Origin of the sequence: Lentzea albidocapillata (assembly GCF_000719115.1) — a bacterium.
Classification (GTDB): Bacteria; Actinomycetota; Actinomycetes; order Mycobacteriales; family Pseudonocardiaceae; genus Lentzea; species Lentzea albidocapillata.
Genome location: NZ_JOEA01000001.1, coordinates 165,125 through 278,454 on the forward strand (window position 1 = coordinate 165,125; position 113,330 = coordinate 278,454).

The following is a 113,330-nucleotide window of genomic DNA, read 5'->3' on the forward strand; positions in this document are numbered from 1 at the left end:
TTACACCACGCTGAAGGTGCCCGCGCTCTCCGGTGGATCCACAGTGGAGCTTCCGCGAGTCGCTCCGGAGGATGCCGCCTACCTGATGTTCACCTCGGGATCCACGGGCAGGCCGAAGGCCGTGACGGTGGAACACCGCAACATCGCGAACCTGGTCACGGATCCCAACTACGCCGACATCACCGCCGGCGACCGGATGTTGCAGCTCGCCACGGTCGCCTTCGACGCCGCCACGTTCGAGATCTGGGGCGCTCTGCTCAACGGCGCTCGCCTGGTCGTCGCGCCGCCCGGTGTGGTGCAGGCGGAAGAACTCGGTGACCTCCTGCGCGTCAACGAGGTCAGCATCCTGTTCCTCACCGCGGCACTCTTCCACCGGCAGATCGACGTCGACGTCCACGCGTTCAAGGGCCTGCACACGATCATGTCCGGTGGCGACGTGCTCTCCGTGCCGCACATCCGGCGGTTGCGGGAAGTGCTGCCGGAGCTGCAGATCATCAACTGCTACGGCCCCACCGAGGCCACCACGTTCGTCACCTGCCACCGCATCGGCGCAGACGAGGAGCTTGGCGGCGCCGTCCCGATCGGCAGCTGCGTGCAGAACTGCGACGTCGTCATCGTGGACGACGAGGGACGGCCGGCGCCGGTGGGCGAGCCGGGTGAGTTGTGGATCGGCGGCGCGCAGGTGGCGCGCGGCTACTGGAAGCGGCCGGACCTCACGGACGAGAAGTTCGTGCGCGGCAGCTGGAACGGCGAACGCTACTACCGCACCGGCGACCAGGCGCGAAAGCGCGCTGATGGGGTCGTGGAGTTCCTCGGCCGGATCGACGACCAGTTCAAGCTGCGCGGGTTCCGGATCGAGCCGGGTGAGGTCGAGAACGCGCTGACCGAGCACCCGCAGGTCCGCACCGCCGCGGTCAGCCTCCGCGCGCACCCCAGCGGTGACCGCAGGCTGATCGCGTGGGTCGTGAAGTCCGGTGAGGAACTGGACAAGCGGGCGCTGAAGGCCCACATGCGCGCGACCATGCCCGAGCACATGGTGCCGGCCGGGTTCGTCGTCGTGGACGAACTGCCGATCACGAACAACGGCAAGACCGACCGCAAGGCGCTGCCGGAACCGGACTGGAACTCGAAGTCGCTCTACATCTGAACCCATGCGAAAAGGAGGCGGGCTCGTGAGGAGCCCGCCTCCTTTCGCGTTTTCTAGACCCAGGAGGGAACTTCGAGGATCTCGATCACGGCCGCGGTCCAGACGTACCCCGCGCCGGAGGACTGCAGGACGATCAGGTCACCCGGCTGCGGGTCGCGCTCGGCCAGCACGTGGTCGAGGCCCAGGGCGATGTCCGCGGTGCCGACCATGCTGTACTGCTTGGCCCAGTCGTACGTGGTGGAGGCCCGGTCGACGCCCAGCAGTCCGCAGATGCCGTGCGTGACGATGGTCTCCGCGAGCTGCTGGTGCAGGAAGAAGCGCGCGTCGGCGAGTTCGATCTCCGCCTCGTACAGCGCCATCTTGAGCGAGTGCCGCACTCCGCCGCCGATGCGCGAGATCATGTCGTCGAGGTCGACGTCGGCGTTCTGGAGGAAGTCCTCGACGCCGCTGTTGAGCTGCAGGGTCTGGCCGTCCGCGAACGGCCCCGTGGTCCACTCCTGGTAGCCGCGCGACATCTGCTCGAGCGTCGAGTCGGCGTGCGAGTGGATCGAGCGGACTCGGGCGAAGCCGGAACGGTTCGACAGGACGAGCGCCCCCGCGCCGTCGCCGTTGACGTTCTGCTCCTCCGACGCCCACCGGTCGAAGTAGGGCAGGTGGAACGCGTCGCCCGCGGTCACCAGCGCCGCCGGCAGGTCCCGGTGCGAAGAGAGGTACGAGGCGGCCAGGTCCACCGCGGCCATCAAGCCGTTGCAGCCCTGCTTGACCTCGAAGGCCGGTCCGGTGCCGCCGACCGTGTTGGCCTGCACGTAACTCGCCGGCGTCCACAGGTCGAGTCCCTGGTGGGACAGGGAGGCGTGCACGGTCAGGCCGAAGTCGAGCGGGCTCAGGCCGGAGCGCTCCACCGCTTCCAGACCCGCCTTCGCCGCCATGACGGGGCCGGTCTCACCGGGAGCGGCGACCCGCAGCTCCCGATAGCCGTTCATGGCCTTCTTCTCTTCTGTGTACCGGCCGGCCGCGATGGCGTCGTCCACCGTCTCGACCTGCTCGGGCAGGTATGTGCCCACACCGGCGATGTACAGGTCATTCCATCGCATCTCGAACTCCTAGGCTGCCTGGTCCAGGTGCTTGGCGACGGCACGCGCCGTCGGGTCCTCGTAGAAGCTGCGCAACGGGACGCGGATGCCGTACCGCTCGTGGACCTGCTTGACCAGCTTCGACGCAAGCAGCGAATGGCCTCCCAGATCGAAGAAGTGGTCGTCAGGCTCGATCCCCGGTACCCCGAGCACCTCCCCGAACAGGTCGCAGAGCTCTGTCTCGCGTTCGGCCACGGCGTCCTCCTGCCAGCTCATGAGTAACGAGAACTTTGCGTTACCCGGGTCGAGATGAGCTTGGGCCGCAACGGAAAACCGCGCGTTCGAGCCGTTCTGGAGTTTGGACCGAGGACGATCGTCCACCGTTGCGCGCGTCCGTCGCACGCAACCCGGATTGGGAGCCACACAGATGCAGACGTTCACTCCGAAACGTTCGGCCTTCTTCGCGCGCACAGGAGCCATCACCGCCGTGGTCCTGCTTGCCTTGTCCGGCACCGTGACCGCGGCGCACGCGACCTGCACACCGCTCGGCACGTGGACCGGGTACGTGACCCGGACGGACGGGGACCACCCGACCAAGCTGCAGTTCAAGGCCAACGGCAAGGTGTTCGTCACCAACGAGCAGAACACGACCACGCAGGGCAACTGGTGGTCGACCGGCGTGAACAAGTTCCACTACAAGTTCCGCGGGGAGAAGGTCTACGACGAGAACGGCGCCTACTTCGCCTATGTCGACTTCGACCAGGACGCCGTCCAAAGTGGACCGGACAACTTCACCAGCTCCGGCCCGTCCACGTTCTTCCTCGCGGACGGCACGAACCTGGGCACGTCCGACATCACGTTCACGATGGTTCGCGGGTAACGCGCGCACGGACGGAGCCGGGACGGGTCCGCCGCCCTCATCCCGGCTCCGGAACCGTGCGGGTCACACGAGGAACGAAGCGTGCTCTTCCACCCACTGGCGGAACGTGCGGCCCGGCTTGCCGGTGATCCGCTCCGCCGTGGCACTGGTGTCCGCGACGACGCCGACCGCGGCCTCCCACTGGTTGAGCAGCGAGGTCAGGACGGGCGGCGGCACGAAGTTGCTCATCTGCGCCTCGCCCTCCTCCCGCGTCAGCCCGTTGATCACGAGCTTGCGGCCGAGCACCTCGCCGACGATCTCCAGCTCCTGGCGGAACGTCAGCGACTCGGGACCGGTGAGGTCGACGATCTCGTCCCGCAGCTTCTTCTCCGTCAACGCGACCACGGCCACGTCGGCGATGTCGTCCTCGTGCACCGGGGCCACCTGCGCCTCGGGGAAGACCTGGTCGATCGTGTCGCCCTGCTGCAGCGAGTAGCTCCAGCCGAACGCGTTGCTCATGAAAGCGCCGGGCCGCAGGATCGTGTAGTTCAGCCCGGAGCCGGCCACCGCCTCCTCGACGAGCAGGTGGTGGTGTGCCAGCGGGTCCTGGTCCGCGCCCGGCAGGCCGACGGTGTTCGACGACAGCAGCACGACGTGCTCGACACCGGCCTTCTCGGCCTCGTCGAGGAACTTCACGATGCCGTCCGGCTCGGCGTAGAGCAGCACCTTGGAGACGCCGGCGAGGGCCGAGACGAACGTCTCCGGGTCGTTGAGGTCGAGCGCGACGGTCTCCACACCTTCTGGGACGTCGAGTTCCGCGGGATTTCGGCCGGACGCGCGGAGGCTGTGACCCGCCGCGTAAAGCCGCTGAAGCACGCGACGGCCCACGTTGCCGCGCGCCCCGGTGACGAGGATGGTCATGTGGATCTCCCGAACTGGGGTGGTTCGCCTGGATGGCCGATCACGCTCAGCGTTCACCCGGTCACTCGAACGGCACTAGATCGGGCTTCAGGCCAGGGCTCCTAACCTGCGGAAACACTGTCCACACATGCGAGGAGCGCACGGTGGTTTCCTTTCCCGTTCCCGGATCCAGCTATCGCGGTCCGGCGCCGGAGTTCGCCGGGTTCCGCGCGTCGAGTCCCGTCGTGCGCCTGCCCGCGAACGGCGGCGGTCACTGCTGGATCGCCACGACTCAGGACTCGGTCCGCGTCGTGCTCGACGACGTGCGGTTCTCCCGTGCGGCGTCTTATGAACCAGCGGCGCCGACCTTTCCCGGACTGTTCCAGGCGCCGCCCGGAATGATCATCTCGCTCGACCCGCCCGCGCACACCCGGCTGCGCGACCTCGCCTCGCAGGCGTTCTCGGTCGACCGCATCGAGTCCATGCGACCGAGAATCCAGCAGCTCGTGACAGAGTTGCTGGACCGAGCGGACTCCGAAGCCCTCGACGGGCCGGTCGACCTGCTCGGCAAGTTCACGTTCCCCCTGGCCATCATCGTGATCAGCGACCTGTTGGGTGTGCCCGCCGGCGACCGCGACACGTTCGCACGGTTGATCCGCGAGTTCGCCGCCGTCGACGCGCCGGAACTGGCGGCCGCGGCGGGCGAACAGCTCGGCGAGTTCATGGCCGGGCTGGTGTTCGGGAAGATGGCCGCGCCCGGTGACGACGTGCTGTCGGCGCTGACCGAGGCGCGGATCGGTGACGACAAGCTGGAGGTCGGCGAACTCATCGGCCTCGGATACACGTTGCTGGGTGCCGGCGGCGACTCCACGGCCTGCCACCTGGCCAGCTCGGTCCTGACGCTGCTGGGGCACCACCGCGACGTCTGGCTGCGGCTGGGGGAGCGGCCGGAGGAGGTGCCGGCGGCGGTCGAGGAGCTGCTGCGGTGGATCACGTTGTCCACCAACGACACGACCGGTCTGCCGCGGATCGCGACGGAGGACGTGACGCTGTTCGGGGTCACGATCCCCAAGGGTGACGCGGTGTTCGTGTCGACCAACTCGGCGAACCGGGACGAGACGCTGTTCACCGACCCCGACACCCTTGACTTCACGCGGACCGACAACGCGCACCTCGCGTTCGGGTACGGAATCCACCGGTGCCTCGGTGCCCCTCTCGCACGGATCGAGCTGACCGCGGCGTTCGAGGAACTGACCCGGCGCTTCCCGGCCGCACGGCTCGCCGTCGCCGAAGAAGACCTGGAATGGCAGCAGGCCGACATGAACCATCGGCTCGTCGCGTTGCCGGTCGACCTGCACGGCAAGGGTTTCTGACACAGCAGAAGGCCCCCGGAGCAACCGGGGGCCTTCTGCTGTGCGGACTACTTCTTGCGGGGCACGGCGAGTGCGGCCAGCGCGCCGCAGAACGTGAAGACGGCGGCGCCGAACAACGCGAGCCCGTAGCCGGAACCGAGCGAGTGCCGCAGCGGTTCGCCCTGAGCCAGCAACGAGTCCGCGCGGGCCGACGACATCGTCGCGAGAACGACCAGGCCGATCGCGCTGCCCATCTGGCGGATCGTGTTGAGCAGACCGGACGCGAGGCCCGCCTGCTCGCGCGGCACACCGGACGTGGCGGCATTGGTGGTCGCGTTGAGCACCGCGCCCATTCCCAGGCCCAGCAACGTGGTCGGGACGAGGATCGAGCCCAGGTACGTCGAGCTCTCGTCCGCTGTGGACACCCACAGGAGGCCGACCGTCGCCGTGAGCAGTCCGCCGATCAAGACCGGCCGCGGACCGATCTTCGGGACGATCCTCGCCACGCCGAACCCGCCCAGCGCGATGCCGATCGACAACGGCAGGTAGCCGACGCCGGTGGCGAGCGCGCTGAAGCCCATCACCTGCTGCAGCACCAGCGTGAGGAAGTAGAAGGTGCTGAACAGGGCAGCGATCGCGAAGAACGCCACGATGTTCGTCGCCGTCACCGCGCGGTTGCGGAAGATGCCGAGCGGCATCAGCGGGTGGTCGGACACCGTCTGCTGGCGCAGGAAGAGCGCGAACAGGACCACGGCCAGCGTCAGCGAACCGGCGACCTGCCAGGAACCCCAGCCCAGTTCGTGCGACTGCGCGATGCCGTAGACCAGCGCCATCAGGCCGATCGTCACGGTGAACGCGCCGGGGACGTCGAGGGCCTTGCGACCGCCGTTACTCGGGGTCTCCGGCACGGCGCCGCGGATCATGGCCACCAGCGCGATGCCGAGCGGCACGTTGATCAGCAGCACCCAGCGCCAGCCGAGGGACTCGGTGACGATGCCGCCGAGCAGCACGCCGGCCGCCCCGCCCGTGCCGGACACCGCACTCCACCAACCGAAAGCCTTCGCGCGGGCGGTCGGATCGCGGAACGTGGTGCCGAGCACCGTCAGCGACGCCGGTGCCATCACGGCCGCGCCCAGGCCCTGGAACCCGCGGGCCGCGATCAGGGCGCCGGGCGAGGTCGCCATGCCACCGACCGCGCTCGCGACCGTGAACAGGGCCGCACCGAAGAGGAACACCCGGCGCTGCCCGAAGAGGTCGGCGAGCCGGCCGCCCAGCAGCAGGAAGCCGCACACCGCGATCGTGTACGCGCTGTTGACCCACTGCAGGTCGTGCCGCTCGAACTTCAGCTCCTCGAAGATCGAGGGCAGAGCGACGTTCATGACCGACGCGTCCAGCACGTTCATGAACTGGGCCAGACAGCAGACAGCCAGTACGAGGCGGAGCTGATTCTTGGGTGAGCTGCCCAGGGTGCTGAGCGTGGCCGTCACGGCCGCACCAGGCGGAAGAACGTCCGCAGCTCCTCGACGAGGACAGCGGGGTTCTCCAGCGCGGGGAAGTGGCCGCCGGACGGCATTTCCCTCCAGTAGCGCAGATCGGTGAACCGGTGCTCTGCCCACGCCTTGGGCATCCGCGCGTCGGCGGGGAACACCGAGAACCCCGTCGGCACGTCCACCTGGGTCAGCGGCGACTTGTTGTAGCTCTCCCAGTACAACCGGCCCGACGACGCGGCCGTGGCGGTGAACCAGCACACCGAGACCATGTCGAGGATCCGGTCACGCGAGATGATCTTCTCGGCGTCGCCGTCGTGGTCGCTCCACGACCAGTACTTCTCGCCGGCCCAGCCCAGCTGGCCGACGGGGGAGTCGGTCAGCCCGTACGCCAGCGACTGCGGCTTGGTGTTCATCACCGCCGCGTACGCGGACTCCTTCGCGGCGAACTCCTTGAGCGCGCCGAGACCCTTGTAGTCCTCCTGCGTCAGCTGGACTTCGGCCTCGGGGGCGGAGGCGAACGGCATGACGAGGTGGATCGCCTCGACGTGGTCCGGCGCGATGTGGCCGAGGATGCCCGTGATGAACGAGCCCCAGTCGTTGCCGTGCGCGTAGAACCTGTCGTAGCCGGCGCGGCCCATCAGCGTGACGAACGACTGGGCGATGCGTTCCAGCGTCCAGCCGGTTCCGGTCGGCTTGTCGCTGAAACCGTAGCCGGGCAACGAGGGCGCGACGACGTGGAACGCGTCGGCCGGGTCCGGCGGGTTGGTCAGCGGCTCGATGACGTCGAGGAACTCCGCGACCGAACCGGGCCAGCCGTGCGTGAGCAGCAACGGCTTCGCGTTGGGGTGCGGCGACCTCGCGTGCAGGAAGTGGATGCCGACACCGTCGATCTCGGTTTTGAACTGGGGGATGGCGTTCAACCGGGCTTCGGTGGCGCGCCAGTCGTACACGTTCGCCCAGTACTCGGCCAGGTCCTTGGCATAGGCCAGGGGCATGCCCTGCGACCAGTCGTCCACGGTCTCCGCGTCCGGCCACCTGGTCGCTGCCAGCCGCCGGGTGAGGTCCGCCAGTTCGGAGTCGGGAACCTCGACCCGGAACGGCACGAGTGCAGTGTCCATGGCGCGAAGGTAGGTACGGGGGCTCAAATCCCGGTCGACATCCAGGTTTCGAGCCGCCTTCGAGGTGCGCGTAGCACTGTTCGGCGCGAGGCCAGGCCGAAGTAATCCCGGAGGTGTTCTGCGTGCTGCCCCTTGAACTGGACGAGGAGTTCCCGTTCACCGGCTCCTCCTATCGCGGCCCGGACCCGAAGTACGACCGGTTGCGGGCCGAGTGCCCGGTGGCGAAGGTGCCCACCAACTCCGGCACGCCGACCTGGGTGATCACCAAGTACGAGGACGTCCGCGCCGGGCTCGCCGACTCCAGGCTGAGCCGCGCGTTGACGTGCGTCGAGGGTGCTCCCCAGGTCGGCGGCGCCATGACCACCACGCCCGAGATGATCATCTCGCTGGACGGCTCCGAGCACTCGCGGCTGCGCAAGCTGGTCATGGGCGCGTTCACGGTCCGCAAGGTCGAGGCGATGCGCGCGGGCGTGCAGAAGGTGGCCGACGAGCTGCTGGACGCCATCGAGCTCAAGGGCGCGCCGGTCAACCTCGTTGAAGCGCTTTGTGTTCCGCTGCCGCTCACGATCATCGGCGACCTGCTCGGCGTGCCGACCGACGACCTGAAGATCTTCGAGACGGACGCGCGGGCGTTCGCGACGTTCGACGAGAACGACCCCGAGGCGCCGATGCGGGCGTTCGGGCGGCTCGCCGGATACGTCATGGGCCTGATCGCGCAGAAGCGCGAGAAGCCCGGCCAGGACATGCTGTCCGACCTGATCTCCGCGCGGGACAACGACGACAAGCTGAGCGAGCAGGAGCTGGTGACGTTCGCGTTCACCCTCATCGGCGCCGGCTTCGACACCGCCGCGAACCAGATCTCCAACTCGGTGCTCGCGTTGCTGCACGACCACCCGGACACGTGGCGGCGGCTCGTCGCCGACCCGTCGCTGATCCCCGCGGCCGTCGAGGAACTCCTGCGGCACGTCAACCTCTTCGCCACCGACACCACGGGGTTCCACCGCATCGCGGCGGAGGACCTGGAGCTCGGCGGGCAGAAGATCGCCAAGGGCGACGCGGTGTTCTTCGTGCTGTCGTCGGCGAACCGCGACGAGGACGTCTTCGAGAACCCTCAGCAGCTCGACATCGACCGCGCCTCGAACCCGCACATCGCGTTCGGGCACGGCGTGCACTACTGCCTCGGCAAGCAGCTGGGGCGCATGGAGATGGCGATCGCCATCGAAGGTCTGACCCGCCGTTTCCCGGACCTCCGGCTCGCGGTGCCCTACGAGGATCTGTTGTGGCACCAGGGCGAAATCAACCACTCACTCGTAAGCCTCCCCGTCACCTGGGGATAGACAGAAGGAGAGCCATGAGCATCCCCGAGAAGCAGTGGGAGGTCAGGCTCGCCAAGCACGTCGAGGACGACCTGACCCTCGAGCACTTCGACGTCGTCGAGGTGGCCGTCCCCGAGACCGGTGACGGTGAGGTGCTGGTGCGCGTCGACTACGTGTCGGTGGCCGCCGCCTTCAAGGAGTTCATGAGGTCCGACTGCCAGATCCCCGGTGTGCCGCCGTGGAAGGTCGGCGAGCCGGCCGGTGCCGGTGGTGTGGGCACCGTGGTCAGGTCGAACAGCCCCGACCTGGAAGTCGGGGACCTGGTGCAGTCGTTCGGGCCGTGGCAGGAGTACTGGTCCGGGCCGGCGCAGCAGTTCATCAAGCAGAACCCGCACTACGTGCCTTCGCCGGTCTACTTCCTGTCGCAGGGGCCGACGGCCTACTACGGCATGGCGACCATCGCGCAGGCGGGCGAGGGTGACGTCGTGTTCGTCACCGGTGCCGCCGGTGGCGTCGGGTCGCTCGCCGGGCAGATCGCGAAGGCCCGTGGCGCCAAGGTGATCGGCTCGGCCGGCAGCCAGGAGAAGGTCGACTGGCTGGTGAACGAGCTCGGGTTCGACGCCGCGTTCAACTACAAGGACGGCCCCGTGGCCGACCGGCTGCGCGAGCTCGCTCCCGACGGCATCAGCGTGTTCTTCGACAACGTGGGCGGCGAGCAGTTCGAGGCCGCGATCCAGGCGGCCCGCCCGCACGCCCGCTTCGCGTTGTGCGGTGCGCTCGCCAACCAGAACGACGGCACGGCCGAGCACCCGCGGATCGACCTGATGACGGCGATCACGAAGCACCTGGAGATCCGCCCGTTCGCCTGCTACCACCTGCCGGAGCAGATCCAGGACTGGGTCGTCCACTTCGGACAGTGGTTGCAGGAGGGAAAGTTCGTCTTCCCGCACACCATCGTCGACGAGGGTGGGGTCAGGACCGCGCCGCAGGCGTTGCTGTCGCTGTTGGCGGGCAAGTACACCGGCAACGTGACGGTCAAGTGCTCCTGACGCGCGTGTCGTAGAAGGGGGCGCCTTTCTGGCGCCCCCTTCGAGGTCATCCGAGCCTTTGCGCCGTGATCCGGATCGCGGCCTCGCGTGCTGTCGTGCCGTTCGCGAGGCGCACCACCGCGTTGCCGTTGCTGACGAACTCGTCGCCGCGCAGCACGGCGTCCTGCGCGATCTCGATCGTTCCCGGTGCCTCGGTCAGTTCCTCCTGGATCCGGTAGCTGAACGTGTCGGGCCCCGTCTGGGTCCACGTCCCGGCTCCCTTGCCGCCCACGACCAGCGCCGCTGTGCCGTCGCGCGCGAACTCGAACTCGCTCTCCGTGTCGCCGCCGGGCCTGCCGACCCGTGCGCGCCACCTGCCCACCGCAAGAATTCCCATGCTCCCCAGGGTTTCCGTCCCAGCTAGACCTGGACTCAAGGCTCAACCAGCAGGGTTGAGGGTGACTGCCCTACCGAGTGGAAAGAAGCTGGAGGCGTCATGTCGGACGCACCATTTGCCGGACAGCAGGTCGTCGTGACGGGTGGGGGAACCGGCATCGGCCGCGCGGCGGCGCTGGCGTTCGCCGACCTCGGCGCCGCGAACGTGATCATCACCGGCCGCCGGGAGAACCGGCTCACCGAGGTCGTCGCACTGCACCCCGCGATCACCGCCGTCGTCGCCGACGTGACGACGGACGAAGGCGCGCAGAAGGTCGTCGACGCCGTGAAACTGGGCGGCGGCAAGGTGGACGTGCTGGTGCACAACGCCGGCATCTTCCGTTTCACACCGGTCGCCGGTTTCGACCTCGCGACCGCGCGCGACGTGCTGGAGACCAACCTGGTCGGCCCGCTGGTGCTGACCGCCAAGCTGCTGCCGCAGCTGACTTCGCCGGGCGGCAGCATCGTGTTCGTCTCCAGCAACGCCGGGCACATCGCGGTGCCGGGCGGTGGCGTGTACGGCGCCAGCAAGGCGGCCGTGGACAGCCTCGTGCGCAGCTGGGCCCTCGAACTGGCCCCGCAGGGCATCCGCGTCAACGCGGTCGCCCCTGCCGCGGTGCGCACGGAGGTCTACTCGGCCAACGGTTTGAGCCCCGAGGAGGTCGAGGGCTACTTCGGCTTCCAGGCCTCGCAGACGCCGCTGGGGCGCACCGGTGAGGTCGACGACGTCGTTCCGTGGATCACCCGCTTCGCCGAGCCCGCGAGCTCGTGGGTCACCGGTCAAGTCATCACGCTCGATGGCGGCGCTGACCTGGCGTGAGCCAACTTCTCGACTAGGAGGAAGACCCAGATGACCAGCAGCGCCACCGAGCCAGGTGTGGACACGTTCCCGTACAAGCGCACATGCCCGTTCACGCCGCCCGCGCAGTACACCGAGATGGCCGAGGAGGACGTCGTCGAGGTGACGCTGACCGGTTCCGGTCTGCGGATCTGGACGATCAGCGGCTACCACACGATCAAGCAGCTCCTGACGGACCCGCGGATCAGCGCGTCGCGCAAGCACGACAACTTCCCGTTCTACTTCATCGCGCCGCCGGAGTTCCGCACCGAGACGTCGTTCATCGGCTACGACAACCCGGAGCACACCAAGACCCGGCGCAAGGCGGCCGTGACGTTCACCAACCGCCAGGTGAAGCGTCTGCGCCCGCGCATCCAGGAGATCGTCGACGAGTACATCGACAAGATCCTCACGATGACGCCGCCGATCGACTTCCACCGCGAGTTCTCCCTCGCCGTGCCGATGACGGTCATCTGCGAGCTGCTCGGCATCCCGCAGGACGAGCACGACTTCTTCATCGAGCACGGCACGTGTCTCCTGGGTGGACACTCGACGCCCGAGCAGCGCCAGGCCGCGATCGTCGAGGTGAACGCCTACGTCGACAAGCTGATCACGTTGAAGGAGAAGGAGCCCGGCGAGGACCTCCTCAGCCGCGCGATGGCCGAGTACGCCGCCTCCGGCGAGGAGTACACGCGCCGCGACCTGTTCAACATGATCCGCCTGCTGATGAACGGCGGCCACGAGACCACGGCCTCGATGCTGTCGCTCGGCACCGCCGCGCTGCTGGAGAACCCCGACCAGCTCAAGCTGCTGCTGGACGACCCGGAGGGCATGATCGAGCCCGCCGTCGAGGAGCTCGTGCGCCTCGCGACCATCGGTGACACCGCCATCCCGCGCGTCGCGCTGGAGGACATCGAGATCGGCGGCAAGACCATCAAGGCCGGCGACGGCATCCTGTGCCTGGGCCTCAACGGCAACCGCGACCCGGAGATCTTCCCGGAGCCGGAGAAGCTGATCCTGGAGCGCGGCACCCGCAAGCACCTCGGGTTCGGGCACGGCCTGCACCACTGCATCGGTGCCGACCTGGCGCGCCTGGAGATGCAGCTCGTGTGGTCGACGCTGTTCCAGCGGATCCCGTCGCTGCGGCTCGCGAAGCCGTTCCTGGAGATCCCGCGCAAGGAGGGCGCCGTGATCTACGGCCTCTGGGAGCTGCCGGTCACCTGGGACATCCCCGCGGAGGACTGAGACGCGAAAGGGGCCCCGCACTTCGGTGCGGGGCCCCTTTGCGTTCGTGCGTCAGTCTTTCGGGATGTCCGGGCGCTTGACGTGACCCGGGACGGTGACGCGGGCCTGCGCCGGCAGCACGCCGTCGACGAGGTAGTCGTCGACCAGGGCGTCGAGGACCTCGTTGCCCGCCAGCGCGTACACCTCGTGGTCACCGGAGTCTTCGATGACGACGAGCGGGTGGTCCAGCAGTTCGGCCAGCACGACGCCGCCCTCGTAGCGGTCCATCGGGTCGCCGTCCGCCTGCACCACGAGACCCTTGGGGTAGCCCGGCTGCGCGAGCTTCGTCGGCGGCTCCAGGCTCTCGAACGTCCGGAACGCGCCGACCCACGGCTGGGCCCGCAGCACGCCGTAGCCGTAGGGGTGCTGGGCGCGGTGCTTGCGGACGTCGGCGTAGTAGACCTCCAGGTCCTGCGGCCAGTAGGTCTCCAGCGTGATGGCCTCCAGCACGCCGACGCGCAGGTCGCCCTCCTGGTCCTGCGGCCGCCACGTGGCCTGCCCGACGATCAGCGTCCGCGCCTTCTCGTAGTTGGCGTCCTGCAACGTGGTGCGGAGGTCGCCGATGAGGTAGCCCAGCGAGTCCCACTGAGCCCGGTCCGTCGACCGCGTGCCGACCGCGCCGTCGAGCAGCGTGCGGAGCTGGACCTGGTCGCCGTCGTCGAGCTTCTCGACGACGGCCTCGATCTCGGCGATGACCTGCTCGGGGGTCGTGCCGAGGTGGAAGTGCCCGTCGCGTTCCGCGGTCCACTCCGCCCACAGCGCGACGTTGCGGTAGACCGCCTCCGCCTGCGTGACGAACTGCTCACGCCAAGTCCACTGTGGATTGATGCACGAGTCGAGGACCGTGCGGTCGAGGTTCTCCGGGAACATCGTGCCGTAGACGGCGCCGACGTACGTGCCGTACGCGTACCCGACGAACGAGATCTTCTCCTCACCCAGCACGACCCGGATCAGGTCCATGTCACGGGCGGTGTTGCGCGTTGTGATGTGCGGGCGCAGCTCACCGCCGCCCTTCTGGCAGCCGAGCTCGCGCAGCCGCATGTCCTCGGCCAGCTGCTCGAACAACGAGTCCGGCGGCCGGGAGTCGAAGGGCGCCTTGGGAATCGTCACCTCGCTGTACAGCTTGGTGGACTCGCCGTAGCCACGCGGGTCGAACCCGATGAGGTCGTAGGCGGTCCGCACCCGCCTGCCGAGGCGCTTGATCAGCCCGAGGCCGTCGCCGCCGTCGCCGCCGGGCCCGCCGTTGACGGCCAGCAGGACGCCGCGGCGCTGGGCCGGGTTCGTGGCCTTGAGACGGGCGAGCGCGATGGTGAGCTTGGGACCGTCCGGGTCGGAATAGTCGCGTGGCACGACGACCGTCGCGCGTTCAAGGCCGTCCTCGAACGGCGGTGACCAGTTCACCTGCTGGTCGTAGAACTCCTTGAGGGGCACGGTGGAACCTCCGCGTGTGGGTGTACGCCGACACCGCAGAGTCGCAAGACCTGCTCGAATGCCAGCGGAGCAGCGCGGGCAAGACGCTCAAGGTGGTCTCCACCACGTGCAAAGCGCTGCCGTTCAAGGTGAACCACGTCCGGCGAGCCGCAGATCCGTGGGAGAACTGCCATGCCAAAGATCACTTACGTAGCGCACGACGGGGTTGAGACCGTTGTCGACGTTGCCCAGGACGACACCGTGATGCGCGGCGCGGTTCTCAACGGCATCAAGGGAATCGTCGCCCAGTGCGGCGGTGGAGCCTCCTGCGGCACGTGCCACGTGTACGTCGACCCGGAGAACACCAAGCCGCTGTCGCAGATGCACCAGGTCGAGGACGAGCTCCTGTACTTCACGGCCTGTGAGCGCAAGGAGAACAGCCGGCTGAGCTGCCAGATCCCCGTGACCGAGGAGCAGGACGGGCTCGTCGTGCACATGCCTGAGAAGCAACTCTGAGGGAGAGAAGAAGCATGAGCCAGCGACGGGTCGCCCTGGTCACGGGCGCCACCAGTGGAATCGGTCTCGAGGTCGCGCGCAGCCTCGGCAGGGAGGGGCACGCGGTCTTCGTCGTGGCCCGCAACGCCGAGAACGTCCAGACCACGGTGAAGCAGCTCCGTGAAGAGGGCATCGAGGCGGACGGTGCGGCGTCCGACGTGACGTCCACAGAGGACATCAAGAACGCGGTCCAGAAGGCCGTCGACGTCTTCGGGCCCATCGAGATCCTCGTCAACAACGCCGGGCGCGGCGGCGGTGGCATCACCGCCGAGCTGGACGAGGACCTCTGGCTGGACGTGATCAACACCAACCTCAACGGCGTCTTCCGCTTCACCAAAGAGGTGCTGTCCACCGGCAGGATGGTCGAGCAGACCTGGGGCCGGATCATCAACATCGCCTCCACCGGCGGCAAACAGGGCGTCGTGTTCGCCGCGCCCTACTCGGCGTCCAAGCACGGCGTCGTCGGCTTCACCAAGGCCGTCGGCATCGAGCTCGCGAAGTCCGGAATCACCGTCAACGCGGTGTGCCCCGGCTACGTCGAGACGCCGATGGCCGGCCGGGTGCGCCAGGGGTACGCGAACCACTGGGGTGTCACCGAGGACGAGGTCCTCGAGAAGTTCAACGCCAAGATCCCGCTGGGTCGGTACAGCACGCCGGAAGAGGTCGCCGGTCTCGTGACGTACCTGACGACGGACACCGCGTCCTCGATCACCGCACAGGCGCTCAACGTCTGCGGCGGGCTGGGCAACTACTGACATGCGCGGCGAGTCGGTAGTCGTCGTCGGGGCCGGGCAGGCGGGCTGCCAGGTCGCGGTGTCCCTGCGCGAGCAGGGACACCGCGGCCCCATCACGCTCATCGGGGACGAGCAGGCGGCGCCGTACCAGCGGCCGCCGCTCACCAAGGCCTACCTGGCGGGGGAGACCGACCTCGCCGGGCTGGTGCTCAGGCAGGACTCGTACTACGAGGACCACGGCATCAAGCTCGTGCGCGGCGAGCGGGTGATCGGGGTCGACCGCCAGGCGCGGGTCGCGGTGCTGGGTTGTGCCCGGACGATCAGTTACGACCATCTGGTGTTCGCGACGGGAGCGCGGCCCCGGCCGTTGCCCATCCCCGGCGCCGAGCACGTGCTGAACCTGCGCACGGTCGCGGACGCGGACGCCATCCGGCAGCGGCTCGACGGCCAGATCGGGCTCGACGTCGTCGTCATCGGCGGCGGGTTCATCGGCCTCGAGTTCGCCGCCGTGGTGCGGAAACTGCGCCACGAGGTGACCGTCGTCGAGGCGCAGCCGCAGGTGATGCAACGGGCGGTGTCCGCGGAGACGGCCCAGCACCTCGTCAACCGCCACCGCAGCGAAGGCGTCCAGATCCTCACCGGAACGGGCGTCGCCGCGGTCAGGGAAGGCCTGGTGGAACTGGCGGACGGCACGGTGCTCGTCGCGGATCTCGTGGTCGCGGGCATCGGCGTCATCCCGAACACCGAGGTCGCCCAGCGCGCCGGGCTCACGGTCGACAACGGCATCGTCGTCGACGCTCACCTCGGCACGGTCGACCCGCGCGTCTACGCGGTCGGCGACTGCGCGCGGTTCGCCAGCACGCACGCCGGCGGCCTGATCCGCCTGGAGTCGGTGCAGAACGCCACGGACCAGGGCACCACGGTCGCGGCGGCCATCATGGGCAGCGCGGAGCCCTACACCGCCCTGCCGTGGTTCTGGAGCGACCAGTACGACGTGAAGCTGCAGACCGCAGGCCTCACCAACGGCCACGACCGCACGGTCACCGTCGGCGACCCGGCCGAGGGCCGGTTCTCGGTGTTCTGCTTCAAAAATGACAGGTTGATTGGAATCGAGGCGTACAACCGGCCGATCGACTTCCTGATGGGGCGCCGGATCCTGGAGGGCGGCAACTCGCTCACCCCGGAGATCGTCGCCCAGCCGGGCTTCGACCTGCGCGCCAGCCAGCAGAAGGCGGCCTGACCGATGCCGTCCGCGACGCAGGGAGCCGGGCTACAACCAGCCGGCTTCCTCGGCGATGCGGATGGCGTCCACCCGGTTGCGCCCGTTGAGCTTGGTCATGATCGTCGTCATGTAGTTGCGGACGGTACCGACCGAAAGCGACAGCGCGACAGCGATGTCAGGTGCGTCGGCGCCGTTCGCCGCCAGCCGGAGGACCTCCAGCTCGCGGTCGGTCAGCGGGCACTCGCCGCGGTCCCACGCGGCCAGGGCGAGCTGGCTGTCCACGACGCGTTCCCCGGCGGCGACGCGTCGGATCGCGTCGGCGAGCTCCGTCGGCGGCGCGTCCTTGAGCAGGAACCCGTCCACGCGGGCCGCCAACGCCCTGCGCAACGTCCCCGGACGGCCCAGCGACGTCAGCATCAACGTCCTGACCTGCGGCATCGTCTCGCGGATCGTCGTCGCGGCGCTCAGCCCGTCGAGGATCGGCAGGTCGATGTCGATCACACAGACGTCGGGGGCGTGCTGGCGCGCGGCCGGCACGATCTTGTCGCCCGAGCTCACCTCGGCCACGACCTCGATGTCCGGTTCGAGGTTGAGCAGCGCGATGAGAGCACCGCGCACCATGTGCATGTCCTCCGCGAGCAGAACCCTGATCATCGCGCCCCTCCGCGCGCCACCATATCTCCCAACGTTCATGTCGCGCTCCACGCCACATCAAGGCGGCCCGGCAAGGGTGAACCGAGCTGCCTCGCGAAGGGATGCGTCATGGAACGCAGCGTCAACGTGACAGTCGTGTACTACTCCTCGACGGGAACGATTCACCGGATCGCCACGGAGATCTCCGAGACGGCCGAGAAGCACGGTGCCGAGGTGCGGCTGGTACGGGCTGCGGAGCTGGCGCCCGAGGCGGCGTGGCGGTCCAGGCCTGCCTGGGCGGCGCACCTGGAGGAGACCGCGGACGTCCCCATCGCCTCGGTCGACGACGTGCTGTGGGCCGACGCCGTCGTCTTCGGCACGCCGACCCGCTTCGGCAACGTGTCCGCGCAGCTCAAGCAGTTCATCGACACGCTGGGGCCCGCCTGGTTCAGCGGCCTGCTCGCCGACAAGGTCTACAGCGCCTTCACCTCCGGCGGCAGCCTGCACGGGGGCATGGAGACCACGCTCGTGTCGATCTACAACATGGTCTGCCACTTCGGCGGGATCATCGTGCCGCCGGGAGGAGACCTGAATCCCTACGGCACCTCTCACGTCCTGGGCGCCGGCAACATGCCGGTCGACGAGATCGCGTTGCAGGCGGCCCAGATCCAGGCGGAACGCGTCGTGCGCGTGGCACGCGCGCTGAAGGAGGTCTGACCGCGGTGCGAGTGAAGGATGTTTTCGTCAACGGCAGCGGCGTGCGCCTGCCCTCGACGCTGAACGTCGCGGACGCGATCGCGTCGGGGGAGTGCGAGCCGAAGCTCGTCGCGCGGACGGACGTCGAGTCCGTGTCCGTGTCCCCGCACGAGTCGGCGGCCGAGATGGCGGTCGAGGCGGCACGGGTCGCGTTGGCACGGGCGGGATCCGCGCCCGACGACGTCGACCTGATCCTGCACGCCACCACCTACCACCAGGGCCAGGACCTGTGGCCCGTCGGTTCCTACATCCAGCGCGAGACGGTGCGGAACTCCTGCCTGGCGCTGGAGATCCGGCAGATGTCCAACGGCGGCCTGGCCGCGATGGACCTCGCGGTGTCCTACCTGATCGCCCGTCCCGGCAGGGACGCCCTCCTCACGTCCTCGGACCGCTTCTGCCTGCCCGGGATCGACCGCTGGAGGACCGACCCCGGAACGCCCTACGGCGACGGCGCGTCGGCTCTCGTGCTGTCCACCCGCGGCGGTTACGCGAAGCTGCTTTCATTGGCGATCAACGCTGATTCCGACCTGGAGCCACTGCACCGCGGCGACGTGCCGTTCGGCCTCGCGCCGTTCTCGCACCGCATCCCGGTGGATTTCGAGGAGGCCAAGCACACGTTCAGCCGCGAGTTCGGGCTCTCCTACGGCATCAACAAGGCCAACGCGGGCCAGGCGCTCGCGGTGGAGCAGGCGCTGTCCGACGCCGACATGAAGATCGGCGACGCGGACTGGATCATCCTGCCGCACTTCGGCCGCCGCCGGCTGGACGTGAACTACCTGCGCCCGTACGACATCGACCCGGAGCGTACGACGTGGTCGTGGAGCCGCACGGTCGGGCACCTCGGCGCCGGCGACCAGTTCGCGAGCTTCGACCACCTCGTGCAGACGGGCAAGGCGAAGTCCGGCCAGCGGATCGTGATGTACGGCGTCGGCGCCGGTTACAGCTGGGGCTGCGCGGTCATCGAGATGCTGTGAGCGGGATTTCGGCGCGCAGCCGGTAGGTTCGCTCGGGCGTGAGCCCGGCGTGCAGGCCGCCGCCGAGCGCGCGGACACGGGTGGTGAGGTTGCCGATCCCGCTGCCGTCGCCGGAACTTCTTCCGGTGGCGGGGATTCCGTCGTTGGTGATGTCCAGTGCGACGAGGTCCGGCGACGACGTCAGCACCCAGTACCACGGCGAAGAAGACGAGCCATCGCACCCGGCCGGGCAGCACCAGCACGGAGCTGCCCGCGAGGAAGCCGGGCATGTTGGTCCACTCGTCAGGGAAGAACAGGAGCGGTACGTACACAAGCACGGCCATCGCGCCCAGTGCCAGGTAGGCCCTGCCGGAACGCAGATACGGGGCGCTTCCTGGGAAATCTCGTCAGTTCAACGGCAGTGGGATCTCGGCGCGCAGCCGGTAGGTGTGCTCGGGGGTGAGCCCGGCGTGCAGGTCGCCGCCGAGCGCCCGGACGCGGGTGGTGAGGTTGCCGATGCCGCTGCCGTCAGAAGACTTCCGCTCGATCGTGGGGATCCCGTCGTTGACGATGTCCATCGTGACCAGGTACCGGGAGCTGGAGAGCACGATCTCGCAGTGCTCCGCCTTGCTGTGCCGCAGGAGGTTCGTGACGCCTTCGCGCAGCACCGTCGCGAGCGTCACCTTCACCTCGGTGGGCAGTTGGTCGCACGCGTCGATCTGCACTGTCACGTCGATGTCGGCCGCGGACAGCAGCGCCTGCGCCGACTGGGTCTCCTCGTCGAACGACAGCTCCCGGTAGCTCAGCGCTACCGAGCGCACGTCCGCGAGCGCCTGCCGGGAGATCTCCAGGACCTCGGTGAGCTCCTGGCGGGCGCGATCGGGGTCGGCTGTCGCCAGCCGGTGGGTCAGCTCGCTCTTCAACGTGATCGCGGACAGGCTGTAGCCGAGCAGGTCGTGCAGGTCGCGCGCGAACCGCAGCCGTTCCTGGGCCACCGCCGCCGTCGCGAGCTCCTCCCGCGCCTCGTGCAGCTCGGACACCATTGACCTCAGCCGCGTCAACGCGTACAGCACGAGCCCGTGGTTCATCGCGGCCATGACGCCGTAGGCGATTTCGACCGCGTTGAACCCGTTCACCCCGAAGATCACGCCCTGCGAGGCGACGACCGCGGAGAACACCGGCCAGCCCACGCGGGGTGGCAGCATCAGCGCCGCGGATCCGGCGAGGAAGCCCGTCAGGCCGAGGTAGGGGTCGCCGTAGACCAGTTGGGGCACGTACACGAACGCGGCAAGAGCTCCGAGCACCCAACAACGCTGGGCGAGGCTCAGCCGGATCCGCGGCCTGCTCACCACGCCCAGCGCGAGCCCGACCGTGCTGAAGATGCCGATCGCGGTCAGCACGATCCCGGCCGCGCCGATCCGGGCGTACTCGTTGAGCACCAGCATCGTCGTCGTGAGGAGGTACCCGATCACCACCGAGGTGAGCAGCACCTGCGCGAACGTCGTGGCGATCGCCGGGCGTGCCGTGCCTGCTCCGGACGCGGGCTTCTTCTCCGGCGCCGAGTCGGCGGGCACCTCGGCGTGCAGCCGGTACGTGCCGCCGGGAGCGGTCTGGGCGAGCAGGGAACCACCGATCGCGGTGGTGCGGGTGGCGAGGTTGGTGAGGCCGCTACCGCGGTCGGCCGAGACCTCCGCCGGCGCGCCGTCGTTGGCGATGTCGATCGACACCAGCTCGTCGCTGCCGCGGATGGTGATCGCGCACCGGGTGGCGTTGCTGTGCCGCAGGAGGTTCGTCACGCCTTCGCGCAGCACGGTGGCGAGCACTGTCCTCGACCGGGGAGACAGCTCGGGGTGGCAGGTCTCGATCGTCGCGGCGACGCCGGCCGCCGTCAGCACTGATCGCGCCGACTCGATCTCCTCGGACAGCGACAGCTCGCGGTAGCTCGACGCGACCGCACGAACGTCCGTCAGTGCCTCGCGGGCGATGCCGAGGATCTCGGCAAGCTCGCGCATCGCACGCTCGGTGTGCGCACCGAGCAGCTTGCGGGCCAGCTCCACCTTCAACGTGATCGCCGACAGGCTGAACCCGAGTAGGTCGTGCAGGTCGCGGGCGAACCGCAGCCGTTCCTGCGACACGGCCAGCTCAGCCAGTTCGGACCGCGCGGTCTCCAGCTGGCGCACCAGCGTCGGCAGCCGGGACAGGCCGTAGACGACGAGGCCGGAGACCGTCGACCCCACCACGTAGTAGGCCTGTCCGATCAGGGGCAGCGTCGGCACGTAGAACGACTGGATGAGGCCGTTGCTCAGCACGACCGCGCCGAACGCGAGCCAGCGCACCCGGTTGGGCAGCACCAGCAACGCGCTGCCCGCGAGGAACCCCGGCATGCCCGGCCAGCCGGAGGGGAAGAATGGCATCGGCACGTAGACCAGCAGCACCATCGCGCCCAGTGCCAGATACGCCCGGCTCGACCGCAGGTCGGCACCGGGGCGCGAGAACACCCGCAGCTGCAGGTACCCGATGGTGAGCAGGCAGGCGAGTGAGGACACGATTCGCGGGAACGTCGCCGACACCTGCAGCACGTAGAAGAAGGCGTTGCCGAGGTAGTTGGCGAACACCACGCTGATGACGACGTACGCCAAACGACGGGAGACCGAGGAACGTTCCAGTCGTTGCGTCACAGCAGCAGCTCCCACGCGAAGGTCGGGACGCGGCCATGATACGGGCGCGTCCTGGGAAATCCCGCGTTTTGCGATCCTCGATCGGAGCAACATGGCGATGGCTCAACACCTCTGGACGACGACGAGTCCGGCCCCCGCCAGATAAGCGACCACATCTCCGACCAGCGACTTCTCCACCTGCAACGACTCCGCCACCTGAGCGGTTGTGCTCGCGGTGTGCAGCAACGACTTCGCGATCTCCGTGGCGGGCGCGCTGTGCAGGATCACCTGGTAGGGGAGACCGGGGCAGGCGAGCGCCTGGTCACCGTTGAGGCGCTCGATCTCGGTGCGCGGTCTCATGGTGATGATCGCGTCCTCGTCGACGGCAGGCAACGTGAACACGGCGTCCCGCGTGACGGCGACGACCGAGAGGATCGGGCCGGCGCCGTCGTTCAGGCCGAGCGAGGGCACGACACAACCACCCAGTTGGTCGAGTGTGCTCTTGAGCTTGCGCCAGATCAGGCACGGGCCGGAGCCGGTCTTCCACCGCACGAAGTTCTCGTGCAGAGCGGAGATGTTCTCCAGTGCCACCGGTCCGAGGCTCATGCGGTGCAACGCCTCGCGCACGAGCGGGCTCGTGTCCGCGATCTCGATCGCACCCCATCTGCCGTGCACGGTGAGGTGCTCGATGCCTTCGTCGACGAAGGCGTCCTCGAGCAACGACCACAGCGGCCGGCCGGCCGGGATGTGCGACTGCGTGGGCACCACGGCGCCTCCGCTCTGGCAGGTGTGCGTCACATGAACAGGGGGATCGGGTTGAGCTCTTCGTAACGCCTGGGGCGGGTCAGTCGACCCAGTTGTACCGGCACGTCGTAGAGGCGCCCTTGAGCGAACCTCGACCAGAAGTGCCGCAGGCCCGGCACCACGACCCGCACGACCGGAAGTCCGATGTCGGGCCTGGTCTGGTCGAGCACGAGAACCTCCATTCTGCGCTGCTCCAGAGTGTGCTGGAGCGCGCGGACGTCGTCGGTCAGGTCGTGGCGGAACAGGTAGCCGTGGTGGAACGCGTCCCGCGGCGGCACGGACGGGTCGGGCGCGAGCCACGGCTGCTCGGCCAGCTTCGTCGTCTCGAACCAGCGCCGCATGTCGACGTCGAACGTGCCGAGGTCCATCGGCCCGCACACCATCGGCATGCACTGGTTGAGCTCGGTGAGCGCCCGGCGTGCCGCGAGCCGCGAGTCCAGGTGCGAGCCGCAGCCGAGCATGATGTCCTCCCGTTCGCCGCTGGTCCGCCTCGAGATCGCGACCATCGTCGGCACGCCGAGGTCCGACGTGACGTCCAGCAGCCACACCTCACGGCCGAGGCCCGCGTGCACCTGGCGCAGCTCGCTGATCCATGGGTCGCGGAACGAGTCGAGGTCCATGCCGGGCATGGGCGTGCGGTTGTACCACCAGATCGCGACGGCGTCGCGTTCGACGAGTTCCAGCAGCCCCTGCAGGACGGCGTCCTCGATGCTGCTGCCGGCCGCGCAGCCGTTGGAGTTCGACACGACGCTCGGCGGGCAGGGGGCGCCGAAGTAGACCATGCCGGTGGGCAGGAACTTGTGGCGTCGCTCGGTCAGCGACCACAGCGGGGTCCAGTCCATCACCTCGTTCTCGTCGAACGGGGTGGTGACGAACTGGAACGCGGCGTGCTCGGCGTTCCACGCGTCGCGGTCCGCGAACTGGCGCGGATGGTACTGCTGCACCGCATCCGGGTGGATCGCCATGTCGCGGAGCGAAGCGAAGCTGCCGCTCACCCGCGCCTCGTCGCCGAAGAACGCGCCGCTGCGGCGTTCCACGGCCTCGCACAGCGCGCCGACCTCGGCGTCGAGCGCGGTCACGCCCTTGCCGCCGGTGTCCGCGCGCAACGCCGAGCGCAGCCCCTCGATGCCCTCGCCGCTCGCCGCGATGTTCGCGCCGGAGCGATAGGAGTTGAAGAACGCGGGACCCTCCGCCCGGCGGATCTCCCGCACGATCCCGGTGACGGGGCCGATGAGGTGGCGGTAGCGGTCGAGCACCTCCTGCGGCGGCGACGCGCGGTGCCCGCCGCCGTCGCAGGAGCGCTTCACGCGACTCGTGAGTTCGACCGGCTCGAACGCCCTGCGCGCGACAACTTCCTGGTCACCGCAGCCGCCGCACTGCGGACGGTGCCGCACCTCGTGCTGGGTGACCTTCATGCTCAGGCTGTCGTAGCTCCAGATGGAGCGCTGTATCTCGTGGCGCACACCGGCGAGCCACTTGGCCGCCTCGACCGACGCGATCTCCATCGCCATCGCGTGCAGCGACGGCAGGCCGATGAGTGGGCGAGGAGCCGGGCCCTTCTGCCCGCAGCGCGCCCGTACGTGCGCCTCTGCCGTCCGGTTCGCGGACAGGCGGGTGGCGAGGCAACGCCAGCACGGGCCGTCACCAGGGGTGAAGAACGGGCCGACGGTGACCTGGGCGCCGACCGGCTTGACCAGCAACCACGGTGTGCCGGACGCTCGATGGGCCTCGTCGATGGCACGAAGTTCTGGTTCCAGGTAGTCCGCACACGCCACGACCGTCAGGTCACCACTCCCCGAGGTGACCGTGAGTCCGTTGCGGTGCAGGGTTTCCGCGAGCGCGTCGCGATCGATGTCGCCGATCGTGACGACGGAGACGAGCGACGTCGTTGTCGCCGCCACCGCGTCCGCGGGGTCGAGCCCCGCCGCGTCCCAGTACGCGAGCGAGGCCTCTGTCGTGGCCGAACCGTCCTCCGTGCCGCGCCTGCCGATCAGTCCCGCCGCGGCGAGCCGGGTGAGCATCCGCTCGACCCTGTCCGCGGTCAGGCCGGCGGGCACGTCCCGCAGCAGCGCCGTGAGGTCCCTGGTGCCGTCGAGCAGCGGCGCCAGCGCCTCGACGTGCGAGCCCTGGATCGCGGTGACCCCTGACTCGCCGATCAGATAAACGGCCTCGCCGTGCACGATCTGCGGGCGGAGATGGCGTTTGAACCCAATTCTTTGTTCACCGGGTTCGGCCAGTTCGGGTCTCATGCCGCAAGGACCTCGTCGTAGGCGGTGCAGCCCTTGCCCGAGCCGGTGATGGTCGACCAGCCCCACGGGAACAGCCAGTCCATCGAGGCTTCACGGTCGAACTGGTAGATCTTCATGTCGTCGGAGTCGTCCATGGCGGTGGTGACGGAAGACAAGTGCTCCACGGTGACGGTGGGGTACATGTGCATCTCCGATGTTTGTGTGTCATTTGATGGTGGTAATCATGCGGACCAGCGGTAATGGATCGGTAGTTACCGGCTAATGCGCCTCCGTATGAAGTTTTCATACCCGGCACGGGCAGAACTCACCTGACATCGATGGCCTGTGCACTAACGCGTCCTCGTTGGGCCGAGCAGACTAATCCCGTGCTCGGAACCGAAGGAGGGGTCGCGATGCAGATCAAGGTCCTGGGGCCCGTCGAGGCCAAGGTGAACGGTCGCTCCGTGACGCCGACCGCGGCCAAGCCACGGCAGATCCTGGCGCTGCTCGCGCTCCACTCCGGGCAGGTGGTGTCCGTCCCCACGCTGATCGAGGAGCTGTGGGGCGACCGCCCGCCGCGCAGCGCCCGCACCACCCTGCAGACCTACATCCTGCAGCTGCGCAAGCTCATCGGTGACGCGCTGGCGACGTCCGGTGAGGGCGAGGCGAAGGAAGTGCTCGTCACCCGGTACGGCGGCTACCTGCTCGACGTGCCGCCGGAGGCCGTCGACGTGCACGAGTTCGAACGCCTCTCCCGCGTGGGCCAGCAGGCCTACGACGTGGAGGACTACGTCTCGGCCTCCCGGTTGCTGCGCCAGGCGCTGGAGATGTGGCGCGGCGCCGCGGTCGTGGACGTGCGGCCGGGCATGCCGCTCGGCATCGAGATCGTGCGCCTCGAGGAAGCACGGCTGGGCGTGCTCGAAGCACGCATCGACGCCGAGCTGCGGATGGGCAAGCACAAGGTGTTGCTCAGCGAGCTGTCGGTGCTGACGGTGCAGAACCCGATGAACGAGAACCTGTGCGCGCAGTACATGATCTCGCTGTTCCGCGCGGGCCGGCAGTGGCAGGCGCTCGACTCGTTCAAAGCCCTGCGCAACACCCTGATCGAGGAGCTCGGCGTCGAGCCGTCGTCGCGCCTGCAGACACTGCAGCACGCGATCCTGACGTCCGATCCGCGCCTCGACAGCGCCGAAACCCGTCAGTTGCAACGCCTTCTCGCCTAGTGGTGTGGCCCGGAATGTCGGCTGGGTAGTTCACGCTCAGCAGGGCGCATCGCGGCCGTCTGACCGCGAACTCGCCCGGCGACATTCCGAGCCACACCACTAGAACGAATCTCCAGCGGCCCGCGCCACACTGTGGCGCGGGCCGTTTTTGCTTGTCGTGCAACGGTTTCTTCGAGAATCTCTCCAGTGGCTTACAGGTGCGCGGTGACAACCTCAGTCGTGGGCGCGCGGAAACCGCCCGCTGGAGGAAAGGAAGCTAGCCGTGAGCGCACTGACCATCGAGGGCCTCAAAGAGATCCTCAACGAGGCCGCGGGCGACGACGACTCGTTCAAGCCGGGCCAGGACATTCTCGACCTCCCGTTCCTCGAGCTGGGCTTCGATTCCCTCGCCCTGCTGGAGACGGTCGCGCTGATCAAGCGCAAGCACGGGGTCTCCATCGCCGACGACGAGATGGCGTACATCCAGACGCCGCGTCAGCTGCTGGACAAGGTCAACGGACAGATCGCGGCCTGACGCCGGCGACTCGGATACGGAGACGGACATGACGCACACCACCACGCACACGGTCATGATCGGGGCTCCCGCCAAGGTGGTGTACGACCTGGTCGCGGACGTGACGACCTGGCCGTACATCTTCGGACCCACGGTTCAGGCCGAGGTGTTCGAACGGGACGGCTCGACGGAACGGTTGCGGTTGCACGCGTTCGCCAACGGTGACGTGCGCACGTGGACGTCCCGGCGAGAGCTCGACCCGGCGAACCTGCACATCAAGTTCGAGCAGGAGCGTTCGGCCGCCCCGGTGAAGACGATGGGTGGGGAGTGGCGGATCGTCCCGATCGCCGACTCGGCGACCCGGGTCGATCTGCTTCACCACTTCACCGCGGCGCAGCCCGAGGCGGTCGACCTCATCCTGAACGCCGTCAACAACAACAGCGACGCCGAGCTCGCCGCTCTCAAGCGGGCGGCCGAGTACGGCGACGACTACGACAAGCTGGTGCTGTCGTTCTCGGACAGCATCACGATCCACGCGAGCCGCAAGGACGTCTACGAGTTCCTGTACCGCTCCGACCTGTGGCCGGAACGCCTGCCGCACGTCGCGCGGCTGGACCTCACCGAAGCCGTCACCGGCGTGCAGTCCATGGAGATGGACACGCGCAGCCCGGACGGGTCGATCCACACCACGCACTCGGTGCGGGTCTGCACCCCGTACGACGGCATCGTCTACAAGCAGACGCACACACCGCCGATCATGGCGGCGCACGTCGGCCGGTGGACGTTCCGGGACATCGGCGACGGCATCGAGGCCGGCATCGAGGCGACGTCGCACCACACCGTCGTCATCCGGCCCGAGGTCATCCCCGACGTGCTGGGAGCGGACGGGACGATCGAGCGCGCTCGCGAGCTCATCCGTCACGCGCTGGGCACCAACAGCCTCACGACGCTCAGGCACGCCAAGGAATTCGCCGAGAACGGGTGAGGTGACGCGATGGGGTTGGGTGGCGCGGAGTTGCTGACCGCCGCGGCACGCGCTGCAAGCCGCAACGGACTCTACGTGGTCTCCATGTACCTGGAGAAGGCCGCGGTCGAGCATCAGCGCAAGGGTTGTCCTTCTTCGGACGTGGCGCCCTGTGCCTACGAGATCGAGGCCTCCCGAGTGCTGCTGTCGGGGTTCTAGATGAAGCTCTACGACATCTCGCTGCGTCGCACCAGCCTGTCCATTTCGGACAGACTGGTCGCGGCGCGGCGCCTCGACGCGCTCGGAGTCACGTTCGTCGACGGAGGCGTACCCGCCCGGTCGTTCTATCACCGGGCGGCGATCGAACTCCGGTTGCGGGTCGCCACCCTCATCGCTTCCGGCGGTGCGGAGGACCTCGAAGCACTGATGGCCGCGGAAACCCCCGCGGTGGCAATAGTTGTCCAAGGGCACGGCATCTCGATGGTCCGGGAAGCCGTGCGTCAACTCGTGCGCGCCGAAAGACGAGTGATCGTCGAGGCGCGGGACTTCTTCGACGGCTGGCTGATCGACCCCGAACACGCTTTGGAGGTCGTGCTGGCAGCCGCGGAGGCTGGGGCGGAAACCGTGTTGCTGCACGACACAGCGGGCAAGCTGTGGCCGGACCAGATCGGCGAGATCATCGAGTCGGTCGCGGAAACCGGTGTGCCCCTTGGATTTGGATGTCACGACGACGGAGGAACGGCCGCGAAACAGCTGTTCGCCGCCGATGCGGGGGCCGGACTCGTACAGGGGTCCTACGCCGTCGTTCGAGGTGGCCTCGATCGGGCCGATTCACCATCGGTTCATTCGGCAGAGACAGGTATCGCTCCCGTGCCCTGTCCGAGATTGGAGCAGACCGTGTCCGCACAGAAGGCGATTGGAGGTGTCCGATGAGTCGTCGCGCCGTCATCACCGGGGTGGGCGTGGTTGCACCTGGTGGCATCGGAACGAAGGCGTATTGGAAACTGCTGTCCGAAGGGCGTACGGCGACTCGCAACATCACGCACTTCGACGCGTCTCCGTACCGCTCCCGCATGGCGGGGGAAGCAGATTTCGATCCAGTGCGCGAAGGCCTGACGCCGCAGGAGATCCGCCGGCTCGACCGGGCCGCGCAGTTCGCGGTCGTCGCGGGTCGTGAGGCGATGTCCGACTCCGGCATCGAGTTCGACCAGCTCGACCCCGGCCGCATCGGTGTCTCGCTCGGCACCGCGGTCGGCTGCACGACCTCGCTGGAGCGCGAGTTCATCGTCGGCTCCGACCGGGGCAAGTACTGGGAGGTCGACCAGTCCTACGCCGTCCCGCACCTCTACGACTACTTCACGCCGTCCTCGATGGCGACGGAGCTGGCGTGGACCGTGGGCGCCGAGGGACCGGTCTCCGTGGTCTCCACGGGCTGCACCTCGGGTCTCGACTCGGTGGGTTACGCCGCCGAGCTGATCATGGAGGGCTCCGCGGACGTCGTCGTCACCGGCGGCACCGAGGCTCCGCTCTCCCCGATCACCGTGGTGTGCTTCGACGTGATCCGTGCGTCCAGCACCCGCAACGACGACCCCACAACGGCGTGCCGGCCGTTCGACAAGACCCGCGACGGCCTGGTGCTGGGCGAGGGTTGCGCGATCATCGTGCTCGAGGAGCTGGAGCACGCCCGCGCTCGCGGTGCCCACATCTACGGTGAGGTCGCCGGCTTCGCCTCGCGGTGCAACGCCTACCACATGACGGGCCTGCACCCCGAGGGCATCGAGATGTCCGACGCCATCAACATCGCGCTGAAGCAGGCGCGTGCGGATGCCACGGACGTCGGTTACATCAACGCGCACGGGTCGGGCACCAAGCAGAACGACCTGCACGAGACGGCGGCGTTCAAGCGCAGTCTCGGTGCGCACGCCTACAAGACCCCGGTCTCCGGCTTCAAGTCGATGATCGGGCACTCGCTGGGCGCGATCGGTTCGCTGGAGATCGTCGGCTCCCTGCTGGCGTTCGAGCAGGACCTCATCCCGCCGACGGCGAACCTCCACGAGCAGGACCCCGAGTGCGACCTCGACTACACGCCACTGGTGGCGCGCGAGAAGAAGGTCGACACCCTCCTGACCGTGGGCAGCGGTTTCGGTGGATTCCAGAGCGCCATGGTGCTCAAAAAGGTGGAAGGGGCAGGCCGGTGACTCGGGCAGTGGTGACGGGAATCGGCATCGCGTCTCCGAACGGTTTGGGGCCGACCGCGTACTGGCGGGCGACCCTGCACGGTGAGGCGGCGATCAAGCCGATCACCCGGTTCGACAGCGCCAACTACTGGGCGAAGATCGCCGGTGAGGTGCCTGGCTTCGAGGCAGGGCGGCACCTGCAGGGTCGCCTGCTGCCGCAGACGGACCACATGACGCGGCTGACACTGGTCGGCACGGACTGGGCGTTGCGTGGTGCGGGTGTGCAGCCGAACGACATCCCCGACACGGACATCGCGGTGATCACCGCGGCGACCGCCGGCGGGTACGAGTTCGGGCAGCGCGAACTGCAGAAGCTGTGGCACCAGGGTCCGGAGTACGTCTCGGCGTACCAGTCGTTCGCGTGGTTCTACGCGGTCAACACGGGCCAGATCTCCATCCGCCACGGCACGCGTGGTCCCGGCGCGGTGGTGGTGTCCGAGCAGGCCGGTGGCATCGACTCCATCGGTCACGCCCGGCGCCAGCTGCGCAAGGGTGTCCAGCTCGCCCTCACCGGCGGCATGGACTCGTCACTCTGCCCGTGGGCGTGGGTGGCGCACCAGGCGTCGGGTTGCCTGTCCCGCAACAACAATCCGAAGCGCGCCTACCTGCCGTTCGACCGCGACGCCTCCGGGTACGTCGCGGGAGAAGGTGGCGCGATCATGGTCGTCGAGACGCCGGAGTCGGCGGCCGGTCGTCCGGGTACGCGCATCTACGGTGAGATCGTCGGGTACGCCGCGACGTTCGACTCGAAGATGCCGTCACGGGAACCGGGCCTGAAGCGGGCGGCCGAGCTGGCGCTGCGCGACGCCGGCATGGACGCCTCGGAGATCGACGTGGTGTTCGCCGACGCGGCGGGCATCCCCGAGCTCGACAAGGCCGAGGCCGAGGCGATCAAGGGCATCTTCGGACCGTACGGCGTGCCGGTGACGGCGCCGAAGACCATGACCGGGCGCCTGTTCGCCGGTGGTGGCTCCCTGGACGTGGCGTCGGCGATCCTCTCCATCTACTGGAGCGCGATCCCGCCGACCGTCAACGTCGAGAACCTCGTGCCGGAGTACGAGCTCGACCTCGTGATGAACGAGGCGCGGCACGGCAAGATCAAGGCCGCGCTGGTGCTCGGACGCGGCAAGGGCGGCTACAACTCCGCCATGGTGGTCCGCGAATACAGGTGATGTCATGCCTCAAGGCCGTGAAGGTGTTCCCTTCACGGCCTTGAGCCGTTTCTGGAGGCGCGTTGTGGACGTAGCACTGATGTTTCCGGGCCAGGGATCGCAGTACCCGCGGATGGCGGCGTCCCTGTACGGCACCGATGCCGTGTTCACCTCGGTGATCGACGAGGTGTTCGAACTGTTCGGCGAGGTCGGTTCGGTCGCCTGCGAGGACTGGCTCGCCGGTGCCGACATCGACCACGTGTCCCGCGCGCAGCCGTTGCTGTTCGCGGTCGACTACGCGTTGGGACGCACCGTTCTGTCGTGGGGCGTCGAGCCTGTCGCGTTGATCGGGCACTCCGCCGGTGAGGTCGTCGCGGCGACGCTGGCGGGCGTGTTCTCGTTGGAGGAAGCCGTTTCCCTGGTGCGGGACCGGGTGCTGTCGGCCGTGCCGATCCCTTCCGGCGGCATGCTGGCGGCGGCGGCCTCCGAGGCGGATCTGTTGCCGTACCTGGAAGGCGACGTCGCGATCGCCGCCGTGAACTCCGCGCGGCAGACGATGCTGGCCGGGTCCGACGAGCCGCTGGCCCGTGTGCGGGCGCGGCTGGAGGCCGACGAGTACATCGTCGTGACGGTGCCGGCGTCGACGCCGTTCCACAGCCCGGCGATGCAGCCCGCCGTGGACGAGGCGCTGGCGTCGTGGAGTGCTTCGCCCCGTGCGCCGCGAATGCCGTTGTACTCGGGTTACACGGGCAAGCTGATGACGCCGGAAGACGCTCTGTCCGCGCGTTTCTGGACCCGTCAGCTGACCGACGCCGTCTACTTCGGACCGGCGCTGAACGAGCTCGTGGCGATGTACGACGTGCTGCTGGTGGAGGCCGGTCCCGGCCAGACCCTGACGTCGTTCGCACGTCGCACGAAGGCCGTGCGGTCCGGTGCGTCGCAGGTGCTGCCGTTGCTGGACGCAGCGGACACAGCGGACACCGCTCGCGCTCGCCTGGTGTGACTAGGCGATATAAAAGGGCCGCCCTCTCCTGGAGGGCGGCCCTTTAGTCGCTGCTAGTCGATGCCGCGGACGATGTGGTCTTCGTTCTCCGGTGGCCAATCGCTGTTTTCCATACCTACGAAGGTAGGTACCGTGATTCAGCTCTCACTTGAGGCCTAGTCGTCGAGCAGGGCGACCGCGCGGGTCCAGCCCGCCCCGGCACCCTTGATCTTGACGGGGAACGCGACGACGGTGAACCCGAAGTCCGGCAACGCGTCCAGGTTCGCCAGGCGCTCGATCTGGCAGTACTCGCGGTCGCGCCCGGCGAAGTGCGCGGGCCACAGCACGCTCTCGTCCTTGGTCGCCAGGTAGCGCTTGACGATGTCCGGGAACGGCGCGTCGAGGCTGAACGCGTCGGTGGCGATCACCTTGACTCCCAGGTCCAGCAGGAAGTTCGTGGCGGGGCCGTCGAGTCCGGTGTAGTCGGTGAAGTAGGTCTGGGTGCCCGCGTGCTCGGCGGCGCCGGTGTCGAGGATGACGATGTCCATCGGCTTCGGCGTGTAGCCGATGCGCGCGAACTCCTTCTCCAGCACCTCGACGCCGATGACGCCGGTGCCGTGGCCGCGGACGTCGAGCTTCACGCCGGGGTTGTGGAACCACTCCAGCGGCATCTCGTCGATGTGGCGGGGGATTCCGTTGCCGTACGTGGTCTTCGAGCCGTAGTGGGACGGCGCGTCGACGTGCGTTCCGGTGTGGGAGGTGAGGCTGATCCGGTCCAGGGTGAGGAATTCGGAGTCCCGCAGCACGGAGACGTCGAACTCGATGCCGAGCCGCGCCTTGAGCTGCTCGGCCATGTGTTCGGCACCCTGGGCGGCCGTGAGCACCTCGTGCGTCACCGGGTCCGCTTCGTACGCGGATGCGTCAATGTGGGAAGACAGATCGATGATGCGCATGCCACAGAGCTTGGCGGGCGTTCCTTGAGCACGTCTCAAGAGGCGGTGGGCATGGTTTTCAGTGGCGCGACCCGGAACGTTGGCGAGGTAATCCACGTTCAGCAGGGCGCCTCGCGGCGCCGCCCCCACGCCCCCGTACAACCAGTACGAGGACGTGGGGGCGACACCACGATGCACCCGTCTGACCGCGAATTCCCCCGGCAACGATCCGGGCCACACCACTGGCCTGACACCGTTCTGGAGGAGCCACCTCATGATCACCTTCCTCAACCGCTTCACGCTCACCGGTGACCCCGAGGAGTTCGAGAAGGCCTTCGACGAGACGGCGGCGTTCCTGCGCGAGCAGCCGGGCCTGATCAAGTACACGCTCTCGCGCCAGCTGGACGACCCGGCGTCGTACATCAACATCGCGTTGTGGGAGAGCGCCGACGCCCTGCGCGCGGCGCTGGCCCACCCGGACTTCGGCAACCACGCCAAGGCCATGCGCGGCCTGGCCGAGTCCACGGGCGCGATCTTCAACCCGCGCCTGTCCTTTGAAGCCTGATGGGGCCTCTTGACGGGCTGAAGGTCGTCGAGTTCGGCGGCATCGGTCCCGGCCCGCACGGCGCGATGCTGCTGGCGGACCTCGGCGCGGAGGTCGTACGCGTCGAACGTCCGTCCGGCGGGCTGTCCGTGGTGCCGGACGCCTCCCGCGACTTCCTGTTGCGCGGCAGGCGTTCGGTGTCCGCGGACCTGAAGTCCGCGGACGGCAGGGCCGCGGTGCTCGCGCTGGTCTCGTCGGCCGACGTGGTGATCGAGGGCTTCCGCCCCGGCGTGCTGGAGCGGCTCGGTCTCGGGCCGTCCGACTGCCTGGCGGTCAACCCCGGCCTGATCTACGCGCGGATGACCGGGTGGGGCCAGGACGGTCCGCTGGCCCAGCGCGCCGGGCACGACATCAACTACCTGTCGGTCACCGGGGTGCTGCACGCGATCGGCAAGCCGCCGCTCAACCTGGTCGGCGACTTCGGTGGCGGCTCGCTCTACCTGGTGCTGGGCGTGCTGGCGGCGTTGTGGGAACGGCAGCGCACCGGGCTCGGCCAGGTCGTCGACGCGGCGATCGTCGACGGGGTGGCGTCGCTCGCGCAGATGATCTGGTCGATGAAGGCGCAGTCGGTGTGGGAGGACTCGCCGGACTCGAACCTGCTCGACGGCGGGTGCCCGTTCTACTCGATCTACGAGTGCGCGGACGGCCGGTCCGTCGCGGTGGGGTCGCTGGAGCCGCAGTTCTACGGCCTGCTGCTGGCAGGGCTGGAACTGTCCGCTTCGGACCTGCCCGAGCAGATGGACCGGGATTCCTGGCCGTTGCTGCGCAAGACGTTCGCCGAGGCGTTCCTGACCCGGACGCGCGACGAGTGGTCGGAGGTGTTCGCCTCGTCCGACGCCTGCGTGACTCCGGTGCTGAGCCTGGAGGAGGCAGCCTCGCATCCGCACCTGGTCGCACGCGGAGTGTTCACCTCCGAAGGGGCGGCCGTGCCGGCACCACGCTTTTCCGTGGAAATTTTCGGCGACTAGATTCGGGTTCGTGGAACTGCGCATCTTCACCGAGCCCCAGCAGGGGGCGAGCTACGACGACCTGCTCCGGGTGGCCAGGACGGCCGAGGACGCCGGCTACGGCGCCTTCTTCCGCTCCGACCACTACCTCCAGATGGGCTCGGCCGACGGACTGCCCGGCCCGACCGACCCGTGGATCACGTTCGCCGGGCTCGCCCGCGACACGTCGACGATCCGCCTGGGCACGCTGATGACCGCCGCGACGTTCCGCCACCCCGGACCGCTGGCCATCAGCGTCGCCCAGGTCGACCAGATGTCGGGCGGCCGGGTGGAGTTCGGCATCGGCGCCGGGTGGTACGAGGCCGAGCACAACGCGTACGGCATCCCGTTCCCGTCGCTGGGGGAGCGCTTCGACCGTTACGAGGAGCAGGTCGCGATCATCACCGGCCTGTGGGAGACCCCGGTCGGCGGCACCTTCTCGTTCGAGGGCAAGCACTACACGCTCACCGACTCGCCCGCGCTGCCCAAGCCCGCGCAGGAGCGCGTCCCGGTGCTGATCGGCGGCATGGGCGCCAAGCGCACCCCTGCTCTGGCCGCGTCCTACGCCACCGAGTTCAACCTGCCGTTCGTCGGCATCGACGCCGCCGTCGAGCAGTTCGCCCGGGTCGACGCCGCGTGCGAGGAGATCGGCCGCGACCCGAAGGAGATCATCCGCTCGGTCGCGCTCGTCGCGTGCGTCGGCCGCACCGACGCCGACGTCGCCCGCCGTGCCGCCGCGATCGGCCGCGAAGCCGGCGAACTCAGGGAGAACGGCCTGGCCGGCACCCCGGCCGAGGTCGCCGACCGCATCGGCGCGTGGCGCGAGGCGACCGGCGCGCAGCGCGTCTACCTGCAGATCCTGGACCTCGCCGACCTCGACCACATCACCGAGATCGCCACGGACGTCGCCCCTCAGCTCTGATATATCGCGTATTGGATATCAGGCGAGCGCTTTGCGGACCGCTGACGGCATCGGCAGGACGTAGTTCGCGAACCGCCGCCGATATCCGATATATCGCAGCTGGAGGCCGGGCTCGTCGAAGTAGCGCTTCTCCAGCCTGTCCTGCCCGAGCACCAGCTTCAGCCCACGTCGCAGCATCGACGGAGAGTCGAGGCCGAAGCGTGCCCGCAACACGTCGGCGGCCGCGTGGTCGCCGAACTCCAGCGCTGCCCGCCGCACGGACTCGACCGGAACCATCAGGTACTGCTCGTCGGCGCGGACGCCGTCACGGTGTGCGATGCCCAATGCTTTGAGGGCCTTCTGGTGTGCACCACCATCGAGGCCGAGGTAGTACTGCTCCCAGTCGCTGACCTGGATCTCACCGCTCCACGTCCGAGCGGGTCCAGAGGTGACTTCCGCCGCCGCCACCGACCCGTTCGAACTGGTTCCGCCTGCCAGCGCCGTTAATCCGGCAGCAGCTAACAACTGGCGTCGGGATAACCTCACGACGCACCCTCCTCCGAATTCCCGCAGGTTCTCGCCGCGGGGCTACGGAATGCTAGCGAAGGTGATACCCGGCGCGACGGGGCCAGTGCGAGTCAAAGTGCGGTCCGTCAGAGGGAGCGTTCCGTCGAGCGCCGCGAGCACCGCGTCACGGGCGAGCGGCAGGACCTCGGCGACGGTGACGTCGCGGCCCAACTCCTGTGAGAGAGAAGCGACGCCCGCGTCCTTGATCCCGCAGGGAATGATGTCGCCGAACGCGTCGAGGCTCGCGTTGCAGTTGATCTCGAAGCCGTGCATGGTCACGCCGCGCTGCACGCGGATGCCGATGGCGGCGACCTTGCGTTCCGGGCCGCGGTCGTCGGCGGGCAGCCACACGCCGCTGCGGCCCTCGATCCGGCCGGTGTGCACGCCGAGCCGGTCGCACACGTCGATCAGGCCCTGCTCGACGCGCCGCACGTACTCCACGACGTCGATCGGATCGGCGAGCTTGACGATCGGGTAGCCGACCAGTTGGCCCGGTCCGTGCCAGGTGATCTTGCCGCCGCGGTCGACGTCGATGACCGGGGTGTCGCCACCGCGCGGGCGCTCCTCGTCGAGGGTGCGCCGGCCGCAGGTGTAGACGGGCGGGTGTTCGAGCAGCAGGAGGGTGTCCGGGCCGGTACCGGTATCACCACTGGCGGCGCGCGCCTCCGCGATCTCCTTCTGGAGGTCCCACGCCGCCATGTAGTCGATGAGCCCCAGCTCACGGATGACGACGGGGTCTGACGAGGTCCGGCACGAGTTCACGACCCGACGTTACCAACCCCAGGAGCATGGCCGCCAAAAGTCCGATGCCCGTCACACCCAGCACGGCGCCGACGACGTCGGTGACCCAGTGCATCTCCAGGACGATCCTCGCGAACCCCGCCACCAGCACCGCGAGCACCGCCCACAGCACACCGCGCTTCAGCAGGACGACCATCGTGAAACCGGCCGACGCGACCGCCACCGTGTGCCCGCTCGGATAGCTCGGCAGGTGGTACTCGACGGGCCGCACGCGGTCGAACAGGAACCGCGTCAGCAAGGTCGCGCAGCACAGCGCGTGCAACGCCAGGCCCTTCCACAACCGCGGGTCACGCCGCCGCCAGGCCAGGACGAACAACACCGCCGCGAACGCCCATCCGATCGTCGGTCCGAGCGCCAGGCTCACCACGAACGCGGTCGTGCGCAGCCACTCGGGTCGCGGCAGCTCGTCGTGCACCCACACATCGAGCCCGGTCATCTCGGGAAGTCCCAGCAGGATCCACGAGATGACCAGCACCGCCGCCACCGCACGCGTCATGCGACCGCCGCGTTCAGGGCCGCCGGCAGCGTGGGGTGCAGGAAGTGGAACCCGTGCCTCTCCAGCACCTTCGGCGTCAGGCCCGGACCGCTGAGCAGCAGCTCCTGCGCCATCTCGCCGCCGAGCAACGTCTTGAGCGCGAACGCCGGCACCGTCCACGGCGTCGGCCGGCTCAGCGCCGTGCCGACCGCCTTGGTGAACTCGGCGTTCGTCACCGGAGCCGGGCCCGCGACGTTCACCGGCCCGCGGATCTCCTCGTGCTCGACGGCGAACCGGTAGGCGGACACGACGTCGTCCAGCGACACCCACGGGAAGTACTGCTCGCCACTGCCGAGCTTGCCGCCCAGGAAGAACTGGAACACCGGCTTCAACCGGCCGAACACACCGCCCGACGGAGAGATGACGACAGCGGTGCGCATGAGCACGACCCGCACACCGCCTTCCTGCGCCACGGACGTCGCCGCCTCCCAGTCCTGGGTCAGCCGCGACATGAACGTGTGGCCGCCCGGCGCGTCCTCGTCGGCGAGGCGTGACGCGGTGTCACCGTAGAAGTGGGCGCCCGACGAGCTCACCAGCGCCGGCACCCCGTGCTCGACGCAGGCCGCCGACAGCACCTCGGCCGGCACGACCCGGCTGTCGTGCAGCACCTGCTTGCGCGCGTCGTCCCACCGCTTGTCGGCGATGCCCGCACCGCACAGGTTGATGACGGCGTCGACGCCGTCGAACGTCCCGACGTCGATGCGCCCGGCGTACGGGTCCCAGCCGCGTTCGTCGGGTGCGGCGGCTTTGCGGCGCACCAGCCGCAGCACCTCGTGGCCGGCGGCGCGCATGGACGCCACCAGGCTCGTTCCGATCAAGCCCGACGATCCCGCGATGACGACTCGCATAGATAGATCGTTCCCCACTCAAGCACCGCGTGCACAGCCACTCCTGGCACATCTGACCCAGGATGTGCTGAAGGCCACCCCGGCAAACCGGAGTGGCCTTCAGGTCACACGTTCCGCCGATATCCGATATATCGGATATCAGTCCTGCTCAGGGCGTTCAGAGACCGAGGTCGGCCTCGAACGCGCCCTCCTCGAGACGGTTCTTGACCGTCGTGAGGAAGCGGCCCGCGTCGGCACCGTCGACCAGGCGGTGGTCGTAGGTGAGCGCGAGGTACATCATCGAGCGGATCGCGATGGTGTCGTTGCCGTCCTCGTCGGTCATGACGACCGCGCGCTTCTTGACGACGCCGACGCCCAGGATGCCGACCTGCGGCTGCTGGATGATCGGGGTGTCGAAGAGCGCGCCGTTGCTGCCGAGATTGGTCAGCGAGAACGTGCCGCCGGCGAGCTCGTCGGGCGTGAGCTTGTTCGAGCGGGCGCGCGTCGCCAGGTCACCGATCTTGTGGGCGATGCCCGACAGGTTCAGGTCACCGGCGTTGTGGATCACGGCGTTGAGCAGGCCGCGCTCCGTGTCGATCGCCAGACCGAGGTGCTCGGCACCGTGGTAGGTGACCTCCTTGCGCTCCTCGTCGATCGACGCGTTGAGCACCGGGTGGGCCTTGAGGGCCTCGATGGCGGCCTTGGCGAAGAACGGCAGGAACGTGAGCTTCGCGCCCTCGCGAGACTCGAACGCCTTCTTGGCCTGGTTGCGCAGCCGGGCGATCTTGGTCACGTCGACCTCGAACACCTGGGTGAGCTGGGCCGATCCCTGCAGGGACTCACGCGTGCGCTGCGCGACGATCTGACGCAGGCGCGGGAGCTTCTGCACGGTGCCGCGCTTGCCCGAGTTGTCGACCGCGGCCGGAGCCGAGGTGCGGGAGGCGGGCGCGGCAGCCGGAGCAGCGGCGGCGGGCGCGGGAGCCGGGGCCTTCTTGGCCTCGACGGCGGCCAGCACGTCCTGCTTGCGGATGCGGCCACCGACGCCGGTGCCCTTGAGCGAGCCCAGGTCGATGCCGTTCTCCGACGCGAGCTTGCGCACGAGCGGAGTGACGTACGGCGTGCCGTTCGCGTCGTCCGAAGTGGACTGCGCGGCGGCGGGAGCGGCCTGCGGAGCCGGAGCGGCGGGGGCCGGAGCCGGTGCCGGGGCGGCCTGCGGGGCCGGAGCCGGAGCGGGCGCCGGAGCGGCCTGCTGGGGAGCGGGCTTGGACTCCGGGGCGGGCGCGGCGGCCGGAGCCGGGCTGCCCGAACCGATGACGGCGAGCTTGCCGCCGACCTCGACGGTCTCGTCCTCACCGGCGCTGATCTCGAGCAGCGTGCCCGCGACCGGCGACGGGATCTCGGTGTCGACCTTGTCGGTCGAGACCTCGAGCAGCGGCTCGTCGACCTCGACGCTGTCGCCGACCTGCTTGAGCCAGCGGGTGACGGTGCCCTCGGTGACGGACTCGCCGAGCGCGGGCATCGTGACGTCGGTGCCCTCGGCCGGACCACCGGACTGGGCGGGGGCCGCGGGAGCCGGAGCTTCCTGCGCCTGTTCGGACGGCTGCGCGGACGGCTGCGTCTGCTGCGGCTCGGGAGCGGACTCCTGGGCCGGGGCGGGCGCGGGCTCGGACGGTGCGGCGTCGCCGTCACCGATGACCGCGAGCTCACCGCCGACCTCGACGGTGTCGTCCTCCTGCGCGACGATCTTCTGCAGGACGCCGGCCGCCGGGGACGGGATCTCGGTGTCGACCTTGTCGGTGGACACCTCGAGCAACGGCTCGTCCACCTCCACCCGGTCGCCTTCTTGCTTCAACCACCGGGTGACCGTGCCCTCGGTGACGCTCTCACCGAGTGCGGGCATCTGGACGGAGAAGGCCATTGTTCGCTGACTCCTCGTGCTCTCGTGTGGCTGACTTTGTGTGGGGAACGGTCAGCCGTGCACGTGCAGCGGCTTGCCGGCCAGGGCGAGGAACGCCTCGCCCAGGGCTTCAGTCTGGGTCGGGTGGGCGTGGATCAGCGGAGCCACGTCCTCCGGGTAAGCCTCCCAGCTGTAGATCAGCTGTGCTTCACCGATGAGTTCGCCGACGCGCTCGCCGACCATGGTGATCCCGACGACCGGGCCGTCGGGAGCCTTGACGAGCTTCACGCCACCGGCGGTCTTGAGGATCTGGCTCTTGCCGTTGCCCGCGAGGTCGTAGACGAAAACCTCGGCGGACCCGTACTTCTCCTTCGCGGCGGCCTCGGAGAGACCGACGGAGGCGACCTCGGGCTTGCAGTAGGTGACGCGCGGGATGCCCGCCTCGTCGATCACCTTCGGGTTCTGGCCCGCGATCTCCTCGGCCACGAAGATGCCCTGCTGGAACCCGCGGTGCGCGAGCTGCAGGCCCGGCACGATGTCGCCGACGGCGTACACGTTCTCCAGGTTCGTGCGCAGGCGCTCGTCGGTGACGACGAAGCCGCGGTCGATCTTGACGCCGGCCTCCTCGTAGCCGTGACCCGCGCTGTTCGGGCCGCGGCCGACCGCGACGAGCAGCAGGTCGGCGTCGAGGACGTCGCCGTTCTCCAGCGTGATCGACACGCCCGAGCCGGACTGGGTGGCGCCGGTGAACTTCACGCCGGTCTTGAACTTGATGCCGCGCTTGCGGAACGCGCGCTCCAGCTGCTTGGACGCGTACTCGTCCTCGGCCGGGACCAGGCGGGGCAGGGCCTCGACGATGGTCACCTCTGCGCCGAACGAACGCCACACGCTGGCGAACTCCACACCGATGACGCCGCCGCCGAGGACGACGACCTTCTCCGGGATGAAGTCCAGGTTGAGCGCCTGGTCGCTGGTGATGACCCGGCCGCCGATCTCCAGACCGGGCAGGCTGCGGGCGTACGAACCGGTCGCGAGGACCACGTTGCGGCCCGTGTAGCGCTGCCCGTTCACCTCGACGGTGTTCGGGCCGACGAACGTGCCCGAGCCCTCGACCAGGGTGACCTTGTTGGCCTTCGCGAGACCCTGCAGACCCTTGTAGAGTCGCGAGACCACGCCGTCCTTGTACGAGTTGACGCCGGCGATGTCGATGCCCTCGAGCGAGCTCTTCACGCCGAACTGGTCGCCCTCGCGAGCGTTGTCCGCGACCTCGGCCGCGTGCAGCAGCGCCTTGGTCGGGATGCAACCGCGGTGCAGGCAGGTGCCGCCCAGCTTGTCCTTCTCGACCAGGACGACGGACAGGCCGAGCTCTGCCGCGCGGAACGCGCAGGCGTAGCCACCTGAACCACCGCCGAGGATGACAAGATCGGCGTTGGTGGCCGACTCCAGTTCCGGCGAAGTCACTTCGGATCTCCTCGGGATTACTTACTACGCGCGGGTGCGCGCGAGGTACGCGGCCATCTTGTCACTAGTTGCCGGAGCGTGGTGATCCGGCATGCGGCACCATGCCGGATCCTGATCATTCACCTACTCATAACACCCTTACCTGGCACCATGGTGGAGGGAAGCACAGGAGGTGCTCGATGGGGCTGTTCGATCGTTTCCGCAGGAAACCACGTCCGGGTGTGCTACGTACCGCCTCAGGCCAGGACACGAGTCATCTCGAACAGTGGACGAAGAGCCGTCACGGCGTCGAGGCCTATGTGGAACCGAAGACCACGGTGACCGAAACCACTGTGGTCCTGGTCGCTCACGACGGCGAGTGGACCCGCCGCCGCGTCGCGTCACCGGACGCCGCGAGGTCGTTCGCGCGCAAACTCGGCATGCCGATCTACGACGCGGGCATCGTGGGTTACCCGAAGCGCATGCGTGACTACACGGCGCGAAAAAAGGCCTCGGGCGATCTTTAGATCTCCACGGTCGGTTCGTGCCGCACGGGAAAATTGACGCTCGCCGCGATGAAGCACAGCGAGTGCGCTTTCTCGTGCAATGCCTGCGCCGTTTCCTTGGTGGCGGGGTCCGCGACGGTCACGACGGGGTGGAGCAGCACCTCGGTGAACCGCCCGGACCCGTCCGGATGCTCGGCCATCGTGCCGGTCGCGCGGTCGCGGTAGCCGGTCACGACGACGCCGTTCGTCGACGCGAGGTGCAGGTACCAGAGCATGTGGCACTGCGCGAGCGACGCGACCAGCAGTTCCTCGGGGTTGTAGCGGCTGCGGTCACCCCGGAACGACGGGTCGGACGACCCGAGGATCGTCTCCTTGCCCTCGATCCGGATCTCGTGCGCGCGCTCGTAGGACTTGTACCCGGAAGTCCCGCTCCCGGTGTTGCCGGTCCAAACGACGTCGGCCTCGTACTGGTGCGTCCCCATGCAGAAATACTCCTCTCATCGGGTCCAGGTATCCAGTCCCGTGAGACTCGTGTCTCCATCCGGCCGTTCTGCTCCTGTGGACAAGAGTCCACAGTGGACTTCGTAGTTCGTTCTCTCTGCAGAACAGGGAATTCGGGGGTGAACGATCCTTTGTGCGCCATGATCGTCTACATGGGACTGAAATGAGAACGGGCGGAGACCCCGAAGGATCCCCGCCCGTTCCGTGCAGAGCAGGACTCAGCCGTTGGCCGCGATGTCCGCCAGCACGGCCGCGATGGTCCGCACCGGAACACCGGTGCCGCCCTTCGAGGTGTAGCCGTACGGGCCACCGGTGTGGAACGCCGGGCCGGCGATGTCGATGTGCGCCCACTGCACGCCCTCGGCCACGAACTCGCGCAGGAATAGGCCGGCCGCGAGCATGCCGCCCCACCGGTGCCCGGTGACGTTCGCGAGGTCCGCCAGGCGCGAGTCGAGGTCCGCGCGCAGTTCCTCGGGCAGCGGCATCGGCCACGCCGACTCGCCGACGGCGGTGCCGATGGCGGCCACGCGGTCGCGGAACTCGTCCGAGCCCATGACACCCGAGGTGCGCTTGCCCAGGGCCACGACCTGCGCGCCGGTCAGCGTCGCGGTCTCGATCAGGTAGTCGGGGCCGTCCTCGCACGCGCGCACGATGGCGTCGGACAGGATCAGGCGGCCCTCGGCGTCGGTGTTGAGCACCTCGACGGTCTTGCCGCCGTACATGGTCAGCACGTCGCCGGGGCGGTACGCGTCACCGGACGGCATGTTCTCCGCCATCGGGATCGACGCGATGATCTCCAGCGGGTACTTGAGCTTCGCGGCGAGCACCATCGTGGCGACGATCGCGGCGGCACCCGACATGTCCGAGGTCATCTCGTCCATGCCCGCGGCCGGCTTGATCGAGATGCCGCCGGTGTCGAACGTGATGCCCTTGCCGACCAGGGCGACCTTCTTGACGGCCTTCGTGCCCTTGTACGAGATGCGCACGAGACGCGGCTGGCGCGTCGAACCGACGCCGACACCCAGGATGCCGCCGAAGCCCTGCTTCTTCAGTGCCTTCTCGTCGAGGATCTCGACGTCGAGGCCGGCCGCGGTGGCGAGCTTCTCCGCGCGGGCGGCGAACGAGGCGGGGTAGAGGTCGTTCGGCGGCGTGTTGATGAAGTCACGCGCGATGGCGACGGACTCGGCGATCGCGACGGCGGCCTTCAGCGCGGCCTTGTTCTCCTTGGAACCGGCGGCGTGCAGGTCGACCTTCGCGACCGGGCCCTCGCCCTTGTCGGACTTGTACTCGGTGAACGAGTAGGCGCCGAGCAGCGTGCCCTCGGCCGCGGCACCGACGTGCAGGGCGGCGAGCGTGTTGATCGCGCGCTTCTTGCCGCCCAGCGCGCGGGCGGCGACACCGGACGCGCGGCGCACCTCCTCCTCGCCCGCGGTCTTGCCGAGGCCGACGGCCAGCACGAGGGGGGCGGCGATCTTGCCGAACGTCGGCACCTTCACCAGTTCGTCGGCCTTGCCGGACGCGCGCAGCGTGCCGAGCACGTCGAGCAGCGCGCCGTCGAACGCGGCGGCGACAGCTTCGGCACCGGGTGCGAGCTCCAGACCGTCCGCACCCTGCAGGGTGCCCACGACGACTGCGTCCGCGGCGGTGGTGCTCAGGTCGCCCTCGGTGAGGGCCAGCTTCGGGGCTGTCACGTGCTGCTCCAGGGTTGTGCGTGCGAGGGGCTCGGAATCGTGACTCATGCTAAAGGTCGGACTGTCCCACTAATGCCCAGCCCCGCCACGTTCGCCGCAATCTGTGACGTTCACAGTTGCGCACAGTGGCGATTCGCCCGTTTCGCGCGTCAGTCGACCGGGTGGTTACGGCGGGTTGCTACGTCTGACAATGTGTACCGGTGACCCACACGCCTCGCGAGATCGTCACGACGGTCGCGCTCGGTCTGCCCGCGGTGCTCGGAGCGGGGGTCTTCGCCGGATTCGCCCCAGCAGCAGGCCTTGCGGGCTGGTGGGTGCTCCCGGCGCTGGCCATCTCCGCGCTCGCCGCCCTGTGCTCGGCCTTCTCGACCGCTGACCAGTCCCGTGCCTATCCGGACATCGGGGGCGGCTACGGGTATGTGCGCGCGCAGCTCGGCGTGTGGCCCGCGAGGATGACAGCGAGCGCCCACCTGCTGGGCCGGTGCGCCATGGCCGCGGCGGTGGCGCTGATGTTCGGCGCGTACGTGGTGCCGGACCAGCCGCTGATCGGCTCGCTCGCCCTCGTCGTCGCGACGGCGCTGCTCGGCGCGGCCGGGTTCCGCTTCACCACCGGTGCCAGCGTGCTGGTGTCGGTGGTCTTGCTCGGCGTGCTGGCGCTGGTCGTCGCGGCGAGCTTCTCGATCGCGCCCGTGCCGTCGGCGGGGGAGGCGGGCACCGTCAACGAGCTCGTCGGGGTCGCCGGCCTGATGTTCATGGCGTTCGCCGGCTTCGAACGCGTCACCGCACCGCATCGCGGCGAGCAGGCGCACTCGCCGGCCGTGTTGAAGATCGCGATTCCGGTTCTCATCGGACTGTCGTTCGCCGTCTACCTGGCCGTGGGGGCGGGCGTGCTCCGTCAGCTCGGCAGCGCGCGCCTGGCGTTGTCACCGGCTCCGCTGCGAGACGCGCTCGTCGCGGCGGACTCGGCCGCGCTGGTGCCGCTGGTGCAGATCGCCGCGGCGGTGGCCGGCGTGGCCGCGCTGCACTTCGTCCTCGCGTCCGCTCACCGCACGCTGACCGGGCTGGCCGAGGACGGCGACCTGCCGACCCGCCTCAGGCCCGGCGCGCTGTCGCTCGTCGTGGTCGTCGCTGCCGTGCTCGCGGTCGTGCTGATGCCGCTGGGGCTGGCGCTGGGTGTGGCGGCCTGCGGGACGTTGTTCTACTACGCCTTCACGAACGCGTCGGCTCGGGTGCTGCTGCAGAACGACCGCACGTGGCCCATGCGCACGGCCTGCCTCGGGCTCGGGCTCTCGGTGCTGCTCGCCATGAGCATGCCGGTGCCCGCGATGCTCATCTCGATCGCGGGCCTGGGCGTGGGCACGGGTCTTATCGGGCTTACAGCGTCACTGAGAGGAAAACGAGCAGCGTCACGCCAACGCACACCATAAGCCCGATGATGCGGCCGTTGTTGGACGGCTTCTCCTTGGCGATCGCCCCGTAGCAGGCCAGGAAGATCGCGGCGGCGAACACGGCGCCGACCACACCGCCGACACCCCCGATCACCCAGCCGTCGAGAAGCGTCATGCCGGTGCCCAGAACGAGCAGTGCGGCCTGTAACACGGTGCGGACGTCCGCACCCTTCGAAGATCGTTCCACCTCGGTCATGGCCGGGGACTCTATCGAGCTTCAACTAGTAGGACGTCCGAGTTTTGGGAAGACGATTTTCCGTATCCCCACCTGCGGGTTACCGTGCTCTCATGACGAGCGAGTTGCCTTTCACCCGGACTCCCCACCCGCACCCGGCGACCCCGGAGCGCGTAGCGGAGGTACTTGCCAAGCCGGGCTTCGGGCAGCACTTCACCGACCACATGGTGACGATCCGCTGGAACCGCGAGAAGGGCTGGCACGACGCTGAAGTCGGCCCGTACTCCACCCTCGCACTGGACCCCGCGGCAATGGTGCTGCACTACGGCCAGGCGATCTTCGAAGGGCTCAAGGCCTACCGGCAGCCCGACGGTTCGATCGCGTCCTTCCGCCCTGAGGCCAACGCCGAGCGCTTCCGCGCCTCGGCCCGCCGCATGGCGATGCCCGAACTTCCCGACGAGCTCTTCCTGGAGTCCGTGCGGCAGATCCTCGCGGTCGACGACCGCTGGGTGCCCGCGGCCGCGGAGGAGTCCCTCTACCTGCGGCCGTTCATGATCTCCACGGAGAAGGGCCTCGGCGTGCGACCCGCGTCCGAGTACCTCTACGTGCTGATCGCCTCTCCCGCCGGCTCCTACTTCGCGGGCGGCGTCCGCCCCGTGAGCGTGTGGCTCTCGACCGAGTACGTCCGCGCGGCCCCCGGTGGCACCGGCGCGGCCAAGTTCGCCGGCAACTACGCCGCGTCCCTCGTGGCGCAGGCGCAGGCCGCCGAGAAGGGCTGCGACCAGGTCGTCTGGCTCGACGCGGTGGAACGCCGCTGGGTCGAGGAGATGGGCGGCATGAACCTGTTCTTCGTCTTCGGGAACAAGGTGATCACGCCCGAGCTCACCGGCACGCTGCTGCCCGGCATCACCCGGAACTCGTTGCTGACGCTGGCCTCCGACCTCGGCCTGTCCGTGGAGGAGCGCCGCATCTCGACCGACGAGTGGGAGAAGGCCAACGCCTCCGGTGAGCTCACCGAGGTCTTCGCCTGTGGCACGGCGGCGGTCATCACGCCGGTCGGCCACGTCAAGCACGCCGGCGGCGAGTTCGACATCGCCGACGGCGGCACCGGCTCGGTGACGATGAAGCTGCGCGAGCGCCTGACCAGCCTGCAGCACGGCCACGCCGCCGACACCCACGGCTGGATGACGACCCTTCGCTCCTAGGCGATCACCAGCACGGCCAGAAGCGCGATTTCGGCGGCAGCACCGAGCACATCACCGGTGATGCCGCCGAAACGCTTTCCGGTGTGCTTCACCAACAGCCACACGAGCGCGAACGCGACGACGACGGCGACGACCGCGCGCCACCCGAGCGGAATCGCCGCCGCAGCGAGCACCACCCACGTGCCGACGACCAGCAACGGATGCTGTGTGCCCGCCACGAGAGCACCAAGCCCCTCGGGCCGTGCCGCGGGCACACCGCGCATGCAGCAGATCCCGAACGCCGCCCGGCTCGTCGCGAACGCGAGCAGCACGACACCCCAACCGGCGTGGGGGAGTGCGGCGGCCTGCGCACCCAGCACCACGATCAGCGAGACGACGCCGAACGGTCCCGCGCCACCGTCCTTCATGACCTTGAGCGCCCGCTCCGGCGGCCCGTAGCAACCGAGTCCGTCGGCGACGTCGGCCAGCCCGTCGAGGTGCATGCCGCGCGTTGCAAGGGCGACGACGCCGACGACCAGAAACCCGGCCACGAGCGCCGATATATTGGATATCGCGAGCAGCTCAAGCACGCCGACGACGAACGCGCCGAGCACGACGCCGACGACGAGCGTGGTTGCAATGGCCCGTCCCGCCGCCTTGCGATCGACGTCGTCGACCCTGAGCGGCAGGACGGTCAGCCAGGAGAACGCCAGTTTCACCCAGTCGTATTTTCTCGGTTCGTGATGCCGGCGTTCTCGAACGTCGCCATCTCCGCGAGTACCTTCACCGCCGAGATCAGCAACGGCAGCGCCGCCACGGCACCGGAGCCCTCACCGAGCCGCATCCCGAACTCCAGCAGCGGCTTCAGGTTCAGGTGCCCGAGCGCGATCGCGTGCGCGGGCTCGGCCGACTCGTGCCCGGCCACCCACCACTCGCGCGCACCCGGCGCCATCTCCTCGGCGACGACGGCGGCCGCACCGACGACGACGCCGTCGAGCACGACAGGGGTCTTGCGCACGGCGGCCTGCGCGAGGAACCCGGCCATCGCGGCGATGTCGGCGCCCCCGGCCGTGGCGAGCAACGCGACCGGGTCGCTGATCACCAGGCGGGCCCGGCGCAGCGCGTCCCGGATCGCCGCCGTCTTGCGCATCCACGCCTGGTCGTCGATGCCGGTGCCGCGCCCGACGACCGCGACGGGCTCCGACCCGGTCAGCGACGCGATCAGCACGGCGGCGGGCGTCGTGTTGCCGATACCCATGTCGCCCGCGACGAGCACGTCGGCGCCCGCGTCGACCTCCTCGTCGGCGACTGCGCGGCCGGCAGCGATCGCGAGTTCGCACTGCTCACGGGTGAGCGCGTCCTCGCGGTCGATCGACCCCGACGAGCGCCGCACCTTGTGCTGGCTGACCGCGGCCGGGGTGTCCGCGTCGACGGCCATGTCGACCACGCGGACCGTGGCGCCCGCGACCTGCGCGAGCACGTTCACCGCGGCGCCACCGGTCAGGAAGTTCGCGACCATCTGACCGGTCACCTCGCTCGGGAACGCCGACACGCCCTGCGCGGTGATGCCGTGGTCGCCCGCGAACACGACCACGCGCGGCCGCACGAACGGCTTCGGCGGCACGGAGCCCTGGCAGGCGGCGATCCAGTTGCCCAGCTCTTCGAGCCGTCCGAGGGAGCCGACCGGCTTGGTCAGCACCGCGTGCCGGGCCTCGGCCTCGCGCAGAACGGTCTCGTCCGGCGGTTCAACCGGCGGGAACTCGGTGCTCACCTGGTCGCTCCTATCGCAGTTTCAGGGGGATACCGGCGACGAGGAGGGTGACCTCGTCGCACACCTCGGCGACGCGCGCGTTGAGCGCACCGAGGTGATCGCGGAAGAGCCTGCCAGAGCGCGTGGACGGAATGACGCCGAGGCCGACCTCCGCCGTCACGAGCACCAGCCGTGCCCGGCACGTGGCGACCGAACGCACGAGCTGGTCGACGTTGTGCGCGATGGTCTCGGCGCCGTTGCCCTCCCACGCTTGAGCGTCGTCGAGCACGCCGACCAGCCACGTGGACAGGTCGTCCACCAGGATCGGCGGGTCCTCGTACTGCGTCGCCGTGAGCAACGCGGCCAGGTCGGCCGGCGAGGACGCCTCGACCGTGTGCCAGGTGGACGGACGCCGCGCGACGTGCAGCGCGATGCGCGCGTCCCAGTCAGGGTCGTCCGGGTACCGGCGCGCGGTGGCGACGTAGGTCACGGTCGCTTCGGTGAGCAGACCTTCCGCATGCGCTGACTTGCCCGAACGTGCTCCGCCGAGCACGAGCGTGCGAGGTGACAAGAGAGTTAGCCTTCGTCCGTGGAATACCGCTGGCGTTACCAGGATGCACAGGGACGCGACGTCGCGGGCCCGGATGTGATGTTCGCGGACCAGGCCGAGGCCGAGGAGTGGTTCAGCGCCGGGTGGCGTGACCTGCTCGACGCCGGGGTCGAACAGGTCACGCTGCTGCGTTCGGAATCCGAGGTGTACGGCCCGATGAGCCTGCACCCGGCCCAGTAACTCAGCCCAGTAACTCAGCCCTGGGCGGTGAGCCTCGGGTCGTCGGTGATGACGCCTTCGAGGACCTTGTCGATCTGCGTGAGCACGTCGTCGCCGAGCTCGACGTCGATGGCCTTGACGTTCTCGAAGACCTGCTCCGGACGCGACGCGCCGATGATCGCGGACGCGACGTTCGGGTTCTTCAGCACCCACGCGACGGCGAGCTGCGCCAGCGTGATGCCCGCGTCCTCCGCGATCGGCTTGAGCTGCTGAACGGCGTTGAGCACGTCGTCCCGCATCCAGCGCGCGATCATCTGCGAACCACGCGCGTCGGCCAGACGTGACCCCTCCGGCACCTCGGCGCCCGGGAGGTACTTGCCGGTCAGGATGCCCTGCGCGACGGGGGAGAAGACGATCTGGCTCAGGCCCTCGCGCTCGCACGCCGGGATGACCTGCGGCTCGATGACGCGCCACAGCATCGAGTACTGCGGCTGGTGCGACACGAACGGGACGTTCAGCTCACGGGCCAGCGCGGCACCGCGGGTGATCTGCTCGGCGGTCCACTCGGAGACGCCGACGTAGAGGACCTTGCCCTGGCGGACGAGGTCGGCGAACGCCAGCATCGTCTCTTCCAGCGGGACACTGTGGTCGAACCGGTGCGCCTGGTACAGGTCGACGTAGTCGGTCTGCAGCCGCTTCAGCGACGCGTTGGCCGACTCCATGATGTGCTTGCGGCCGAGCCCACGGTCGTTGGCGCCACCGGGACCGGTCGGCCAGTAGACCTTGGTGAGGATCTCGAGCGACTCGCGCCGCTCACCCCGCAGCGCCCGGCCGAGCACCGACTCCGCGGCCGTGTTGGCGTAGACGTCGGCGGTGTCGAAGGTCGTGATCCCCGACTCCAGCGCCGCCTTCACACAGGCGTGGGCCTGGTCCTCTTCGACCTGGGACCCGTGCGTGAGCCAGTTGCCGTACGAGATCTCACTGATGGACAGGCCGCTGCGGCCGAGTCGACGGAACTTCATACATCGGAGCTTAACCGAAATCGTTCGTGCTGCTAATGAACTTCGGGCGCGTGCCACACCATGGAATACCGCCAGAACAGGCGCCGGCGGATCCGCGCTCCGGGCACGATCTCCGCTGCCGCCGCCCGGATCTCGTTCAACGTCGGCGCGCTCATCACCACCGGCATCTCCGCGTCGTGCGGCGTGCCTCCGGTGCCGTTGAGGGCCTTGGCCAGCCCGACGATGGCGTTGGCTGGCAGCGTCACCAGCTCCATGGCCCGGTCGGCCCGGCTTGCCATCATGTACAGCCCGATGACGATCAGCGTTCCGCCCGGCCTGGTCAGCCCGGCGAGCCTGGTGAGACCTTCGCGCAACGGCAGGTGGTGCAGGCTCGCCTCGGCGGTGACGACGTCGTACCGCCCGAGGTCGTGGGTGAGCACGTCGCCGTGAATCCATCGGACCTGGTCCGTGGTGGCGCTCGCTCGTTCGATCATGCGCGCGCTGGCGTCGATCGCGGTGACCTCGCCGGCCCTGACCTGCCGCGCCAGGTCACCCAGGCCGCAGCCGACGTCCAGCGCCGATCCGGCCCCCGACGGCAACTGCCGGAGCAGCCAGCGGCGGTACCACTCGTTGTGGTTCCACCGCAGCTTCTCCGGCAGTTGAAGCTTGCGCTGCTTCTCGCGCACCGGCTACTTGATCGCGTCGCCCGGCTTCACACGCGGCTTGGGCACGCGCAGCTTGCGGATCTGGCTCGCGCGGATGAACGAGTACCAGCCGATCGACAGGCCCTTGATCGGCTCGGTCGGGAACTTCGCCCGCACCTTCCGCGTGACGAGGCGGCCGAGCACGATGCCCTCGATGACCATCGCGATCAGCATGAACGTCGTCGCGAGCGTCGCGTACCGCTGCACGGCCAGCGACGGCGTCAGCAGCGCCACGAACACGAGGATCGCGAGCGGCATGAACAGACCCATGAGGTTGCGCCGCGAGTCGACGAGGTCGCGGATGTACGCCTTCACCGGACCGCGGTCACGCGGCAGCAGGTACTTGTCCTCGCCCGCCATCATGCGCTGACGACGCTCGGTGGCCGCGGCACGGCGCTCTTCCTTGCTCACCTTGTTGCCGCGCATGCGCTTGAACGCTTCGCGCTGCGTGCGGGGAGGCGGCGGCACAGGGCCGGAACGCCTGCCTTGTGCCTCACGCCGCTTGGGCGTGGGCCTGCCCTTGCCCGCGGAACGGGTGGAGTCGGCGACCTCGTCGGTCGACTCGGTGGCCGGGGCATCGGTGTCGGCGGCGTTACGGCGCAGGAACCTCACGACCACAGGGTAGGACAGTGGTCCTTCTGTACCTTTCGCGAGGTGCGCGTACTCATCGCTCCGGACTGCTTCGGCGGCACCCTGACCGCCCGCGAGGCCGCCGACGCCATCGCCACCGGCTGGCGCGACGCCAAGCCCGACGACGTCGTCGCCCAACGCCCACTGGCCGACGGAGGCCCCGGTTTCATCGACGTGCTGCACGCCGCCGCTGGCGGTGATATCCGATATATCAGTGTCACCGGCCCTCTGGGCGAACCGGTGGAAGCGCGCTGGCTCAGCGTGCACACCGGCGGTCGGCGCGGTGCGTACATCGAGTCCGCGGAAGCGTGCGGTCTCCACCTGATCCCGGCAGAACTCCGGCCGCAGACCTGCGAGACGGCGACCACGCGCGGCGTCGGCGACCTCATCGCGGCAGCGGCGGCTGACAACGATGTCATCACGGTCGGCCTAGGTGGCTCGGCCACGACCGACGGAGGCGCCGGCATGCTCGCCGCGTTGTCGGCCGCGGGCACGGACCTGACCGGCACATCGCTGGTAGCCGCCTCCGACGTGGAGAACCCGCTCCTCGGCCCGCACGGCGCCGCGCGCACGTTCGGCCCGCAGAAGGGCGCGTCCCCGGAAGCCGTCGAACGCCTCGAAGCGAAGCTGGCCGCCATGGACGTCCTCACACCCGTATCCGATATATCGGGTGCCGGAGCGGCGGGCGGCCTGGGCGCCGCACTGCTCTCGCTGGGCGCGACGATCACGTCGGGTGCGGGCCTGGTCCGCGACCTCACCGGCCTCGACGCCGCCCTCGACGAGGCCGACGTCGTCATCACCGGCGAGGGCAGCTTCGACTGGCAGTCACTGCGCGGCAAGCTCATCACCGCCGTGGCAGGGGGCGCCGCCGAACGCGGCATCCCGTGCATAGCCATCGCGGGCCAGGTCAGCGTCGGCCGCCGTGAGATGGGCGCCGCCGGCGTCCAGGCCGCCTACTCGGTCTCCGAGCATGTCGGCTCTGTGCAAAAGTCGATTGCGGACGCCCGCAAAAGTCTCATTGCAACGGCCCGGCATGTCGCGCTGCAATGGTCGCGCTGAAGTGCAGCGACCGCGTTGGAAGGTCCAGCTGATATATCGGTTGGCTTGAGCGTGGTCTACGTGACAGTCGACACCTAGGGCGACATGAGGCGTCGTTGTGGGACCATGGGAAGCGGAACAAGGCGGGGAACGCCCGTGTTGTTGATGGGTGAACCGCCCGCAAAGGACCTCTTAGGAGAGCCATGACGACCGCTCAGGATGCCGCTTCGACCACTGAGGCGCCCAGCCACGGCGTGACGCTGACCGATGCGGCCGCCGTCAAGGCCAAGGCGCTGCTCGACCAGGAGGGCCGCGACGACATGCACCTGCGCATCGCCGTCCAGCCCGGTGGTTGCGCCGGCCTTCGCTACCAGCTGTTCTTCGACGAGCGCGCGCTCGACGGTGACGCGATGGTCGACTTCAACGGCATGAAGGTCGCCGTCGACCGCATGAGCGCCCCGTACGTCGAAGGCGCTGTCATCGACTTCGTGGACACGATCGAGAAGCAGGGCTTCACGATCGACAACCCGAACGCCGGCGGGTCCTGCGCCTGCGGCGACTCGTTCCACTAAGGCGAACACGCGGAGAGGCCGCGTCCCCGCATCGACGGGGACGCGGCCTCTCCGCGTGTGGACCAGAAGTCAGACCCAGAAGTCAGACCCAGAAGTCAGACGCCGTATTCGGCGAGGCCTTCGACCTGGTGGGCGCACCGCTCGTCGACCTGCCAGGGCGCGGCCGCGCGCGGGGCGGGAAGGGGGTGCTCGGGGTGGGTCAGAGCGAACGGGAGCTGCGCGCAGTCCTCGATCAGTTCACTCATCGTGGTGGCCTCTGGGATCGTCACTTCCTGACCGTATGACGGCGGTCTGACCTGCGGTAGCCCTACCAAACAGTAGTCTTCACAGCGGTACTCGTCCGGGTGAGTTGTCACGTAGCGCAACAAGAAAAGAGGAGCCGACGTGCCCCTAGCCGTGTGCGGCAGCATCGCGACCGATCATCTGATGCACTTTCCGGGTCGTTTCGCGGACCAGCTGGTCGCGGAGCGTCTCGACCGCGTGTCACTGAGCTTCCTGGTCGACGACCTCGTGGTCCGTCGCGGTGGCATCGGCGCGAACATCGCGTTCGGCCTCGGTGTACTCGGGGTGCGGCCGGTGCTCGTCGGTGCCGTCGGCAAGGACTTCGACGACTACCGCTCGTGGCTCGAGCGGCACGGCGTCGACACGTCCGGCGTGTACGTGTCCGAGGTCGCGCACACCGCGCGGTTCGTCTGCACGACGGACGACGACATGTGCCAGATCGCGTCCTTCTACGCCGGTGCGATGGCCGAGTCCCGCAACATCGAGCTCGCGCCGATCGCGGGCCGCGTCGAGAACCTCGAGCTCGTCATCATCAGCCCGGACGACCCCGCGGCCATGCTCCGGCACGCCGACGAGTGCCGTCAGCGCGGTTACAAGTTCGCCGTCGACCCGTCGCAGCAGCTCGCCCGCATGGACGGCGAGCAGGCGCGCGCGTTCATCGAGGGCGCCGAGTACCTCTTCAGCAACGACTACGAGTGGGAACTGCTGCTGCAGAAGACCGGCTGGACCGAGGCCGACGTCCTCGCCCGTGTCGGCAAGCGCGTCACCACGCTCGGTGCCAAGGGCGTCGAGATCGTCGACCGCGACGGCTTCGCGCTGCACGTCCCCGCCGTCCCCGAGGTCGCGAAGACCGACCCGACCGGCGTCGGCGACGGCTTCCGGGCGGGCTTCCTCGCCGGCATCACCGCGGGCCTGGGCATCGAACGCGCAGCGCAGCTCGGCTCGTTCATCGCGGTCGAGGTGCTCGAGACCGTCGGCACCCAGGAGTGGGTGATCGAGCGTGAGTCGGCGCTCGCTCGCATTCGTGGCGCGTTTGGTGCGGAAGCCGCTGAGGAGATCGCTCCCGTCCTGCCATGATCGGACAATGGGGACGTACCTGTTCGGCGGCACCGGTGAGTCGCTCGACCCGAAGTTCGACGCACTGAGCTCACTGCTCGACGCGGGCACCTTCGCCCGCGTCGAGCAGCTGGGTGTCTCGGACGGCTGGCGCTGCCTCGAAGTGGGAGGTGGCGGGGGATCGGTGGCGAACTGGCTGGCCGACGTCGTCGCCCCGGCCGGGCACGTGACGGTCACCGACATCGACGTCACCAGGCTCGAGGAACGCGACAACGTCACCGTCCTGGAACACGACGTAGTATCCAATATATTGCCTGGCAACGCGTTCGACCTGGTCCACGCCCGCCTGGTGCTCTTCTACCTCCCCGCCCGCGACCTCGTCCTGCGCAAGCTGCGCGACGCGTTGCGTCCCGGTGGCTGGCTCGTCCTCGAAGAGTTCGACTGCCTCCCGCTCGAAGTCCTCTCGGTCGGATCTTCCGGCGCGCCTGAGGACGCGAAGCTGATCATGCGGGTCAAGAACGCCCTGCTGACGGTGCTCGACCACGCCGGTGCCGAACTGGCGTGGGGCGCGCGCGTCGAGAAGGCACTGCGCGACGCCGGGCTGAACGACGTCAGCGGGTCCCGCGAGGTGCAGGAGTGGGAGGGCGGCTCGGCGGGCTGCCGCCTGCTCGCCGCGACCGCCCGCCTGGTGCGCGCGAAGCTCCCGCTCACCGACGACGAGTTCGACCGCTACCTGGAGCTGATGGCGTCCCCGGAGACAGTTGTCAGTTCGTACGCGATGTGCAGCGCACAAGGTCGTCGCTGAAAGCGAAAAGGCCCCTCCGCGGAGGGGCCCTGACGCACCGAACCTAGAGCTTGACCGGGTAGTGCGGTTCCGGCACCACCGGCTGGATGCGGCCCTCGACGAAGATGCCGTGCCAGATCATGAACACCAGCAGCGCCCAGATGCGGCGGCTGTGGTCGAGCACGCCGGAACGGTGCTCCTCGATCAGCCGCAGCACCGCGGTCTTGTCGATGTACTGGTCGGTCTGCGACCTGCGCACGATGTCGACGGCCCAGTCGTGCATCTCGTCCTTGAGCCAGTGCCGGATCGGCACCGGGAAGCCGAGCTTGCGGCGGTTCAGCACGTGCGCCGGCACGATGTCACGGATCGCCTTGCGCAGCGCGAACTTCGTCGTGTCCTTCGTGATCTTCAACTCACTCGGGATCTGTGACGCGATCTTGAAGACCTCGGGGTCGAGGAACGGGACCCGCAGTTCCAGCGAGTTCGCCATGGTCATCTTGTCGGCCTTGACCAGGATGTCGCCGCGCAGCCACGTGAACAGGTCGACGTGCTGCATGCGCGTCACCGGGTCCCAGTCGCGCGACTCGCGGTACGGCTGGGCCGTCACGTCCATGTGCGACACCGCCGGGTCGTACGTGCGCAACACCTGACGTAGGTGGTCGTCGAGGAAGATGCGCGCGTTGCCGTAGTAGCGCTCCTCCAGCGTCAAAGCGCCACGACGCAGCAGGTCCTTGCCGCGCACGCCGTGCGGGATCTTCGTCGAGACCTTGCCCATGGCCTTGCGCAGCGCGCCCGGCACCTTCTCGAAACCCGCCAGCGACAACGGCTCGCGGTAGATCGTGTACCCGCCGAACAGCTCGTCCGCGCCCTCACCGGACAGCACGACCTTCACGTGCTGACGCGCCTCACGGGCGATGAACCACAACGGCACCAGCGCCGGGTCGGCCACCGGGTCGTCGAGGTACCAGGTGATCAGCGGCAGGGAGTCCATCATCTCCTGCGCGCTCACCGTGCGGACCACGTGCTTCACGCCGATCAGCGCCGCCGACTCCGCGGCCACGTCGACCTCGGAGAATCCCTGGCGCTCGAACCCCGTGGTGAACGTGATCAGGTCCGGGTTGTGCTCCTTGGCCAGCGCCGCGACCACCGTCGAGTCGATGCCGCCGGACAGGAACGAGCCGACCGTCACGTCCGCGCGCATGTGCTTGGCGACCGAGTCGCGCAGCGCCGCGGTGATCTCGTCGTACAGCGCGTTCGCCTCGGCCTCGCTGCGGACCGTGCGGACCTTGAAGTCCGCCGGGAAGTAGCGCTCGAACTTCGGCGACTGGCCCGGGACCAGCGTGAACGAGTGGCCCGACTCGACGCGGAAGATCTCGTCGTGCAGCGAGGCGGGCTCCGGCACGTACTGCAGCGTCAGATAGTGCTGCAGCCCCTTGACGTTCATCTTCGGCGCGATGCCGATCGAGGACGCGATCTCCAGGAGGATCTTCTTCTCACTGGAGAACGCGACGCCGCTCTGGCCCTGCGCCCAGTACAGCGGCTTGATGCCGAACGGGTCGCGGCCGCCGAACACGATCTCGCGCTCGGAGTCCCAGATCATGAACGCGAACATGCCGCGCAGCTTCGTGATCGCCGCGGGCCCGTAGTAGTGGTACGCGGCGACGATGGTCTCGGTGTCGCCGTCGGTGTGGAAGACCGCGCCGTGCTTCTCGGTGAGCTCGGCCCGCAGTTCCAGGTAGTTGTAGATCTCGCCGTTGAAGTTGATCGTGTAGCGGCTCGGCGACTCCGCCGGGCCCCAGGTCAACGGCTGGTGTGAGTGCTCGATGTCGATGATCGCGAGCCGGTTGAAGCCGAACACGACCTCGTCGACCCGCCTGGTGCCGCTCTCGTCCGGCCCTCGGTGCCGCATGCAACGCAGCGCCGCCTCCACGGCCGGGCGCGCGTTCTCGGCCTCGTTCTCGCTAGGGCATACAAGTCCTGCCAGGCCGCACAAGGCTCTCGCACCTCTCAAAAGACATGAAGGGGAAGACCACCGGGGAAGTCCCCAGTATGCCGAAGGGGCTTTGTGTGACCGAAACTGCACCGCAGCGGCGGTGCCCCCGAGGGGTGAGCGTGGTTGCGCTGGGCTACGCTCCCGCTTGATCCGTTGGCATGGAACGAGGAGGCGGGCGAGCAGTGGGCCTGAAGGAGGGCACCAGGGCATCCCGGCTGGTGAAGACCGCTGGGCTTGTGAGCCTGGTCGGCATCGGGGCCACCGGTTGCACCACGGACGAGGTGCTGCGCTTCGGATGGCCGCAGGCCGTCACGCCGCAGGCCGAGAAGATGCGCGAGCTCTGGACCTGGTCCGTGATCGCCGCGCTCGTCGTCGGCGTCATCGTGTGGGGTCTGATCCTGTGGTCGGTGGTGTTCCACCGCAAGAAGTCGGAGGAACTGCCGCGTCAGACGGCGTACAACCTCCCGCTGGAGATCGTGCTCATCGTCGTGCCGACGGTGATCGTGGCGGTGTTGTTCTACTTCACCGCCGTGACGCAGAACTACGTCACGGACAAGTCGGGCAAGCCCGACGTGAACGTCGACGTGATCGCGTTCCAGTGGAACTGGGAGTTCCAGTACCCGGACCACAAGACCGAAGAGGGCAACGTCGTCAGCACGGTCGGCACCTCGGGCGAGGTCCCGATCATGGTGCTGCCGGCCGGCAAGCGCATCCAGTTCACGCTGCGCTCGACGGACGTCATCCACTCGTTCTTCGTGCCGGAGTTCCACTTCAAGCGGGACGTCTTCCCGCAGCCGGAGAAGAACAACCAGGACAACGTCTTCCAGATCGGCCAGATCGACCGTCCCGGTGCGTTCGTCGGTCGTTGCGCCGAGCTCTGCGGTTCGTACCACGCGGTGATGAACTTCGAGGTCCGCGCCCTGCAGGAAGCCGACTTCGAGAAGTACATCGAACTGCGCAAGCAGGTCAACGAGAAGACGGGCAAGCCGTACACCACGGCAGAAGCCCTTTCTCAGGTGAACTGTGACAAGTGGTGCTCACCGCTGGCCACGACGACGACCCCGTTCAACACCGACCGGACGGCCCGCGAGGCCTCCGGCGCGGGCCAGAAGTAGGGACACGCCCCGCGATGAAGATCGAAGCTCGCGTATTCGACCTGGTGATGGCCTTCTCGTTCCTGATGGCCGTCGTTTACGGCTACTGGACGCACCTGGCGACCGGCCACGTCGAGCCCACTGGCACGGTGGCGCTCGCGCTGACCGGTGGCCTGGCCCTCATCACCGGCACCTACTTCCGGTTCGTCGCCCGCCGCATCGAGGTGCGGCCGGAGGACAACCCCGACGCCGAGGTGTCCGACGGCGCCGGCGAGCTGGGCTTCTTCAGCCCGGGCTCGTACTGGCCGGTCGGTCTGGCCGCCGCGGCGGCGACGACGGGTGTCGCGGTGGCGTTCTGGCACGTGTGGCTGCTCGTGATCGCCATCGTCATGGTGCTGGTCGCGGTCGGTGGCCTGGTGTTCGAGTACCACACCGGTCCCGACCACGACTGACCCAGCACGGCTGATATCCCATATATCGGATATCGCTTCGACCGAGGCCCTCTCCCATGCGGAGGGGGCCTTCGTCGTCTCCTGGGAACCGATATCCGATATGTGTCATATCGCATATCGCACGAGAAAGGCCCCTTCCCGCCATCGCGGCGGGCAGAGGCCTTCGCAGTCCTGCGCGCGGTTACGCCGCCGCGGCGACCGGGGTTTTCTGGTACGCGTCGACGTACTCCTGGCCGCTCAGGTCGAGGATGCGGTAGATGATCTCGTCGGTGACGCTGCGCAGCACCGGCAGCGAGTCCTGCATGCCGTCGTAGCGGCTGAAGTCGAGCGGCTCACCGAAACGGATCGTCACGGGGACGATCTTCGGGAACCTGCTGCCGATCGGCTGCACCTTGTCGGTGCCGATGATGCCGACCGGGATGACCGGGGCGCCGGACTCGAGCGCCATGCGGGCCACGCCCGTGCGGCCGCGGTGCAGCCTGCCGTCGAGCGAGCGGGTGCCCTCGGGGTAGATGGCGAAGGCGTCTCCGCGCGCCAGGATCTCGGTGGCCGTGTCGAGCGCGGCGCGGGCGTCGCGGCCCTTGCCGCGGTGCACCGGCACGTGGCCGAGCGAGGAGAAGAACCGGCGCGTCAGCGAGCCCTTCAGACCGGTGCCGGTGAAGTACTCCGCCTTCGCGAGGAACGACACGCGGCGCGGAACGACCATCGGGATGACGACGCTGTCGATGAAGCTGAGGTGGTTGGCCGCCAGGATGACGGGGCCGTCGGTGGGGATGTTCTCCAGCCCGTCCACCACAGGGCGGTAGACGAGACGGGCTGTGCGCGCGACGACGTGCTTCATCACCGGGTAGAGGAGGGCCATGTCTCCAGCATTCCAGGTGACGATTGCCACGGCGTTACCACGTGGTGCGCATCTCGGGCTCATCACTCGCTCGGACTACGCCGATGCGGCCGTCGTGCGAGCAGGGTCACGCGCCGACGACGACGCGTGACCGAAACACGACACTAGCCCTTGAGAGTCTGTGAGAGCTCCACCCAGCGGTTCAGCAGCGTCGCCGCCCTGCCCGAGTCGATGGCATCGGCCGCGCGGCTCAGCGAGGCCGTCAGGTCGGCGTGCAGATCGTCGGAGAACCCGCCGTGCGCCGCGATGGCGCCCGCGGCGTTCACGAGCACCGCGTCCCGCACCGAACCCGTCTTGCCGGCCACGAGGTCGCGGACCACCTGGGCGTTGACCGACGAGTCGCCGCCCTTCAGGTCCTCCTCGCGCGCGGGCTTCACGCCGAGCACTGTCGGGTCGATGGTCTCCGTGCGCACCACACCGTCCTGCGCGAGCCACGCGGACGTCGTCGTGGTCGTGGTGATCTCGTCGAGACCGTCGTCGCCCCGCACCACCAGCGCGGTGTTGCGGCGGCGCGCGAACACGCCGGCGATCAACGGTGCCGCGGCCGCCCGCGCGCAGCCGATCAGGCCGACGGTGGGCTGCGCGGGGTTCGTCAGCGGGCCGAGCAGGTTGAACGACGTCGGGATGCCGATCTCGCGCCGCACCGGGCCCGCGTGCCGGAAACCGGGGTGGAACACCGGCGCGAAGCAGAAACCGATGCCCAGCTGGCGCACGGTCTCCCGCACGCCGTCCGCGGGCAGGTCGATCGCGACGCCGAGCGCCTCCAGCACGTCCGCCGTGCCGCACTGCGACGACGCCGCACGGTTGCCGTGCTTCACCACGGGCACGCCCGCGGCGGCCGTGATGATCGCGGCCATCGTCGAAATGTTCACCGAACCGGAATGATCACCGCCGGTGCCCACGATGTCGGTCGCCCGCACGTCCACCGTGAACCGGTTCGCGTGGTTGAGCATCATCGTCGCGAGGCCGTCGACCTCTTCCGGGGTCTCACCCTTGGCGCGCAACGCGACGATGAACGCCGCGATCTGCGCCGCGGTCGCCTCGCCGGACATCACCTGGTCCATTCCCCAGGCGGTGTCGTCGGCGGTCAGGTCGACGCCGTCGAGCAGGCGGTTGAGCAGTGAGGGCCAGGTGCGCCGGCTCATGGCCGATCAGCCCCTGACGACGGGCACAGCCGAGCCGCGCAGCACCTCGGCCACGGTCTCGGCGGCGGCCAGCGGGTCCAGCGGGTGCACCAGCACCGCGTCCGCCTGCGACCAGGTCGCGAGCCACCTGTCGTCCTTGCGGCGCACCGCGACGACGATCGGCGGGCAGTTCGTGATCTCGTCCTTGAGCTGGCGGGACAGGCCCATGCCACCGGTCGGCTGCGCCTCGCCGTCGAGGATCAGCAGGTCGACGGTGCCGGCGTCCGCCTCGTAGAGGACGTCCGCGATCGTCGCGGCCTCGACATAGTCGACGCGCGCGAGGTCCGGCGCCGGACGGCGGCCGATCGCAGTGATGATCGTCTCACGCACCTCGGGCCGGTGGCTGAACACCAGGATCTTCGTGGTCTGCGTGCTCATCTCTGGATCCTCCGCTGCAACTGCCGACTGCGGTCCTGAAGAAAGTGACCAAGGTCGCCGTGATGCTATCGGGCCGGTTCGGGTGCCTTCTGCAGGGCGTCCCACCCCAGGGCCTCACCGCCGAGCCGTTGCGCCAGCGAGGCCATCCGCGACCGCTCCTGGGCACAGTGCAACGCGTCCAGCTTCTGCACGCGACTGATATGCGATATATCACCGGCCACGAGCACCCAGCCGTCCGGCGTGAGCAGTTCGCGCGCACGTTCTACCTGTTCAGCGGGGATGCGCACGTGGTGCCGCAGCACCGCGAGCTCGTCGGCGCGCCACCGCGGAGACCGCGCCAGAGCGGCCGAATCGGCCTCCGCGATGTCGAACGCCTCGACCACCACGACGAGCGCCGGGTCGTCGATCGACAACGCCGGGTCGTCCTGTCGGCGCAGCTTGTCCCGCAATCGGCTCAGCATGCCCATCCGTTGATCTCCTCGCGATCACCCTGCGTGTGACCCAGCCGACCCATGATCTGCCCAGGACCCGATGGGCGGACGGAAATAGCGCAGGCAATAATGCTGCTCGTGACCACGGCAGCGCCTTCAATCGGCCAGCGCGTGCACTCGCTGAACCGCCCGAACATGGTCAGCGTCGGCACGATCGTCTGGCTGTCCAGCGAGCTCATGTTCTTCGCTGGCCTCTTCGCCATGTTCTTCACGGTGAAGGCCCAGAACGAGGGGCCATGGCCTCCTCCTCCCACGCACCTGAACATCCCCTACGCGTCGGTCTTCACGATCATTCTGGTCGCGTCGTCCTTCACCTGTCAGTGGGGCGTGTTCGCGGCGGAGCGAGGTGACGTCTTCGGTTTGCGTCGCTGGTACATCGTGACGCTGATCATGGGCGCGGTCTTCGTCGGCGGGCAGGCAGGCGAGTACATCGAGCTGGTCGAGCACGGCACCACGATCCCGTCCTCGGCTTACGGCACGGTCTTCTACCTGACGACCGGCTTCCACGGCTTGCACGTCATCGGCGGGCTGATCGCGTTCGTCTACCTGTTGATCCGGACGAAGCTCAGCAAGTTCACGCCGGCACAGGCCACCTCCGCGATCGTCGTGTCGTACTACTGGCACTTCGTCGACGTCGTGTGGATCGGGCTGTTCGCCATCATCTACATCGTGCCCTGACCTGCTCCCCAGCCACGAGCTCCCGAACTGACAGCAAGGGTTGCCGCACACCATGACCACCACGACGAAACGCCCCCGCGGCGCCCGCACCAAGCTGCGCCGCCGGGTCGCTGGACTGCTCGCACTGGGCTTCGGCCTGCTGAGCGCCGGCATGCTGTTCGCCGCCTTCGCGCCCCAGGCGCAGACCGCCCAGGCGCAGCAGCAGGACGCCCTGGTGCGCCAGGGCGAGCAGATCTACCTCAACACCTGCCAGAGCTGCCACGGCAAGTCCCTCGAGGGTGTGAAGGACCGCGGGCCGAGCCTGATCGGCGTCGGCGACGCCGCGGTCTACTTCCAGACTTCCTCCGGCCGCATGCCCATGGCGCGGCAGGAGGCTCAGGCCATCCGCAAGCCCGCGAAGCTCTCCCCTGAAGAGATCAACGCGCTGATGGCCTACATCGACGCGAGCGGCGGCGAGGGCCCGAAGAAGCCCGCCGAGTCCGGTGAGGCCCTGCGCGGCGACAACCCGGCGCGCGGCGGCGAGCTCTTCCGCCTCAACTGCGCCAGCTGCCACAACTTCACGGGTCGTGGTGGCGCGCTGTCCTCCGGCAAGTTCGCGCCGGCGCTCGACGGGGTGTCCGAGGAGCAGATCTACACGGCGATGCTGAGCGGCCCGCAGAACATGCCGAAGTTCGGCGAGCGGCAGCTCACGCCGGAAGAGAAGAAAGACATCATCGCGTACGTCAAGTCGGTCACCGACGGGAACAACAACTCCGGCGGTAACGCCTTGGGAGGGTTCGGACCCGTCTCCGAGGGACTGATCGCGTTCATCGTGGGCATCGCCGCGCTCATCGGCGTGACCCTCTGGATCGGAGCCAAGTCATGAGCGGCGACAAGCCGATCGAGCTGCCCAGCGAGGCAGAGCTCGCGGAGATGAGCCGGGACGAACTCGTCAGGCTCGGCACGAAGATGGACGGCGTCGAGCTCGTCCACTACGAGGAGAGGTTCCCGGTCCCCGGCACGCGTGCCGAGCGTCGCGCCGAGCGCATCGTCGCGCTCTGGTTCGTGGTCTCCGCGCTGTCCGGCCTGGCCTTCCTCGGCGTGTTCCTGTTCTGGCCGTGGCAGTACGAGGCCCCGCACACCGACGGCCACCTGCTGCACGTGCTCTACAACCCGCTGATCGGGTTGTTCCTGGGCCTGTCGGTGGTGGCGCTGGGCGTCGCCGCGCTGCTCTACACCAAGAAGTTCATCCCCGAAGAGCTCGCTGTGCAGCAGCGCCACGACGGCCCGTCGGCCCAGGTCGACCGTGCCACCCTGGTCGCCGAGCTCGCCGACGCGGGTGAGCGCAGCGGCATCGCGCGCCGCAGCCTGATCAAGCGCACCGCGGGCCTCGGCGCCGGCGTGCTGGGTCTGGGTGTCGCGGCCGTCCCGCTGGGCGCGCTCATCAAGAACCCGCACGCGGACAGCGAGACCAAGAACTCGCTGTGGCACACCGGCTGGAAGGCCGAAAAGGGCGAGAAGGTCTACCTGCGCCGCCACACCGGCAACTTCCACGAGGTCTCCCTGGTGCGTCCCGAGGACGTCGAGCCGGGCGGCTTCGAGACGGTGTTCCCGTTCCGGGAGTCCGAGCGCGAGGACGATCACGCCCTGGTCGCGGCCCTCAAGCGGGCCGACGCGCCGGTCATGCTCATCCGCATGCGCCCGAACCAGGCGGTCACCAAGCGCTCTGGTCAGGAAGACTTCAACTACGGCGACCTGTACGCGTACTCGAAGATCTGCACGCACCTCGGTTGCCCGACGTCGCTGTTCGAGCAGCAGACCGGTCTGCTGCTCTGCCCGTGCCACCAGTCGCAGTTCGACGTCTTCGAATACGCCAAGCCGCGGTTCGGTCCGGCAACCCGTCCTCTGCCGCAGCTTCCGATCACTGTGGACGAGGACGGATACTTGGTAGCCCGCAGCGACTTCATCGAGGCTGTGGGACCGGCGTTCTGGGAGCGGAAGTCATGAGTGCCATCACCACGCCGACGAAGCCGGCCAACGCCGCCGCGCGCGTCGCAGGGGCGGCGGCCAACGCTGCCGACGAGCGGTACCACGCGGCCTCTGGCCTGCGCAAACAGCTGAACAAGGTCTTCCCGACGCACTGGTCGTTCCTGCTCGGCGAGATCGCGCTGTACAGCTTCATCGTGCTGTTGCTGTCGGGCACGTACCTCGCCCTGTTCTTCGACCCGTCGATGACCGAGGTCACCTACCAGGGGTCGTTCGAGAACCTGCGCGGTATCGAGATGTCGCGGGCGTTCGCGTCCACGCTCGACATCTCCTTCGAGACGCGTGGTGGCCTGTTCGTCCGTCAGGTGCACCACTGGGCGGCGCTGCTGTTCATGGGCGCGATCGTCGTGCACATGTTCCGGATCTTCTTCACCGGCGCGTTCCGCAAGCCGCGTGAGATCAACTGGGTCATCGGCATCGTGCTGTTCATGCTCGGCGCGATCGAGGGCTTCCTCGGCTACTCGCTGCCGGACGACCTGCTCTCGGGCACCGGCCTCCGCGTGATGGCGGCGCTGCTGATCTCGTTCCCGGTCATCGGCACCTGGCTGAACTGGCTGATGTTCGGCGGGGAGTTCCCCGGCACCGACATCATCCCGATGCTCTACACCGCGCACATCCTGATCATTCCGGCGATCATCCTCGGCCTGATCGCGGCGCACCTCGCGCTGGTCTGGTACCAGAAGCACACGCAGTTCCCAGGCGTGGGCCGCAAGGAGACCAACGTCGTCGGCGTCCGCATCATGCCGGTGTTCGCGGCCAAGGGCGGTGGCTTCTTCGCCATCGTCGTCGGCGTCATCGCGATCATGGGTGGTGTCTTCCAGATCAACCCGATCTGGAACATCGGCCCGTACAACCCCGCGCAGATCTCCGCCGGCTCGCAGCCCGACTGGTACATGGGCTGGACCGACGGCCTGGTCCGCATCTGGCCCGCGTGGGAGTTCTACCTGGGCAACTACACGATCCCGGGTGCGTTCCTGCCGTTCATCCTCGGTCTGCCGCTGCTGACCGGCATCGCGGCGATGTACCCGTGGATCGAGCGCAAGATGACCAAGGACTACGCGCACCACAACCTGCTGCAGCGCCCGCGTGACGTGCCCGTCCGCACCGCGCTCGGCTGGATGGCGATCACGTACTTCATGGTCCTGCTGCTCATGGGCGCGAACGACATCTTCGCCTTCCAGTTCGACATCTCGTTGAACCTGACGACGTGGATGGGCCGCATCGGCATGCTGGTGCTGCCTCCGCTCGCGTACTTCGTCGCGTACCGGATCTGCATCGGCCTGCAGCGCGGCGACCGCGAGGTGCTCGAGCACGGTGTCGAGACCGGCATCATCAAGCGCCTGCCGCACGGCGAGTTCATCGAGATCCACCAGCCGCTCGGCCCGGTGGACGACCACGGCCACCCGATCCCGCTCGCCTACCAGGGCGCGTCGGTGCCGAAGAAGATGAACAAGCTCGGCTCGGCCGGTCACCCGGTCGCCGGCAGCACGTGGTCCCCGGACCCGGTCGAGGAGACCGTGGCCCTGGAGAACGCGCGCAAGACGAAGCACGTCTCCGAGGGGACCAGCGCCCAGGACGAGGCGAGCGAGCTCGTGGGCAAGCCGTCCGACCCGAAGGCCTGACCCACCGCTGAACGACGAAGGCCCCCGTGATCTTCACGGGGGCCTTCGTTCTGTCTGTGGCTGCTGTGCCGACTGTCAGGCGTCGTCCAGACCGATGGAGAACGCGGCCTCGTCGTCGCGCTTCGAGTAGCTGCGGAACGCGATGTGCGTGTCGGTGTTCAGCACGCCCGCGACCTTGCTGATCTTGCCGGGCACCAGTGCGGCGAGGTCCTCGTGCTTGCTGACCCGCACCAGCGCGATCAGGTCCACGTCACCGGCGCAGGAGTACACCTCGGTGACTCCGTCGATGTCGGCGATCTCCTGCGCGGCCTCGGGAATGCGTTCGGCGGCGGCCTGGATCAGCACGATGGCGGTGACCACGGCTTCCTCCTCGGGTCTGGGCTCCGGTGTCTCAAGCACCCGTAGTCTGCCCTACCGCCTGATCACCTGCGTGAGGACGTCGCCGCTCGCGAAGCCCGAGCCGCACACAGCCCGCGCGTGTCTCTTTGTCGACTTCCCAACTGATATATCGGTTGCCGCCACTGCCTCTGACCTGCACTTACCCCCCTTATGCAAAAAACGTTTGCGGACGTCCGCAAACGTTTTTTGCATAAGGGCTGTGCAACGAGGTGTTTCGGGGTCAGTTCCAGCGGTCGTGGAGGGGGCGGGCGCCCGCGGCTTGTTCGGCCCACGGCACCCATGCCGCGGCGGCGCCGGCGGGGGACGACCACGGCTCGTCCGCGTAGACCAGGCGGGTGCCCGGCTGGTCGAGCCAGCGCAGGACGACCGCGGCCTCTTCCGGAGGTGCGCCTCGCAGCGGGCCGGGGCTCGGGACGACTGTCTCCGCTGAGGCGACGAGTGCGTCGACCACCGGCATCGGGCGGGTGCCGCGGCGGGCGACTCCGGCGGAGGCGAGGCGGCCGTAGCGCACGACCGAGAACTCCCAGCCGCCTTCACGGTCGGGTCTGGCGGCCACGAGCTGGGGAAGTGCGGCGAGGGCTGCCAGGCGCTGGGCTCGGTCCAGGGACCGGACCAGGCCTGCCAGGCGGTCGCGGTGGCGGGCGGCCTCCTCGAAGCGTTCGGCCGAGGCCAGGCCGCCGAGCTGGGTGACGAGCGTGCGTAACGGGTCCGCGCTGCGGCCCACGACCAGATCGCGCACGGCGACCACGGCAGGGGAGTACTCGTCGACCGTCTGCCGGCCCGCGCAGGGGGCCTTGCAGCGGTCGAGCTCGGCCAGGGCGCACGGGGAGGCGCGTTGGTTCGTGGCCGGGATCTTGATGGTGCACGAGCGCAGCGGTACGGCGTCCAGCAGTGCGTCCGCGACCGACTCGGCTGCCTTTCGGGTGCGGAACGGGCCCAACGCGCCGTCTCGTGGGACCTTGACCAGTGAGATCCGGGGGAACGGCTCATCGGTCAGCGTCAGCCACCAGGCGTGGTGGGGGTTCTTCGAACGCCGGTTGTAGGCGGGGCGGTGCGCGCGCAGGAGCCGGAGTTCGCGCACCTCGGCCTCCAGCGGGTGGGAGCACTCCACGGCGTCGACACGCACGGCGAGGGCGACCATCTCGCGCAGCCTGCGCCGGCCCTCGCTCGCCGTGAAGTACTGGCGGACCCGGCGCCGCAGGTCTGACGCCGTGCCGACGTAGAGGACCTCCTCCTTCGGGCCGCGGAAGAGGTACACGCCCGGCGTGGACGGCAGGTGGGCGGCCAGCGAGCGTTTGCGGCGTTGTTCCGGTGTCACCTCGGGCAGGTATGCCAGCAGTTCTTCCAGAGAGTGCACGCCCACGTTCCCGACGCGCTCCAGCAGCGTGTGCAGCACCTCGACGGTGGTGCGGGCGTCGGCCAGCGCCCGGTGCGTCGGCTTGGTCTCCGTGTGGAACAGGTCCGAGAGCGCGGACAGCCGGCACGACGGCGCCTCGTCGCGGCTCAGCACCCTCCGCGCCAGCTTCACGGTGCAGACGACCGACGGCTTCGGCCAGCGGTAGCCGTGGCGTTCGCAGGCGGCCTTCATGAAGGTGACGTCGAAGCCCGAGTTGTGCGCCACCAGGACGGATCCGGCCGCGAACTCCAGGAACGCGGGCAGCACCGTCTTCATGGTCGGCGCGCCCGTCACCATCAACTGCGTGATCCCGGTCAGCTGCGCCACCATCGGCGGGATGCCGCGCTCCGGGTCGACGAGCGTGGCGAACTCGCCGAGGACCTGGCCGCCGCGCACCTTCACCGCGCCGATCTCGGTGACGGCGTCCTCCTCGGCACTGCCGCCCGTGGTCTCCAGGTCGAAGACGACGAACGTCGTGTCGCGCAGGGGCGTCCCGAGCTCGTCGAAGGACAGTTGTCCGGTCACGTGGCTGACGTTAGCGACGGGGTCTGACAATTTTTTGAGCTGATCTTCGGTGGCGCTCTGACCTGCGGTTGCTCCATTGGAGTGGTGATCGGGTGATCTTTTCCAGATCGTTGTTGCGAAGGGCGGACACGTCCGTGCGTTGACCGAGTGCCGGGGCTCTAGCCTGATGGGGTGCCCGACCCGATGCCCGAGCCCGAGTTCGACCAGCCTGCCGATGACGCAGGTGAGTCCGCGGATGATTCCACTGTCGAATCCTCTGTGGACTGGTCGGCCCTGCCGGAGCCGTTGCGGGTGAGGCTCGCCGAGTTGGGGGCGGACGCGCTGGGCGAGATGGCGAAGGTCGACGTGCCCCAGCACCTGCGGCCGGTGGCGAAGTTCGCCCCGACCAAACGCGCCCGTCTGGGTGGCGTGCAGGTCGTGGCCGGCCTGCGGGACTCCGCGAACTTCCGCACCGCCGTGGTCGAGTGGCTGCGCAAGAACAGGCCGTCGACGCTCGAGGTGACCTCGCCGGACCCGATGACGGCGGCCGCGGCGGCGGTGCTGACCGGTGACGAGGTCGCGCTGCACTACGTGGAGCTGGTGACGCGCCGGGTGGGCGACGCGACGCTGCGAGCCGAACGGGACGCGGCCGTCGTGCGCGCGGAACGGCTGGAGAGCGAGCTGGAACGGCTGCGGTCCGAGCGCAGCCAGCTCGACGGCGCCACCGAACGCGTCCGCGCGGATGCCGAGGTCGAGCTGGAACGCCTGCGCAAGCGGTTGCGCGAGCAGGGCGTGAAGCTGCGCGAGGCCAAGGACGCCGCCGAGGCGGCGGCCGCCGAGGTGCACAAGATCCAGGAGCGCACCGCGGACGAGGTCAAGCGCCTGTCCGCCGAGCGCGACCGGGAGCGCGAACGCGCCGAGACCGAACGTGGCAAGGCGCAGCGCGCGATCGCCGACGCCGAGGTGGCCCGGCAGTCCGCACGGGAGGCCCGGCAGGCCGACGAGGTGCGGCTCGCGCTGCTCGTGGACACCCTCGACGGCGCCGTGACGGGACTGCGCCGCGAGCTGGCTCTGGGAGAAGGCGCCGGGCCGCGTCCCGCCGATCTCGTGCGGGGTGCCAGCGCGTCGCAGGGGGTCGTGGGCAGGGTGGAGGACCCCGCGGCTCTGGATCGGCTGCTGGCGTTGCCCGTGGTGCACCTGGTGGTGGACGGCTACAACGTCACGAAGACCGGCTATCCGGAGCTGTCGCTGTCGGATCAACGCGATCGGCTGGTGCACCAGCTGGCGGTGCTGGCCGCGCGCACGGGTGCCGAGGTGACGCTGGTGTTCGACGGCGCCGGGGTGGTGGCCGTACCCGCGGCTGCCCCTCGTGGCGTGCGCGTGCTCTTCAGCGACCCCGGTGTTCTGGCCGATGACGTGATTCGTGCACTGGTCACCGCGGAGCCCGAGGGGCGGCCCGTGGTGGTGGTGACGTCGGACCGAGCGGTCGCGGATTCGGTGCGCCGTCGTGGCGCGCACCCGGTGCCGTCCGCTGTGTTGCTGGCCCGTCTCGGGCGTGTTTGATCACCCGGTAGCCTGACGCCGTCGATCTTGGCGGTCTTGTTCTGGCGAGGGGGATCGGCGACCTCATGTCGCGCAACTTCACCCGTGGTTTCCTGGTTCTCCTGCTGCTCCTCCCGGTCGCTCCGGCCGTGTCCTCGGCCGCGCAGCCGGCCGATCCCGCGCGTGCGTACGCGGATCTGACAGCGCAGGCGACGAAGCTCAACGAGGAAGTCCTGCGCGCTCAGGAAGACCTCGTCCAGCGCAAGGCCGAGCTCGACCGCGCGACCGCGACAGTGGTGGCGGCGCAGCAGATCGAGCGGCAGGCCAAGCGCGACGAGGACGACTACCAGGGGCAGGTCGACCTCATCGCCCAGGCGTCGTTCGAGGGGGCGCGGTTCAACCAGCTGTCGGCGCTGCTCGTCGCGGACTCGCAGCAGGACTTCCTGAACCGCCTCGAGATGATGCGGATGCTCGCCTCCGACAAGGCGGAGTCGCTCGCACGGCTGTCCGCCGCGGTGGAGAAGGCCCGTCAGGCGCACCAGGTGGCGGAGAGCGCGCGGGCGCGTGCCGCGGAGACGACCGCGGCGGCCGAGAAGCTGAAGAGTGACCTGGACGCGCGCAACCAGGCGCTGCAGGCGCAGATAAACCAGGTGCGGACGGCGCTGACGCGGTTGCCCGCCCCCGTCGTGAACCAGCTGCGCGACCCCGGCGACCGCTCGCAGGTCAGCGTGCCGTCCGGGGTGGCGGGTCTCGCCCTGACGTTCGCGCTGGGGCAGCGTGGGGACGACTACCAGTACGGCGGCACAGGGCCTGAGCGGTGGGACTGCGCGGGACTGACGATGAAGGCCTATGCGGCCGCGGGCTTCACGATTCCGCGCACCTCGGGCGGACAGGCCGGAGTCGGGCGCGCGGTGTCGCGTGGCGATGTCCGCGCGGGCGACCTGATCATCTACTACTCGAGCCGTTCGCACGTGGCCATGGCGGTCGACAACGCACGGGCGGTGCACGCCTCCACCGAGGGCCAGCCGGTGAAGATCGCACCGATCGACACCATCGGGCCCATCGCCGTGATTCGGCGCATCGAGGGCTAGCGTTGCGCCGGTGAAGCACCTCCGGACGTTGCTGGCGGTCACCGTCGCCATGACGTTCCTGCTGGGCGTCAGCGTTGCACTACGGCCCGTTGAATTGCAGCCGACCGCAACAACCCATTGCAATGAGGCGGTGCTGACGGCTGCTTCTGGCACTGTGAGCAGCAGTTCTTGTGATGGCGCGCTGGCATCGCGGGTATCGGGGTTGCTGGACTCCTCGGTGCGCGACGTCGCCGATATATTGGATATCAGTTGGGTTCGGCGGGTCGACGTCGTCGTTCCGGCATCGGACACCGAGCTCGTGTCGCTCGTCGGGCCCGCGTTCGCGGACATGGCCGGGGTCGCCATCAGGGACGGTTCCGGGCAGCGCGTCATCATCAACCGGGTACGCGCGTCGACGTTGTCGGACGTGGAGTTGAGCGTGCTGCTGAGGCACGAGATCACGCATGTCGCGACGCGCGACCTGACCACGGACTCGGCCCCGCTGTGGCTGGTCGAGGGGTTCGCGGACTGGGTGGCGTTCCACGGCACGGGGCTGTCGCTTCGTCAGGCCGCGCCGCTGCTGAAGTCGGACGTCTCGGCGTTGCCGGTCGACTTCGGCGGCTCGGGGCGTGATCTCGCGTACCAGCAGGCGTACTCGATCATGGTCTACCTCCAGTCGAGGCTGGGGGAGCGGGGTGTCGTGGACTTCTTCCTGCGGCACGCGTCCTTGTCCGCAGTGGACGCTGGTGTCATCGACGTGGCGGGCTGGCGCGAGTTTCTGAAAACGAGCATCGGATAGCGTTGAGTTCGTGCGTCGAACTCTGCTGGTGACCAACGACTTCCCGCCCCGCCCCGGTGGCATCCAGTCCTACCTGCACGCTTTGGCGACACGCCTGCCCGCGGACTCGCTCGTCGTCTACGCGCCGAAGTGGAAGGGTGCGGAGGAGTTCGACGCCGAGCAGCCGTTCCCGGTGGTGCGGCATCCCACGTCGCTGATGCTGCCGACGCCGGACGTCCTTGCCCGCGCGCGTGACATCGCCCGTGCCGAGTCGTGCGAGGCAGCGTGGTTCGGGGCGGCGGCACCGCTGGCGTTGCTGGCGCCGTCACTCGGTCTGAGCCGTGCGGTGGCGTCCACGCACGGGCACGAGGTCGGCTGGTCGATGCTGCCGGTGGCGCGGCAGGCGCTGCGGGCGATCGGGTCCGGAGTGGACGTCGTGACCTACGTCAGCCGCTACACCCGCTCCCGGTTCTCGGCGGCGTTCGGGCCGATGGCGGCGCTGGAGCATCTACCGTCCGGTGTGGACACCGAGCAGTACCGCCCCGATCCTGCCGCGGGTGCCGAGATGCGCCGCCGGTACGGGCTGGGCGACCGGCCGGTGATCGTGTGCGTGTCGCGCCTGGTGCCGCGCAAGGGCCAGGACGTCCTGATCCGCGCGCTGCCGCTCATCCAGCGCTCGGTGCCGGACGCCGCCCTGCTGATCGTCGGCGGCGGGCCGTACCGCAAGACGCTCGAGAAGATGGCCGCCGGTTCCCGCGACATCGTGCTGACCGGCTCGGTGCCGTGGGAGGAACTGCCCGCGCACTACAACGCCGGCGACGTCTTCGCGATGCCCTGCCGCACGCGCGGCCGTGGCCTCGACGTCGAAGGGCTCGGCATCGTCTACCTCGAAGCCTCCGCGGCCGGGCTGCCCGTCGTGGCCGGACGGTCCGGCGGCGCCCCGGAGACCGTGCGGGACGGCATCACCGGCAACATCGTCGACGGACTCGACGTCGAGAACGTCGCCGCGCGGATCGCCTCGCTGCTCGCCGATCCCGAGACGGCGGCCAAGATGGGACGCGCCGGCCGCGAGTGGGTCAGCGACCACTGGCGCTGGGACCAGCTCGCACACCGCCTCGAGAACCTCTTCGGCTGACCGATATCCAATATCCAATATCCGATATATTGGATATTGGATATTGGAACGGGCGTGCGAAATGTCGTACGATAAGACAACGTTGTCATCCACCCAGCGATATATGGCATATCGCTGGGTGGATGAAGTGGATCAGGAAAGGGTCAGGCGAGTTCGCGGGCCCGGTTCTCCAAAGCGCGCAATCCCAGCTCGGCGCTGCGCCGCACGGCCTGGTCGGCGGCGGAGCGAGAATCGGCGGGACGGTGGAGATCGCGCAGCACCACGGCCAGGTCGATCAGCGCGCGGACCTCGCCCGAGGCGAAGCCGATCCGCCGGGCCGTCGTCAGAGCCTGCTCGAACAGTTTGGCGGCCGTGTCGAAGTCGGACAGCGCACGATGGGTCTCGCCGAGCGTGATCCGGACCGATGTCGCCACCTGCTGGTCGCCCCCGTCGGCCACGAGGGACAGCGCGCGCGAGGCCAGGGACAGGGCCGCGCCGGTGTTGCCGGAGGCGAGTTCCAGTGCGGCGAGGTTCTCCAGGGTCTCGGACTCGCCGGCGGGGACGTTGCCGATCTCCAGGGCGCGTTCGAGGTGGGCGCGGGCCTCGTCGAGACGGCCCTGCAGGCGCAGGGCCATGCCGAGGTAGGTGTGGCTGTCGGCGTTCGGCGCCAGGGTCAGCGCCTGCGAGAAGTGCTCGACCGCGCTGTCGATCTCGCCGAGTTCCACGGCGAGCTGGCCGAGGTTGTACAGGCCGGTGCTGACGCTGTCCGCCGGCGCCGAGCGCAGCATCTCCAGGCAGCGGACCAGGGTGTCCTTCGCAGCGACCAGGTCTCCTGAACGGCGGTGCACGAGGCTGAGGTTGTTCAGCGCGCCCGCCTCGGCGTCCTTGTCGCCCAGGGCCCGGTACAGCTCGATGGCGTGGTCGTGGTGCCCAACGGACCGTGTGTACTCGCCCAGCCGCAGGTAGAGGGTGCCGAGGTTCGCGTGCATCGCGGCCTCGGCCGCGCGGTGCGCGGACTTCTGGGCGGCCTGCAGGCCGTGGTGCGCCGTCGCGAGCCATTCGCCGACGTGCTGGCCGATCCAGAGGTAGCCGCGCAGGGCGTCCGCCAGTTGCCAGGCCATCACCGCCGGGCCGTGCTCGGCCGCGTGCCGGATGGCGGCGATCAGGTTCGGGCGTTCCGCGTCCAGCCACGCGAGGGCCTCGGCCGACGTCGAGATCCGCGGTGCCGGGCCCGTGGGCGACGACGGCAGCCGCACGATCCCGGGGTAGAGCAGCTCGGCGCAGCGCTCGACACCGCGCAGGTAATGGTCGAGCAGCGCCGTCCACGACGCCTGCTGCTCGGACGGGCTGTCCGCCTCCTCCCGCACCATGGCGGCGTAGCGGACCAGTTCGTCGTGGAACCGGTAGCGGCCGGGAACCGGGGACACCACCAGCCGCGCGATCGCCAGCACCGTCAGCAGGCCGTCGGCGTCCACGTCGGCCAGCGCGGACGCGGCCTCCGGCGTGAAGTCCGGCCCCGGCACCAGCGACAACAGCCGGAACAACCGCTGCGGCGCGGGAGGCAGCGCGGCATAGGCCAGCTCGATCGGCGATCCGGAGATCGTCACGCCGCCGCGTCCGGCCAGGTACGCCGCCGCCACCCGCAACGCCAGCGGCAGGTGCCCGCACCGCACCGCCAGCTCAGCGTGATCACCCGGTCCAAGCAGCTTCTCCAGCAACGACGCCGACTCCGCCGCCGGGAACACGTCCACCGGCACGGTCCGCGCGCCGTTCATCGCGATCAGCCCGCGCAGATCGTCCCGCGACGTCACGATCACCCGGCACGACGCCGTCCCCGGCAGCAACGGCCGCACCTGGTCCGGCGCGGAGGCGTTGTCCAGCACCAGCAGCATCCGCCGTCCCGACAGCAACGACCGCAGCATCGTGCTCTGCTCGTCCGCGTCCGGCGGGATCTCGTCCGGCGGCACGCCCAGCGCCCGCAGGAACCGCGACAGCACGTCCACCCCGTCCGCGGGTGCCCCCAGCGCGTATCCACGCAGGTCGACGTAGAGCTGCCCGTCCGGGAACCGGTCCCGCAGCAGGTGCGCCACGTGCACCGCCAGCGTCGTCTTGCCCACGCCCGGCTGCCCCGCGAGCGTCACGATCGGCACCGACCCGCCGGCGATCAGCCCGGAGACCCGCTCCACGTGCCAGGACCGCCCGGTGAAGTCCGCTATGTCGTCCGGCAGCCGCATCGGCGACGACCGCGCGCGTTCCGGTTCCCGCGCCACCACAGGCGCCGCCAGCTCCGGCGCCCCCATCAGGATCGCCTGGTGCAACGACCGCAGCTCGTCCGACGGGTCGATGCCGAGCTGCTCGTCCAGCGTCCGGTCGAGCTGCCGGAACGCCTCCAGCGCCTCCGCCTGCCTGCTGCCGCGGTACAGCGCGAGCATCAGCTGCGCCCAGAACCGTTCCCGCAACGGGTGGTCCCGCGTCAGCCCGAACAGCTCCGGCACCAGGTCCGCGTGGTTGCCCAGCGCGAGCTCCACGTCGATCCGCTGCTCGTGCACCCTCATCAGCAACTCGGTCAGCCGCGGCGCGTGCTCCGAGTGCAACGTCTCCGAAGGCACGTCCGACAGCACCGGCCCGCGCCACAGATCCAACGCCTCTGCGAACGCCGAACGTGCCGTGACCAGGTCGGATGACGACGCGGCCGCACGTCCGCGAGCCGCCGCGTCAGCGAAGCGATGAGCGTCCACGGCCAGCGGGTCCACCCGCATCCGATAGCCGTCCGCGGCCGTCTGGATCAGCGACGGATCACCCAGCGCCGCCCGCAGCCGCATCACGTACGTCTGCAACGTCCCACGCGTGCGCGCGGGCGGTGTGTCCCCCCACACGTGCTCGACGAGTTCCGTCACGGGAACGACGCGGTTCGGCCGCAGCAGCAACGCCGCCAGCAACGCCCGGTGCTTGCCCGCCCGCAACACGACGGCGGAGCCCTCCAGGCGTACTTCCAACGGGCCGAGCAGCCGGAACTGCGGACCCGAAGCCATCGCCAACCCCTCGTGCGAGCCAGATCTACCCCGTCTGCCTCACAGCCTATTAGCGTGCTGTCGCCGAGTGACATCGGCGCGTCAGCGATACGTCAGCGCCATACGGCAATCTTCTTCATGTCCCGGTCGGGGGGCCGGGGCAACACACTTCTCGGGTTCTGCGGAAGTCTCCGCGGATCACGATCGCTGGGGGTCGAAAGGCCCAGGAGCACTCTCTGGCTCCTGGGCCTTTCGCGCTTTCTACCTGCTGTTACTTCGCGTAGATCGCGTCGATGTCGGACGCGAAGGTCGTCGCCACGACGGAGCGCTTCAGCTTCAGCGACGGCGTCATCTCGCCGCCCGCCTCGGTGAAGTCGACCGGCAGCACCCGGAACCTGCGGATCGCCTCTGCCTGGGACACCGACTTGTTCGCGTCGTCCACCACGGCCTGGATCTCCGCCAGCAGGTCCGCGTCCTCGATCAGGTCGGGGACCTCGGCCGACGCCGGCTTGCCGTGCGACTCCTTCCACGACGGGAAGAACTCCGGGTCGATCGTGATCAGCGCGCCGATGAACGGCTGCTTGTCGCCGACGACCATGCACTGCGAGATCAGCGGGTGCGCCCGGATCCGGTCCTCGAGCTGCGCGGGGGAGACGTTCTTGCCACCGGCGGTGACGATGATCTCCTTCTTGCGGCCCGTGATCTTCAGGAACCCGTCGCCGTCGAGCTCGCCGATGTCACCGGTGTGGAACCAGCCGTCCTCCAAGGCCTCCTTGGTGGCGGCCTCGTTGTTCCAGTAGCCGGTGAACACGATGTCGCCCTTGATGAGGATCTCGCCGTCCTCGGCGATCTTCACCGACGTGCCGGGCACCGGCAGGCCGACCGTGCCGACCTTCTCCTGGCCCCGGAACGTCACGCACGCCGCCGCCGACGTCTCGGTCAGGCCGTAGCCCTCGTAGACCGGGATGCCCGCGCCGCGGAAGAAGTGCGACAGCCGGGCACCCAGTGGTGCGCCACCGGAGACCGCCGCGATCGCGCGACCGCCCAGGGCTGCACGCAGCTTCGTGAACACCAGCTTGTCGAACACCGCGTGCTTGACCCGCAGGCCGAGACCGGGACCGCCGTTGTCGAGCGCCGTGCTGTACGCGACCGACGTGGCCTCGGCGGCGTCGAAGATCTTGCCCTTGCCGCCGGCGTGCGCCTTCTGCTTGGCGCCGTTGTAGACCTTCTCGAACACGCGCGGCACCGCGACGACGAACGTTGGGCGGAACTGGCCGAGGTCCGCCACAAGGTCCTTCACGTCCGCCGTGTGGCCCACGGTCGCCCGCGAGTACACACACGCCAGCGCCAGAGCACGCGCCAGGATGTGCGCCAGCGGCAGGAACAGCAGCAGCGAGTTGCCGGCCGTGAGGATCTCCGGGAACCGCGACAGCGCCGACCGCACCTCGGACAGCAGGTTGCGGTGCGTCAGCGTGCAGCCCTTGGGACGGCCGGTGGTGCCGGACGTGTAGACCAGCGTCGCCGTGTGCTCCGCCTTCACCTGCCCGCGGCGCTCGTGCACCTGCTCGTCGGTGATCTCGGCACCGAGCGCGGTCAGTTCGTCGACCGCGGCGGCCGCTCCGTCGATCTGCCACACGTGGCGCAGTTCGGGCAGCTTGCCGACGACGTCGTCGACCATCGCGCGGTGCGAGGACGCCTCGACGAACACCGCCGCCGCGCCCGAGTCGGACAGGATCCACTCGATCTGGTCCGCCGACGACGTCTCGTAGATGGGCACCACGACGCCGCCCGCCGCCCAGATGGCGAAGTCGAGCAACGACCACTCGTAGCGGGTCTTGGAAACCAGGCCGACCCGGTCGCCGAGCTCCAGACCGGCTGCTACCAGGCCTTTCGCGACGGCCATGACCTGCGCGGCGAAGTCACGCGCGGTGATGTCGACCCAGGTGCCGTCGATCTGCCTGCGGAAGCTGACGGCGTTGCCGAAGCGCTCCGCATTGGCCCACACCATGTCGGTGAGGTTTTCCTCCGGAGCCACTGCGGCCGTGGCGGGGACGCTGAACTCGCGCACGTCAACCTCCGTACGGTGAAATGTTACTGGTGGGGAAACCTAGCGTGTGATTCCGGCGATACAAAGGCTGGTACGCCCTTCCGTTACCTTTTGTCCTCATGGCCAGCGTGGACGTCGTCGACGAGACTTTCCTCGCGGTACCACCCAGAGTGGTCGCCGCCGCCTTCGCCTCGCCCTCCTCCTGGAGGGAGTTCTGGCCTGATCTGGAGCTGGACGTCTACGCCGACAGGGGCGAAGAGGGCCTGCGCTGGACGGTCGGAGGCGCGCTCGTCGGCACGATGGAGGTCTGGCTCGAGCCCGTGCTCGACGGCACTGTGCTGCACTACTTCCTCCGTGCTGATTCGCCCTCCGGGTCGCTCACGCCCCGCAACGCCCTCCGCGAGGTGCAACGGCGTCAGCTCGACGCGAAGTCCGTCTCGCTGGGGCTCAAGCTGACTCTGGAGGACGGTCGTCCGGCCGGCTGCCCGCCGCAAGGGTGATCTTGCTTGACGTGCGTCTCACAAAACACCTCCATGCGGCGTCAACTAAGTTGGAACCGTGCGGGTTCACGTGGTTTCCGATGTGCACGGCAACGCGGAGGCGCTCGCGCGCGCCGGTGACGGTGCGGACGCTCTCGTCGTGCTCGGCGACCTGATCGACTTCGTCGACTACCACGACCATTCCAAGGGGATCCTCGGCCGCGTCTTCGGCGCCGAGAAGGTCGGGATCTTCGCCGAGCTGAGGCGCGGCACCAGGCGCGCGGACACGGCCAGCTACATCCGGTCGCTGTGGGACGGTCTCGCCGACGCCCGTTCCGTGGTGGAGGAAGCGGTGCTGGAGCAGTACCACGCGTTGTTCAGCGCCATGTCCGCGCCGACGTACGTGACACCGGGCAATGTGGACAGTCCGCACCTGTGGCCGCAGTTCGCCGGCGCCGGCGTGCACGTCCTCGACGGTGAGGCCGCGGAGATCGGCGGGCTGAGGTTCGGCTTCGCCGGCGGCGGGCTGATGGTGCCCGGACTGGTCCGCAACCCCAACGCGCCGTGGTTCCCGTACCTGCGCACGGAGGAGGACATGGCGTCGGCGCTGGACCGGATGGGGCAGGTCGACGTGCTGTGCACGCACATCCCACCCCTTGTCCCGGAACTGACCTACGACGTCGTCGCGCGCCGTCCCGAATGGGGATCACGGGCCGCGCTGGAGAAGATCCGGCGCGAACGTCCGCGCTGGTCGGTCTTCGGCCACGTGCACCAGCCGCTGGCCCGGCGCGTGCGCGTCGGCTACACCGAGTGCGTCAACGTCGGGCACTTCCAGCGCAGCGGCAAGCCTCACGTCCTGAATTGGTAGCCACGCGAGTAACCTCCACGTCTATGGCCGACGAGTCCACTCAGTCCATCGTCATCGACGCTCCGCCTGAGAAGATCATGGCGATCATCGCGGACTTCCCGTCGTACCCGGACTGGGCGAACGGGATGAAGGAAGTCGAGGTCCTCGACACCCGCGACGACGGCCGTGCCGAGCAGGTGCGGTTCGCGATCGACCAGGGGCCCGTGAAGGACGAGTACACGCTGAAGTACGACTGGGCCGCCGACGGTCTGTCGGTGAAGTGGGAACTCGTCAAGGGCACCATGCAGAAGGCGCAGCAGGGCAGCTACGTGCTCTCGCCGTCCGGTACCGGCACCAAGGTCACCTACACGCTGTCGGTGCAGCTGGTGATCCCGATGATCGGGCTGTTCCGCCGCAAGGCCGAGAAGATGATCCTCGACACCGCGCTCAAGGAGCTCAAGAAGCGCGCGGAGAAGGCGGCTTGAGCCGGGTCCTGCTCTTCACCGGCAAGGGCGGGGTCGGCAAGACGACGCTGTCGGCGGCGACCGCGGCCTCACTGGCCGCGCACGGCCGCAAGGCGCTCGTGGTCTCCACCGATCCCGCGCACTCGCTGGGCGACGCGCTCGACGTGCGTCTCGGCGCCGAACCGTCCGAAGTGGACGGCTCGGCCGGCCTGTTCGCCTGCCAGATCGACCCGCGCGGCCTCGTCGACGAGGCGTGGGGCGAGCTGCGCGGGCACCTGCGGACCGTGCTGGCGGGCGCCGGCGTCGACGAGCTCGACGCCGAGGAACTGACCGTGCTGCCGGGCGTCGAGGAACTCCTCGCGCTGGCGGAGGTGCGGCGGCTCGCGGCGTCCGGGCCGTGGGAGGTCGTGGTCGTCGACTGCGGGCCGACCGCGGAGACGTTGCGGCTGCTGTCGCTGCCCGAGGCGTTCGCGGGCTATCTCGAACGGCTCTTCCCCACCCACCGGCGCGTGGTGCGCGGGCTCCTCGCGGGCGTCGCGGGCACCGGGACCGTCGAGAAGTGGGACGCGACGGCCGACGCGCTGAGCCGCCTCGCCGAGCGGCTGGACGCGTTGCGCTCGATGCTCGCGGACTCCTCGTCGTGCTCGGTCCGGCTCGTGCTGACGCCCGAACGCGTCGTCGCCGCCGAGACCCGCCGCACGCTGACCGCGTTGGCGCTGCAGGGAATCCGGGTCGACAGCGTGATCGCGAACCGCGTGGTGCCCTCGCCGGGTGCCGCGCGCGGTGCCGCCGCCTCCTGGCTGCGGACCCGCCGGCACGAGCAGGACGCCGTGCTGGCCGAACTGACCGGGATCGGTGAGATCCGCACGGTCGACCACCGCGCGTCGGAGCCCGTGGGTGTTCAGGCGCTGCTGGAGGTCGCCGAGCAGCTCTACGGCGATTCGGATCCGCTGCCGGGCGTCGCGGTGTCGGAGTCGTTGCTGGAGGTGTCGGGCAGCGGGCGTGGACTCGACGCCCGATACTCGCTGCGGATCGCGTTGCCGCTGTCCGACGACACGGAGCTGGACCTCGCGCGCGTGAGCGACGACCTGGCGCTGACCGTCGATGGGCGGCGCCGGCTCGTGGCGCTGCCGTCGTTGTTGCGGCGCTGCATCGTCACCGGTGCGGAGATGGACTCGGGTGGCGTGACGGTGGGATTCCGGCCGGACCCGTCCCTGTGGCGCTGATCAGGAGCTCGTAGATGACCCAGGACAACACCGGCAAGCTCGCCGAGGAGCTGCGGCTGCTCATCGACACGGCCGCCGAGCGCATGCAGCCGTGGCTGCAGCGCGTCTCCGAGGCCGGCGACGGCTCGCACGAGCCCGAGACGTGCGGCTGGTGCCCGTTGTGCAACGGCGTGGCGTTGCTGCGCGGCGACCGTTCCGAACTGGCCGCGAAGGCCGCCGAACACGCGGCGGGCCTCGTCGCGGTGCTGCGGGCGGCCCTGCGCGAGCCCGGCACCCAGCAGCCCTCACCGCCTGCCGGCGACGAACCGGCTCCCGACGCCGGGCAGCGCGTGCAGCACATCAAGGTCGTCAGGAAGTCCGACTAGTGCTCACTGTCGGAGTGGACATCGGCGGCACCAGCGTGCGCGCCGGCGTCGTGGACCCGCGCGGCTCGGTCCTGGACACCTCGCGCGCCCCCACGCCCGCCGGCGAACGCGCCCTCGAGGACGCGATCGTCGCCGCCGTGGAGGAGGTGGCGAGCCGCCACGCCGTGAGCGCCGTCGGTCTCGCCGTGGCGGGCTTCATCGCCTCAGACCGCCGCACGGTCCGTTTCGCGCCCCACCTGGCGTGGCGGCAGGCGGACGTGGCCGACCGCATGAGCGACCGCCTGGGCATGCCGGTCGTCCTGGAACACGACGCGAACGCCGCCGCCCTGGCCGAACACCGTTTCGGCGCGGCCCGAGGCGCGAAGACCGCGGTCCTCGTCGCCATCGGCACGGGCATCGGAGCAGCTCTGCTGCTCAACGGCGAGGTCTTCCGCGGCGCGTACGGCGTGGCCCCCGAACTGGGCCACCTGCGCGTCGTCCCGGACGGCCGTCCCTGCCCGTGCGGCAAGAACGGCTGCTGGGAGCGCTACTGCAGCGGCACGGCCCTGAGCGCGACCGCCGTGGAACTGCTCGCCAAGCACCCCGGCGTCTCGACCGTGCTGGCGCGCGAGGCGGCAGGCGACTCCCGTGCGGTGACCGGCCGCCGGGTGGCCGGAGCGGCCCGCGACGGCGATCCGCTGGCCAAGCGGGCGATGGCCGACCTGGCCCGCTGGCTCGGCGAGGGCCTGGCGCTGGTCGCCGACGTCTACGACCCCGAGGTGATCGTCATCGGGGGAGGCGTGTCGACCTCGGCACCGCTGTTCCTAGACGACGCCCGCGAGCGCTACTCCGCCGTGGTGACGGGAGCCGGCCACCGGCCGCTGGCCCGGATCCGCACCGCCCAGCTCGGGGACGACGCGGGCATCGTGGGCGCGGCGACCCTGGCCCGCGAGATGGCCGCGTCGATGGCCAAGCACAACTCCCGCCGCTCCTGACGCAAGTCCTGCCCGCCGCACCGATATATCAGTCACACCCGATATATCAGTTGTGTCGATGCCGCTGACCTGCGTCTTAGCAATGACTCTTTGGACTTCGTCCGCAAAAGACTCATTGCAAAGCCGCGGCAGGGGCGTACAGGGCGTCGTGATGAAGACGCATCTGTTCAAGCCGGGCGGCCGCGCAGTGCACAAGCCGGACGGACTGCGGAAGAGGAAATGGGTGTTCGCGGCGAACGCGTCGGGATTGTTCGCCCGCCGCGAACACTCGGTCCAGGGGACTAGCGGCCGAGCAGGCGCAGGATGCGCGGACGACGGCGCTTGGCCTCGTCCTTCTTGCTCAGGGTCGCCATGGCACGGGCCATCATCAGGTGCTGCATCTGGTCCATGCCCGACACGGTAAGCATGACCGAATCGTTATCAGAAGGTCTGAGTGGCCGTTATCACGTCGTTACCGAGCGGGGCGTGACGTGTCACACCTGCGCGCCGTCGTCCCATCCCGAGTCCGGCGGAGGGCTGTTGCGCATGCGCAGGATCAGCCAGCCGATGCCCGCGCACAGCGCCACCAGCGACAGCGGTGTGCCGATCCGCGACTGCAGGCCGAAGATGCCGGGCGCGACCAGCAGCAGAATGCCCAGCACGAACAGACCGAGGGCCGCGAGGGTCGAGGCGCGCAGCACCGGCAACGGCGGCGGCTCCGGCGGGACGTAATGGTCTTCGTCGGCCGGATCTCGGGATTCGGGCTCGTCGGCGGGGTCCGGTGCCGGATCCTCCGCCACGACGGTGCGTGGGCCGGGCTCGCCGTGCCCGGTCTCGGTGTTCGTCTCCGGGCTCACCTCGTCGAGGTCGAGCCAGTCCTTGCCGACCCCGTCCCGTTCGAGACCCGCGACGATCTCGGCAAAGAGCTCGTCGACGTTCTCCGGTCCGTCGGTCGAGTCGCGCCGGGCGTTCATTCAGAGCCTCTCCACAAAGCCGCAACCCTCTGACCCCTCATCGTTGCACGGTCCGGATGTGTTGCGGGTTACGGCAGTCGGCTCAGTCTCGTTCGCAGGCACGTTCCCGGTCGCGCGTATCCGGGACGGCCGTGACGCACTAACTCGGGACTCGTTGTGTGAGGTGTGGTCGGCTCCGTAGGCTGATTGTCGGGATCAAGGTTCGCGGGGTCTTAAGGGAGGCGCTTCCCAAGGTGCTGTACTGGTTGATGAAGCACGTCCTCCTGGGGCCGATTCTGCGGCTGTTCTTCCAGCCGAAGATCATCGAGGGCGCCGAGAACATCCCCAAGGACGGCGGAGCCATCCTGGCGAGCAACCACCTCGCCGTCTCCGACTCGTTCTTCCTGCCGCTGATGCTGTCGCGGCGCGTCACGTTCCCGGCGAAGATCGAGTACTTCACCGGCACGGGGCTCAAGGGCAAGCTGCAGAAGTGGTTCTTCTCCGGCGTCGGCCAGGTGCCGATCGACCGGTCCAGCGCGTCCGCCGCGCAGGGAGCGCTCGACACCGGTGTGCGGATCGTGCGTGAGGGCAAGCTGCTCGGCATCTACCCCGAAGGCACGCGTTCGCCCGACGCCCGTCTCTACAAGGGCAAGGTCGGCGTCGCGTGGATCGCGCTGGAGTCCGGCGCGCCGGTCATCCCCGTGGCGATGTTCGGCACGGACAAGGCGAACCCCATCGGCTCCAGGATGTGGAAGCCGCACCCGATCCGCATCAAGATCGGCAAGCCGCTCGACTTCTCCCGCTACGAAGGGCTGTCGGGCGACAGGTTCGTGCTGCGGTCGATCACCGACGAGATCATGTACGCGTTGATGGAACTCACCGGCCAGGAGTACGTCGACGTCTACGCGGCGAAGGCCAAGGAGCTGCCCGCCGCCGCGCCGGAACAGGGCGAGAAGGGCGACCGGGTGCCCGAGAAGAAGGCGAGCTGACCGCACCCCTAGGGTGTCGCGGTGCGGTTTTTCTACGACTGTGAGTTCATCGAGGACGGGCTGACGATCGACCTCGTGTCGATCGGTGTGGTCGACGAGGAAGGCCGCGAGTTCTACGCCGTGTCCACCGAGTTCGACCCCGATCGCGCGGGGCCGTGGGTGCGGCAGAACGTCCTCAATCAGCTGCCCTCGCCCGCGGACAAGGCGTGGCGCAGCCGCGAGCGCATCCGCGAGGACCTGCTCGACTTCCTCGGAGCCCGCAACGCCGCGCGCGACGAGATCGAGCTGTGGGCCTGGTTCGCCGCCTACGACCACGTGGCGCTGGCGCAGCTGTGGGGTGCGATGCCGGCGTTGCCGCGCGCGCTGCCCCGGTTCACCCGTGATCTGCGGCAACGCTGGGACGACGTCGGCCGCCCCAAGCTGCCGGCCCCTCCGCTGGACGCGCACGACGCTCTTGCCGACGCGCGGCACAACCTCGCGCGGTGGAAGGTGATCGAGGAACAGCGGCTCAAAATCGGTTTTCCTGTCCGGTAAGTGAGACCCGCGTTGCTGCACCGATACAGCTCGTGACAGTCTGCGTGACACAGAACACGAGAGATGGGGAAGCAGATGCGCATCGGTGTGCTCACTGGCGGTGGTGACTGCCCCGGTCTGAACGCCGTGATCCGGGCCGTGGTCCGCAAGGGCATCAAGGCACACGGCTGGGAGATCGTCGGGTTCCGCAACGGGTGGCAGGGCCCGATCGAGAACCTCACCAAGTCGATCGACCTCGCGGACGTCGAGGAGATCCTCACCCGCGGTGGCACGATCCTGGGCTCGTCGCGCACGAACCCCTACAAGGTCGAGGGCGGTGTCGACCGCATCCGCGAGACCATCGCGGCGAACCGGATCGACGCCATCATCGCGATCGGCGGCGAGGACACCCTCGGTGTCGCCAAGCGCCTCACCGATGACGGCATCGGCGTCGTGGGTGTGCCGAAGACGATCGACAACGACCTCGGCGCCACGGACTACACGTTCGGCTTCGACACGGCCGTCCACATCGCGACCGAGGCCATCGACCGCCTGCGCACCACGGCCGAGTCGCACCACCGTGCGCTCGTCGTCGAGGTCATGGGCCGGCACGCGGGCTGGATCGCGCTGCACTCCGGTCTCGCCGGTGGCGCGAACGTCATCCTCGTCCCGGAGCGCCCGTTCAGCGTCGACAAGGTCGTCGACTGGGTCGAGCGCCGCTTCGAGAGCGAGTTCGCCCCGATCATCGTCGTCGCCGAGGGTGCGATCCCCGAGGGTGGCGCCGAGGTGCTGCACTCCGGTGAGCGCGATGCCTTCGGGCACGTCCGCCTCGGTGGCGTCGGCCAGTGGCTCGCGGAGGAGATCGCGGACCGCACCGGCAAGGAGTCCCGTGCGGCCATCCTCGGCCACATCCAGCGCGGTGGCACGCCGACCGCGTACGACCGCGTCCTCGCGACCCGCTTCGGCCTGCACGCCGTTGACGCCGTCGCTGCCGGTGACTTCGGTACCATGGTCGCGCTGCGCGGTACGGACATCGTCCGCGTGAAGCTGTCGGAGGCGACGGCCGAACTCAAGACGGTTCCGACCGAGCGCTACGAAGAGGCCGAGGTCTTCTTCGGTGCCTGATCTCCGGGCCTGATCTCCGGGGCCCGATAACTCGGATAGTGCTCTGCGGATGCCGGGTGTCGATTCATTGTCGACACCCGGCATTCCGCTTGCATACCGGCTGTGTTCCGGCACGCCACGTTGTCGTCCGGCCCCTGATATCCAATATATCGGTGCCCGTTTTGTCCGACCTTATGCAAAAGACGTTTGCGGACGTCCGCAAACGTCTTTTGCATAAGACCGGTAAGTGCAGGTCAGAAGGCTTTGACGTCGAGGTAGGCGCCGAACGTCCCGAGCCAGTGGTCGGCCATGTAACCGTGCCCGCCGAACACGTACGTCCACCCGGCCTCGCGATGCGCCGACGAGGCCGCGCGAGCCAGCGGCGTGTACCGGTGCCCAGCCGGAAGTGCCTCCGCGATCGCCTCCCAGTTCCACGCGCGCGACAACGCGAGGCCGGCGAGGTGCGAGCCGTAGGGGTCGCTGGGGTCGTCGACCGGGAAGGGCTCGCGCAGCACGCGCCACCGTTCCGACTCGAGGTCCGGCAGGTAGGCGTCGAGCCAACCGGCGAACTCCGCGGTGTCCAGGGCGCGCCGCATCAGGTCGGCCGTCGTCAGCGCGGGGGAGAGGAAGTCGGCGGCGTCCGGTTCGAAACCGCCGTATCCGGCCTCGTCGCGGTGCCACCGCAGTGCCGCGGCGGCACACGCGGCGGCCAGTTCGGTGTCGCCGGTCGCTTGGGCGGCGTCGAACACGAGGCCGGTCGCGAACGCGGTGTTGCTGTGGGTGCCGGTGCGGATCGGCAGGCGTGCCGCCGAGACCCACTCCAGCCACCGGTTCCGCAGCACGTCCGCGATCGGCGCCACCGACCAGGGCAGGCCGGAGGTGCGCAGTTCGGCGTCGAGCAGCAGCAGCCACGCCCAGCCGTACGGCCGTTCCCAGTGCCGTCCGGCCGGGGAGGCGAAGAACGAGGCCTCGGTGGCGCAGTTGTCGGGCGTGATCAGCTTGTCGAGGGCGTTGCGGGCCGTGTCCGCTCCCGCGAGAGAGGGACGCAGTCGCAGCAGGCGCACGGCGAGCCACGTCTGGTGCACGCACGAGTGCCAGTCGAACGACCCGGCGAACACGGGATGCAGCACCCGCTGCGGCACCAGCCGGTCGTCGCCGTCGATGACGTGCGTCCAATGCACCGGGTGGTCGCGCTGGACGTTGTCGACCGCGATGCCCAGCAGCCGGGTCGCGGTGCTGTCATCCAAACGGGTGGCGTTCATGGCCCACATCATGCAATGCGATGTCTCAACTGGGCAGAGGTCGATAGTTGACAAGTAACAGACTTCACCCCGCCGGAGGTAACGGCCGCTACGCCGGATGACTCCCAGCCGGCACCCTGCGAGTGCTGACAGGCCCGGCCTGGTCTCTCAGTGTGGGACAACTAGGATGAGCAGCGTGAACTGGACCGTGGACGTGCCCATCGACACGCTTCCCGAGCTTCCGCCGCTGCCTCCCGAGATGCGCAAGCGCCTGGACGACGCACTGTCGCGCCCGGCCGCCCAGCAGCCCGAATGGCCCGACGCCGAACAGGTGCGTCGTGTGCGGACCGTGCTCGAGAGCGTGCCGCCGATCACCGTGCCCGCCGAGATCGACCGGCTGCACACGCAACTGGCGCAGGTCGCGAACGGTGAGGCATTTCTCCTGCAGGGCGGTGACTGCGCGGAGACGTTCGCTGACAACACCGAGCCGCACATCCGCGCGAACATCCGGACCCTGCTGCAGATGGCCGTGGTGCTGACCTACGGCGCGAGTCTTCCGGTGGTGAAGGTCGGCCGCATCGCCGGCCAGTACGCCAAGCCGCGTTCGTCGGGCATCGACGCGCTCGGCCTGCCGTCCTACCGCGGCGACATCATCAACTCCCTGGTTGCGACGCCCGAGGCCCGGGTCGCCGATCCCGGCCGCATGATCCGCGCGTACGCGAACGCCGGCGCGGCAATGAACCTGCTGCGGGCGCTCACCGGCGCGGGTCTCGCCGACCTGCACCGCGTGCACGACTGGAACCGCGACTTCGTGCGCACGTCGCCCGCGGGCGAGCGCTACGAGGCCCTGGCCGGCGAGATCGACCGCGGCCTGAAGTTCATGTCGGCGTGCGGCGTCAACGACCAGTCGCTGCATGGCACGGAGATCTTCGCCTCGCACGAGGCGCTGCTCCTCGACTACGAGCGCGCGCTGCTCCGCCTCGACACGACGGGCGACGAGCCCAAGCTGTACGACCTGTCGTCGCACTTCGTGTGGATCGGTGAGCGCACCCGCCAGCTCGACGGCGCGCACATCGCGTTCGCCGAGATGCTGGCGAACCCGATCGGTCTCAAGATCGGCCCGACGACGACGCCGGAGATGGCCGTCGAGTACGTCGAGCGCCTCGACCCGCACAACAAGCCGGGCCGTCTGACGCTCATCTCGCGCATGGGCAACCAGAAGGTGCGCGACGTGCTCCCCGCCATCGTCGAGAAGGTCGAGGCCAGCGGCCACAAGGTCATCTGGCAGTGCGACCCGATGCACGGCAACACGCACGAGTCGTCGACCGGCTACAAGACCCGGCACTTCGACCGCATCGTCGACGAGGTCCAGGGCTTCTTCGAGGTGCACCGCCGCCTCGGCACGCACCCCGGCGGCATCCACATCGAGCTCACGGGTGAGGACGTCACCGAGTGCCTCGGCGGTGCTCAGGAGATCTCCGACGCCGACCTCGCCGGCCGCTACGAGACGGCGTGCGACCCGCGCCTGAACACGCAGCAGTCGCTCGAGCTCGCGTTCCTCGTCGCCGAGATGCTGCGCTCCTGACGAGTTCCTGAAGACGAGCTGAAGAACGAAGGGCCCCGCGTCGAGAACGCGGGGCCCTTCGCTTTGCCTGTGTCAGAGGCCGACGATCGTGATCTCGGTGCCTCGTTTCACCCGCGTGCGCGGCGGGATCGACTGGTTCACCACGGTCGCGTTGTTGCTCTTGTTGAACTCGACCTTCACCTTCAGGCCGGCTCGTTCGAGCTCTTCCTTGGCCTCCCGCACCTTCTGCCGGGTGACGTCGGGGACCTCGATCTCCTGGTTGTTCTGGTAGAAGAGCGTGACGCGCTTGTTCTGCGTCGGGTCCAGCACCGTGCCCGCGGGCGGATCCGTCCGCACCACGCGTGACCCGTTGTTCTCCGGCGCGTCCTCACCACCCGCGTCGACCGCATCGAGACCGGCGCGCTGCAGTTCAGCGGTCGCCTCGTCCTTCGTCTTGCCCGTCACGTTCGGCACGGGCAGGCGCGGCGGCGGGCCCTTGCTCAGGATGAGGGTCACCGGGGCGTCGAGGTTGAGCGCAGTGCCGGGACGCGGATCGACGCCCACCACCTTGCCGATCGGCACGGTGTCGTGGAACGCGTCCTTCGCGGGGTCCTTGACCGTCTTCAGGCCCGCGGCCTCGATCTCCTTGATCGCGGCGTCCTGCTCGGCACCGGCGGTGATGAACGGCACCACCGGCCTGCCGCGCGATACGACGAGCTTCACCTGCTCGTTCTTGCGCAACTCGGCGCCGGGTCCGGGGTCGGAGCTGATGACCGTGCCGTTGGGGACATCGTTGGACGGCACCTTCTCGACCAGCCCGGTGAGGTCGGCCTTCGAGAGCAGCAGCATCGCGTTCTGCTCGGACTGCCCGGCCACCGACGGCATCTCCGTGTAGCGGTTCGCGCCGACGTACCAGGAGAACAGTCCGACGAGGACCACCACGACGGCGGCCACGGAACCCCAGATCGTGAACAGCTTCTTGCGCCGCTTGCGCTCAGCCTCGACCGGGTCGACCTTCGGCTTGCGCTTCTGCGGGGGACGGCGGCGCGGCGGCTCCGGCCGCTGCATCGTGCGCGTCGCCGAGTTGCCGGCGGGGATGCCGGGAGGCGGCGTCGGAGGCCCGGTGTTCACCGTCGTCATCGCCGCCGAGTTCAGGGGCGGCTTCGGCACCACCGGCCTGGTCAGCTCGGCAGCCGAGGGAGGAGTGGAGCCGACCGCGACGGGGACCGGCCGCATGATGACCGTCCTGTCGTTCTCGGGGGCCGAACCGGGCACGGGCACCTGCTGCGGCGTGAGGCCCAGTTCCGTGCCCACGCGCTCCAGTTCGGACAGGAACGCGTCGGCGTTCGCGGGCCGGAGCACCGGGTCGCGCCGCGTCGCCTTGCGCACCAGCGTGTCGAGCGCCAGCGGGATCTCCGGAACCGACGGGACGTCCGAGTTCACGTGCTGATAGGCCACCGAGATGGCCGTCTCGCCTCGGTAGGGCGCCTGACCCGCCAGCATCTCGTAGAGCACGATCCCGGCCGCGTAGACGTCACTGCGCGCGTCCGCCGCACCCGATTCCACCTGTTCGGGTGAAAGATAGGCGACGGTGCCCAGGATCTCACTGTCGCTCGTGACACCGTTCTCGGCGATCGCACGGGCCAGCCCGAAGTCCGCCACCTTCACCTGGCCACCAGGCCCGATCAGCACGTTCTCCGGCTTCACGTCCCGGTGCACGAGCCCCGCTCGGTGGGCGGCGCCCAACGCCGACAGCACCGGCCCGAGGATGCTCAACGCCACGGCGGGAACGAGCTTGCCGCGCTGATTGAGCAGGTCACGGAGGTTACCGCCGTCGACCAGCTCCATCACCAGGTACACCTGGTCACCGTCGACGCCCTGGTCGTGCACGGACACCACTGCCGGGTGATGCAACTGGGCCGCCGCGCGTGCCTCGCGCTCGAAGCGCGCGACAAACGCCGGGTCCGCCGTCAGGTGCGGATCCATCACCTTGATGGCCACATCGCGATCGAGGCGAGTGTCGCGACCTCGATAGACGGTGGACATGCCGCCGCGCGCGAGCACGGAGTCCACCCGGTAGCGCTGCTCCAGCAGTCCACCCATCACGTTCGAAACCGACCTCTCCACAGTGCGAGATGGTAAAGCTCAGGATGACCCGGTTGGCGGAAGGGCGTTCCCAGTTCGGTTATGGCATCGTGACCCCCGTGAGTGCGATTCCTGCCGCTGCGGATGTATTGGCTGCCGACCTGGAGGTTCTTCCTCTCCCCGAGGTGGCCGACCGAATGGGACTTCCGGTCACCCGGGTCCACCAAATGTTGCGCGACGGGCAACTGCTCGCCGAGCGGCGGGCCGGCGTTCTCGTCGTCCCCGAGGCGTTTCTCGCTGCCGGAGGGGTGGTGAAGGGTCTGCCCGGCACCATCACGGTGCTGCGCGACCAGAACTACTCCACGGACGAGATCCTGCGCTGGCTCTTCACGGAGGACGAAAGCCTCCCTGGCACTCCGATCGAAGCATTGCGCGGAGACCGTGGGCGTGAGGTAAAGCGCCGCGCGCAGGCCATGGGCTTCTAGTTCACCCGTTGCAGCGGTTCCGGGCGTCTCAGCGAGCGCGAGACGCCCGGAACCTCTGAGCTGGTGCACATGATCACCAAGACTTTCATCGCAGGTCTCACCGCCCTCGGACTGCTCCTCGCGCCGGTCGCCGCGACCGCCGCGCCGGTGGTGCAGGCCAAGCCCACCACGCTCGAACTCGACGCGGGTGGCGCCAAGGTCAAGCTCAAGAAGGGCGACCAGCTCCAGATCAAGGGCAAGCTCGGCGCCAAGGGTGAGCGTCAGCTCACGCTGGGACTGGACGTGTTCGCCCAGGTCAGGGTGAGTGCGTCGGTGTGGACGAACATCTACACCCGCAGCTGCCAGCCGAACTCGACCTTCACCGCGAAGCTCAGCATCGACGCGTCCGCCGACCTGCGCCTCTTCTTCCCCGGCACGAGCGTTTACGCCTCCGCGACGTCGAACATCGTCGGCGTCGTCGTGATCTAAAGCGGAGTTCATGGCGTCGCCGTGCGCGCGAGCGGGGCCCGAGCGAGCAGTGCCCGGCCGGCGCCGGGCACTGCCACCGCGAACCGTCGTGCGTTCGGCACGGCCACACGCCGCCACAGCACCTCGCAGCCGACGAGTCCTAGGATGTCGCGGTACAGCGTGTATGCGGTCCGCATACAGGGCCTGGACGCCGCGGACAGCATCTCGATCCCCGGCTCCGCCGACCGATATATCGCATATGAGTGCGCGACGAGATCGTCCAGCGCCCTTTGCACCCGGTCGTTTGCGCGCCGATGACGACGAACCCATTGCAACAGATCTCGGTCGACGCCGTGCGCGGCGAGCACGTCCTGTGGCAGGTACACCCGGCCGCGGTCGAGGTCCTCGCCGACGTCGCGCAGGAAGTTCGTGAGCTGGAACGCCGTCCCGAGCCGCGCCGCGTACGGTGCGGCCTCCTCGCGGGGCACGACGGTGCCGAGCACCGGCAGCATCTGCAGCCCGATGACTTCCGCGGAGCCGTGCATGTAGGCACCGAGCGCGTCGAGGTCCGCGTACTCGGTCACGTCGAGGTCCATCCGCATCGACGCGAGGAAGTCGGTGAACAGCGACCTGTCGAGGTCGTAGCGGCGCACCGTGTCCGCCAGGGCGAGCAGAACCGGGTTCGACGGCTCCTCGTCCAGGAGTCGTTCCACCTCGTCGAGTTCGCCCGCGCGGTCGTGCACGCCGGCGGCGTCGACGATCTCGTCGGCCCAGCGCGCGAACGCGTACAAGGCGTGCACCGCGGGCCGCTGCTCAGCCCGCAGCAGCGTCGTCGCCAGGAAGAACGTCTTGCCGTACCGGGCGTTGACCCGGCGGCAGGCGGCGTAGGCGGAGCCCAGGTCCATGGTCCCGAGGCTCATTCGTAGCGTGTGGACAGGCCGAACGGGTCCGGCTTCACCAGCGACCGCGCCGCGAGGCCCGACACCACCAGCGCGAAGAACAGGTAGCCCCACGAGTAGAGCGCCGTGTCGCCGTTCGGGAACGTCACCAGCAGCAGGAACAGCGACGCGACCGTCACCGTGACCAGCGCGCCCGTGCTCCACGCGAACCCGGCGGCCAGCGCCAGCGGCCAGCTGAAGTACCAGGGCAGCGTCGCGGGGGACAGCAGCGCCACGGCCAGCATCGTCAGCGCGCCACGCCGGATGGCGTCGCGCACCTCACCGTCACGGGCCAGCCACCACTGCGTGTACGCGATCCAGATCAGCACCACGGAGCCCAGCGCCCGCGCCACGCCGATGAAGATGCCGCCGTCGACGTAGACGAACCAGTTCACGACCATGCGCACGAAGTCGCCGACCGCGCTCGGCAGCGACAGCCAGTTGATGATCATCGACGAGCTGCGCAGCGCAGGGATCCAGCCGAGGTTCACCCCGGCGACGACCGTGCACACCGCGAACGTCCCGAGGAACGCGGCGACGCCCGGCAGCAGTGCCTTGCGGAACTGGGCGCGCTTGTCGCCGTCCAGGCGCGCCGCCCAGATCCAGACGAGGAACGGCACGATCACGACCGCCGTCGCCTTCACCGAGAACGCGAGGGCGAGCAGCACGAAGCCGAGCACGTGCCTGCGGTCGAGCACCAGCAGCACACCGGCCGCCATCAGCCCGATCATCAGCAGGTCGTTGTGCGCGCCGCCGACCAGGTGGATCAGCACCAGCGGGTTCGCCGCGACCAGCCACAGCGCGATCGCCGACTTGCCGCCCAGGTGCCTGCTCAGGCCCGGCAGAGCCCAGCACAGCAGCACCAGTCCTCCGGCGAGGGAGAAGCGCATGGCGACGACGCCGAGGATGACGCTCGCGTCCGTGATCCAGACGATCGCCTTCGCGATCAGGATGAACAACGGCCCGTACGGCGCCGGCGTGTGCTGCCACACCCAGCTGACGTTCTCGCTGAGCGTGCTCTGCAGGACAGCGGGCCCGACCGTGTACGGGTCGTAGCCGCTCAGCGCGAGCTGGCCCTGGGCCAGGTAGCTGTAGATGTCCTTGCTGAACAGCGGTGGCGCGAACAGCAGCGGCAACGTCCAGACCGTCACCGCGACCAGCACCGCGAAATCGCCGATCTCGCCCCACCGCACGAGGCGGCCGAGCCGGATCCACGCCCAGATGACGAGCCCCAGCCCCAGGTACAGGACCATGCTCGCGAGGTCGCGGCCGTGGCCGTAGCGCAGCCAGCTCAGCCCGACCTGGGTGAGCAGCGGGTCGCGCTCCAGGATCGCGCCGGCACCCATGCCCCCGAGCGCGATCAGCGCCACGCCCAGCAGGCCGAGCATGGTCGTGCGGATGGGGATGGCGTAGGTGTTCGTGCGCACGACTGGTTGAAGCTCCTGTATCGACGCCTCGGAGCTCGTGCGGGGGAGGGACGGAGTTGCTGCCATCGCCCGAACATCGTTGCACAACGCGCGTAAGCGTCAGCAAGCAACGGCCCACACGGTCACGAGGACTTAATCAACCCCCAGCGGGAGAGGCACATGATCGACTTCAGAAGGCCCGCTTCGTCGAGCTGATCGCGAGGTCGGCGAGCTTGGTGGCGGCCGGCTCGGCCACGGGAGCGTCGTCGAGGGCGGCCAGCGCGCTCTTCGTCAGCTCCTCGATGCGTTCCTCGACGGCGTCGACGGCGCCGACGTCCACCAGCGCGCGCCGGACCTGCTCGACGGTGCCGAGGTCGAGATCGGGCTTGCCGAGAGCGATATCCAATATATCGGCGCCGAACTGCATGCCGAGCGCGACGAGCAGCGTGCGCTTGCCCTCGGCGAGGTCGTCGCCGGCGGGCTTGCCGGTCACCTCGGGGTCACCGAACACGCCGAGCAGGTCGTCGCGCAACTGGAACGCGACGCCGATGTCGGCACCGAACGCGCGCAGCCCGTCGATCAGCTCGGGCGAGCCGCCCGCCATCGCCGCGCCCATGTGCAGCGGCCGTTCGACGGTGTACGCGGCGGTCTTGAGCCGGTCGATGCGCAACGCGGCGTCCGGGGACGAGTCACCCCGGGCCTGCGTCAGCACGTCGAGGTACTGGCCCGCGAGCATCTCGGTGCGCATGTCCCGCCACGGCTCGCTCATCCGGCGCAGCACCTCGGACGGCAGCCCGGCGGCGAAGAGCATGTCGTCCGCCCACGCCAGCGCGACGTCGCCGATCAGCACGGCCGCGGACATGCCGAACCGCTCCGGCGAGCCGAGCCAGCCCTGCTCGCGGTGCCGCTCGCCGAACGCGATGTGCACGGTCGGCTTGCCCCGCCGCACCGAAGAGGCGTCCATCAGGTCGTCGTGGATGAGCGCGCACGCCTGGATCAGCTCCAGCGAGCTGACCGCCGTGAGCACCTCGTCCGCGAGTTCGCCGCCGGGATCGCCACCGGCCGCGCGCCAGCCCCACCACGCGTACGTCGGGCGGATGCGCTTGCCACCGCCCAGCACGAAATCGGAGAGCGCGTCGACGGCGCTCGCGAAGCTCGGGTCCATCGCCTCGCCGGACGCGCGGCGGGAGGCCAGATACGTGGTCAACGCTGCTTCGACGTGCTGGGGCAACGCAACGTCGATGGGGTGGTGGGACACACGTCCATGTTCCGCTGTGTCCGGGGCCACCCGCATGTCGGGGCCCGCGTACCACATGGTGAGCGGGAGTCTCACCTGGCGGAAGACCCACTAGGGTTGGTCCCATGACGTCGGTGGTGGAGCGACTCCGGGGTGAGTCACCCAAGTTCTCGGTGGAGTTCCTGCCTCCCCGGGACGCGGAGGACGAGAAGGTCCTCTGGAAGGCCGTCCGCGAACTGGAAGGCCTCGACCCCGCGTTCGTGTCGATCACCTACGGCGCCGGCGGGTCACGCCGGGACCGCACGATCCGCGCCACCGGTCGCATCGCGCAGGAGACGACGCTGCTCCCCGTCGCGCACCTCACCGCCGTCGAGCACTCGGTGGCGGAGCTGCGCAACGTCATCGGCTGGTACGCGGCGATCGGCGTGCGGAACATCCTGGCGCTGCGCGGCGACCCTCCCGGCGACCCGATGGGCGAGTGGGTCGCGCACCCGGAAGGCCTCAACTACGCCGACGAGCTGGTGCGGCTGGTCCGCGAGCTCGGCGACTTCTGCGTGGGCGTGGCGGCGTTCCCGTACGGGCACCCGCGTTCGGGCGACCTCGACACCGACCTCAAGTTCCTGCTGCGCAAGCTCAACGCGGGCGCGGACTACGCGGTGGCCCAGCTGTTCCACGCGCCGGAGCCGTTCCTGCGGATGCGCGACAGGGTGGCGGCCGCGGGCTGTTCCGCGGCGATCCTGCCCGGGATCATGCCGATGCTCTCGCCGCGCGGCCTGGCCAAGATCGTGGAGCTGTCCGGCGCGGATCTGCCCCTCGACATCTCACGCCGGCTGGAGCCGTACACGGACGACGTGGCGGGGTTCCGGGCGACCGGCATCGACATCGCGACCGAGATGTGCCGGCGGTTGCTCGACGAGGGTGTTCCCGCGCTGCACTTCTACACGATGAACAGGTCCAAGGCGACGAAGGAAGTGCTGGGGCGCTTGGGCCTGGTGACGCGCGCCTAGAGCGTGACGTTGCGTTTGTGCGCGATGAGGGCGAGCACGACGACGATCAGCGCGGCACCGCCGGTGAGCCCGGCGACCAGCAGCGCCCAGCCGAAGAACGAGCTGGAGTTCTCCCCCGCGTACTGCACGGTGGCCTGCAGCATCGACGCCTGACCGGGCTTAGGAGACCACGCGATCGTGTTGTTCTCCTCCTCGCGGCCGTTGGTGTTCACGATCTTGCCGGGGAAGCTGACCTTGATCTGGATGTCCGCGCGTTCGACGGGCACCTGGGTCAGGTCGACCGACCCCGAGAGCGTGACAAGATCACCCGACCGGCGGAAGTTGAGGCTGTAGCGGCTGTTCGACGAGCTGGTGGCCGTGGAAAGAGTCCGCATCTCGTCGAACGACAGGCCGTTGAAGAACAACTGCGTACCCGCGTACGACTCCACCCGGTACGGCTTGGTGGTGACGCGGCTCGCGAGTTCCGGCGGCACCTTGAGCTGTGGACCGGGGTCGTTGTCCTGCGTCGGGGGCGTGGCCGCGACGATCTCGCCGGAGATGCGGTCGTCGTCCGACACGGCCATGGCGGCGTACACGCGAACGCAACCGCTCAGCGAGAACAGGGTGAGCAGCAAGAAGACCGGCAGCAGCAGTGCCCGGGAACGACGCACGGCGGACATCCTGCCAGTACGACCCAAACGACGCAGGTCCCCTCCGAAGGTCGTGAGCTTGACTAACTACCTTTTGGCGTCGAGAGGCGCGAGGTAGCGTCTCGGCGCATGGCTTCCGTGCACGAGATCAGCAACAAATTCGTCAGCGACTACGTGGCGCTCGACCCCATCGCGGCCACGAGCCTCGGCTTCGCGGGTTCCGACGACCAGCTGACGGACCTCTCCCCGGAAGGGCACGCGGCGCGCGACGAACTCGCCGTCCGCGCTCTCGCCGACATCACCGCCGCCCAGCCCGCGGATGCCTCGGAGGAGGCGGCACGCGCCGTCTTCCTGGAACGCACGGGCCTGGAACACGAGCTGTACGAGGCCGGTCAGACCGAGTCCTCGCTGAACGTCATCGCGAGCCCGATCCAGTCCGTGCGCGACATCTTCGACCAGATGCCAACCGACACGCCGGAGCAGTGGGCCACCATCGGCCGCCGCCTCTCCGCCGTGCCCGCCGCACTGGACGGCCTGCGCGCCTCCCTCTCGCACGCCGCCTCCCGCGGTCACATCTCCGCACTGCGTCAGGTCACTCAGGTCGCCAAGCAGTGCGACACCTTCGCCACGACCTTCTTCGGCCCGTTCGCCGCCTCCGCCAACGTCGACGGCTCCGTGCGCACCTCTCTCGACGCCGGCGCCACCGCCGCTGCCGCCGCCTACGCGGACTTCGCCTCGTTCCTCCGCACGAAGCTGGCTCCTCAGGCGCCGGAGAAGGACGCGGTCGGCGAGGAGCGCTACCGCCTCGGCTCGCGCTACTTCACCGGCTCGCGGCTCGACCTGGCCGAGGCCTACGCGTGGGGCTGGGAGGAGTTCCTCGGCATCGAGGCCGAGATGAAGGAGGTGGCTTCGCGGCTCAAGCCGGGCGCCACCCTTGCGGAGACCGCGGCGTTCCTCGACGAGCACCCGCGCTACCAGGTGCACGGCCAGGACGGCCTGCAGGCGTGGATGCAGGAACTGTCCGACAAGGCCCTGCTCGATCTGCGCGACGTGCACTTCGACCTGCCGGACGCGCTGATGAACCTCGAGTGCCGGATCGCTCCGCCCGGCGGTGCCGTCGGCGCCTACTACACGCCGCCGACCGCGGACTTCTCCCGCCCCGGCCGCATGTGGTGGTCGATCGCCGAGGGCAAGTCGGTGTTCCCGACGTGGCGTGAGACCTCGACGGTCTACCACGAGGGCGTGCCGGGCCATCACCTCCAGTGCGCGACGGCGGTGTACCAGTCCGAGACGCTGAACGACTTCCAGCGCCTGATCTGCTGGGTGTCGGGCCACGGTGAGGGCTGGGCGCTCTACGCGGAACGCCTCATGCGCGAACTCGGCTACCTCGACGACGACGGCGACCTGCTCGGCATGCTCGACGCCCACCTGTTCCGCGCGGCCCGCGTGATCATCGACATCGGCATGCACCTGGAACTGGAGATCCCGGCCGGCACCGGCTTCCACCCCGGCGAGCGCTGGACCCCCGAACTCGGCCTCGAGTTCATGATGACCCGCACCCTCTCGGAGCCCGCGCACGTCCGCGACGAGATCGACCGTTACCTCGGCTGGCCCGGGCAGGCGCCGGCGTACAAGATCGGCGAGCGCCTGTGGCTCGCCGCCCGCGAGGACGCACGGGCCCGTAAGGGCGCCGACTTCGACCTCAAGCGCTTCCACAAGGACGCCCTGGAGATGGGCGCAATGGGCCTCGACACCCTTCGTGAACGGTTGGCCGCCCTCTGACGCCACCGGCCAGCGCAATGCTCTGACCTGCGCTTACCCACCCTTATGCAATAGACGTTTGCGGACGTCCGCAAACGTCTTTTGCATAAGCCGATATATCAGTGAGCTGATATATCGGATATCAGTGGTTCGGGGTGCCGTCCGCTGGGGCAACTGGTGGGCAAGGCACTGCCGGATCGGCCCACCGGACGCGCACGCGGTTCGTGATCGGCTCCGGGTCGTCGGTCCGCACGAACTCGAGCCACGGACCCGGCTCGGGCCGCACCGAGGCGAAGCCGTCGCCGCTGCGCACCACCGGGTGCCCGGTCGCCTCGGCCGAAGCCAGCGGATCACGCGAGTCGACGACCACGGCCGCGATCACGCCGGGGTACTCGGGCCGCGGTTCGAGGACGCAGAACTCGTTGCCCTGCGGATCGCGCAGCACCACCCACGGCACATCGGTCTGACCGATGTCGGCGTGCTCGGCGCCGAGCTTCAACGCCCGCGCCACGATGTCCGCCTGGTGCTCAGGCGAAGTCGAGGCCAGGTCGAGGTGCACCCGATTCTTCTCTATCTTCGGAGCGTCGCTCCACACGAACGTCAGCTCGATCTCGTCATCGGCGAACTCGGACCAGAACGCGGCCAGCGCGGGGGGATCCGCCGCCTCGAACGTGATTTCCACTCGTGCGAGGGTACTGTCTCGCGCGTGGCGAAGCTGGTGCTCGGACCGCTCCTCAGATATGTCGACGCGGCGTCCGCGACGGTGTGGGTCGAGACGGACGCCTCGTGCGAGGTCACGATCGCCGGTCACACCGCGCGCACGTTCCAGGTGGGCAGGCAGCACTTCGCGCTCGTCCGGCTGGAGGACCTGGGGCCACGCACCGAATACGACGTGAGGCTGGACGGCGAGAACGTCTGGCCGGAACCCGGAAGTGGCTTCCCGAAACCGGTCATCCGCACCGGCGAGGTCCGCCGGATCGCCTTCGGGTCGTGCCGTGCCGCCCCGAACCAGCCGGTCGGTCCCGACGCCCTCGACGCGTTCGCGCAACGGCTCATGGCCACCCCGGATTCGGAGTGGCCGCAGGCGCTGATCCTGCTGGGGGACCAGGTCTACGCCGACGAACCGACCGAGGCCACCAAGCAGTGGCTGCGGAAAAGCAGGAACGGCACGAAGGAACCCGACGGCGAGGTCGTGCACTTCGGCGAGTACGCCCGTCTCTACCACGAGACCTGGGGCGACCCGGAGATCCGCTGGCTGCTGTCGGTCGTGCCGACGTCGATGATCTTCGACGACCATGACGTGCGCGACGACTGGAACACGTCCGCGGTGTGGCGCAAGGAGATGGCGGACAAGCCGTGGTGGCGCGACAGGATCCGCGGCGCCATCTCCTCCTACTGGGTCTACCAGCACCTCGGGAACCTGGGCCCGGACGAGCTCGCGCGAAATCCCTTGTACGCCAAGGTGAAGGCCCAGGACACGGACGTGCTGCCGTTGCTGGAGGAGTTCGCCGAGGAAGCGGACAGGGAGGTGGAAGGCCGCAAGTCGACCTGGTGGAGCTTCCGCCGCGAGTTCGGCCGCGCCCGGCTGCTCATGGTCGACACGCGTTCCGGCCGCATCCTCGACAAGGGCAAGCGGCAGATGGTCAGCGACGAAGAGTTCGAGTGGCTCGAGCGGAACACCGAAGGCGACTTCGACCACCTGCTGATCGGCTCGTCGCTGCCGTGGCTGATGCCGCACGCGCTCAGCCACTTCCAGTCCCTCAACGAGATCGGCGCGCGCAAGCCGGGCTGGCAGGGCAAGGCGGCGGAGGGGATCAGGCAGGCGGTCGACCTGGAGCACTGGCCGGCGTTCCGCGAATCGTTCGACCGGCTCTCCCGCATGATCGAGAAGGCCGCGAACAACGGCGCCGCCACGGTGTGCATGCTCTCCGGCGACGTTCACCACAGCTATGTCGCCGAGGCCGAGTTCCCCACGCCCACCAAGGCTTTGGTCGCGCAACTCGTGTGCTCGCCCATCCACAACGAGGCGCCGAAGTTCCTGCGGCCGGCGTTCCGGCTGTCGTGGTCCCGCGCGGCCTCGTGGGTGTTCCGCCGGCTCGCGACGCTGGCCGGTGTGCCGGAGGACCTGGTGCACTGGCGCAAGACCAGCGGCCCGCACTTCGGGAACTCCTTGGCGCTGCTGGACTTCGACGGCCGCCACGCCCGCTACCGGCTGCTGTCGGCAACGGGCGAGGAGACCGCGAGCGTGCTACTTGGTCGCGAGCCGCAGTAGCGCCCACAACTGCGCGATCGCGTCGTGGTCGCCGACCACCTCGACCATCCGGTCGGGCAATCGCCCCCACAGCCAGCGGTACATCGTCATCGGGTCCGCGGACACCTGCGCGTCGGCGACGTGGGTGTCCTCCGGGTCGATCACACGCCACGCCGACGCGCCGCGCGGGCCGCAGCGCGTGAGCCACAGGTGGTCCTCGACCTGGATGGTGACGAGGCTGTCCCGCGACCCCCGCACCCCGAGCACGTCCAGCTTGTGCCCCAGCCACAACGTGAGCACCTCGTCGACGCCGTCGATCGCGACCTCGTCGTCGACGGCACCGACCTCCATGCCCGCGGCGCCCTGGACGTCCATGCGGTGCATCGTCGTCTCGTGCGCGAGCCGTCGCCGCCAGAACCCGTAGTTCTGCTGATCAGGCCACCACGTCGCGCACGGCTCGTCCTCGTCGTGCGCTTCGAGTTCCGCGATCACGGCGTCCGCGCCCGACCGCATGAACTCCAGCGAGTCCTCGCCGGGTTCCGGAAAGTCCGGCCATTCCCCGATTTCAGGCTCACGGCCGAGTCTGATCCACGCCAGCGCACCACGATAGCCGCCGCCGATGTGCCGCACGGTCTCCCCGAGGTTCAGCCCGGGGCACGCGGGCACGCCCTTGTGCGGTGGCTGGCCGATCGCGGACATGACGAGCAATTCCGCTTCACGGCGCAGAACTTCCAGATGGTTCACGGCTGCGCCTCGCTCATCACGCGGTCGACGAGCGCCACGAACAGATGGGTCTGGCGCACCAGGTCGTCTGCTGTGCGCGCGTTGACGTGCCTGGTGATCCCCGCGAGCACGGCGGCCCGTGTGGACGACCAGGACGCGAAGAAAGCCGCCCACTCACTCATTTCCGGTGCCATCGCGGCGAGCAGCACCCACGCGCTGGTCGGCCTCGACCGCCCGCGATGGGGCCGTCCACGTAAAGCGAGCACCGCTGCGGCAGCGCGCAACGCGGCGAGGTAAGCGGTCGCGAACCGCTGCGGGGGCTCGGGCGTGCGCTCCGACTCGGCGAGCGAGTCGTGGGCCTGCCGCAGCAGGACGAGCGCGGACGCGGGTGGCAACGGGATGGGGAAGGCTGCCGGATTCGAAAGATCGGCTGTCATCTCGGCCTCCTCGTGGCGTCGGTGAACGACGTCACCGCCGAGGGGAAGCCGGCGGCTCTCGGAGGTGGGGTGCTTCCCCCACCCCACCTCCGAGGCATGGTGAGACTCGAACACATGTTCGAGTCATCCTCAGCGTAGCTGCCTGCCGATGGATTCCTCAACCCGGCCCACCGCGTAGGCGCGAGTCGTGGTCTCATGGAGACGTGAGTGCGCTCGAACACCCCGGAATCCGCAAGGTCGCGGAAGTCCTGCCGCCCGCCACCGCCGCACGCATCGTCGTGCTGCCGGACGCCGTGCGGACCGCGGCGGCCGCGGCTGCGGCGGTAGGTGTGCAGGTAGGCGCGATCGCGAACAGCCTGGTGTTCGCCGCGGTACGCGGCGGCGAGGCGGCCCCGCTGCTGGTGCTGACGTCGGGCGCACACCGCGCGGACACGTCACTGGTCGCCGCACTCGTGGGCGCGGACGCCGTCAAGCGCGCCGATCCCGAGTTCGTCCGCGAGCACACGGGCCAGGTGATCGGCGGCGTGTCGCCGGTCGGGCACCCGGCGCCGATCGAGACCGTGGTGGACGAGTCGCTGTCCGGCTACGAGGAGATCTGGGCGGCCGCGGGCCATCCGCACGCCGTCTACCCCACGACCTTCGTCGATCTGGTGGCGCTGACGGGCGGACGCGTCGCGGCGGTGAAGGCATGACGGCCTCGCCGCGCCTGGAGCGCATCGTCGAGATCACCGCCTCGGAACTGAACGAGCGGCTGGGCGAAGCCCTCGCGCTGTACGTGACGGCGATGAACTACCCGCCCGCCACCGTCGAGCAGCGCGCCCCGATGTGGCTCGCCCACATGATGCGCGAGGACTGGCGCTGCGTCGTCGCGCTGGGGGAGCACGACGAACTCGTCGGCATCGGCTACGGCTACCGCGGCGCGGCCGGGCAGTGGTGGCACGAGCAGGTGAGGCGCGGACTGATGCAGGTCTCGCCGCCCGCCGTCGTCGACAGCTGGCTCACCGACTACTTCGAGCTCACCGAACTGCACGTGCTGCCGCGCGCGCAGGGTCGTGGCCTCGGCGAGGAACTGCTGCGCCGCCTGCTGGAAGGCGTGCGGTCCTCCTGTGTGCTGCTCTCCACGCCCGAAGGCCCGAGCAAGGCGTGGAAGCTCTACCGCCGCGTCGGCTTCGAGGACGTGCTGCGGCACTACCAGTTCACCGGCGACCCGCGCCCGTTCGCGGTCCTCGGCCGCAAGCTGCCAGTCTGACCCTTCGCTCCTGCGTGCCGTGTCGCGCCGCAGTCAGATGGCTTCCAGGACGAAGAACAGGAAGCTCAAGAAGGCCCCGGAGGGGAACCTCGCCATCTCGTCGGGGGAAGAGTTCGTGGGCTTCCGGCGCCGGGGGCGGTTCGCTGAAGGGCGTCGGTCAATTGCGTGCAGAGGCCTGTGCCAGCAGGTGAGCACGGCCTTCTGGCCGTTGAAGGTGTACTCGTCGGACTACTTGCTGGTCGCGAAGTAGTCGGCCTCGCGGTACTGCATCTTGAAGATGATGGGGTGGTTGACGACCGCGATCAGCCGGTCGCCGGGCTTCAGGACCCGTCGCAGCTCGCCCAGCGGTGCGGCCCAGTCCTCCAGGTAGTGCAGCACCAGGGCCGCGACGACATCGTCGAACGCGCCGTCGGGGTACGGCAGCGGGCCGGTTATGTGGTCGCAGAGGTGGTATGCCGCCAGGTCAAGCCGTCTTGGTTGCGATCACCCGGCCTCGGCCCTACTCTCGCCAATATGCAATATATTGGATATGGGTCACTGAAGGAGCGGGCGGCGGCCGAGATCCGGTCGGCGATCGTGCGCGGCGATCTGGAGCCGGGTGCGCCCATCAAGGACATCGAACTGGCGGAACGGCTGGGTCTGTCCCGCACTCCGGTGCGCGAGGCGCTCGCCACGCTGACCGACGAGGGGCTCGTCGAGACCAAGCCGCACGCGTACACCCGTGTCACCGCGCTCGAAGCGGAGCCCGTGCGCGACGCGCTCGTCGTCGTGCAGTCGATGCACTCCCTCGCGATCGGCTTGGCGGTGCCGAAGATGACGGCCGAGGACATCGCCGCGATGCGCGCCGCGAACAAGGCTTTCAAGAAGGCGCTCGACGCCGACGACGCTGCCGCCGCGCTGGCCGCCGACGACGAGTTCCACGCCGTGGCCGTCCGCTGTTGCGACAACTTCGCGATCGCCGCGACCATCGACCGCTTCACCCCGCTGGTGCGCAGGATCGAGCACAGCCGTTTCTCCTCGCCGAACGCGCGGCATTCCGTGACGCAGCACCAGGAGATCATCGAGGCGTGCGAACAGCGAGACGAACTGCTCGCCACGACCCTGGTCGACCAGAACTGGAGCACCCTGAAGGAGGAACTGTGAACAGATTCCCGCTTCTCTTCGGTCCCTCTCCGGTCCACCGCCTGGACCGCCTCACGGCCCACCTCGGCGGCGCCGCAGTCTGGGCGAAGCGCGAGGACTGCAACTCCGGCCTCGCCTACGGCGGCAACAAGACCCGCAAGCTCGAGTACCTCGTCGCGGACGCCCTGGCCACCGGCTGCGACACCCTCGTGTCGATCGGCGGCATCCAGTCCAACCACACCCGCCAGGTCGCGGCCGCCGCGGCCCGCGCCGGCCTGAAGGCCGTGCTGGTGCAGGAGAGCTGGGTCGAGTGGTCCGACGTCGGTAGCGACCGCGTGGGCAACATCCTGCTCAGCCGCATGATGGGAGCCGACGTCCGGCTGGTGAACGCCGAGTTCGGCATCGGCGTCAAACCAGCCTGGGAACAGGCGATCGACGAGGTCCGTGCGAACGGCGGCAAGCCCTACCCGATCCCCGCCGGTGCCTCCGACCACCCGCTGGGCGGCATGGGGTTCGCGAACTGGGCCGACGAGGTCCGCCAGCAGGAAGCCCAGCTCGGCGTCTTCTTCGACACCATCGTCGTCTGCTCCGTCACCGGCAGCACCCAGGCGGGCATGGTCGCCGGTTTCGCGAACGACACCAACCGCCGTGTGCTGGGCATCGACGCGTCCGCCAAACCCGCCGAGACCCTCGACCAGATCACCCGCATCGCCCACAACACCGCGAAGCTCCGCGAGGTCACGGTGTCCGAAGAGGACATCCTCCTCGACGACCGCTTCCACGCCGGCACCTACGGCATCGCCGACGAGTCCACACTGGAGGCCATGCGGCTCGGCGCCGGTCTGGAAGCGATGATCACCGACCCGGTCTACGAGGGGAAGTCCCTGGCAGGGCTCATCCACCTCGTGTCGTCGGGCGAGATCGACCGCGACTCCACGGTCCTCTACGCCCACCTCGGCGGACAGCCGGCGCTCAACGCCTACAGCTCGCTGTTCTCCACCGGGAACTAGGCGCAGTGCTCACGCCCGCAGCCGCAGTCCCTTCGGGGTGGCGCGGAAACCGGCCTCCTGCAGGACCACCGCCAGGTGCGAGGTGAGTGCGACCTCGCCATCGGCTCGCTGGACCGCCAGCTGGCCCAGCCAGCCGTCGCGGACGGCCCGGCTCAGGGCGTTCGCGGCGGTGCGCAGGGTCGGATCGTCGTCGGTGAACGACAGCAGCGACTTACCTCCTCTCTCCACGTAGAGCGCCGGGGTGCCGTCGACCAGCACCGCCAGCGCGCCGGCCTTGCGGGCCGGCCTGTGTTTGCCCTCGCCCAGCGGATCCGGCCACGCCAGAGCGGCTCCGTAGGGCTGGGCGGGGTCGGCCGCGGCGAGTACCACCGCGGCCTGGTCGGTCTGCGAGGGCTGACCAGGCGGGCGCGACAACGCCCGCAGGCGGTCCACCGCGCCTCGTGCCGCGAACTGGGCGGCGCCCAGCCCCTCGACGACGTAACCGCGGATGACCTGGTTCGACTCCTCCATGGCCCGCAGCACCTTGTAGACGCCGCTGAACCCACCCGTCACGCGTTCCGTGTCGAGAGCACCCCGCGTCAGCACGCCGTGGCGTTCCAGGAAAGCCTCGGCACGCGCGTGCGCCCGGCGGGTCGGGTTGTCGGCCGGGGCCACCGCGAGAGACCACCGACCGGCGGCGGTCGGCGGACCTGTGCGAGAAGGCATGTCGGGACGAGAACGCAGCCGGGCATAACGGCCACGTGGAGCACTGCGGCGAGGTTTGTGCGCCGCGCCGCCACCGGACACCAACGCGCGCAACGGCGACAACGTGTCGTTCGTGATCAGCCCCGCCCACACCAGATCCCACAGCGTGCCGACGACTTCGGCGTCCGTGCACGTCACGGACAGCGAGGCCCGGTCGACCACCTGGCGGAAGAACAACGCCCCGCCGGACAAAGCCTCCAGGACCGCGGTGTGCAGCGGCGACTCTGGAATCGACTCCGGCACCAGGTCGGGCAGCAGCAGGTCGGCCACGTCGGCGGGGGCGAGCGCGATCCAGCCGTCGCCACCGGCCAGCGCGCCGCAGCCCGTCCACGTCACCTCGCCGGACGCCGTCAGCTCGTCCAGCAACGCCGGGTAGTAACCGGGCAACCGGGACGGGAGCAGCAGAGATTCGAAGGCGCTCGCGGGAAGCGGTGCACCCGCGAGCTGTTCCACCACCGAGAACACGTCATCGACCGTCGGTGCCGTACGCAACCGCCTGCCCAGACCGTGCCACTGCGGCAGGAACCGGCCCAGCGCGGCCGGTTCGACCGGCTCCACCTCGGACCGCAGCCGGGCCAGCGAGGCCCGGCGCAGGCGGCGCAGCACGTCCGAGTCGCAGTACTCGGTGTGCGTGCCGCCGGGACGGAGCTCACCGCGCACCAACCGGCCCGTAGCCGCCATCCGTTCCAGCACGCCCGTCACCACGGCTACGCCCAGACCGAAGCGGGCAGCGGGTTCGGAGGCGGGGAACGGCCCGTGGGTGCGGGCGTAGCGGTTCAGCAGGTCGCCCAGCGGATCCGCCACCGGCTCGGTGAACGCCTCTGGCACGCCGACTGGAAGCGCGACACCCAGCGCGTCACGGACCTTGCCCGCGTCCTCGATCGAGATGCTGCGTTCCTCGCCGGCGATCCGGACGCGGATCACCCGGCGCTCGGCCACCAGTTCGTCCAGCCACTCGCGGGGCACACCGCGTTCGAGCGCCTCCGCGTCGGAAAGATCCCCCAGGAACCGCAACAGGTCCGCGGTGTCCTCGGCGTGCCGCGGGCGGCGGTCCTCGGAGAGGCGTTGCAGGCTGCGTTCGACCTCGGCCACGATCTCCGGGTCGAGCAGCTCGCGGATCGCCTCCGAGCCGAGCAACTCCGCGAGCAGCGTCGAGTCGAGCGACAGCGCCGCCGCCCGCCGTTCCGCCAGCGGAGCGTCCATCTCGTAGAGGAACATGCCCACGTACCCGAAGAGCAGGCTGCGGGCGAACGGTGACGGCGACGGGGTCTCGACGTCGACCACGCGCACCTTGCGTGCGCGGACGTCCGACATCAGTTCCTTCAGGCCCGGCACGTCGTACACGTCCTGCAGGCACTCGCGCATCGCCTCCAGGACCACCGGGAAGCTCTCGTACTTCGAGGCGACCGACAGCAGCTGCGCCGACCGTTGCCGCTGCTGCCACAACGGGGTGCGCCGGCGTGGATCGCGGCGGGGGAGCAGCAGCGAACGGGCCGCGCATTCGCGGAACCGGGCCGCGAACAACGCCGAGCCACCCACCTCAGCGACCACGATCTGCTCGACCTCGTCGGGGTCGAGCAGCACGTCCTCCGCGCCCGCCGTCACCTCCACGCCCTCGTAGTCCAGCGCGTCGGGCAACCGCAGCACGATGCCGTCGTCGGAGTGCGCCGCCTGCACCTCGACACCGCGCTTCTCCCGCAGGCGGGCCGCGATCGCGAGCGCCCACGGCGCGTTGACCTGGGCACCGAACGGGGAGTGCACGACGAGCCGCCAGTCGCCCAGCTCGTCGCGGAACCGTTCCACCAGAACGATCCTGTCGTTCGGGACGTGCCGCGTGGCCTCCCGCTGCTCGCCCAGGTACGCCAGCAGGTTGTCCGTCGCCCACTCGTCCAGACCGGCGGACGTGGCGCGTTCGCGCGCCGCCGAATCCTCCATCGTGGACACTTCGCGCAGGAACTTTCCCATCGCACGGCCGAGTTCGAGCGGACGCCCTGGAGCGTCGCCCTTCCAGAACGGCATCCGCGCGGGCTGACCCGGCGCGGGCACCACGATCACCCGGTCGTGCGTGATGTCCTCGACCCGCCACGACGACGTGCCCAGCAGGAACGTGTCGCCGACCCGCGACTCGTAGACCATCTCCTCGTCGAGTTCGCCGACGCGCGAGCCGGGACCGTTCTCCGAGGCCGGCGTCATGACCGCGAACAGCCCCCGGTCGGGGATCGTGCCGCCGGAGGTGACCGCCAGCCGTTGCGAACCGGGCCGGCCGCGCAGCTCGGAGTTCACCCGGTCCCAGGTGATCCGAGGCCGCAGCTCGCCGAACTCCTCGGACGGATACCGGCCCGACAGCATGTCCAGCACCGCGTTCAGCGCCGACTCCGGCAGCCCGGCGAACGGCGCCGCCCGCCGCACCAGCGCCGTCAGCTCCTCGACCGTCCACGTCTCCATCGCGACCATCGCGACGATGTGTTGCGCCAGCACGTCGAGCGGGTTGCGTGGGAACCGCACGGCCTCGATCGCGCCGTCCCGCATGCGTTCCGCCACCACCGCGCACGACACCAGGTCGCCGCGGAACTTCGGGAACATCACGCCCCGCGACACCGCGCCCACCTGGTGGCCTGCCCGGCCGACGCGCTGCAACCCGGACGCGACCGACGGCGGCGCCTCCACCTGCACCACCAGGTCGACCGCGCCCATGTCGATGCCGAGCTCCAGCGACGACGTCGCCACGACACAGGGCAACCGGCCCGACTTCAGGTCTTCTTCCACGGCCGTGCGCTGTTCTCGCGACATCGAACCGTGGTGCGCGCGAGCGACGGACGCGGTCTTCTGCACCGTCATGCCCGACTGGCCGATGGCCTCGGCCGGGAACGACTCCAGCTCCGCGGCCTCTTCGGCGAGCTCGTTCAACCGCGCGGTCAGCCGTTCCGCGAGGCGCCGCGAGTTCGCGAAGACGATCGTCGACCGGTGCGCCCGCACCAGTTCCAGGATCCGTGCCTCGACCGACGGCCAGATGGAGGTGCGTTGCTCGGCTCCGGCGGCCGAACCCGACACCTCACCCGTCGGCTGGCCGAGCAGCGCCATGTCCGCGACCGGCACCTCCACCTCGACCTGGATGACCTTGGGCGTCTTCGGCTGCACCACCGACACCGGCCGCCCGCCGGACAGGAATGTGCTGATCTCCTCGACCGGCCGCACCGTCGCGGACAATCCGATCCGCTGCGCCGGCCGGTCGAGCAGCGCGTCCAGCCGTTCGAGTGACAACGCGAGGTGTGCGCCGCGCTTGGTGCCCGCCACCGCGTGCACCTCGTCGACGATCACCGTCTCCACGCCGCGCAGCGACTCGCGCGCCGACGACGTCAGCAGCAGGAACAACGACTCCGGTGTCGTCACCAGCACGTCCGGGGGAGTGCGCCCGAACGCCCTGCGTTCCTCCGGCGACGTGTCGCCCGTGCGCATGCCCACGGTGATGGACGGCTCGGTCAGGCCGAGCCGGTGCGCCGCCTGCCGGATGCCGGCCAGAGGGGCGCGCAGGTTTCGTTCGACGTCCACCGCCAGCGCTTTCAACGGCGAGACGTAAAGCACCCGGCACCGCCGTTTCGGCTCCGACGGCGTGGAGGAAGAAGCCAGCCTGTCCAGCGCCCACAGGAACGCGGCCAGCGTCTTGCCGGAGCCAGTCGGGGCGATGACCAGCGCGTGCTCGCCCGCCGCCGCGGCCGCCCACGCACCCGTCTGCGCCTGGGTTGGCGCGGCGAAGGCCCCGGCGAACCACTGCCTGGTCGCCGGTGAGAATGCCTCCATCACGTCCATGGCGACCATCATGACGCCGAGGTCCGACAATTTCTGATTACGCAGGTCCGAGCATCCGCCGCAGCCCGCTGTGGCACGATCACCACGTACGTCCTGCGAGGGGAGCACGGTGCGCGTCCTGTCCGTCGACCTGGGCACCGCCAATACGGTTGCGGTGCTGTCCGACCACGGTGTGGTGGATGTGGACGGTGGGCCCACGATGCCCTCGTCCGTCTACCTCGACGAGGACGGTTCCCTGCGCGTCGGCAGAGAAGCGGAACGGCGTTCGCGCCAGGACCCGTCGCGCTATGAGCCGAATCCCAAACGCCACATAGACAAGGCGACGATCAAGCTCGGCGAGCAGAACCTGCCGGTCAACGACGCGCTCGCGGCCATCTACGCCCGCGTGCTGGAGGTCGTGACGGTGCTGCTGAAAGGCGAGCACCCCGACGAGATCCGCCTGACGCACCCGGCCGAGTGGGGCCCGAGCAGGCGCAACAAGCTGCTGTCCTCGGCGAGGCTCGCGGGCATGACCGGCGAACTCGTGCCCGTTCCCGAGGCCATCGCGGTGGCCTCGCTCGGCAGCGGCCGTCCGCTCGCCGTCTACGACTTCGGCGCCGACACGTTCGACGTCTCCGTGCTCGACTCCCAGCACCGCATCCTCGCCGACGGCAGCCTCAGTGACGTCGGTGGTCTCGACATCGACCAGGCGCTGCTGGAACACATCGGCCGCACGGTCTCCCACAAGGACCCGGCAGGCTGGCAGCGGCTGATGCGCCCGGTCACGGTGGACGACCACCGCGCCCGCCTCGGCCTGCGCGAGGAACTGCGCCTCGCGAAGGAGGACCTCTCCGAGCTGCCCCAGGTCGAGGTGCTGATGCCGGAGCCGTTCGAGAAGGTCGTCATCACGCGCGCCGAGCTGGAGGCGCTGATCAGGCCGAGCCTGATCCGCAGCACCGAGGTCCTGATCTCCACGGTCCGCAGCGCCGGCGTCACGCCCGAGCACGTCTACCTCGTCGGCGGCTCCTGCCGGATGCCGCTGGTCGCGCAGATCATCGCGGAGAAGGTCGGCATCGTCCCGACCAACCCCGACCACCCGGAGACGATCGTCGCGTCCGGCGCGCAGGTCGTGGACCGGGCGATGATCACGCTCAAGGCCGAGGACGACAAGCCCAAGTCCGTCGAGCCGCCCACGGTCGTCACGGCGCCGGTCAGCCCCGCCGTGAGCGGCCCGCATCCGGTGAATCCGAACGTCAGCGGCCCGAACCCCGTGATCAGCGGCTCGTACCCGAGCGGTTCCTACCCCAGCGGTTCCTACCCCAGCGGTTCCTACCCGAGTGGGTCGTACCCGAGCGGCGCGTACTCGGCGAGCGGCACCTATCAGGTGAACCCGAACGTCAGCGGCAGCTACCCGACGAACTTCCCGCAGCAGCAGGCGCCGAAGAAGGACAGCAAGAAGGTCCTCATCGGTGCCGGCGCGGCGGTCCTCGTGGTGGCGGGCGTGATCGGCGCGGTCTTCGCGTTGTCCGGCCCGAGCCTGCCCAGCGCCGACGACTGCAAGGACGACACCTCGCAGGACGGCCAGGGCTTCACGAAGTGCCTGCGCCAGCTCGCGGGCACCGTGCCGGACGGTGGCGGCTGCGAGAAGGCCGACTCCGCGCAGATCACCGGCATGGAGGAGATCAAGGGCACGGTCGTGAACTGCACGATCCGCGACGGCTACGCGGTGCAGTACATCCTCACCGACAGCGTCACGGGCGCGGAGAACAACGCGTCCTCCATCGCGAAGTCGTTCCAGACCGACCGCGTCGAGGCCGACTGGACCGGCAACGGCCTCGAGGGCGACTACCGCGCGGCCACGTCGAGCGGCACCGGCGTGCTGGTGTTCACCGCCAAGGGCCGTCCCATGTTCGGCATCCTCACCAAGACCGCCGAGGAGAACGCGGACGAGCTCAAGGCGGACGAAATGGCCGATTTCTTCGAGAAGTCCGTGCAACCGGGGGAGTAACCGCCCCTGATGGACCTGTCGGCGAGAGGTCCGGCCGTGTCACGATCGTGATCATGGTGACCGTCGCGCCGCAGGTCGAACGCGTGCAGCGCAAGGTCGTCCGGGTCCTGACCGGCACCCAGATCCTGGGGTCGGCGGCGGTGACGATCGGCCTCGCGTTCAGCACGCTGATCGCCGCGTCGTTGTCCGGATCCGAGGCGGTTGGCGGGCTCGCGCAGACCGCGGCCGTCGCGGGAGCCGCGCTGCTCGCGCTGCCGGCAGCCCGGCTCGCGCAACGCAGCGGGCGTCGTCCCGCGCTCGTCCTCGGCTACGGCATCGGCGGGCTCGGAGCGTTGATCGCCGCCGTCGCCGTGGGCCTCGGGCTGTGGCAGGTGTTGCTGGTGGGCCTCCTCCTGTTCGGAGGGGCGTCCAGCGCGAACTACGCGGCTCGTTACGCCGCAACGGATCTGGCGCATCCGCATCGTCGTGCGCGCGAACTCTCCCGCGTGGTGTGGGCGGCCATGATCGGCGCGATCATCGGCCCGAACCTGGCCGATCCCGCCGGGCGGGCGGCCGGTGCACTGGGGCTCCCGGCGGGCGTCGGGCCGTTCCTGCTGGCGGCCGTGGTGCTCGTGGCCGCGGTGCTGGTGATCCAGTTCGGACTGCGCCCGGACCCGCTGGTCGTCGTGAAGAGCACACGACCGGTTGAATCCGCGGACTGCTGCGCCGGAGGCTCCAGCGGCGAGAGTCCCCGAGGTCTGAAGATCTGGGCGACGCTCGGGCCGATGGCACGACTTGCACTCGTTGGAGTGATGTTGTGCCACACGGCGATGGTCGGGCTGATGTCGATGACGCCGGTGCACATGAACCACGCCGGGTCGTCGTTGCGCGTGGTCGGCGTCGTGATCAGCCTGCACGTCGCCGCGATGTACGCCGCGAGCCCGCTGTTCGGGTGGATGGCGGACCGGATGGGCCGCGTGCCGGTGCTCGCGATCGGCGCGTCGCTGGTGGTGGCGGCGTCCGGGGTCGCGGGAATGGCGCCCTCGCACGACGCTCCGCAACTCGCCGCGGGACTGGCGCTGCTCGGGTTCGGCTGGTCGGCCGGGCTGGTGGCGGGGTCCGCGTTGCTGACTGAGTCCGTGCGGGTCGACGACCGGCCCGCCGCGCAAGGACTGTCCGATCTGATGATGAACGTCGGCGGCGCCATCGGCGGAGCGGTCGCCGGG

At 69.2% G+C, this 113,330-nt stretch carries 112 protein-coding genes and 1 pseudogene (2 of these 113 running past the window's edge); 62 read left to right on the forward strand and 51 right to left on the reverse strand.

Features of this window, described 5'->3' with window-relative positions; translation table 11 throughout:
* Nucleotides 1-1,147, forward strand: partial view of an amino acid adenylation domain-containing protein gene (locus IG04_RS0100930; RefSeq protein WP_084401745.1) — the 3' portion only. Its footprint begins 332 nt before the window's first position; 1,147 of the gene's 1,479 nt are visible here — the last part of the coding sequence; its start codon lies beyond the left edge, outside the window; its stop codon occupies nt 1,145-1,147.
* 53 nt (nt 1,148-1,200) lie between these two features.
* On the opposite strand, the gene IG04_RS0100935 is transcribed toward IG04_RS0100930, so the two are convergent.
* Both IG04_RS0100935 and IG04_RS47065 read right to left on the reverse strand, forming a co-directional pair.
* Nucleotides 1,201-2,241: a ketoacyl-ACP synthase III family protein gene (locus tag IG04_RS0100935; RefSeq protein ID WP_030474551.1), complete on the reverse strand. Its 1,041-nt coding sequence runs from the start codon at nt 2,239-2,241 to the stop codon at nt 1,201-1,203.
* A 9-nt stretch (nt 2,242-2,250) separates the two neighbouring features.
* Nucleotides 2,251-2,496, reverse strand: a complete 246-nt coding sequence (locus IG04_RS47065; RefSeq protein WP_030474552.1) for an acyl carrier protein — start codon at nt 2,494-2,496, stop codon at nt 2,251-2,253.
* A gap of 151 nt (nt 2,497-2,647) precedes the next feature.
* Here IG04_RS47065 and IG04_RS0100945 point away from each other — a divergent pair, with 151 nt between their 5' ends.
* Complete coding sequence (locus tag IG04_RS0100945) at nt 2,648-3,100, forward strand: hypothetical protein (RefSeq protein WP_030474553.1); 453 nt, start codon at nt 2,648-2,650, stop codon at nt 3,098-3,100.
* Nucleotides 3,101-3,163: 63 nt separating this feature from the next.
* Here IG04_RS0100945 and IG04_RS0100950 read toward each other — a convergent pair whose 3' ends face one another.
* Nucleotides 3,164-4,000: an NAD(P)H-binding protein gene (locus IG04_RS0100950; protein ID WP_030474554.1), complete on the reverse strand. Its 837-nt coding sequence runs from the start codon at nt 3,998-4,000 to the stop codon at nt 3,164-3,166.
* 143 nt (nt 4,001-4,143) lie between these two features.
* Here IG04_RS0100950 and IG04_RS0100955 point away from each other — a divergent pair, with 143 nt between their 5' ends.
* Nucleotides 4,144-5,352 (forward strand): cytochrome P450, encoded by a 1,209-nt coding sequence (locus tag IG04_RS0100955; RefSeq protein WP_051768605.1) that lies wholly within the window; start codon nt 4,144-4,146, stop codon nt 5,350-5,352.
* A gap of 47 nt (nt 5,353-5,399) precedes the next feature.
* Here IG04_RS0100955 and IG04_RS0100960 read toward each other — a convergent pair whose 3' ends face one another.
* A complete protein-coding gene (locus tag IG04_RS0100960; protein ID WP_030474556.1) occupies nt 5,400-6,818 on the reverse strand; it encodes an MFS transporter in 1,419 nt (472 codons plus the stop codon).
* A complete protein-coding gene (locus tag IG04_RS0100965) occupies nt 6,815-7,939 on the reverse strand; it encodes an epoxide hydrolase family protein (RefSeq protein WP_030474557.1) in 1,125 nt (374 codons plus the stop codon). The genes IG04_RS0100960 and IG04_RS0100965 overlap by 4 nt, the downstream gene beginning before the upstream one ends.
* 122 nt (nt 7,940-8,061) lie before the next feature.
* On the opposite strand from IG04_RS0100965, the gene IG04_RS0100970 reads away from it, so the two are divergent.
* Nucleotides 8,062-9,276 (forward strand): cytochrome P450, encoded by a 1,215-nt coding sequence (locus IG04_RS0100970; RefSeq protein ID WP_144065485.1) that lies wholly within the window; start codon nt 8,062-8,064, stop codon nt 9,274-9,276.
* Nucleotides 9,277-9,290: 14 nt separating this feature from the next.
* Nucleotides 9,291-10,304 carry an MDR family NADP-dependent oxidoreductase gene (locus tag IG04_RS48545; protein WP_030474559.1) on the forward strand — a complete coding sequence of 338 codons (1,014 nt, stop codon included), beginning with the start codon at nt 9,291-9,293 and terminating at the stop codon, nt 10,302-10,304.
* 46 nt (nt 10,305-10,350) lie between these two features.
* Here IG04_RS48545 and IG04_RS0100980 read toward each other — a convergent pair whose 3' ends face one another.
* Nucleotides 10,351-10,680, reverse strand: coding sequence for a hypothetical protein (locus IG04_RS0100980; protein ID WP_143086925.1), 330 nt, complete (start codon nt 10,678-10,680; stop codon nt 10,351-10,353).
* A gap of 99 nt (nt 10,681-10,779) precedes the next feature.
* Between IG04_RS0100980 and IG04_RS0100985 the strand changes: the two genes are divergently transcribed.
* The gene (locus IG04_RS0100985; RefSeq protein WP_030474561.1) at nt 10,780-11,538 is read left to right on the forward strand and encodes an SDR family NAD(P)-dependent oxidoreductase; all 759 of its coding nucleotides are present in this window, start codon (nt 10,780-10,782) and stop codon (nt 11,536-11,538) included.
* 30 nt (nt 11,539-11,568) lie between these two features.
* Entirely contained in the window at nt 11,569-12,801 is a 1,233-nt protein-coding gene (locus tag IG04_RS0100990) for a cytochrome P450 (protein ID WP_030474562.1), read from the forward strand.
* Between the two features lie 51 nt (nt 12,802-12,852).
* Here the strand turns inward: IG04_RS0100990 and IG04_RS0100995 are convergent, their stop codons facing one another.
* Nucleotides 12,853-14,271, reverse strand: coding sequence for an alpha/beta fold hydrolase (locus IG04_RS0100995; protein ID WP_030474563.1), 1,419 nt, complete (start codon nt 14,269-14,271; stop codon nt 12,853-12,855).
* 171 nt (nt 14,272-14,442) lie between these two features.
* On the opposite strand from IG04_RS0100995, the gene IG04_RS0101000 reads away from it, so the two are divergent.
* Genes IG04_RS0101000 through IG04_RS0101010 form a run of 3 tightly spaced genes read left to right on the forward strand, consistent with a single transcriptional unit; the run spans nt 14,443 to nt 16,779 of the window.
* Nucleotides 14,443-14,766 carry a 2Fe-2S iron-sulfur cluster-binding protein gene (locus tag IG04_RS0101000; RefSeq protein WP_030474564.1) on the forward strand — a complete coding sequence of 108 codons (324 nt, stop codon included), beginning with the start codon at nt 14,443-14,445 and terminating at the stop codon, nt 14,764-14,766.
* A 14-nt stretch (nt 14,767-14,780) separates the two neighbouring features.
* Nucleotides 14,781-15,560 carry an SDR family NAD(P)-dependent oxidoreductase gene (locus IG04_RS0101005; protein ID WP_030474565.1) on the forward strand — a complete coding sequence of 260 codons (780 nt, stop codon included), beginning with the start codon at nt 14,781-14,783 and terminating at the stop codon, nt 15,558-15,560.
* A 1-nt stretch (nt 15,561) separates the two neighbouring features.
* The gene (locus tag IG04_RS0101010) at nt 15,562-16,779 is read left to right on the forward strand and encodes an NAD(P)/FAD-dependent oxidoreductase (RefSeq protein ID WP_030474566.1); all 1,218 of its coding nucleotides are present in this window, start codon (nt 15,562-15,564) and stop codon (nt 16,777-16,779) included.
* Between the two features lie 30 nt (nt 16,780-16,809).
* Here the strand turns inward: IG04_RS0101010 and IG04_RS0101015 are convergent, their stop codons facing one another.
* Entirely contained in the window at nt 16,810-17,415 is a 606-nt protein-coding gene (locus IG04_RS0101015; RefSeq protein WP_030474567.1) for a response regulator transcription factor, read from the reverse strand.
* Between the two features lie 108 nt (nt 17,416-17,523).
* Between IG04_RS0101015 and IG04_RS0101020 the strand changes: the two genes are divergently transcribed.
* Both IG04_RS0101020 and IG04_RS0101025 read left to right on the forward strand, forming a co-directional pair.
* The gene (locus IG04_RS0101020; protein WP_030474568.1) at nt 17,524-18,111 is read left to right on the forward strand and encodes a flavodoxin family protein; all 588 of its coding nucleotides are present in this window, start codon (nt 17,524-17,526) and stop codon (nt 18,109-18,111) included.
* Between the two features lie 5 nt (nt 18,112-18,116).
* Nucleotides 18,117-19,124, forward strand: coding sequence for a ketoacyl-ACP synthase III family protein (locus tag IG04_RS0101025; RefSeq protein WP_030474569.1), 1,008 nt, complete (start codon nt 18,117-18,119; stop codon nt 19,122-19,124).
* Here IG04_RS0101025 and IG04_RS0101030 read toward each other — a convergent pair.
* The 5 genes from IG04_RS0101030 to IG04_RS0101055 all read right to left on the reverse strand — a co-directional run bounded on the left by IG04_RS0101030 (nt 19,108) and on the right by IG04_RS0101055 (nt 24,995).
* Nucleotides 19,108-19,311, reverse strand: a complete 204-nt coding sequence (locus IG04_RS0101030; protein WP_030474570.1) for a sensor histidine kinase — start codon at nt 19,309-19,311, stop codon at nt 19,108-19,110. The genes IG04_RS0101025 and IG04_RS0101030 overlap by 17 nt on opposite strands.
* Nucleotides 19,312-19,510: 199 nt before the next feature.
* Nucleotides 19,511-21,781 carry a sensor histidine kinase gene (locus IG04_RS42160; protein ID WP_144065483.1) on the reverse strand — a complete coding sequence of 757 codons (2,271 nt, stop codon included), beginning with the start codon at nt 21,779-21,781 and terminating at the stop codon, nt 19,511-19,513.
* Between the two features lie 102 nt (nt 21,782-21,883).
* A complete protein-coding gene (locus IG04_RS0101045) occupies nt 21,884-22,528 on the reverse strand; it encodes a hypothetical protein (RefSeq protein WP_144065482.1) in 645 nt (214 codons plus the stop codon).
* Nucleotides 22,529-22,554: 26 nt separating this feature from the next.
* Nucleotides 22,555-24,813: a TOMM precursor leader peptide-binding protein gene (locus tag IG04_RS0101050; RefSeq protein WP_051768611.1), complete on the reverse strand. Its 2,259-nt coding sequence runs from the start codon at nt 24,811-24,813 to the stop codon at nt 22,555-22,557.
* Nucleotides 24,810-24,995, reverse strand: coding sequence for a hypothetical protein (locus tag IG04_RS0101055; RefSeq protein ID WP_090006287.1), 186 nt, complete (start codon nt 24,993-24,995; stop codon nt 24,810-24,812). The genes IG04_RS0101050 and IG04_RS0101055 overlap by 4 nt, the downstream gene beginning before the upstream one ends.
* Before the next feature lie 210 nt (nt 24,996-25,205).
* Here IG04_RS0101055 and IG04_RS0101060 point away from each other — a divergent pair, with 210 nt between their 5' ends.
* From IG04_RS0101060 to IG04_RS0101095, 8 genes are all read left to right on the forward strand, one after another.
* The gene (locus IG04_RS0101060) at nt 25,206-26,015 is read left to right on the forward strand and encodes an AfsR/SARP family transcriptional regulator (protein WP_030474574.1); all 810 of its coding nucleotides are present in this window, start codon (nt 25,206-25,208) and stop codon (nt 26,013-26,015) included.
* A gap of 262 nt (nt 26,016-26,277) precedes the next feature.
* Entirely contained in the window at nt 26,278-26,529 is a 252-nt protein-coding gene (locus IG04_RS0101065; RefSeq protein WP_030474575.1) for an acyl carrier protein, read from the forward strand.
* A gap of 28 nt (nt 26,530-26,557) precedes the next feature.
* Nucleotides 26,558-27,493 carry an aromatase/cyclase gene (locus tag IG04_RS0101070; RefSeq protein WP_030474576.1) on the forward strand — a complete coding sequence of 312 codons (936 nt, stop codon included), beginning with the start codon at nt 26,558-26,560 and terminating at the stop codon, nt 27,491-27,493.
* A gap of 9 nt (nt 27,494-27,502) precedes the next feature.
* Nucleotides 27,503-27,691: a hypothetical protein gene (locus IG04_RS0101075; protein WP_030474577.1), complete on the forward strand. Its 189-nt coding sequence runs from the start codon at nt 27,503-27,505 to the stop codon at nt 27,689-27,691.
* A complete protein-coding gene (locus IG04_RS0101080; protein ID WP_030474578.1) occupies nt 27,692-28,405 on the forward strand; it encodes a beta/alpha barrel domain-containing protein in 714 nt (237 codons plus the stop codon). It abuts the gene before it with no gap.
* Complete coding sequence (locus tag IG04_RS0101085) at nt 28,402-29,670, forward strand: beta-ketoacyl-[acyl-carrier-protein] synthase family protein (RefSeq protein WP_030474579.1); 1,269 nt, start codon at nt 28,402-28,404, stop codon at nt 29,668-29,670. The genes IG04_RS0101080 and IG04_RS0101085 overlap by 4 nt, the downstream gene beginning before the upstream one ends.
* Nucleotides 29,667-30,881, forward strand: coding sequence for a ketosynthase chain-length factor (locus IG04_RS0101090; RefSeq protein ID WP_030474580.1), 1,215 nt, complete (start codon nt 29,667-29,669; stop codon nt 30,879-30,881). The genes IG04_RS0101085 and IG04_RS0101090 overlap by 4 nt, the downstream gene beginning before the upstream one ends.
* 64 nt (nt 30,882-30,945) lie before the next feature.
* On the forward strand, nt 30,946-31,863 hold the full coding sequence (locus IG04_RS0101095; protein ID WP_051768612.1) for an acyltransferase domain-containing protein: 918 nt from the start codon (nt 30,946-30,948) through the stop codon (nt 31,861-31,863).
* Nucleotides 31,864-32,018: 155 nt separating this feature from the next.
* On the opposite strand, the gene IG04_RS0101100 is transcribed toward IG04_RS0101095, so the two are convergent.
* Nucleotides 32,019-32,795 carry a cyclase family protein gene (locus IG04_RS0101100; protein WP_030474582.1) on the reverse strand — a complete coding sequence of 259 codons (777 nt, stop codon included), beginning with the start codon at nt 32,793-32,795 and terminating at the stop codon, nt 32,019-32,021.
* 253 nt (nt 32,796-33,048) lie between these two features.
* Here IG04_RS0101100 and IG04_RS0101105 point away from each other — a divergent pair, with 253 nt between their 5' ends.
* From IG04_RS0101105 to IG04_RS0101115, 3 genes are read left to right on the forward strand one after another with little or no spacing between them, the layout of a single operon-like run.
* The gene (locus tag IG04_RS0101105) at nt 33,049-33,339 is read left to right on the forward strand and encodes an antibiotic biosynthesis monooxygenase family protein (RefSeq protein WP_030474583.1); all 291 of its coding nucleotides are present in this window, start codon (nt 33,049-33,051) and stop codon (nt 33,337-33,339) included.
* The gene (locus IG04_RS0101110) at nt 33,336-34,346 is read left to right on the forward strand and encodes a CaiB/BaiF CoA transferase family protein (protein ID WP_084401732.1); all 1,011 of its coding nucleotides are present in this window, start codon (nt 33,336-33,338) and stop codon (nt 34,344-34,346) included. The genes IG04_RS0101105 and IG04_RS0101110 overlap by 4 nt, the downstream gene beginning before the upstream one ends.
* Before the next feature lie 10 nt (nt 34,347-34,356).
* Nucleotides 34,357-35,286: an LLM class F420-dependent oxidoreductase gene (locus IG04_RS0101115; protein WP_030474585.1), complete on the forward strand. Its 930-nt coding sequence runs from the start codon at nt 34,357-34,359 to the stop codon at nt 35,284-35,286.
* Between the two features lie 18 nt (nt 35,287-35,304).
* Here IG04_RS0101115 and IG04_RS0101120 read toward each other — a convergent pair whose 3' ends face one another.
* The 6 genes from IG04_RS0101120 to lpdA form a co-directional block, all read right to left on the reverse strand.
* Nucleotides 35,305-35,733, reverse strand: coding sequence for a hypothetical protein (locus IG04_RS0101120; protein ID WP_030474586.1), 429 nt, complete (start codon nt 35,731-35,733; stop codon nt 35,305-35,307).
* Nucleotides 35,734-35,853: 120 nt separating this feature from the next.
* Nucleotides 35,854-36,594 (reverse strand): lipoyl(octanoyl) transferase LipB, encoded by a 741-nt coding sequence (gene lipB / locus IG04_RS0101125; protein WP_030474587.1) that lies wholly within the window; start codon nt 36,592-36,594, stop codon nt 35,854-35,856.
* A complete protein-coding gene (locus IG04_RS42165) occupies nt 36,551-37,129 on the reverse strand; it encodes a phosphatase PAP2 family protein (protein WP_051768616.1) in 579 nt (192 codons plus the stop codon). Before IG04_RS42165 ends, lipB begins: the two co-directional genes overlap by 44 nt.
* Nucleotides 37,126-38,016: a TIGR01777 family oxidoreductase gene (locus tag IG04_RS0101135; protein ID WP_030474589.1), complete on the reverse strand. Its 891-nt coding sequence runs from the start codon at nt 38,014-38,016 to the stop codon at nt 37,126-37,128. Before IG04_RS0101135 ends, IG04_RS42165 begins: the two co-directional genes overlap by 4 nt.
* Nucleotides 38,017-38,173: 157 nt before the next feature.
* The gene (gene sucB, locus IG04_RS0101140; protein WP_030474590.1) at nt 38,174-39,913 is read right to left on the reverse strand and encodes a 2-oxoglutarate dehydrogenase, E2 component, dihydrolipoamide succinyltransferase; all 1,740 of its coding nucleotides are present in this window, start codon (nt 39,911-39,913) and stop codon (nt 38,174-38,176) included.
* Nucleotides 39,914-39,964: 51 nt separating this feature from the next.
* Entirely contained in the window at nt 39,965-41,353 is a 1,389-nt protein-coding gene (lpdA, locus tag IG04_RS0101145) for a dihydrolipoyl dehydrogenase (protein WP_245816390.1), read from the reverse strand.
* 179 nt (nt 41,354-41,532) lie between these two features.
* Between lpdA and IG04_RS0101150 the strand changes: the two genes are divergently transcribed.
* Nucleotides 41,533-41,859, forward strand: coding sequence for an oxidoreductase (locus IG04_RS0101150; RefSeq protein ID WP_030474592.1), 327 nt, complete (start codon nt 41,533-41,535; stop codon nt 41,857-41,859).
* Here the strand turns inward: IG04_RS0101150 and IG04_RS0101155 are convergent.
* Together IG04_RS0101155 and IG04_RS0101160 are read right to left on the reverse strand one after the other, a co-directional pair.
* The gene (locus IG04_RS0101155) at nt 41,856-42,320 is read right to left on the reverse strand and encodes an OsmC family protein (RefSeq protein ID WP_030474593.1); all 465 of its coding nucleotides are present in this window, start codon (nt 42,318-42,320) and stop codon (nt 41,856-41,858) included. The genes IG04_RS0101150 and IG04_RS0101155 overlap by 4 nt on opposite strands.
* Before the next feature lie 237 nt (nt 42,321-42,557).
* Nucleotides 42,558-44,030: a leucyl aminopeptidase gene (locus tag IG04_RS0101160; protein WP_030474594.1), complete on the reverse strand. Its 1,473-nt coding sequence runs from the start codon at nt 44,028-44,030 to the stop codon at nt 42,558-42,560.
* 200 nt (nt 44,031-44,230) lie between these two features.
* On the opposite strand from IG04_RS0101160, the gene IG04_RS0101165 reads away from it, so the two are divergent.
* Nucleotides 44,231-45,457 (forward strand): APC family permease, encoded by a 1,227-nt coding sequence (locus IG04_RS0101165; protein WP_051768618.1) that lies wholly within the window; start codon nt 44,231-44,233, stop codon nt 45,455-45,457.
* Here the strand turns inward: IG04_RS0101165 and IG04_RS0101170 are convergent.
* On the reverse strand, nt 45,405-45,674 hold the full coding sequence (locus IG04_RS0101170) for a hypothetical protein (protein ID WP_030474596.1): 270 nt from the start codon (nt 45,672-45,674) through the stop codon (nt 45,405-45,407). The two genes, IG04_RS0101165 and IG04_RS0101170, sit on opposite strands and share 53 nt — an antisense overlap.
* A 92-nt stretch (nt 45,675-45,766) precedes the next feature.
* Between IG04_RS0101170 and IG04_RS0101175 the strand changes: the two genes are divergently transcribed.
* Nucleotides 45,767-46,858 (forward strand): branched-chain amino acid aminotransferase, encoded by a 1,092-nt coding sequence (locus IG04_RS0101175; RefSeq protein ID WP_030474597.1) that lies wholly within the window; start codon nt 45,767-45,769, stop codon nt 46,856-46,858.
* On the opposite strand, the gene IG04_RS0101180 is transcribed toward IG04_RS0101175, so the two are convergent.
* Genes IG04_RS0101180 through cobU form a run of 3 tightly spaced genes read right to left on the reverse strand, consistent with a single transcriptional unit; the run spans nt 46,855 to nt 49,158 of the window.
* Nucleotides 46,855-47,556 (reverse strand): adenosylcobinamide-GDP ribazoletransferase, encoded by a 702-nt coding sequence (locus tag IG04_RS0101180; protein WP_030474598.1) that lies wholly within the window; start codon nt 47,554-47,556, stop codon nt 46,855-46,857. The two genes, IG04_RS0101175 and IG04_RS0101180, sit on opposite strands and share 4 nt — an antisense overlap.
* Nucleotides 47,553-48,608, reverse strand: coding sequence for a nicotinate-nucleotide--dimethylbenzimidazole phosphoribosyltransferase (cobT, locus tag IG04_RS0101185; protein WP_030474599.1), 1,056 nt, complete (start codon nt 48,606-48,608; stop codon nt 47,553-47,555). The genes IG04_RS0101180 and cobT overlap by 4 nt, the downstream gene beginning before the upstream one ends.
* A 10-nt stretch (nt 48,609-48,618) precedes the next feature.
* Nucleotides 48,619-49,158, reverse strand: a complete 540-nt coding sequence (cobU, locus tag IG04_RS0101190; RefSeq protein WP_030474600.1) for a bifunctional adenosylcobinamide kinase/adenosylcobinamide-phosphate guanylyltransferase — start codon at nt 49,156-49,158, stop codon at nt 48,619-48,621.
* 18 nt (nt 49,159-49,176) lie between these two features.
* Here cobU and IG04_RS0101195 point away from each other — a divergent pair, with 18 nt between their 5' ends.
* Complete coding sequence (locus IG04_RS0101195; protein ID WP_030474601.1) at nt 49,177-49,377, forward strand: hypothetical protein; 201 nt, start codon at nt 49,177-49,179, stop codon at nt 49,375-49,377.
* A 14-nt stretch (nt 49,378-49,391) separates the two neighbouring features.
* Here the strand turns inward: IG04_RS0101195 and IG04_RS0101200 are convergent, their stop codons facing one another.
* From IG04_RS0101200 to IG04_RS0101210, 3 genes are read right to left on the reverse strand one after another with little or no spacing between them, the layout of a single operon-like run.
* Nucleotides 49,392-50,378 carry an aldo/keto reductase family protein gene (locus tag IG04_RS0101200; protein ID WP_030474602.1) on the reverse strand — a complete coding sequence of 329 codons (987 nt, stop codon included), beginning with the start codon at nt 50,376-50,378 and terminating at the stop codon, nt 49,392-49,394.
* Between the two features lie 32 nt (nt 50,379-50,410).
* Nucleotides 50,411-51,043 (reverse strand): class I SAM-dependent methyltransferase, encoded by a 633-nt coding sequence (locus IG04_RS0101205; protein WP_051768620.1) that lies wholly within the window; start codon nt 51,041-51,043, stop codon nt 50,411-50,413.
* Nucleotides 51,044-51,046: 3 nt separating this feature from the next.
* Nucleotides 51,047-51,673, reverse strand: a complete 627-nt coding sequence (locus IG04_RS0101210) for a DUF3043 domain-containing protein (RefSeq protein WP_030474604.1) — start codon at nt 51,671-51,673, stop codon at nt 51,047-51,049.
* A 42-nt stretch (nt 51,674-51,715) separates the two neighbouring features.
* Between IG04_RS0101210 and IG04_RS0101215 the strand changes: the two genes are divergently transcribed.
* Entirely contained in the window at nt 51,716-52,750 is a 1,035-nt protein-coding gene (locus IG04_RS0101215) for a glycerate kinase family protein (protein ID WP_030474605.1), read from the forward strand.
* Nucleotides 52,751-52,932: 182 nt separating this feature from the next.
* Nucleotides 52,933-53,301 carry a HesB/IscA family protein gene (locus IG04_RS0101220; RefSeq protein WP_030474606.1) on the forward strand — a complete coding sequence of 123 codons (369 nt, stop codon included), beginning with the start codon at nt 52,933-52,935 and terminating at the stop codon, nt 53,299-53,301.
* A gap of 95 nt (nt 53,302-53,396) precedes the next feature.
* Here IG04_RS0101220 and IG04_RS46180 read toward each other — a convergent pair whose 3' ends face one another.
* Nucleotides 53,397-53,570, reverse strand: coding sequence for a hypothetical protein (locus tag IG04_RS46180; protein ID WP_157512842.1), 174 nt, complete (start codon nt 53,568-53,570; stop codon nt 53,397-53,399).
* Between the two features lie 157 nt (nt 53,571-53,727).
* Between IG04_RS46180 and IG04_RS0101230 the strand changes: the two genes are divergently transcribed.
* On the forward strand, nt 53,728-54,660 hold the full coding sequence (locus tag IG04_RS0101230; RefSeq protein ID WP_051768677.1) for a carbohydrate kinase family protein: 933 nt from the start codon (nt 53,728-53,730) through the stop codon (nt 54,658-54,660).
* Nucleotides 54,661-54,667: 7 nt separating this feature from the next.
* Nucleotides 54,668-55,444 (forward strand): class I SAM-dependent methyltransferase, encoded by a 777-nt coding sequence (locus tag IG04_RS0101235; RefSeq protein WP_030474608.1) that lies wholly within the window; start codon nt 54,668-54,670, stop codon nt 55,442-55,444.
* 43 nt (nt 55,445-55,487) lie between these two features.
* Here the strand turns inward: IG04_RS0101235 and asnB are convergent, their stop codons facing one another.
* Nucleotides 55,488-57,416, reverse strand: a complete 1,929-nt coding sequence (gene asnB, locus IG04_RS0101240) for an asparagine synthase (glutamine-hydrolyzing) (protein WP_030474609.1) — start codon at nt 57,414-57,416, stop codon at nt 55,488-55,490.
* A gap of 182 nt (nt 57,417-57,598) precedes the next feature.
* On the opposite strand from asnB, the gene ctaC reads away from it, so the two are divergent.
* Both ctaC and IG04_RS0101250 read left to right on the forward strand, forming a co-directional pair.
* The gene (ctaC, locus tag IG04_RS0101245) at nt 57,599-58,531 is read left to right on the forward strand and encodes an aa3-type cytochrome oxidase subunit II (protein ID WP_030474610.1); all 933 of its coding nucleotides are present in this window, start codon (nt 57,599-57,601) and stop codon (nt 58,529-58,531) included.
* Between the two features lie 14 nt (nt 58,532-58,545).
* The gene (locus IG04_RS0101250; protein ID WP_030474611.1) at nt 58,546-58,962 is read left to right on the forward strand and encodes a cytochrome c oxidase subunit 4; all 417 of its coding nucleotides are present in this window, start codon (nt 58,546-58,548) and stop codon (nt 58,960-58,962) included.
* Nucleotides 58,963-59,143: 181 nt separating this feature from the next.
* Here IG04_RS0101250 and IG04_RS0101255 read toward each other — a convergent pair whose 3' ends face one another.
* From IG04_RS0101255 to IG04_RS0101270, 4 genes are all read right to left on the reverse strand, one after another.
* Nucleotides 59,144-59,824, reverse strand: a complete 681-nt coding sequence (locus IG04_RS0101255) for a lysophospholipid acyltransferase family protein (protein WP_030474612.1) — start codon at nt 59,822-59,824, stop codon at nt 59,144-59,146.
* A gap of 143 nt (nt 59,825-59,967) precedes the next feature.
* Entirely contained in the window at nt 59,968-61,008 is a 1,041-nt protein-coding gene (gene trpD / locus IG04_RS0101260) for an anthranilate phosphoribosyltransferase (RefSeq protein WP_030474613.1), read from the reverse strand.
* A gap of 6 nt (nt 61,009-61,014) precedes the next feature.
* Nucleotides 61,015-61,425 (reverse strand): hypothetical protein, encoded by a 411-nt coding sequence (locus IG04_RS0101265; protein ID WP_030474614.1) that lies wholly within the window; start codon nt 61,423-61,425, stop codon nt 61,015-61,017.
* A gap of 65 nt (nt 61,426-61,490) precedes the next feature.
* A complete protein-coding gene (locus IG04_RS0101270; protein WP_030474615.1) occupies nt 61,491-61,892 on the reverse strand; it encodes a hypothetical protein in 402 nt (133 codons plus the stop codon).
* 93 nt (nt 61,893-61,985) lie between these two features.
* Between IG04_RS0101270 and ctaE the strand changes: the two genes are divergently transcribed.
* Genes ctaE through qcrB form a run of 4 tightly spaced genes read left to right on the forward strand, consistent with a single transcriptional unit; the run spans nt 61,986 to nt 66,241 of the window.
* Nucleotides 61,986-62,594 (forward strand): aa3-type cytochrome oxidase subunit III, encoded by a 609-nt coding sequence (gene ctaE / locus IG04_RS0101275; RefSeq protein WP_030474616.1) that lies wholly within the window; start codon nt 61,986-61,988, stop codon nt 62,592-62,594.
* Nucleotides 62,595-62,646: 52 nt separating this feature from the next.
* Complete coding sequence (gene qcrC, locus IG04_RS0101280; protein WP_030474617.1) at nt 62,647-63,459, forward strand: cytochrome bc1 complex diheme cytochrome c subunit; 813 nt, start codon at nt 62,647-62,649, stop codon at nt 63,457-63,459.
* Complete coding sequence (gene qcrA / locus IG04_RS0101285; protein WP_030474618.1) at nt 63,456-64,580, forward strand: cytochrome bc1 complex Rieske iron-sulfur subunit; 1,125 nt, start codon at nt 63,456-63,458, stop codon at nt 64,578-64,580. The genes qcrC and qcrA overlap by 4 nt, the downstream gene beginning before the upstream one ends.
* The gene (gene qcrB / locus IG04_RS0101290) at nt 64,577-66,241 is read left to right on the forward strand and encodes a cytochrome bc1 complex cytochrome b subunit (RefSeq protein WP_030474619.1); all 1,665 of its coding nucleotides are present in this window, start codon (nt 64,577-64,579) and stop codon (nt 66,239-66,241) included. Before qcrA ends, qcrB begins: the two co-directional genes overlap by 4 nt.
* A 75-nt stretch (nt 66,242-66,316) precedes the next feature.
* On the opposite strand, the gene IG04_RS0101295 is transcribed toward qcrB, so the two are convergent.
* Complete coding sequence (locus IG04_RS0101295) at nt 66,317-66,601, reverse strand: Lrp/AsnC family transcriptional regulator (protein ID WP_030474620.1); 285 nt, start codon at nt 66,599-66,601, stop codon at nt 66,317-66,319.
* Nucleotides 66,602-66,860: 259 nt separating this feature from the next.
* Nucleotides 66,861-68,561: a DEDD exonuclease domain-containing protein gene (locus tag IG04_RS0101300; RefSeq protein ID WP_030474621.1), complete on the reverse strand. Its 1,701-nt coding sequence runs from the start codon at nt 68,559-68,561 to the stop codon at nt 66,861-66,863.
* Between the two features lie 183 nt (nt 68,562-68,744).
* On the opposite strand from IG04_RS0101300, the gene IG04_RS0101305 reads away from it, so the two are divergent.
* From IG04_RS0101305 to IG04_RS0101320, 4 genes are all read left to right on the forward strand, one after another.
* Nucleotides 68,745-70,103, forward strand: coding sequence for an NYN domain-containing protein (locus tag IG04_RS0101305; protein WP_084401781.1), 1,359 nt, complete (start codon nt 68,745-68,747; stop codon nt 70,101-70,103).
* A 65-nt stretch (nt 70,104-70,168) separates the two neighbouring features.
* Nucleotides 70,169-71,173: a C40 family peptidase gene (locus IG04_RS0101310; RefSeq protein ID WP_051768626.1), complete on the forward strand. Its 1,005-nt coding sequence runs from the start codon at nt 70,169-70,171 to the stop codon at nt 71,171-71,173.
* Nucleotides 71,174-71,183: 10 nt separating this feature from the next.
* A complete protein-coding gene (locus IG04_RS0101315; protein ID WP_051768627.1) occupies nt 71,184-71,951 on the forward strand; it encodes a basic secretory protein-like protein in 768 nt (255 codons plus the stop codon).
* A gap of 10 nt (nt 71,952-71,961) precedes the next feature.
* Complete coding sequence (locus IG04_RS0101320; RefSeq protein ID WP_030474625.1) at nt 71,962-73,065, forward strand: glycosyltransferase family 4 protein; 1,104 nt, start codon at nt 71,962-71,964, stop codon at nt 73,063-73,065.
* A gap of 143 nt (nt 73,066-73,208) precedes the next feature.
* Here the strand turns inward: IG04_RS0101320 and IG04_RS0101325 are convergent, their stop codons facing one another.
* Both IG04_RS0101325 and IG04_RS0101330 read right to left on the reverse strand, forming a co-directional pair.
* A complete protein-coding gene (locus IG04_RS0101325; RefSeq protein WP_051768629.1) occupies nt 73,209-76,076 on the reverse strand; it encodes an AfsR/SARP family transcriptional regulator in 2,868 nt (955 codons plus the stop codon).
* A 250-nt stretch (nt 76,077-76,326) separates the two neighbouring features.
* Nucleotides 76,327-78,123 carry an AMP-dependent synthetase/ligase gene (locus IG04_RS0101330; protein ID WP_030474627.1) on the reverse strand — a complete coding sequence of 599 codons (1,797 nt, stop codon included), beginning with the start codon at nt 78,121-78,123 and terminating at the stop codon, nt 76,327-76,329.
* 98 nt (nt 78,124-78,221) lie between these two features.
* Between IG04_RS0101330 and IG04_RS0101335 the strand changes: the two genes are divergently transcribed.
* The 6 genes from IG04_RS0101335 to IG04_RS0101360 are packed head-to-tail and all read left to right on the forward strand — an operon-like array spanning nt 78,222 to nt 82,457.
* Nucleotides 78,222-78,602 carry a hypothetical protein gene (locus tag IG04_RS0101335; protein WP_030474628.1) on the forward strand — a complete coding sequence of 127 codons (381 nt, stop codon included), beginning with the start codon at nt 78,222-78,224 and terminating at the stop codon, nt 78,600-78,602.
* 58 nt (nt 78,603-78,660) lie between these two features.
* Nucleotides 78,661-79,449 (forward strand): metallophosphoesterase family protein, encoded by a 789-nt coding sequence (locus tag IG04_RS0101340; RefSeq protein ID WP_030474629.1) that lies wholly within the window; start codon nt 78,661-78,663, stop codon nt 79,447-79,449.
* Nucleotides 79,450-79,472: 23 nt separating this feature from the next.
* Nucleotides 79,473-79,913: an SRPBCC family protein gene (locus IG04_RS0101345; RefSeq protein WP_030474630.1), complete on the forward strand. Its 441-nt coding sequence runs from the start codon at nt 79,473-79,475 to the stop codon at nt 79,911-79,913.
* Nucleotides 79,910-81,118: an ArsA family ATPase gene (locus IG04_RS0101350; protein ID WP_030474631.1), complete on the forward strand. Its 1,209-nt coding sequence runs from the start codon at nt 79,910-79,912 to the stop codon at nt 81,116-81,118. The genes IG04_RS0101345 and IG04_RS0101350 overlap by 4 nt, the downstream gene beginning before the upstream one ends.
* Before the next feature lie 14 nt (nt 81,119-81,132).
* Nucleotides 81,133-81,483: a hypothetical protein gene (locus IG04_RS0101355; RefSeq protein ID WP_030474632.1), complete on the forward strand. Its 351-nt coding sequence runs from the start codon at nt 81,133-81,135 to the stop codon at nt 81,481-81,483.
* A complete protein-coding gene (locus tag IG04_RS0101360) occupies nt 81,483-82,457 on the forward strand; it encodes an ROK family glucokinase (protein WP_144065481.1) in 975 nt (324 codons plus the stop codon). The genes IG04_RS0101355 and IG04_RS0101360 overlap by 1 nt, the downstream gene beginning before the upstream one ends.
* Before the next feature lie 473 nt (nt 82,458-82,930).
* Here IG04_RS0101360 and IG04_RS0101370 read toward each other — a convergent pair whose 3' ends face one another.
* Complete coding sequence (locus IG04_RS0101370) at nt 82,931-83,410, reverse strand: hypothetical protein (protein ID WP_030474634.1); 480 nt, start codon at nt 83,408-83,410, stop codon at nt 82,931-82,933.
* Nucleotides 83,411-83,643: 233 nt separating this feature from the next.
* Here IG04_RS0101370 and IG04_RS0101375 point away from each other — a divergent pair, with 233 nt between their 5' ends.
* The 3 genes from IG04_RS0101375 (at nt 83,644) to IG04_RS0101385 (ending at nt 86,016) form a co-directional block, all read left to right on the forward strand.
* Nucleotides 83,644-84,378, forward strand: a complete 735-nt coding sequence (locus tag IG04_RS0101375; RefSeq protein WP_030474635.1) for a lysophospholipid acyltransferase family protein — start codon at nt 83,644-83,646, stop codon at nt 84,376-84,378.
* A gap of 21 nt (nt 84,379-84,399) precedes the next feature.
* Nucleotides 84,400-84,912 carry a polyadenylate-specific 3'-exoribonuclease AS gene (locus IG04_RS0101380; protein WP_030474636.1) on the forward strand — a complete coding sequence of 171 codons (513 nt, stop codon included), beginning with the start codon at nt 84,400-84,402 and terminating at the stop codon, nt 84,910-84,912.
* Between the two features lie 75 nt (nt 84,913-84,987).
* Nucleotides 84,988-86,016, forward strand: coding sequence for a 6-phosphofructokinase (locus IG04_RS0101385; RefSeq protein ID WP_030474637.1), 1,029 nt, complete (start codon nt 84,988-84,990; stop codon nt 86,014-86,016).
* Nucleotides 86,017-86,249: 233 nt separating this feature from the next.
* On the opposite strand, the gene IG04_RS0101390 is transcribed toward IG04_RS0101385, so the two are convergent.
* Entirely contained in the window at nt 86,250-87,257 is a 1,008-nt protein-coding gene (locus tag IG04_RS0101390) for a DUF2891 domain-containing protein (protein ID WP_030474638.1), read from the reverse strand.
* Between the two features lie 175 nt (nt 87,258-87,432).
* On the opposite strand from IG04_RS0101390, the gene IG04_RS0101395 reads away from it, so the two are divergent.
* A complete protein-coding gene (locus tag IG04_RS0101395) occupies nt 87,433-88,821 on the forward strand; it encodes a class II 3-deoxy-7-phosphoheptulonate synthase (RefSeq protein WP_036013201.1) in 1,389 nt (462 codons plus the stop codon).
* Between the two features lie 72 nt (nt 88,822-88,893).
* Here IG04_RS0101395 and pknB read toward each other — a convergent pair whose 3' ends face one another.
* Nucleotides 88,894-90,903 carry a Stk1 family PASTA domain-containing Ser/Thr kinase gene (gene pknB / locus IG04_RS0101400; RefSeq protein WP_036013204.1) on the reverse strand — a complete coding sequence of 670 codons (2,010 nt, stop codon included), beginning with the start codon at nt 90,901-90,903 and terminating at the stop codon, nt 88,894-88,896.
* A 101-nt stretch (nt 90,904-91,004) separates the two neighbouring features.
* Here pknB and IG04_RS0101405 point away from each other — a divergent pair, with 101 nt between their 5' ends.
* Entirely contained in the window at nt 91,005-91,370 is a 366-nt protein-coding gene (locus tag IG04_RS0101405; RefSeq protein WP_030474641.1) for an Rv2175c family DNA-binding protein, read from the forward strand.
* A 69-nt stretch (nt 91,371-91,439) separates the two neighbouring features.
* The gene (locus IG04_RS0101410) at nt 91,440-91,838 is read left to right on the forward strand and encodes a hypothetical protein (RefSeq protein ID WP_030474642.1); all 399 of its coding nucleotides are present in this window, start codon (nt 91,440-91,442) and stop codon (nt 91,836-91,838) included.
* Between the two features lie 8 nt (nt 91,839-91,846).
* Here IG04_RS0101410 and IG04_RS0101415 read toward each other — a convergent pair whose 3' ends face one another.
* The 3 genes from IG04_RS0101415 to IG04_RS0101425 form a co-directional block, all read right to left on the reverse strand.
* The gene (locus tag IG04_RS0101415; protein WP_063758191.1) at nt 91,847-92,722 is read right to left on the reverse strand and encodes a phytoene/squalene synthase family protein; all 876 of its coding nucleotides are present in this window, start codon (nt 92,720-92,722) and stop codon (nt 91,847-91,849) included.
* 11 nt (nt 92,723-92,733) lie between these two features.
* Nucleotides 92,734-94,182: a polyprenol phosphomannose-dependent alpha 1,6 mannosyltransferase MptB gene (gene mptB / locus IG04_RS0101420; RefSeq protein ID WP_036013207.1), complete on the reverse strand. Its 1,449-nt coding sequence runs from the start codon at nt 94,180-94,182 to the stop codon at nt 92,734-92,736.
* A gap of 169 nt (nt 94,183-94,351) precedes the next feature.
* On the reverse strand, nt 94,352-95,419 hold the full coding sequence (locus IG04_RS0101425) for a polyprenyl synthetase family protein (protein ID WP_030474645.1): 1,068 nt from the start codon (nt 95,417-95,419) through the stop codon (nt 94,352-94,354).
* 104 nt (nt 95,420-95,523) lie between these two features.
* On the opposite strand from IG04_RS0101425, the gene metF reads away from it, so the two are divergent.
* On the forward strand, nt 95,524-96,405 hold the full coding sequence (gene metF / locus IG04_RS0101430; RefSeq protein ID WP_030474646.1) for a methylenetetrahydrofolate reductase [NAD(P)H]: 882 nt from the start codon (nt 95,524-95,526) through the stop codon (nt 96,403-96,405).
* Here the strand turns inward: metF and IG04_RS0101435 are convergent.
* Nucleotides 96,402-97,055, reverse strand: coding sequence for a DUF3153 domain-containing protein (locus IG04_RS0101435; RefSeq protein ID WP_051768681.1), 654 nt, complete (start codon nt 97,053-97,055; stop codon nt 96,402-96,404). The genes metF and IG04_RS0101435 overlap by 4 nt on opposite strands.
* A gap of 108 nt (nt 97,056-97,163) precedes the next feature.
* On the opposite strand from IG04_RS0101435, the gene IG04_RS0101440 reads away from it, so the two are divergent.
* Entirely contained in the window at nt 97,164-98,816 is a 1,653-nt protein-coding gene (locus IG04_RS0101440) for a DUF885 domain-containing protein (protein ID WP_030474648.1), read from the forward strand.
* A 121-nt stretch (nt 98,817-98,937) separates the two neighbouring features.
* Here the strand turns inward: IG04_RS0101440 and IG04_RS0101445 are convergent, their stop codons facing one another.
* Nucleotides 98,938-99,477, reverse strand: coding sequence for a VOC family protein (locus IG04_RS0101445; protein WP_051768633.1), 540 nt, complete (start codon nt 99,475-99,477; stop codon nt 98,938-98,940).
* Between the two features lie 24 nt (nt 99,478-99,501).
* Between IG04_RS0101445 and IG04_RS0101450 the strand changes: the two genes are divergently transcribed.
* Nucleotides 99,502-101,067 carry an alkaline phosphatase D family protein gene (locus IG04_RS0101450; protein ID WP_030474650.1) on the forward strand — a complete coding sequence of 522 codons (1,566 nt, stop codon included), beginning with the start codon at nt 99,502-99,504 and terminating at the stop codon, nt 101,065-101,067.
* On the opposite strand, the gene IG04_RS0101455 is transcribed toward IG04_RS0101450, so the two are convergent.
* Together IG04_RS0101455 and IG04_RS0101460 are read right to left on the reverse strand one after the other, a co-directional pair.
* The gene (locus IG04_RS0101455; RefSeq protein ID WP_030474651.1) at nt 101,044-101,790 is read right to left on the reverse strand and encodes a maleylpyruvate isomerase N-terminal domain-containing protein; all 747 of its coding nucleotides are present in this window, start codon (nt 101,788-101,790) and stop codon (nt 101,044-101,046) included. The two genes, IG04_RS0101450 and IG04_RS0101455, sit on opposite strands and share 24 nt — an antisense overlap.
* Nucleotides 101,787-102,206, reverse strand: a complete 420-nt coding sequence (locus IG04_RS0101460) for an SAV_6107 family HEPN domain-containing protein (RefSeq protein ID WP_030474652.1) — start codon at nt 102,204-102,206, stop codon at nt 101,787-101,789. Before IG04_RS0101460 ends, IG04_RS0101455 begins: the two co-directional genes overlap by 4 nt.
* 203 nt (nt 102,207-102,409) lie before the next feature.
* Between IG04_RS0101460 and IG04_RS0101465 the strand changes: the two genes are divergently transcribed.
* Nucleotides 102,410-102,898 carry a YbaK/EbsC family protein gene (locus tag IG04_RS0101465; RefSeq protein ID WP_030474653.1) on the forward strand — a complete coding sequence of 163 codons (489 nt, stop codon included), beginning with the start codon at nt 102,410-102,412 and terminating at the stop codon, nt 102,896-102,898.
* Complete coding sequence (locus tag IG04_RS0101470) at nt 102,895-103,455, forward strand: GNAT family N-acetyltransferase (protein ID WP_030474654.1); 561 nt, start codon at nt 102,895-102,897, stop codon at nt 103,453-103,455. Before IG04_RS0101465 ends, IG04_RS0101470 begins: the two co-directional genes overlap by 4 nt.
* 33 nt (nt 103,456-103,488) lie before the next feature.
* Here IG04_RS0101470 and IG04_RS44865 read toward each other — a convergent pair.
* Nucleotides 103,489-103,920: pseudogene (locus tag IG04_RS44865) on the reverse strand (class I SAM-dependent methyltransferase); the annotation flags it as partial.
* Between the two features lie 48 nt (nt 103,921-103,968).
* On the opposite strand from IG04_RS44865, the gene IG04_RS0101480 reads away from it, so the two are divergent.
* A complete protein-coding gene (locus tag IG04_RS0101480; protein WP_030474655.1) occupies nt 103,969-104,598 on the forward strand; it encodes a GntR family transcriptional regulator in 630 nt (209 codons plus the stop codon).
* Nucleotides 104,595-105,587, forward strand: coding sequence for a 1-aminocyclopropane-1-carboxylate deaminase (locus IG04_RS0101485; RefSeq protein ID WP_144065480.1), 993 nt, complete (start codon nt 104,595-104,597; stop codon nt 105,585-105,587). Before IG04_RS0101480 ends, IG04_RS0101485 begins: the two co-directional genes overlap by 4 nt.
* Before the next feature lie 9 nt (nt 105,588-105,596).
* Here the strand turns inward: IG04_RS0101485 and IG04_RS0101490 are convergent, their stop codons facing one another.
* A complete protein-coding gene (locus IG04_RS0101490) occupies nt 105,597-110,138 on the reverse strand; it encodes an ATP-dependent helicase (protein WP_420843980.1) in 4,542 nt (1,513 codons plus the stop codon).
* Between the two features lie 109 nt (nt 110,139-110,247).
* On the opposite strand from IG04_RS0101490, the gene IG04_RS0101495 reads away from it, so the two are divergent.
* Together IG04_RS0101495 and IG04_RS0101500 are read left to right on the forward strand one after the other, a co-directional pair.
* Nucleotides 110,248-112,125 carry an Hsp70 family protein gene (locus IG04_RS0101495; protein WP_030474658.1) on the forward strand — a complete coding sequence of 626 codons (1,878 nt, stop codon included), beginning with the start codon at nt 110,248-110,250 and terminating at the stop codon, nt 112,123-112,125.
* Between the two features lie 53 nt (nt 112,126-112,178).
* Nucleotides 112,179-113,330 carry the 5' portion of an MFS transporter gene (locus IG04_RS0101500; RefSeq protein WP_030474659.1) on the forward strand. 111 nt of this gene lie beyond the right edge of the window, so only the first 1,152 of its 1,263 coding nucleotides appear in the window; it begins with the start codon at nt 112,179-112,181; the stop codon falls past the right edge of the window.

Coding starts and splice junctions, on each gene's coding strand:
- IG04_RS0100945 (WP_030474553.1), top strand. CDS start 2,648: ATGCAGACGTTCACTCCGAAACGTTCGGCCTTCTTCGCGCGCACAGGA.
- IG04_RS0101150 (WP_030474592.1), top strand. CDS start 41,533: ATGGGGCTGTTCGATCGTTTCCGCAGGAAACCACGTCCGGGTGTGCTA.
- IG04_RS0100990 (WP_030474562.1), top strand. CDS start 11,569: ATGACCAGCAGCGCCACCGAGCCAGGTGTGGACACGTTCCCGTACAAG.
- metF (WP_030474646.1), top strand. CDS start 95,524: ATGACGTCGGTGGTGGAGCGACTCCGGGGTGAGTCACCCAAGTTCTCG.
- IG04_RS0101410 (WP_030474642.1), top strand. CDS start 91,440: ATGATCACCAAGACTTTCATCGCAGGTCTCACCGCCCTCGGACTGCTC.
- IG04_RS48545 (WP_030474559.1), top strand. CDS start 9,291: ATGAGCATCCCCGAGAAGCAGTGGGAGGTCAGGCTCGCCAAGCACGTC.
- IG04_RS0100985 (WP_030474561.1), top strand. CDS start 10,780: ATGTCGGACGCACCATTTGCCGGACAGCAGGTCGTCGTGACGGGTGGG.
- IG04_RS0101265 (WP_030474614.1), bottom strand. CDS start 61,425: ATGAGCACGCAGACCACGAAGATCCTGGTGTTCAGCCACCGGCCCGAG.
- qcrC (WP_030474617.1), top strand. CDS start 62,647: ATGACCACCACGACGAAACGCCCCCGCGGCGCCCGCACCAAGCTGCGC.
- sucB (WP_030474590.1), bottom strand. CDS start 39,913: ATGGCCTTCTCCGTCCAGATGCCCGCACTCGGTGAGAGCGTCACCGAG.
- IG04_RS0101335 (WP_030474628.1), top strand. CDS start 78,222: ATGGCCAGCGTGGACGTCGTCGACGAGACTTTCCTCGCGGTACCACCC.
- IG04_RS0101080 (WP_030474578.1), top strand. CDS start 27,692: ATGAAGCTCTACGACATCTCGCTGCGTCGCACCAGCCTGTCCATTTCG.
- IG04_RS0101155 (WP_030474593.1), bottom strand. CDS start 42,320: ATGGGGACGCACCAGTACGAGGCCGACGTCGTTTGGACCGGCAACACC.
- IG04_RS0101055 (WP_090006287.1), bottom strand. CDS start 24,995: ATGTACCCCACCGTCACCGTGGAGCACTTGTCTTCCGTCACCACCGCC.
- IG04_RS0101020 (WP_030474568.1), top strand. CDS start 17,524: ATGGAACGCAGCGTCAACGTGACAGTCGTGTACTACTCCTCGACGGGA.
- IG04_RS0101105 (WP_030474583.1), top strand. CDS start 33,049: ATGATCACCTTCCTCAACCGCTTCACGCTCACCGGTGACCCCGAGGAG.
- IG04_RS0101305 (WP_084401781.1), top strand. CDS start 68,745: ATGCCCGAGCCCGAGTTCGACCAGCCTGCCGATGACGCAGGTGAGTCC.
- IG04_RS0101390 (WP_030474638.1), bottom strand. CDS start 87,257: ATGAACGCCACCCGTTTGGATGACAGCACCGCGACCCGGCTGCTGGGC.
- trpD (WP_030474613.1), bottom strand. CDS start 61,008: ATGAGCCGGCGCACCTGGCCCTCACTGCTCAACCGCCTGCTCGACGGC.
- ctaE (WP_030474616.1), top strand. CDS start 61,986: ATGCTGCTCGTGACCACGGCAGCGCCTTCAATCGGCCAGCGCGTGCAC.
- IG04_RS0101250 (WP_030474611.1), top strand. CDS start 58,546: ATGAAGATCGAAGCTCGCGTATTCGACCTGGTGATGGCCTTCTCGTTC.
- IG04_RS0101490 (WP_420843980.1), bottom strand. CDS start 110,138: ATGGACGTGATGGAGGCATTCTCACCGGCGACCAGGCAGTGGTTCGCC.
- IG04_RS0101370 (WP_030474634.1), bottom strand. CDS start 83,410: ATGAACGCCCGGCGCGACTCGACCGACGGACCGGAGAACGTCGACGAG.
- IG04_RS0101235 (WP_030474608.1), top strand. CDS start 54,668: ATGGGGACGTACCTGTTCGGCGGCACCGGTGAGTCGCTCGACCCGAAG.
- IG04_RS0101355 (WP_030474632.1), top strand. CDS start 81,133: ATGACCCAGGACAACACCGGCAAGCTCGCCGAGGAGCTGCGGCTGCTC.
- IG04_RS0100935 (WP_030474551.1), bottom strand. CDS start 2,241: ATGCGATGGAATGACCTGTACATCGCCGGTGTGGGCACATACCTGCCC.
- IG04_RS0101010 (WP_030474566.1), top strand. CDS start 15,562: ATGCGCGGCGAGTCGGTAGTCGTCGTCGGGGCCGGGCAGGCGGGCTGC.
- IG04_RS0101070 (WP_030474576.1), top strand. CDS start 26,558: ATGACGCACACCACCACGCACACGGTCATGATCGGGGCTCCCGCCAAG.
- IG04_RS0101415 (WP_063758191.1), bottom strand. CDS start 92,722: ATGGACCTGGGCTCCGCCTACGCCGCCTGCCGCCGGGTCAACGCCCGG.
- IG04_RS0101310 (WP_051768626.1), top strand. CDS start 70,169: ATGTCGCGCAACTTCACCCGTGGTTTCCTGGTTCTCCTGCTGCTCCTC.
- IG04_RS0101270 (WP_030474615.1), bottom strand. CDS start 61,892: ATGGGCATGCTGAGCCGATTGCGGGACAAGCTGCGCCGACAGGACGAC.
- IG04_RS0101440 (WP_030474648.1), top strand. CDS start 97,164: ATGGCTTCCGTGCACGAGATCAGCAACAAATTCGTCAGCGACTACGTG.
- IG04_RS0101135 (WP_030474589.1), bottom strand. CDS start 38,016: ATGCGAGTCGTCATCGCGGGATCGTCGGGCTTGATCGGAACGAGCCTG.
- IG04_RS0101480 (WP_030474655.1), top strand. CDS start 103,969: ATGCAATATATTGGATATGGGTCACTGAAGGAGCGGGCGGCGGCCGAG.
- IG04_RS47065 (WP_030474552.1), bottom strand. CDS start 2,496: ATGAGCTGGCAGGAGGACGCCGTGGCCGAACGCGAGACAGAGCTCTGC.
- IG04_RS0101175 (WP_030474597.1), top strand. CDS start 45,767: ATGACGAGCGAGTTGCCTTTCACCCGGACTCCCCACCCGCACCCGGCG.
- IG04_RS0101470 (WP_030474654.1), top strand. CDS start 102,895: ATGACGGCCTCGCCGCGCCTGGAGCGCATCGTCGAGATCACCGCCTCG.
- IG04_RS0101460 (WP_030474652.1), bottom strand. CDS start 102,206: ATGACAGCCGATCTTTCGAATCCGGCAGCCTTCCCCATCCCGTTGCCA.
- IG04_RS0101000 (WP_030474564.1), top strand. CDS start 14,443: ATGCCAAAGATCACTTACGTAGCGCACGACGGGGTTGAGACCGTTGTC.
- IG04_RS0101255 (WP_030474612.1), bottom strand. CDS start 59,824: ATGGCCCTCCTCTACCCGGTGATGAAGCACGTCGTCGCGCGCACAGCC.
- IG04_RS0101005 (WP_030474565.1), top strand. CDS start 14,781: ATGAGCCAGCGACGGGTCGCCCTGGTCACGGGCGCCACCAGTGGAATC.
- IG04_RS0101325 (WP_051768629.1), bottom strand. CDS start 76,076: ATGGCTTCGGGTCCGCAGTTCCGGCTGCTCGGCCCGTTGGAAGTACGC.
- IG04_RS0101385 (WP_030474637.1), top strand. CDS start 84,988: ATGCGCATCGGTGTGCTCACTGGCGGTGGTGACTGCCCCGGTCTGAAC.
- IG04_RS0101015 (WP_030474567.1), bottom strand. CDS start 17,415: ATGATCAGGGTTCTGCTCGCGGAGGACATGCACATGGTGCGCGGTGCT.
- IG04_RS0101075 (WP_030474577.1), top strand. CDS start 27,503: ATGGGGTTGGGTGGCGCGGAGTTGCTGACCGCCGCGGCACGCGCTGCA.
- qcrB (WP_030474619.1), top strand. CDS start 64,577: ATGAGTGCCATCACCACGCCGACGAAGCCGGCCAACGCCGCCGCGCGC.
- qcrA (WP_030474618.1), top strand. CDS start 63,456: ATGAGCGGCGACAAGCCGATCGAGCTGCCCAGCGAGGCAGAGCTCGCG.
- IG04_RS0101050 (WP_051768611.1), bottom strand. CDS start 24,813: ATGAGACCCGAACTGGCCGAACCCGGTGAACAAAGAATTGGGTTCAAA.
- IG04_RS0101345 (WP_030474630.1), top strand. CDS start 79,473: ATGGCCGACGAGTCCACTCAGTCCATCGTCATCGACGCTCCGCCTGAG.
- IG04_RS42165 (WP_051768616.1), bottom strand. CDS start 37,129: ATGACGCGTGCGGTGGCGGCGGTGCTGGTCATCTCGTGGATCCTGCTG.
- IG04_RS0101220 (WP_030474606.1), top strand. CDS start 52,933: ATGACGACCGCTCAGGATGCCGCTTCGACCACTGAGGCGCCCAGCCAC.
- IG04_RS0100950 (WP_030474554.1), bottom strand. CDS start 4,000: ATGACCATCCTCGTCACCGGGGCGCGCGGCAACGTGGGCCGTCGCGTG.
- IG04_RS0101100 (WP_030474582.1), bottom strand. CDS start 32,795: ATGCGCATCATCGATCTGTCTTCCCACATTGACGCATCCGCGTACGAA.
- IG04_RS0101200 (WP_030474602.1), bottom strand. CDS start 50,378: ATGAAGTTCCGTCGACTCGGCCGCAGCGGCCTGTCCATCAGTGAGATC.
- IG04_RS0100965 (WP_030474557.1), bottom strand. CDS start 7,939: ATGGACACTGCACTCGTGCCGTTCCGGGTCGAGGTTCCCGACTCCGAA.
- IG04_RS0101060 (WP_030474574.1), top strand. CDS start 25,206: ATGCAGATCAAGGTCCTGGGGCCCGTCGAGGCCAAGGTGAACGGTCGC.
- IG04_RS0101085 (WP_030474579.1), top strand. CDS start 28,402: ATGAGTCGTCGCGCCGTCATCACCGGGGTGGGCGTGGTTGCACCTGGT.
- pknB (WP_036013204.1), bottom strand. CDS start 90,903: ATGGGTGGACTGCTGGAGCAGCGCTACCGGGTGGACTCCGTGCTCGCG.
- IG04_RS0101170 (WP_030474596.1), bottom strand. CDS start 45,674: ATGACCGAGGTGGAACGATCTTCGAAGGGTGCGGACGTCCGCACCGTG.
- IG04_RS0100980 (WP_143086925.1), bottom strand. CDS start 10,680: ATGGGAATTCTTGCGGTGGGCAGGTGGCGCGCACGGGTCGGCAGGCCC.
- IG04_RS0101230 (WP_051768677.1), top strand. CDS start 53,728: ATGCACTTTCCGGGTCGTTTCGCGGACCAGCTGGTCGCGGAGCGTCTC.